Origin of the sequence: Ornatilinea apprima (genome assembly GCF_001306115.1) — a bacterium.
Taxonomy (GTDB): domain Bacteria; phylum Chloroflexota; class Anaerolineae; order Anaerolineales; family Anaerolineaceae; genus Ornatilinea; species Ornatilinea apprima.
In genome coordinates this window covers 57,672-163,014 of sequence record NZ_LGCL01000021.1, presented here as the reverse complement: position 1 = coordinate 163,014, position 105,343 = coordinate 57,672, and the positions used below count along the sequence as shown (strand labels likewise).

At 53.7% G+C, this 105,343-nt stretch carries 79 protein-coding genes and 3 pseudogenes (1 of these 82 running past the window's edge); 30 read left to right on the top strand and 52 right to left on the bottom strand.

Annotated features, from left to right (window positions below; genetic code table 11):
• Positions 1-154 precede the first annotated feature (154 nt).
• The 5 genes from smc to moaC all read right to left on the bottom strand — a co-directional run bounded on the left by smc (position 155) and on the right by moaC (position 6,888).
• The gene (gene smc / locus ADN00_RS08655) at positions 155-3,760 is read right to left on the bottom strand and encodes a chromosome segregation protein SMC (RefSeq protein WP_075062567.1); all 3,606 of its coding nucleotides are present in this window, start codon (positions 3,758-3,760) and stop codon (positions 155-157) included.
• Between the two features lie 32 nt (positions 3,761-3,792).
• A complete protein-coding gene (gene rnc / locus ADN00_RS08650; protein WP_082389994.1) occupies positions 3,793-4,512 on the bottom strand; it encodes a ribonuclease III in 720 nt (239 codons plus the stop codon).
• A 69-nt stretch (positions 4,513-4,581) separates the two neighbouring features.
• Positions 4,582-5,685, bottom strand: a complete 1,104-nt coding sequence (locus ADN00_RS08645; RefSeq protein ID WP_075062566.1) for a pyridoxal-phosphate dependent enzyme — start codon at positions 5,683-5,685, stop codon at positions 4,582-4,584.
• 2 nt (positions 5,686-5,687) lie between these two features.
• Entirely contained in the window at positions 5,688-6,389 is a 702-nt protein-coding gene (locus tag ADN00_RS08640; protein WP_075062565.1) for a molybdenum cofactor biosynthesis protein MoaE, read from the bottom strand.
• A gap of 16 nt (positions 6,390-6,405) precedes the next feature.
• On the bottom strand, positions 6,406-6,888 hold the full coding sequence (moaC, locus tag ADN00_RS08635) for a cyclic pyranopterin monophosphate synthase MoaC (protein WP_075062564.1): 483 nt from the start codon (positions 6,886-6,888) through the stop codon (positions 6,406-6,408).
• Between the two features lie 118 nt (positions 6,889-7,006).
• On the opposite strand from moaC, the gene ADN00_RS08630 reads away from it, so the two are divergent.
• On the top strand, positions 7,007-7,792 hold the full coding sequence (locus ADN00_RS08630) for a segregation and condensation protein A (protein WP_075062563.1): 786 nt from the start codon (positions 7,007-7,009) through the stop codon (positions 7,790-7,792).
• A gap of 69 nt (positions 7,793-7,861) precedes the next feature.
• Here the strand turns inward: ADN00_RS08630 and ADN00_RS08625 are convergent, their stop codons facing one another.
• From ADN00_RS08625 to ADN00_RS08610, 4 genes are all read right to left on the bottom strand, one after another.
• Positions 7,862-8,269 carry a PPC domain-containing DNA-binding protein gene (locus ADN00_RS08625; protein WP_075062562.1) on the bottom strand — a complete coding sequence of 136 codons (408 nt, stop codon included), beginning with the start codon at positions 8,267-8,269 and terminating at the stop codon, positions 7,862-7,864.
• A 14-nt stretch (positions 8,270-8,283) separates the two neighbouring features.
• Positions 8,284-8,838, bottom strand: a complete 555-nt coding sequence (locus ADN00_RS08620; protein ID WP_075062561.1) for a hypothetical protein — start codon at positions 8,836-8,838, stop codon at positions 8,284-8,286.
• Between the two features lie 69 nt (positions 8,839-8,907).
• Positions 8,908-9,102, bottom strand: coding sequence for a PspC domain-containing protein (locus ADN00_RS08615; protein ID WP_075062577.1), 195 nt, complete (start codon positions 9,100-9,102; stop codon positions 8,908-8,910).
• Between the two features lie 75 nt (positions 9,103-9,177).
• On the bottom strand, positions 9,178-10,119 hold the full coding sequence (locus tag ADN00_RS08610; RefSeq protein WP_075062560.1) for an aldo/keto reductase: 942 nt from the start codon (positions 10,117-10,119) through the stop codon (positions 9,178-9,180).
• A gap of 274 nt (positions 10,120-10,393) precedes the next feature.
• On the opposite strand from ADN00_RS08610, the gene mutS reads away from it, so the two are divergent.
• The gene (gene mutS, locus ADN00_RS08605) at positions 10,394-12,967 is read left to right on the top strand and encodes a DNA mismatch repair protein MutS (RefSeq protein WP_075062559.1); all 2,574 of its coding nucleotides are present in this window, start codon (positions 10,394-10,396) and stop codon (positions 12,965-12,967) included.
• An 80-nt stretch (positions 12,968-13,047) separates the two neighbouring features.
• Here the strand turns inward: mutS and ADN00_RS08600 are convergent, their stop codons facing one another.
• Positions 13,048-14,091, bottom strand: coding sequence for a ketopantoate reductase family protein (locus tag ADN00_RS08600; RefSeq protein ID WP_082389993.1), 1,044 nt, complete (start codon positions 14,089-14,091; stop codon positions 13,048-13,050).
• A 24-nt stretch (positions 14,092-14,115) separates the two neighbouring features.
• Entirely contained in the window at positions 14,116-15,030 is a 915-nt protein-coding gene (gene fmt / locus ADN00_RS08595) for a methionyl-tRNA formyltransferase (RefSeq protein WP_075062576.1), read from the bottom strand.
• 130 nt (positions 15,031-15,160) lie between these two features.
• Here fmt and ADN00_RS08590 point away from each other — a divergent pair, with 130 nt between their 5' ends.
• The 3 genes from ADN00_RS08590 (at position 15,161) to ADN00_RS08580 (ending at position 16,249) form a co-directional block, all read left to right on the top strand.
• The gene (locus ADN00_RS08590; protein ID WP_075062557.1) at positions 15,161-15,490 is read left to right on the top strand and encodes a hypothetical protein; all 330 of its coding nucleotides are present in this window, start codon (positions 15,161-15,163) and stop codon (positions 15,488-15,490) included.
• 155 nt (positions 15,491-15,645) lie between these two features.
• Positions 15,646-15,972, top strand: a complete 327-nt coding sequence (locus tag ADN00_RS08585; protein ID WP_075062556.1) for a hypothetical protein — start codon at positions 15,646-15,648, stop codon at positions 15,970-15,972.
• Positions 15,973-15,988: 16 nt separating this feature from the next.
• The gene (locus ADN00_RS08580; RefSeq protein ID WP_075062555.1) at positions 15,989-16,249 is read left to right on the top strand and encodes a glutaredoxin domain-containing protein; all 261 of its coding nucleotides are present in this window, start codon (positions 15,989-15,991) and stop codon (positions 16,247-16,249) included.
• Between the two features lie 8 nt (positions 16,250-16,257).
• Here ADN00_RS08580 and ADN00_RS08575 read toward each other — a convergent pair whose 3' ends face one another.
• The 4 genes from ADN00_RS08575 to ADN00_RS08560 form a co-directional block, all read right to left on the bottom strand.
• Positions 16,258-16,455, bottom strand: coding sequence for a hypothetical protein (locus ADN00_RS08575; protein WP_152966299.1), 198 nt, complete (start codon positions 16,453-16,455; stop codon positions 16,258-16,260).
• A gap of 35 nt (positions 16,456-16,490) precedes the next feature.
• Entirely contained in the window at positions 16,491-17,375 is an 885-nt protein-coding gene (locus ADN00_RS08570; protein ID WP_075062553.1) for a DegV family protein, read from the bottom strand.
• Positions 17,368-17,931, bottom strand: a complete 564-nt coding sequence (locus tag ADN00_RS08565; protein WP_075062552.1) for an RNA polymerase sigma factor — start codon at positions 17,929-17,931, stop codon at positions 17,368-17,370. The genes ADN00_RS08570 and ADN00_RS08565 overlap by 8 nt, the downstream gene beginning before the upstream one ends.
• 144 nt (positions 17,932-18,075) lie before the next feature.
• Complete coding sequence (locus ADN00_RS08560; protein ID WP_075062551.1) at positions 18,076-19,185, bottom strand: aminopeptidase; 1,110 nt, start codon at positions 19,183-19,185, stop codon at positions 18,076-18,078.
• A 117-nt stretch (positions 19,186-19,302) separates the two neighbouring features.
• On the opposite strand from ADN00_RS08560, the gene ADN00_RS08555 reads away from it, so the two are divergent.
• The 4 genes and pseudogenes from ADN00_RS08555 (at position 19,303) to ADN00_RS08545 (ending at position 24,824) form a co-directional block, all read left to right on the top strand.
• Positions 19,303-20,157, top strand: a complete 855-nt coding sequence (locus ADN00_RS08555; RefSeq protein ID WP_075062550.1) for an alpha/beta hydrolase — start codon at positions 19,303-19,305, stop codon at positions 20,155-20,157.
• Between the two features lie 179 nt (positions 20,158-20,336).
• Positions 20,337-21,734, top strand: a pseudogene (locus ADN00_RS20545) (serine hydroxymethyltransferase); the annotation flags it as partial.
• 321 nt (positions 21,735-22,055) lie between these two features.
• Positions 22,056-23,528: a glycine cleavage system aminomethyltransferase GcvT gene (gcvT, locus tag ADN00_RS20540; RefSeq protein ID WP_407944716.1), complete on the top strand. Its 1,473-nt coding sequence runs from the start codon at positions 22,056-22,058 to the stop codon at positions 23,526-23,528.
• A 72-nt stretch (positions 23,529-23,600) separates the two neighbouring features.
• The gene (locus ADN00_RS08545) at positions 23,601-24,824 is read left to right on the top strand and encodes an aminotransferase-like domain-containing protein (RefSeq protein ID WP_075062548.1); all 1,224 of its coding nucleotides are present in this window, start codon (positions 23,601-23,603) and stop codon (positions 24,822-24,824) included.
• A gap of 79 nt (positions 24,825-24,903) precedes the next feature.
• Here ADN00_RS08545 and ADN00_RS08540 read toward each other — a convergent pair whose 3' ends face one another.
• The 6 genes from ADN00_RS08540 to ADN00_RS08515 all read right to left on the bottom strand — a co-directional run bounded on the left by ADN00_RS08540 (position 24,904) and on the right by ADN00_RS08515 (position 34,416).
• Entirely contained in the window at positions 24,904-26,634 is a 1,731-nt protein-coding gene (locus tag ADN00_RS08540) for a nucleoside kinase (RefSeq protein ID WP_075062547.1), read from the bottom strand.
• 85 nt (positions 26,635-26,719) lie between these two features.
• The gene (locus tag ADN00_RS08535; protein ID WP_075062546.1) at positions 26,720-29,653 is read right to left on the bottom strand and encodes a glucodextranase DOMON-like domain-containing protein; all 2,934 of its coding nucleotides are present in this window, start codon (positions 29,651-29,653) and stop codon (positions 26,720-26,722) included.
• A gap of 252 nt (positions 29,654-29,905) precedes the next feature.
• Complete coding sequence (locus ADN00_RS08530; protein ID WP_075062545.1) at positions 29,906-30,793, bottom strand: sugar ABC transporter permease; 888 nt, start codon at positions 30,791-30,793, stop codon at positions 29,906-29,908.
• Positions 30,793-31,794 (bottom strand): carbohydrate ABC transporter permease, encoded by a 1,002-nt coding sequence (locus tag ADN00_RS08525; protein ID WP_075062544.1) that lies wholly within the window; start codon positions 31,792-31,794, stop codon positions 30,793-30,795. Before ADN00_RS08525 ends, ADN00_RS08530 begins: the two co-directional genes overlap by 1 nt.
• A 91-nt stretch (positions 31,795-31,885) precedes the next feature.
• Positions 31,886-33,196: an extracellular solute-binding protein gene (locus tag ADN00_RS08520; protein WP_075062543.1), complete on the bottom strand. Its 1,311-nt coding sequence runs from the start codon at positions 33,194-33,196 to the stop codon at positions 31,886-31,888.
• 104 nt (positions 33,197-33,300) lie between these two features.
• Entirely contained in the window at positions 33,301-34,416 is a 1,116-nt protein-coding gene (locus tag ADN00_RS08515) for an ROK family protein (protein WP_160317493.1), read from the bottom strand.
• 257 nt (positions 34,417-34,673) lie between these two features.
• Between ADN00_RS08515 and ADN00_RS08510 the strand changes: the two genes are divergently transcribed.
• The 5 genes from ADN00_RS08510 to ADN00_RS08485 are packed head-to-tail and all read left to right on the top strand — an operon-like array spanning position 34,674 to position 39,090.
• Positions 34,674-35,519 carry a lipoate--protein ligase family protein gene (locus ADN00_RS08510; RefSeq protein ID WP_075062541.1) on the top strand — a complete coding sequence of 282 codons (846 nt, stop codon included), beginning with the start codon at positions 34,674-34,676 and terminating at the stop codon, positions 35,517-35,519.
• A 35-nt stretch (positions 35,520-35,554) separates the two neighbouring features.
• Complete coding sequence (locus tag ADN00_RS08500; RefSeq protein WP_152966298.1) at positions 35,555-36,634, top strand: phosphate/phosphite/phosphonate ABC transporter substrate-binding protein; 1,080 nt, start codon at positions 35,555-35,557, stop codon at positions 36,632-36,634.
• 45 nt (positions 36,635-36,679) lie between these two features.
• Entirely contained in the window at positions 36,680-37,321 is a 642-nt protein-coding gene (locus tag ADN00_RS08495; RefSeq protein WP_152966297.1) for a SanA/YdcF family protein, read from the top strand.
• Positions 37,322-37,373: 52 nt separating this feature from the next.
• Positions 37,374-37,970, top strand: a complete 597-nt coding sequence (locus tag ADN00_RS08490; protein WP_075062538.1) for an HDIG domain-containing metalloprotein — start codon at positions 37,374-37,376, stop codon at positions 37,968-37,970.
• Positions 37,971-37,983: 13 nt separating this feature from the next.
• Complete coding sequence (locus tag ADN00_RS08485) at positions 37,984-39,090, top strand: nuclear transport factor 2 family protein (RefSeq protein ID WP_075062537.1); 1,107 nt, start codon at positions 37,984-37,986, stop codon at positions 39,088-39,090.
• 57 nt (positions 39,091-39,147) lie between these two features.
• On the opposite strand, the gene gyrA is transcribed toward ADN00_RS08485, so the two are convergent.
• The 16 genes from gyrA to ADN00_RS08405 all read right to left on the bottom strand — a co-directional run bounded on the left by gyrA (position 39,148) and on the right by ADN00_RS08405 (position 71,240).
• Positions 39,148-41,928 (bottom strand): DNA topoisomerase (ATP-hydrolyzing) subunit A, encoded by a 2,781-nt coding sequence (gene gyrA / locus ADN00_RS08480; protein ID WP_075062536.1) that lies wholly within the window; start codon positions 41,926-41,928, stop codon positions 39,148-39,150.
• A gap of 127 nt (positions 41,929-42,055) precedes the next feature.
• Positions 42,056-46,300 carry a DNA-directed RNA polymerase subunit beta' gene (gene rpoC / locus ADN00_RS08475; RefSeq protein WP_075062535.1) on the bottom strand — a complete coding sequence of 1,415 codons (4,245 nt, stop codon included), beginning with the start codon at positions 46,298-46,300 and terminating at the stop codon, positions 42,056-42,058.
• 187 nt (positions 46,301-46,487) lie between these two features.
• Positions 46,488-49,784: an ATP-binding protein gene (locus ADN00_RS08470; protein ID WP_075062534.1), complete on the bottom strand. Its 3,297-nt coding sequence runs from the start codon at positions 49,782-49,784 to the stop codon at positions 46,488-46,490.
• Positions 49,785-49,845: 61 nt separating this feature from the next.
• A complete protein-coding gene (locus tag ADN00_RS08465; protein WP_075062533.1) occupies positions 49,846-51,174 on the bottom strand; it encodes a C69 family dipeptidase in 1,329 nt (442 codons plus the stop codon).
• A gap of 24 nt (positions 51,175-51,198) precedes the next feature.
• Positions 51,199-51,873, bottom strand: coding sequence for a (d)CMP kinase (cmk, locus tag ADN00_RS08460; RefSeq protein ID WP_075062532.1), 675 nt, complete (start codon positions 51,871-51,873; stop codon positions 51,199-51,201).
• A 23-nt stretch (positions 51,874-51,896) separates the two neighbouring features.
• A complete protein-coding gene (locus tag ADN00_RS08455) occupies positions 51,897-52,589 on the bottom strand; it encodes a lysophospholipid acyltransferase family protein (RefSeq protein ID WP_075062531.1) in 693 nt (230 codons plus the stop codon).
• 24 nt (positions 52,590-52,613) lie between these two features.
• Positions 52,614-54,323, bottom strand: a complete 1,710-nt coding sequence (locus ADN00_RS08450) for a hypothetical protein (protein WP_075062530.1) — start codon at positions 54,321-54,323, stop codon at positions 52,614-52,616.
• Positions 54,313-56,910, bottom strand: coding sequence for a DUF2298 domain-containing protein (locus ADN00_RS08445; RefSeq protein ID WP_075062529.1), 2,598 nt, complete (start codon positions 56,908-56,910; stop codon positions 54,313-54,315). Before ADN00_RS08445 ends, ADN00_RS08450 begins: the two co-directional genes overlap by 11 nt.
• Before the next feature lie 27 nt (positions 56,911-56,937).
• The gene (locus ADN00_RS08440; RefSeq protein ID WP_075062528.1) at positions 56,938-62,208 is read right to left on the bottom strand and encodes a DUF2298 domain-containing protein; all 5,271 of its coding nucleotides are present in this window, start codon (positions 62,206-62,208) and stop codon (positions 56,938-56,940) included.
• Between the two features lie 40 nt (positions 62,209-62,248).
• Positions 62,249-64,408, bottom strand: a complete 2,160-nt coding sequence (locus tag ADN00_RS08435) for a glycosyltransferase family 39 protein (RefSeq protein WP_160317492.1) — start codon at positions 64,406-64,408, stop codon at positions 62,249-62,251.
• Positions 64,409-64,507: 99 nt separating this feature from the next.
• Positions 64,508-65,305, bottom strand: a complete 798-nt coding sequence (locus tag ADN00_RS08430; protein WP_075062526.1) for a class I SAM-dependent methyltransferase — start codon at positions 65,303-65,305, stop codon at positions 64,508-64,510.
• Positions 65,306-65,346: 41 nt separating this feature from the next.
• The gene (locus ADN00_RS08425) at positions 65,347-66,525 is read right to left on the bottom strand and encodes a glycosyltransferase family 4 protein (protein ID WP_075062525.1); all 1,179 of its coding nucleotides are present in this window, start codon (positions 66,523-66,525) and stop codon (positions 65,347-65,349) included.
• 9 nt (positions 66,526-66,534) lie between these two features.
• Positions 66,535-67,560, bottom strand: coding sequence for an SDR family NAD(P)-dependent oxidoreductase (locus tag ADN00_RS08420; RefSeq protein WP_075062524.1), 1,026 nt, complete (start codon positions 67,558-67,560; stop codon positions 66,535-66,537).
• 21 nt (positions 67,561-67,581) lie between these two features.
• Positions 67,582-68,601: a lysylphosphatidylglycerol synthase transmembrane domain-containing protein gene (locus tag ADN00_RS08415; protein WP_075062523.1), complete on the bottom strand. Its 1,020-nt coding sequence runs from the start codon at positions 68,599-68,601 to the stop codon at positions 67,582-67,584.
• Positions 68,598-70,394: a translation elongation factor 4 gene (gene lepA, locus ADN00_RS08410; RefSeq protein WP_075062522.1), complete on the bottom strand. Its 1,797-nt coding sequence runs from the start codon at positions 70,392-70,394 to the stop codon at positions 68,598-68,600. The genes ADN00_RS08415 and lepA overlap by 4 nt, the downstream gene beginning before the upstream one ends.
• A 51-nt stretch (positions 70,395-70,445) precedes the next feature.
• On the bottom strand, positions 70,446-71,240 hold the full coding sequence (locus ADN00_RS08405) for a TlyA family RNA methyltransferase (RefSeq protein ID WP_075062521.1): 795 nt from the start codon (positions 71,238-71,240) through the stop codon (positions 70,446-70,448).
• A gap of 58 nt (positions 71,241-71,298) precedes the next feature.
• Here ADN00_RS08405 and ADN00_RS08400 point away from each other — a divergent pair, with 58 nt between their 5' ends.
• The 6 genes from ADN00_RS08400 to ADN00_RS08375 are packed head-to-tail and all read left to right on the top strand — an operon-like array spanning position 71,299 to position 76,857.
• Positions 71,299-72,174, top strand: coding sequence for a decaprenyl-phosphate phosphoribosyltransferase (locus tag ADN00_RS08400; protein ID WP_075062520.1), 876 nt, complete (start codon positions 71,299-71,301; stop codon positions 72,172-72,174).
• Between the two features lie 10 nt (positions 72,175-72,184).
• Positions 72,185-73,138 carry a mevalonate kinase gene (mvk, locus tag ADN00_RS08395; RefSeq protein WP_075062519.1) on the top strand — a complete coding sequence of 318 codons (954 nt, stop codon included), beginning with the start codon at positions 72,185-72,187 and terminating at the stop codon, positions 73,136-73,138.
• A gap of 16 nt (positions 73,139-73,154) precedes the next feature.
• A complete protein-coding gene (locus tag ADN00_RS08390) occupies positions 73,155-73,955 on the top strand; it encodes an isopentenyl phosphate kinase (RefSeq protein ID WP_082389988.1) in 801 nt (266 codons plus the stop codon).
• Positions 73,956-73,973: 18 nt separating this feature from the next.
• Positions 73,974-75,122 (top strand): deoxyguanosinetriphosphate triphosphohydrolase, encoded by a 1,149-nt coding sequence (locus ADN00_RS08385; RefSeq protein WP_075062518.1) that lies wholly within the window; start codon positions 73,974-73,976, stop codon positions 75,120-75,122.
• 50 nt (positions 75,123-75,172) lie between these two features.
• Entirely contained in the window at positions 75,173-75,640 is a 468-nt protein-coding gene (greA, locus tag ADN00_RS08380) for a transcription elongation factor GreA (RefSeq protein ID WP_152966300.1), read from the top strand.
• A gap of 14 nt (positions 75,641-75,654) precedes the next feature.
• The gene (locus ADN00_RS08375; RefSeq protein WP_075062516.1) at positions 75,655-76,857 is read left to right on the top strand and encodes an FprA family A-type flavoprotein; all 1,203 of its coding nucleotides are present in this window, start codon (positions 75,655-75,657) and stop codon (positions 76,855-76,857) included.
• A gap of 61 nt (positions 76,858-76,918) precedes the next feature.
• On the opposite strand, the gene ADN00_RS08370 is transcribed toward ADN00_RS08375, so the two are convergent.
• The 9 genes and pseudogenes from ADN00_RS08370 to ffh form a co-directional block, all read right to left on the bottom strand.
• Positions 76,919-77,980: a hypothetical protein gene (locus ADN00_RS08370; protein WP_075062515.1), complete on the bottom strand. Its 1,062-nt coding sequence runs from the start codon at positions 77,978-77,980 to the stop codon at positions 76,919-76,921.
• A 138-nt stretch (positions 77,981-78,118) separates the two neighbouring features.
• Complete coding sequence (topA, locus tag ADN00_RS08365; RefSeq protein ID WP_456238512.1) at positions 78,119-80,317, bottom strand: type I DNA topoisomerase; 2,199 nt, start codon at positions 80,315-80,317, stop codon at positions 78,119-78,121.
• Positions 80,318-80,437: pseudogene (locus ADN00_RS20655) on the bottom strand (DUF5679 domain-containing protein); the annotation flags it as partial.
• 9 nt (positions 80,438-80,446) lie between these two features.
• Positions 80,447-81,538, bottom strand: a complete 1,092-nt coding sequence (locus ADN00_RS08360) for a mannose-1-phosphate guanylyltransferase (protein ID WP_075062514.1) — start codon at positions 81,536-81,538, stop codon at positions 80,447-80,449.
• Positions 81,531-82,649: a DNA-processing protein DprA gene (dprA, locus tag ADN00_RS08355; RefSeq protein WP_075062513.1), complete on the bottom strand. Its 1,119-nt coding sequence runs from the start codon at positions 82,647-82,649 to the stop codon at positions 81,531-81,533. Before dprA ends, ADN00_RS08360 begins: the two co-directional genes overlap by 8 nt.
• A gap of 16 nt (positions 82,650-82,665) precedes the next feature.
• The gene (gene rimM / locus ADN00_RS08350; RefSeq protein ID WP_082389986.1) at positions 82,666-83,229 is read right to left on the bottom strand and encodes a ribosome maturation factor RimM; all 564 of its coding nucleotides are present in this window, start codon (positions 83,227-83,229) and stop codon (positions 82,666-82,668) included.
• Entirely contained in the window at positions 83,226-83,465 is a 240-nt protein-coding gene (locus ADN00_RS08345; protein WP_075062512.1) for a KH domain-containing protein, read from the bottom strand. The genes rimM and ADN00_RS08345 overlap by 4 nt, the downstream gene beginning before the upstream one ends.
• Before the next feature lie 149 nt (positions 83,466-83,614).
• Positions 83,615-83,872: pseudogene (rpsP, locus tag ADN00_RS08340) on the bottom strand (30S ribosomal protein S16); the annotation flags it as partial.
• A gap of 112 nt (positions 83,873-83,984) precedes the next feature.
• Entirely contained in the window at positions 83,985-85,307 is a 1,323-nt protein-coding gene (ffh, locus tag ADN00_RS08335; protein WP_075062510.1) for a signal recognition particle protein, read from the bottom strand.
• A 219-nt stretch (positions 85,308-85,526) separates the two neighbouring features.
• Between ffh and ADN00_RS08330 the strand changes: the two genes are divergently transcribed.
• The 9 genes from ADN00_RS08330 to queG all read left to right on the top strand — a co-directional run bounded on the left by ADN00_RS08330 (position 85,527) and on the right by queG (position 97,165).
• Positions 85,527-86,384: a DegV family protein gene (locus ADN00_RS08330; protein WP_075062509.1), complete on the top strand. Its 858-nt coding sequence runs from the start codon at positions 85,527-85,529 to the stop codon at positions 86,382-86,384.
• Positions 86,385-86,531: 147 nt separating this feature from the next.
• Positions 86,532-87,851, top strand: a complete 1,320-nt coding sequence (locus tag ADN00_RS08325; RefSeq protein WP_075062571.1) for a DUF1015 domain-containing protein — start codon at positions 86,532-86,534, stop codon at positions 87,849-87,851.
• 110 nt (positions 87,852-87,961) lie between these two features.
• Positions 87,962-88,840, top strand: a complete 879-nt coding sequence (locus ADN00_RS08320; protein WP_075062508.1) for a M23 family metallopeptidase — start codon at positions 87,962-87,964, stop codon at positions 88,838-88,840.
• Between the two features lie 46 nt (positions 88,841-88,886).
• Positions 88,887-90,779, top strand: a complete 1,893-nt coding sequence (locus ADN00_RS08315) for a TolB family protein (RefSeq protein WP_075062507.1) — start codon at positions 88,887-88,889, stop codon at positions 90,777-90,779.
• Between the two features lie 2 nt (positions 90,780-90,781).
• Entirely contained in the window at positions 90,782-91,900 is a 1,119-nt protein-coding gene (locus ADN00_RS08310) for a M23 family metallopeptidase (RefSeq protein ID WP_075062506.1), read from the top strand.
• 124 nt (positions 91,901-92,024) lie between these two features.
• Positions 92,025-92,717, top strand: a complete 693-nt coding sequence (locus tag ADN00_RS08305) for an NBR1-Ig-like domain-containing protein (protein WP_075062505.1) — start codon at positions 92,025-92,027, stop codon at positions 92,715-92,717.
• A 148-nt stretch (positions 92,718-92,865) separates the two neighbouring features.
• Entirely contained in the window at positions 92,866-95,175 is a 2,310-nt protein-coding gene (locus tag ADN00_RS08300) for a hypothetical protein (RefSeq protein WP_075062504.1), read from the top strand.
• A 118-nt stretch (positions 95,176-95,293) separates the two neighbouring features.
• Positions 95,294-95,980, top strand: a complete 687-nt coding sequence (locus ADN00_RS08295) for a hypothetical protein (RefSeq protein ID WP_075062503.1) — start codon at positions 95,294-95,296, stop codon at positions 95,978-95,980.
• A 48-nt stretch (positions 95,981-96,028) separates the two neighbouring features.
• On the top strand, positions 96,029-97,165 hold the full coding sequence (gene queG, locus ADN00_RS08290; protein ID WP_160317491.1) for a tRNA epoxyqueuosine(34) reductase QueG: 1,137 nt from the start codon (positions 96,029-96,031) through the stop codon (positions 97,163-97,165).
• 3 nt (positions 97,166-97,168) lie between these two features.
• Here queG and ADN00_RS08285 read toward each other — a convergent pair whose 3' ends face one another.
• The 3 genes from ADN00_RS08285 to uvrA form a co-directional block, all read right to left on the bottom strand.
• Positions 97,169-98,269 carry a TolB family protein gene (locus ADN00_RS08285; RefSeq protein ID WP_152966295.1) on the bottom strand — a complete coding sequence of 367 codons (1,101 nt, stop codon included), beginning with the start codon at positions 98,267-98,269 and terminating at the stop codon, positions 97,169-97,171.
• 103 nt (positions 98,270-98,372) lie between these two features.
• Positions 98,373-99,128, bottom strand: coding sequence for a LysM peptidoglycan-binding domain-containing protein (locus ADN00_RS08280; protein WP_075062500.1), 756 nt, complete (start codon positions 99,126-99,128; stop codon positions 98,373-98,375).
• A gap of 97 nt (positions 99,129-99,225) precedes the next feature.
• The gene (gene uvrA / locus ADN00_RS08275) at positions 99,226-102,156 is read right to left on the bottom strand and encodes an excinuclease ABC subunit UvrA (protein ID WP_075062499.1); all 2,931 of its coding nucleotides are present in this window, start codon (positions 102,154-102,156) and stop codon (positions 99,226-99,228) included.
• A gap of 238 nt (positions 102,157-102,394) precedes the next feature.
• Here uvrA and ADN00_RS08270 point away from each other — a divergent pair, with 238 nt between their 5' ends.
• Complete coding sequence (locus ADN00_RS08270; protein WP_075062498.1) at positions 102,395-103,705, top strand: MFS transporter; 1,311 nt, start codon at positions 102,395-102,397, stop codon at positions 103,703-103,705.
• Between the two features lie 82 nt (positions 103,706-103,787).
• Here ADN00_RS08270 and ruvA read toward each other — a convergent pair whose 3' ends face one another.
• The 3 genes in view from ruvA to ruvC are tightly spaced (at most 26 nt apart) and all read right to left on the bottom strand, a layout consistent with a single transcriptional unit that may run on beyond the window.
• The gene (gene ruvA / locus ADN00_RS08265) at positions 103,788-104,360 is read right to left on the bottom strand and encodes a Holliday junction branch migration protein RuvA (RefSeq protein WP_075062497.1); all 573 of its coding nucleotides are present in this window, start codon (positions 104,358-104,360) and stop codon (positions 103,788-103,790) included.
• 26 nt (positions 104,361-104,386) lie between these two features.
• Positions 104,387-105,196, bottom strand: coding sequence for a TrmH family RNA methyltransferase (locus ADN00_RS08260; protein ID WP_075062496.1), 810 nt, complete (start codon positions 105,194-105,196; stop codon positions 104,387-104,389).
• A protein-coding gene (gene ruvC / locus ADN00_RS08255) for a crossover junction endodeoxyribonuclease RuvC (protein WP_075062495.1) crosses the window boundary here: on the bottom strand, positions 105,193-105,343 show its 3' end. The gene runs 356 nt beyond the window's last position; the window shows 151 of its 507 coding nt (coding positions 357-507); its start codon lies off the right edge, out of view; it ends in the stop codon at positions 105,193-105,195. The genes ADN00_RS08260 and ruvC overlap by 4 nt, the downstream gene beginning before the upstream one ends.

Here is a 105,343-nt window from a genome sequence, read left to right as displayed (position 1 = left end):
TGATCAGTATTGCCCATAATATGCGAAAATTGGCAGCCAGGTAGGCTACCAATTTTTTGTTTTTTCGTTTTTATTCGATTTGCAGCTAATTTTTGGGGCTGTTTCCAAATTCTTTAGAGACAGCCCCTGTTTTATTTAATGGTACAGGTGAGCGTTACCGCACCATCTCTTCGGTAATCTCATCCAGCTTCAAGCTGATCATCTGGCTGGCCGAGTCGCGGCCCATTGTGATTCCATAAATCACATCCGAAGCCTGTACTGTGTTGCGGTTGTGGGTGATGACAATAAATTGTGTGTTCTCGCTCAACTCCCGCAGCAAATCGCAGAACCGGCCCACATTAGCCTCATCCAAAGCCGCGTCCACCTCATCCAAAACGCAGAACGGCGTGGGAGATACCCGCAGCAGGGCAAAAATCAGTGCCACAGCCGTCAGGCTGCGCTCACCGCCCGACAGCAGCGAAAGACCCTGTTCCCGCCGGCCGGGCAAACGCGCCTCAATATCGATCCCGGCGTTGGAAATATCTTCCTCATTGACCAGTTCCAGCTTTGCAGAACCGCCGCCGAATAAACGCGTGAACATCTTTTTGAATTCAGCCGCCACTGCGTCAAATGTCTTGCGAAATTCGATCCGCATCAACTCGTCCAGCTCTTGAATCACTTCGCGTAAATCCGCGTCGGCTTTTTTCAGGTCATCCACCTGAGTAACCAGGAAATGATAACGCTCGTTGACGCTTTCATACTCGGTTTGCGCTTCGGGGTTAATTGCGCCCAGGCGGCGCAGCATACCGCGCTGTTGTTTAATGCTTTCTTCCAACCCTTCAGAGATTTCTTCCACAACCGGCAGCTGCGCAACCATTTCTCCCAGCGGCAAAGGTGTGGGGCCGCTGATATTCTCACTGTACTCGAACTCTACCAGGCCAAAATCATCTTCAATTTTTTGCCGTAGCGATTCTAACGCCTCGCGCTGGCGGGTTACTTCATGCTGCGCCTGAGACTCATGCCGCTCCGCGATGGTGGCGATTTGCTGCGCATTGGCCAGCGATTTCATCATCGCTGTATAGTCCTGTTCCAGGCCAGCCAGTTCCGCCTCGGCAGGCTCAATCTTCCCGCTCAATTCATCAATCAGTAAGCTCAAACGGGCTTCTTCCTGTCGTAGATCTTTCTTCTCAGTCTCTAACGCTTCCTGAGAAGCCGCGATTGAAGCCTGGCGCTGATAAAGCCCCATTTTGCGGTTTTGGCTCGCAGAGAGTTGCCCGCGTGCTTCCTCCATCCGCCGGTCCAGTTCCTTAATGGCGCGCGTGGTTACCGCCAGATTGGTCTGCCAGTGCGACACCTGGTTTTGCGAATCATCCAATGGCAGACTGTGCAGGTCTCGATTGCGCTCGCGCACCTGCTCATTCCGTTCACTAATTAACTGTTCAATCGATTCCAGCTCATTTTCGATCTGGTTGATGCGTTCTTGCGCTTTGCGCATCTGCTCTTCACCAGCTGCCAGTTGATCTCGCTGCCATTTTGACCGCTGGCGCACTTGCTCCAACTCCAAGTTGGCCTGCTGCTGCGCTTTGAGCGCGCGGTTCAGATTCTGATTAATGTCTTGCGCGTGTTTGCGATTTTTCTGCTCTTCTTCCTGTAGAGCGGAAATTTCCTTCTTCAGTTTGTCTTGCGCTTCAGCAGTGCGGTCCAATTCATAATCAAGGTCATCCACCTGGCTTTGCAGCTCACGCTGCTGGCGCGGGCGCGCGATCTTGGATGCTTTTCCATCCTGTCCAGCCATCACCACCTGGCTGCTCCAAAATACCTCACCCCGCAAGGTAACCGCCCGCACACCGTCTGGTAATTCAGATAGGACTTTACGCGCCGCCGATCTGTCTTTCACCAGAACCACACTGCCCAATAACTGTTGGATGATGGACTGATAGCGCTCGCTCGCTTTGACAAACGAACTGGCCCAGCCCAGCACATCCGGGTTTTGCAGCGGCGCGGCTTCACGCCCTCCGTCGCCTTCGCGCGGAGAGAGCATTACCGCTCGTCCTTTTTCACCGTCGCTCAGCATTTCCAGAAGGGTCTCCGCTTCCATCTCCTCGTCCAAGATGACGCCGTCCAAAAAATCACCCAGCGCGGCCGCGATGGCCTGTTCATATTCAGCTTTAACTTCCAAAATGGAGCTGAAGGCGCGCAGCTTCCCCTTAATGCGCCCTTTTTGTGCCGCTTCCATCAAAAACTTCGCGCCCTGGTTCAACCCACTCATCGAGCGTTCCGCCTGCTCTAAAACTTCGATGCGCGCGACCAGCTTGCTGCGCTCGGCTTCCATGCGGTTGCGCTCTTCAACATGCTTTTTCCGGGCAGTCTCTAACCCGTTCAGTTTTTCTTGCAAACCAGCGATTGCTTCTTGCGCCTCTTCATAATCAATTTCAAACTTCTCACGCTCGCGAATCAATGCACCCAATTTCTTTTGGGCGGCCTCAAGTGTGGATTTCTCATTCTCCACCGCTTGCTTCAAATTGTTTTGCGTGCGTTTTAGCTCTTCCAGGCGGTTGGTAAGCTCTTGCAGTTGCGCGGAGAGTTGAACCTTGCGGGTTTCTACCGCCACTAACGCGTTTCGCGCGTCTCTCAAGGCCGCTTCGGCATTTCGCCGCTCAGATTGCCGCTCTTGCAACATTTTCTGGGCCTCGGCGGCGCGCGCCTGCGCGTCGGACATTTCGGCTTCCAACTGCTTGCGCTCTTCCTCAAACGACTGAATGCGTTCTTTGCGCCCGGTTTGTTCTTCTTCCAGGCGGGTTAATTCCGATTCAACACCCTGCTGCTGGTCAAGCAAAGACTTATAGCGTTCATCCATCACGGCCAGGCTGCGGCTCACTTTTTCTTGCTCACGGTGCAGGTCAGCCGATTCCACATGCCATTGATTGAGTTCGCTGCGCAAGGCTTGCAAGCGGTCTCTGGCCGTCTGCACGTCCTTTTCCGCCTTGTCTTGCTCAGCTTTCGCCTGGCGCAGCTTGACACTTTGTTGGCGAAGCAGTTCTTTGGCGTGGTTCAAGTCCTTCTGCGTGTGGTGCCAGTAATATCCGTACCAGTCGCGCAGCAGCACATCCAGGTCGGCTTTAATTTGTTTGAATTCCTGAGCGCGTTTTGCTTGCCTTTCCAGGCTGCGCAGACGCGGCTCTAACTCGCTTAGGATGTCTTTAACGCGTTCAAGGTTGTGGGTGGTTTTCTCCAGGCGCTGCAGCGCTTCTTCGCGGCGTCCGCGATAAAGACCAATGCCGGCCGCTTCCTCAAAAAAGCGCCGCCGCTCTTCAGGCTTAATCGAAAGGGCCGTGTCTACCAAACCCTGCCCAATAATGGTGTACGTACGCTCCGCCAAACCCGATTTCGCCAGCAGTTCCGAAATCTCGCGCAGTCTCACTCGCTGCCCATTGAGAAAATATTCATTCTGGCCATCGCGATACGCCCGGCGCGTGAGAATCACTTCGCTGAAATCAATTGGCAGCCAGCCGTCTTCATTGTCAAACGTGATGGAAGAAGAAGCCATGCTGGCTCGCGCGCGTTGCTCCGAGCCGGAATAGATCATGTCTTCTGTTTTTCTGCCGCGCAGCAGTGAAAAAGCCTGTTCACCTAATACCCAGCGAATCGAGTCGGCTACATTCGACTTACCTGATCCATTCGGACCAACAATCGCAGTAATCGCTGCTGGAAATTCCAGCAGCGTTCGGGTTGCAAACGTTTTATACCCATGCAGTTCTAAAGATTTTAATTTTGGACTCATTCGCCTACCTTTTTCTAACCGCAACAGACGAATCAGTCAATCAAACCCAGCCGCTGCAGGGCATCTTTGGCAGCCGCTTTAGTGGCCGCTTGCTTACCATGCCCGGTGCCAGTCCCAAACACCTGGTCATCCACCACCACATCCACTTCAAACACTTTGGAATGATCAGGTCCAAACGAATTGCGGGTAACGTATATCGGGGTTGGCATGCCTTGGGCCTGCACCCATTCCTGGAACATGGATTTGGGGTCTTCGATTTTTTGGTTAATCAAAATATCATTCGAAGCTTCTTCCAGTAGGGGCGAGATAAATTTCAACACGGCATCAATACCCAGGTCAAGGTACAGCGCGCCAATTAACGCTTCAAAGGTATCGCAAAGCAGCGCCGAACGCTCACGTCCGCCGCCCTGGGCTTCACCTCGCCCCAAGCGCAAGGCTTGTCCCAGGTTGATTTGCCGCGCAAACTCGGCTAGTTGTTCAGTGTGCACCAGCGCTGAGCGCATGCGGGTCAGATCCCCTTCGGGCATTTCGGGAAAGTGATTATACAGCCACGCACCTACCAAAAAATCAAGCACCGCGTCGCCCAGGAATTCCAAACGCTCGTTGTCTTCCAGCGCCTCTGGGTGTTCGTTCAAGTAAGAGCGGTGGGTCAATGCCCGGCTGACCAATAACAGATCATTAAATGCCAGATGCAGCCGCGCCGCCAGCTCTTGGGGCGTTTCCAACCCAATTTGATTGGAGTTTGTTTCCATGCATTGCCTCCCAAGAACTCATGGATCGCCCGTCTGAGCTAACCTTCAGACTGGCGCTCTACAAGTTCTCTATTCAGATGGTTTATAATATTTTAAACCGCTTCCAGAAAGGACCAGTACAATCGGTTCTGGAACGCGGCCGATGGCTTGTTGAACGGCGCTCCATACCAGCGCCGAGGTTGGTTCTACTGAAATACCTCGTTTTCCCAGGTCAGTGTGCGCCAGTAAAATTTCATCCTCATCAATGGCGATAATTTCACCACCGCCAGGCAGAATTTCCTCACGCAGCGCTCGCAAGCGCACCGGGTGACGAACCCGTACCCCTTCAGCAATTGTCTTCCCTTCGCGCACTGCGTTGTAAGCATCCCACCCCTGGGTAAAATAATACCAGATCGGCGCGCAGGATTTTGCCTGCACGCCAATGTAATATGGTTGGCGCTCAATTAAACCACCACGCTGCAGGCTTTCGAACCCGCGGATAATCCCCAACAGCAGAGAGCCGTGCCCAGCGGGCGCTATCACGGTGCCCGGTTCGCGCCCCAATTGCTCCATCAGCTCATAAGACAGTGTTGCGATCCCAGGCAGGCCAAACGGTAAATAGGCGTGGCTGGCGTAGACCGTGCCATCCAGCGCTTCTTGCAACGCTTCCTGTGCAGCCGCAGAGCGAGGTCCCAACACCGGCCGCAGTTCCGCCCCATACGCTTCAATTTGCCGCAATTTTGGGCCAGAAGCCGTAGACGGCACAAAGATGCGCGCGCTCATCCGCCCGCGGGCCGCGTAAGCCGCGAAAGACGCCCCGGCATTTCCCGAAGAGTCTTCCACCGCCAGGCGAGTTCCGCGTGAAAGAAGCTGGCTCACCAAAACCGCTGTCGCCCGGTCTTTATAAGAGCCGCTCGGGTTTTGTGATTCCATTTTTAATCCAATGTCCAGCCCGCGCAAGCGTTCCCAGATCAGAGGCGTTCTTCCTTCTCCCAGAGAAATCACCGGCGCGTTCTTAAAGAGGTCAAATGAATGACGGTAGCGCCAGATGCCGGGAAGATCGCGTTCGACCAGTTCGGGGTCATAATTCGGAGGGCCGTCAAAATCATACACCCCGCCGCAGCTCGCGCAGCGGAAGGGCAGCCCCCTGGTAGGGTAAACCTGATTGCATTGTGTACAGCGAATTTCCGCCATGCTTAATCCCCTCGTCCAGGCAGGTAATCCCCTTCAACCCAAACCTCACCATCTGGACCAATTTCTTTTTTCCAGATGGGTACAATTTCCTTTAACCGGTCAATCCCATATTTTGCCGCCTCAAAGACACCGGTGTCGCGGTGAGCAGCCGAACAGGCAATCAAAACCGTGGGGGATTTCGGCGACTGCAGGCCAATTCGCTGCACCATCGCGATTCCAAACAGGTCTGGCCAGCGCGATTCCATTTCATCCGCGATCTGGTTCATTTTTTCCAGCGCCATCGGTTCGTAAGCTTCAAATTCCAAAGCGGTGGTGATATGCCCGTGTCCTTTTGTGGTTATGCCGCGAATCACCCCAATAAACGCGCAGACGGCGCCCGTGGCCGGGGTGGTGATGCTCATCGTCAGGTCTTCCAGTGCCAATGGCTCTCGCGTCAGTTGAATCACACGCCGCGCGCCGCTCCCGCCGCTGACAGGGGGGAAAAAGGCAATTTCTGCGCCATCCGTAATCAAATCTTCATTCAACGCAAATGATCGGTTCATCGAAGTGAGCGAATTGCCCATCACGTTTTTCAATCCCGGAAACGCCGCTTCAACCCGTTCTTTCAAACCCTGAATAGTAGTCCCGGCAGGCACATCCATAACGGTGTCGGCACAGCCCGCTTTCTCTTTAATTGACGCGAAAAACAGGATGCTTACTTTCATACCAGCAGTTTTTCCTCTAGGGGTTAATTACATCCCCGCTCTGGCCCCCGTGCTTTTCAACCAGACGGATGTTCTGGATGCGCCCGGTTTTTTCAACCGCTTTCACCATGTCATAAACCGTCAGGGCGGCCACACTTACCGCGGTTAGCGCTTCCATTTCCACGCCTGTTTTTCCAAACGTCTTGACTTTCGCCTCAATATCCACACCTGGAAGCTGCATGTTCAAAGCGAGATTCACTTCGACTTGGCTGATGGCAATCGGGTGGCAAAGTGGAATCAGCTCTGAGGTGCGCTTGGCGGCCATAATACCGGCGATCTTTGCCACGGCCAGCACATCCCCTTTTTTCATCAATCCGCCTTCCAGTAACTCGAGGGTTTCTGGTTTTAAGCACACTTCGCCCCGCGCAATCGCGATTCGCTCGCTGTCCGGCTTGGAGCCAACGTCTACCATTTGCGCCCGGCCTTGATCGTCCAAATGAGTTAATTCGTGTTTAACCATAGCCGAATTATAACCGTTTTCACTTGCATATTGTACTTTTTCTTCCTTTTCGATTATTTGGCTACACGAAAATCAGGCGTTTAGCACGCTTTGCCTTCCTTCTGTTATAATCGGCCTTGTGAGCTTCCAAGTTGCCGCCCACCAGACCGAGCGCTATCAGGTTGCGACCAGTGTTTACACGGGGCCGCTGGATTTGTTATTGGAACTGATCGAAAATGCGCAGTTAGACATCACCACGCTCGCGCTTGCTCAGGTTACTGACCAATATCTGGCCTTTATGAAAGAAATTCGCGACCGCGACGCGGCGGAAGTCTCTGCTTTTTTAGTGATTGCCGCGCGCCTGGTTCAAATCAAATCGGCGGCTTTACTGCCGCGCCCACCCGCCGTGGACGCCTCTGCTGATGAGCTGGAAGATGGTGAAGCCCTAGCCCAGCAGCTTATTCTTTACCGGCGCTTCAAACAAATCTCAATCTGGCTGCTGAGTCGCGAAAATGCCAGTTTGCGAACCCATCTGCGCGTCGCGCCTGTCTCGGTGAAAATTGAGCCGCGCCTGGACCTGACCGGCGTCACCCTAAGAGATGTGGTCCTGGCCGCCAGAGACACCCTCTCCGGCTCACCAGACCTGCCAGAGTTGAGCCGTGTGGTCAACATGCCGCGCATCACTATTCGCGATAAGATTCACACCATCATCGAAACCATCAAACACACTACTCGCACCACCTTTCAGCACCTGCTCATCCGCCGCAACCGGGTGGAAGTGGTAGTAACCTTTCTGGCACTGCTGGAATTGATCAAACGCCACGTGGTTGAAGCCGAACAGCAAGAGCTCTTTGGTGAAATTGAATTCTCGCCAGTCGGTACTCTGGACGAAAATGAAATCGGCGACCTCGAATTTTCTGAGTAAGCTTACTACCCCTTGCATAATCAAAAAACCGCGCCTTGTGCGCGGTTTCGCCTTTTTCTCTGCTCATTCTTATTCGCCGCGTGGATAAACCACCAGCTCCGGGAAACCGGTCTGCGTATCTAACTCCCGCCGAAACACTTTATCCTCCAGGTCGCCGATAATGATTTCAGCGGTAAGGTCTACCAGGCTGCCGCCTTGTAAATGTCCCCCAACCATTTTCGCATCCGCATTGGACAGAGCGATATGCAAATGCGGCTTATCCGGGCTGATCGTACCGACCAGTGAGAGAATTTCAAACTTTTCTTCAAAAAAAGAAGCCACCGGGCCGAACTGGCCCGCCATGCGCAGCGCCGCCCGTTTCAAGCTTCCAACACAACTAATGATGAACCCCGCCTGAATGTCATTCTCTTGCGCGAACTTCACCAGCTCAAGGCGCAAGTCCTGGCCAGGGTGCAGCCTTAAAACATAGGTTTTCATCTTCTTTGTTCCTCTTAATCCTGCGCGGGCTGATTTTCTTCCCCGGTCATCAGGTCGTAGGGCAGACGGCCGCTGACCCATACCAGCATCAGACGAATATCATCATCCACATATTGGCTGGCATTTTCAACCTGCTCCTGAAAAGCGTTTTCAAGCACTTCATAGGTCTCTTCTTTTGGCCATACGGTCAAGAAACCGGGCAGTTTCGCGCGGTTGGCCTCTGCCGGCAGAACCTCCCACGATCTACCTTTTAAGAGCTGATATACGTGCTCGCGCAAATCCGCGTGAATATCACTCCAGGCCTGCAGGGTTGCACCGCAGAAATCAGCGCTTTTTTGAAACACGCTTACCGCGCCACGCACCTTCAGCGGAAGTGGCGCCTGAGAGCTGTTGCGAAAGCCAGGAACCTGAACGAGTTCTTTCACCATGCGGAGCAGTTCCCGCCGGGTTTCGGCAGATACTGGGTCTAGGTGAGAAAAAACATCCTGGACGACCGACTGCCGGTAATCCACCAGCATAAATTCATTAATTGCGTGAAAAGGAAGGAAAGATACTTTTTCTGGGTTCATGCCGCCGATTATATCAAAAAAAGGCTCCTCGTGCGCGCGAGAAGCCTTTTTTGGTCTATTGAATAGGTACTATTTTTCTTTTGGGATCACCAGCCATAGAACCGTGTAAGGAATAACGCCCGGCAACCCTCCTGGTATGAACAAAATCAGAAAAGCCAGACGGAACCAGAAGACATTGATTCCAAAAAATTCACTAAACCCGCCACACACACCGGCCAAAACCCGGTTACGCCGGGACCTTCTTAAAGCATGTGATTCAGCCATCTTAACAAACTCCTTACTCTTTGAGAAATCCATCGGTTTATTCTATATACGCCTTCTCAAAGAGAAAGTTGTATGCTACCGGCTTGCCTCAATTTGGTCCGAAAGTTGTTCAAGCCGGGCTACTTCTTCTTCTGTCAGCCGCCAGCCGCCAGATGCGGCATTTTGTTTGGCCTGCTCTCGGTTCTTTGCCCCAGGAATGGGAATGCTGTCCTTACAGATGCACCAGTTGATCGCCACTTGCGCCGCTGTTTTTCCATCGTGAGCAGAACCGATGCGCCGCAGCTCCAGTAGAAGCGGTTGGATTTTTTGCAAATAATCTTTCCGCACACGTCCGGCGCGCACCCCTTGCGGCATATTCTCTGGCGTGTATTTTCCCGTTAACAACCCCATTCCCAACGGGCTATAGGCGATCAAAGTGATCTCGTTCTCCTGGCAAAACTGGAACAGGCCGTTCTTTTCCATTTTCCGATTCAAAAGGTGGTACTCAACCTGATTTGAAGCCAGAGGTATTCCATTCCGGGCCAGTGATTCTTTCGCCCGCTGCGTTTGCCCCAAGTCAAAATTGGATACGCCAACCGCCCCAATCAGTCCTTCCTGATAAGCAGCCGTCATCGCATCCATCCATGTTTCTACGGTAACCGGCGGCAGCGGCATGTGAATCTGGTAAAGGTCTACCCTTTCTAGACCGAGACGTTTGATACTCCTCCTCACCGCCTTTAATAAATTCTGCTTCGAAAGCCGCCACGGATAGGGCATGAATTTTGTGGCAACGCGAATTCGCGCATCGGTTGTCTTCATACACTGTCCCAACAACGATTCCGATTTGCCCTGCCCGTATACTTCAGCGGTATCAAAAAAGATGATTCCCGCCGCCACGCTGGTCTCAAAAGCCTCAAAAATATCCTGATCCTGGTATCCCTTCCCGTATCCCCAGATCAACCGGTCTCCCCACGACCAGGTTCCAATCCCAAGCTCAACACCGCTGAAAACCGGGTGCCTTCGACGTTCTTCTTCCATATTGCGCTCCATTTCAATTTGTTTGGGTGGGTAAGGGCAAAAGATAGTCCCCAAATTTAACGGGGGTGTCTTCAACACAAAGATTATACATGAACAATTGAAAGAATATCTTGCATATCTGCGCCAGGTACAACCTTATCCATCAAGACACAAACGACCTCCATTGGCAAAGGCGAGCGCCCGGCTGCCTTTCGCATGTTATACCTTCATCCGGCCAGCTTTTTTCCTCGAGAATGCCCTTGTCGATCCGGGCAAGCAACCGTAGAATAACACTATGATCGACGACAACGTAACTCCCATCCGCCAACAATATCTTGAAATCAAAAAACAATACCCAGACGCGATCTTGTTTTTCCGCTTGGGCGATTTCTACGAAACCTTCGATGAAGACGCCCAGGTTACTTCGCGTGAGTTGGACATCGTCCTCACGTCTCGCAATGTGGCCAAGGGAACGCGCATTCCAATGGCTGGCATTCCGCATCATGCGGCTGAGAACTACCTGGCGCGCCTGATCGAAAAAGGCTACCACGTTGCCATCTGCGAACAGGTTGGCGACCAACCCGTCAAAGGTTTGTTCCCGCGCAAAGTTACCCGCGTGGTTACACCCGGCACCATCCTGGAACCTGAACTGCTCCGCGGCGATCAAAACAACTATCTGGTCAGCCTGGTTGTGTTGGATAGTCACGCTGGAATTGCCTACGTGGACATCACCACCGGTGAGTTTTCCACTACCGAATTGGATAGCCCTGATTTGCCCTCCAGCCTGCGCGCCGAAATGCTGCGCCTCAAACCGGCCGAAATCCTCCTCGCCGAAGGCATCCACCTCAATGGCGACCTTCCCGGGCACAGCTCCACCTGGCCCTCCTGGCGGTTTGAATTTGCCCGCTGTGAAGAGACGATCAAATCCCATTTCAATGTGGCCGCCCTGGATGGGTACGGCCTGCGCGGAAAACCGCTAGCCATTCGCGCCGCTGGCGCCCTGCTGCAGTACCTGCAAGAAACCCAGCCTGCGGCCTTAAAGCTGCTCAACTCCCTGTCCACCTATTCGCTCAGCGAATTTATGACCCTGGACGCCGCCACCCGCCGCAACCTGGAGCTGACCGAGACCATCCGCCAGGGAGACACGCGCGGCTCACTCCTCTCCGTTTTAGACCGCACTATCACACCAATGGGCAAACGCCTGATGCGGCAGTGGGTCTCTAAACCGCTGCTGGATATTCAGACCATCACCCAACGCCAGGACTGCGTAGAATACTTCGTGCAAAATGGTCTGCTGCGCGCTGAGCTGCGCGAAATCCTCTCCAGCTTTGCCGACCTGGAACGCCTGACCAACCGCGTTGTATCCGGCAGCGCTTCACCGCGAGACCTGGTAGCGATGCGCTCCACGTTGGCCCTTATTCCGGGGCTCGCGGCTCTTTTCTCCGCGCAGTCTTCCCCTTTGCAAACCGCGCTCAACCAGCTTTATCCCCTCGCCCGCGAGCTGAATTTGCTGCAAGAAGCCATTCAGGAAGACCCTCCCGCAACGCTGCAGCATAACGGGATTATCAAACCGGGCTTCTCTTCGGAACTGGACCAGATCATGGTTTCATCCGCACACGCCCGAGATTGGATTTCCGGGCTTGAGGTTGCAGAGCGCGAACGGACCGGCATTAAAACCCTCAAAGTGGGCTACAACAAAGTCTTTGGCTATTACATTGAGGTAACCCGCGCCAATGCGGAGAGTGTCCCTTCTGAATATATCCGCAAGCAGACTCTAGTCAACGCGGAGCGGTTCATCACACCCGAGTTAAAAGAGTACGAAACCCTGGTTTTGAACGCCTCAGAGCGGATTCATGAGATTGAAACCCGCGTTTTTCGCCAGGTCTGCGCCGATCTGGCCTCGTCCAGCGAGCATTTGCTGTCCACCGCTCGTACCGTCGCGGAATTGGACGTACTGGCCTCTCTGGCCGAGACCGCTTCGCTGAACAACTATATCCGCCCTCAAATTGTTGCTGAACCCGTTTTGAATATTCTCGACGGCCGCCACCCGGTGGTTGAGCTGACCCTGCGTGGTGAGCGCTTTGTACCCAACGACGCCAGCTTTGAAGCTGGTGAGGTGGTACGGGTCATCACCGGTCCCAATATGAGCGGTAAGAGCACCTATCTTCGTCAGGTCGCCTTGCTGGTATTGATGGCGCAAATGGGCTGTTTCATCCCAGCCCGCGAAGCCGCCATCGGCCTGGTAGATCGAATTTTCACCCGCATCGGCGCGCAAGATGAGATTCACGCGGGGCAGTCGACCTTCATGGTCGAGATGATCGAGACCGCCAATATTCTCAATCACGCCACCACGCGCAGCCTGCTGATTCTGGATGAGGTCGGCCGCGGCACTTCCACATACGATGGCGTTTCCATCGCCTGGGCTATGGTCGAATACCTGCACAACCACCCAAACTTGCGCGCGCGCACCCTCTTCGCCACCCACTACCACGAACTGACGCAGTTGAGCGATCTTCTCCCCGGCGTGAGAAACTACAATGTGGCCGTCAGCGAATCGGAAGGCAAGGTCATCTTCCTTCACAAAATCGTTCCGGGCGGTGCAGACCGCTCTTATGGCATCCATGTGGCGCAACTGGCCGGCATGCCCAAACCAGTGATCCAACGCGCCAGCGAAATTCTCAAGCAGTTGGAAACCACTTCCGGCAAAGCCGTGCGCATAGATCCGCAGGCTCCGCAGCAAATGGCGCTCTTCCCGGAGACCAATCCCTTGTTGGAAGAAATTCGCAAGCTGGATCTTAACGCCCTCTCTCCGATAGAGGCGCTGAACAAGTTGTATGAATGGCGCAAGCAATTTACTGGTCAACAATAACGGCGCGGAGCCAAATAACCAGCGTCTCACCCATCGAAAACCAAAAAAACAAGAGGCGGTTGCGCCTCCTGTTCGCTGTTCTAGAACCGTTCAAGCAGTTTTTCGGGATGGTGATCAAACTCATCCGCGTTCAGTTCTCCGGCTGTTAGCAAGAGCAGCGTCTCTGTCAGCACCCGGTTCACAGGCGCTTCCACCCCCACAGACTTTCCTATACGCACAACAGCCCCGTTGAGATAATCCACTTCGCTCTTGCCGTTGCCGCTGTGAAAATCAATGTGAAACGAAGGCATCTTATTTCCACGCCCTTTTCCTATCCCCTGGATCATGAAAGGTTGGGCCAGGAACAAAGGCAGGCTTGCCGCGCCAAAGGCCAACAGCCGTGTGGGAGTGCCCGGCAAATCGACCACACTTAATCGCAGCGTATGCATCACCGCCAAAGCCTCGCGCAGCATACGGATTTCCAGCTTGCACAAATCGCGGTTGCGGTAGATTTCGGAGGCAGTCATATTCAAGATAGCCGAAGTGGCATTGGCCGGCAGGTTTGTCAGCATTTTTGACCATTTCATGCTGGCCGCGTCTGCAAAGAGCTGCGCCCGCAAGCCAGCCGCGTCCAGCACTTTCACCAAGCCACTGGCCAGCAGATGGTCCGACGCGACGCCTATGCCGCGCAGTTTTTCAACCACGATTTCACCTGTTTGCAGTTTTCCAACCGCGCTGGTCAGCGTTCCGGCAATCACCTTGCCCTGTCCCAGGCCGCGCGATAACAAAGCTTCATTTTCAACGCCGTTTTGAAAGCTCAGAATGGGAGGCAGAGCCACGCTGTATTCCTTGAGCATTTCGATCACCCCGGCAGTATCATAACTCTTAACGGCTAAAATTCCCACATCAAACGGACCGTGCGTGAGTGCTTCGTCAATGCTGGTGCAGATGTCAATACTTTGAATGTGGCGAACTTCATCCCCCAAATGCAGCGTTAACCCATGTTTTCGCACAGAATCTGCGGTTTCAGGGCGGTCAAAAAAAACCACCTCCTGGCCCGCCAGGGCCAGGCTGCCGCCGATATAAGTCCCTATGGCGCCGGCGCCAAAACACAGAAACCGCATACGTGGAATCGTATCTTCCATCAATTATCGATAATCCTTAACAATTTATGATACCCAGTTGCGGGTGCCTGCCAGGTACGCTTTTCCCTGCATAGCTTTCTTGCCGGCCGGCTGAATTTCTTCCAGCACCAGCCAGCCATCCGCGGTTCCCACCGCCGGGTATCCATCCAGTACCGCTCTCAATTCGGGTGAGCTACCTGCCGCCAGGCTGACACTGGCTTTATGAACTTTCATCAAGCCGCCTGTCCATTCCATATAAGCCCCCGGCCAGGGAGAAAACGCCCGCACTTTCCGTTCCAACGCCACCGCTGGCTGCGAAAAATCGAGCCTGCCTTCTTCCTTCGAGAGTATAGGCGCGTAGGTTGCCCCATCTTGGGGCTGGGGATGCGGAGTAAGCTTTCCAGACAAGTAATCTGGAAGCACTTCCACCAACAGACGCCCGCCCTGTTCCGCCAGGCGGTCAGAAAGCGATCCGGCCGTCTCCTCAGCCCCAATGGTCGTCTCCCATTTTGCCAGCATCGGTCCGGTGTCTACCCCGGCGTCCATTTTCATAATCGTCACGCCCGTTTTCTCATCGCCATGCAGAATGGCCGCCTGAATGGGAGCCGCTCCCCGCCAGCGCGGAAGCAGGGAAGCATGCACATTCACGCACCCATACTCCGGCAGGTCCAGCACCTGCCTGCGCAGAATTTGCCCATACGCCGTTACCACAATCAAATCCGGCTTCCAGGAAACCAACACTTCAAACGCTTCCGGCGCGCGTAATTTCTCGGGTTGAAATACCGGCAGGCCCAGTTCTTGTGCCAGCACTTTAACCGGTGGAGGGGTCAAGGCGCGGCCGCGCCCAGCGGGGCGGTCGGGCTGGGTGATCACACCCACCACGGGATAGTTCTGCGCCAGATACTGCAGGCTGGGCAGCGAAAAATCAGGCGATCCCATAAATACAATTCGTTTTGCCATAGATGCGATTTTAACACAGAGCGCGATTTCTGACATATGATTAGAAATGATTAAGCAAGAGTTGGATTAATCCATTACAATAAAGATCAGTACTTACTCACAAATATTTTTTTTTAGAAGGAGCTTAACTATGTCCGAACAACCATATATGTCCCCCGATGTTAGCAGCGACGACCGCTTGTGGGCAGCCCTGGCATATGTCTTCTCGCCAATCATCCCGATTGTCTTGCTGCTGATCGAAGACAAGAAGAACCGCCCCTTTATTCGCGCCCACAATATGCAAGCATTGATTATCGGCATTATCCTTGCAATAATTACACCCATTATCGCCGCCTTTACTTTTGGCTGCGGCGCGATTATCTGGTTTGTCATGTTCTTCTGGGCATACAAGGCCTATAAGGGAGAATACGTCAACATCCCGGTGATCACCGACCTGGTAAAAAATCAGGGTTGGGCGTAATCAATATATAAATTTAGATGCAGTAGAGCCTGCCAACCTGGCAGGCTTTTTTTTTGTTAAGCACCGCACAAGGTGAGCATCTCATCCAGCTTAAAGGTTAGACAGCCCCCTACCCGTGCTGAAAGCCTGCCCGGAAATATGAGATAATTTCTTCAATGGATATGACCAACGCGCTAGAGGAATTGGAGAAAGCCCGTGCCGCACGTCTGGCCGGGTTCGAGGGACGCGCCAGGGTTTGCGCCCGGCGTGCGGCGGTTTGGGCCATCCAAACGAAGTATGCCGCGTCCAAACCCCTTTACGGATTGGATCTCCTCCATCAGGTCGCGCAAGACAGTCGAATGCCCGAACACATCCGCGCTCGCGCTTCCCACCTGGTCATGTCCGTGAACACCGCCCACGAATTACCCCCTGGAGTGGATTTGATCACCGACGCGCAAACAATCATTCAATTCCTCTCCCAAGCGGAAGAACCATCCGCCTGATCCCTGAAGGGTGACCATGACTGCCGATGAATCGAATCCGAAAATTAAAGTTTACGGCACACGCTGGTGCTACGACACGCGGGTATCGTTGGCATTTTTATCCAAGAATCACATTCGCTATCAATGGATCGACATTGATAAAGATGAAGATGGTCGTGAATTCGTAGAACGTGTCAACCACGGCTTCCGGTCAGTGCCCACCATTGTCTTCCCAGATGGAGATATACTGGTTGAGCCCACCAATGAACAGCTCAAAGAAAAGCTCAACCTTCCCTGACAGCCACTCTACTTGTCGCTCCATTTTCGAAATAGTCCAAGAATCCACACCAGCGCCAAGCCGCTGGCCAGCCCCACAAACACCAGCCAGAGCGCGTGTTGGTTCTTTTGCGGTTCCATAAATGTGGGGGCTGGCGTAATTAACTTTGTGCGCAGTGTGTTCACAAAACCCTGATCAGGCAGAACGGGTTGAAAATGAGTTTTCAAAGTCGCTTCCAAAGTGTTTTGAAGATCCATATGAACTAATTGTCCCTCTCAATATCCTCATTCGTAGATTCATCGTCCGGATAGGCCACAATGCCCACCGTTCCCGGCCCCAAATTTGCCGCAACCGGCAAGGCCAATTCGCAGATGGAGATATCCGCCGCTTTAATTGCCGCTTCCAGCCGTTCTTTAATCGTGGCCGCTGCGAAAGGATCAGCGGCGTGCACCACAGCGAAGCGCATTTTCTGCGCCTTTGCTTTTTCAGTCACCATTTCAATCAACTGGTCTATGGCTTTCTTGCGCGTTCTCACTCTCCCCGCCACTTGCAGCAGACCTTCCCGCAGTTCAATGATCGGATTGATCCGCAAGACTGAAGAGAGCATGGATTGAATCGCGTTAATTCGCCCGCTCAAACGCGCAAAATCGAGGTTTTCCAGGGTTAGTACAATTGCCAAGCTTTTCTTCGCCTTCTCTAATTGGTTGATAATCGTGTCCATCGATAATCCACGCTCTGCCAACTGGCGCGCCTGCCGGCACATCATACCCAGCGCCGCCGATCCGGCGCCAGAATCAAAGGGGTAAATCTGAAACCGGTCTTTCAATTCGTTGGCAACACTTTGCACCACTGAAAACGTACCAGACATGCGCTGCGCCACGTGAATGGAGAGAATTTCATCACCCTTTATGGCGATGCTCTCATAAAAGCGGGTGAGGTGATCCATGGATGGAAGAGAAGAATGGGGAGTTTGTCTCAATTCATGAATCAGCCGGTAAAACTTTTCACTCGGATACTCAGGGCTTGGCAAATAGATCGTTTTTCCACCCAACAAGACTGGCATGGGCAGGATATGAATTCGGTAATCACGGATCCATTCTGACGGCATATCGGCTGCGCCGTCAGTTACAATGATCAGATCATTCATGCGATTGCTTTCCAATTTTTTCCATCCGGTTGCGCAAGGAAATCAGCGTGCGGTGATACAGGCTCTTGATCGCCCCTTCACTTTTACCCATAATTTCGCCAATTTCTTGATTTGAAAGGTCCTCTACCAGCTTCAAGATAATCAACTGCTGCCTTTCGGCCGGCAGACTGCGAATGGCCTTCATCAAGATTTCATTTTCCTGTGATTGGACCATAGCCACTTCCAAATGCTCAGATCGCTGTTGAAACTGCCCAGCTTCCTCCAGCGACACCTCTTTCTTGCGCGCGTTATCACGGTACCAGTTGGCCACCAGGTTATGCGCGATGCGGTACAACCAGGCAGAGAATGGCAGCCCGCGGTTATCGTAGCGGGTAATGCTGCCCATAGCGCGGTAAAACACCCGCGCGGTAATATCCTCGGCATCGTGAGCGTTGCCAACCCGATAAAAGATATAGTTATAGATACGGTTCACATAGCGTTCATACAAAATGCTGAACGCTTCCTGGCTTCCATTAACCGCTTGCTCTATAGCGCTTTGATCACTGATTGCTTCCAAGAGGTATCCTTGTGGTTCAGTTAATACAATTAACCCGAAACTCACCGCAGAGTTACCAACCCTCTTCCCATCTCTATCATAACAAAACTCTCCAGGACTTTCTAGGAATGCCCCGGAGAGTTCACACCTGCTGAAATAGAATGGTTAGATGTCTAATACAAAATCACCATTTTCATAGATCAATTGATCATCCACCCAGATCTGACCACCGTCGCGTAAATCGCAGATCATATCCCAATGGATGAGAGACTGGTTTATACTGCCCGTTTCCGGGTAACCATTTCCCATCGCCATGTGAAAACTGCCGCCAATTTTCTCATCAAATAGAATTTGCCCGGTGAACTGCTGAATCATCTTGTTGGTGCCAATCGCAAATTCACCCACATAACGCGAGCCCGCGTCTGTATCCAGCATTTTGTTCAAATAGGCCTCATTCTTGTCCGCAGTGGCGCTCACCACCTTGCCTTTTTCAAACTGCAGGCGAACCCCCAGCACCTCTTTGCCGCGATATATCGCCGGATACGAGAAGTGAACATGCCCTTCCAAACTGTCTTCAACCGGACCGGTGTAAACCTCGCCGTCAGGGACATTCACATGACAGTCACAATTAATGAATTTGCGGTTATCAATCCGCAAGCGCAAATCAGTATCCTTACCCAAAACATGAACGCGCTCTTTCCCTTTGAGCCATTCAATAATTCGCGCCTGGTAAGCCGAAACCTCTTTCCAATACGAAACTGGGTCATTCAGATCGGGCAGGCAGGCATTGAACACGAAATTTTCATAATCGCGGAGCGCCATATCCGCGTCTTGGGCATGGGCATTGGTGGGGAAAAGCGTTAAAACCCAGCGAAACTGACCTTTAGCGGTTCGCTCAGTGTAAATTTTGCGCAGCTTTCCTAATCCCTTCTCGCGTTCAACCACCTTTGCTGCATCAGCCCGGCCTAAAAACCGCGTATTTTCGAGAGAGCGAATAAAAACCATGCTGTCAAAAGTCTCGAAAATTTGCGCAAATGGCTCGGGGGTAAAGCGAATTTGCTCATCGGTGCCATACTCCAACAGCGCCTCTGCCAGCCCCGGCAGCACAGCGTAAACAAACGGGAAAGCGCCTTGATGGATTATCTGCTCATACGTCGCCTGAATCAGTGGCGCAGAGGGCGTGTCTGCCCAGATCAAGGTTTTTTCTCCAGGTTGAATTTCCAATGAATAATTCACCAACAATTCGGCCAGCTTGTCTACTCGCAAATCACGCATCTTCGTTTCCTCTCTCGTGTAAAAAAATTTCTCTTGCTCTTTTTATTCAGGTAATATACACTTTCCTTTGTCTATCCATATTATAGCCGCTGCTACCCCAAAAAGAATCGAGGCGCAATGAGATCAGAGACAGGTTCGTGGAAAACAGAAAACGGGCTGCAAATCTATACCCGCACGTGGCTGCCTGAATCTTCAATTCGTGCATGCGTTGTTCTGGTCCACGGATTAGGCGAGCATTCGGGGCGGTACGCCCATCTTGCCAGCTACCTGACGGATAAAGGTATCGCTGTTTATACCTTTGATCTGCCCGGGCACGGCCAAACTCAGGGCAGCAGAGGGCATATCCCTTCTTATTCTTTCGTCTCTCGAATGCTGGCCGATTTTTGCGCGGAAGTTTCCAGAAATCAGCCCAAAATTCCGCTCATTCTTTACGGGCACAGCCTTGGGGGCGCCCTGGTGTTGTATCACCTGCTGACCCATCCCAACGGTGTTGACGCGGCCGTGGTGACCAGTCCCGGTCTGATCCCCGCCAACCCGCCATCCGCCGCCACTCTGTTCATGGCTCGCCTGCTGGCAAATATCCTTCCTGCCGGTACGATCAACAACCAGCTCGACCTGACCGGCCTCTCCAGAGACCCGCAGGTAGTTCAAGCCTACCGCAGCGACCCGCTCACTCACGACCGAGTCTCCTTTGCTTTGGGTCTTGATTTGATCGAAAAAGGAAAATGGATTCTTGAGAATGCCGCATCCCTTTCAGTACCTACCTTGCTGATGGTCGGCAGCGCCGACCGCCTGGTCAACCCCGATCCGGTGATCCGCTTCGCACAAGCCAGCCCCCGCTGTACAACTTACAAGCTTTGGGATGGTTTTTATCACGAATTACACAACGAGCCGGAAAAGGACATCGTCTTTCAGACCTTGCTGGATTGGGTTGTTTCGGTATTAAATCTACAAAGCGGTGGAGGAGTGTAACTTGACCCTTATGGGTCGCGGCGTTAGAATAAATTTAGATGAAAAATTAAATATTGCTAAGAACCTCACAGCCAGCCGGAGAACTGAAATGCTTAAAGAAATTGCATCTCGCTGCATCAAAGGGGAGAAGACGGTTCAATAGCTGGTAAGAAAAAAAATAAAATTAAGGAGCGGCCTTTATGGATGACCTGTTATTCCACGGAACGTTGTCGGATTTAGACCCAGCATTATTGGAACTCAACCAGATTGAAGCAGAACGCCAGCATCGAAAATTGATTCTCATCCCCAGCGAAAGCACCGCTCCACTGGCTGTAAGAGAACTACTTTCTTCTTCGTTTCAAAACCTCTATGCAGAAGGATACCCGGACGAAGAAACCCGCTGGATGACAGAAGACCAAATTCTCGACTATCCGGCGCGATTAGTCCACTTTCGGCGGTACAGTGATCCCCGCTACTACAAAGGTGTCGAATATGCTGATCTGGCTGAGTCGTTGGCTCGCCGCCGCTGCGCCGAGGTATACGCCACCGATCGATATCCGGCGGAACAATTATTTGTCAATGTTCAGGCTCTTTCTGGCGCTCCCGCCAATAACGCCGTTTATCACGCCCTGATCAACCCGGGCGACACCATTATGGGTATGAATTTGCTGCACGGCGGTCACCTCACGCATGGCTCACCTGTCAACCGCTCTGGAAAACTCTATAACGCGGTCCATTACACCGTAGACCCATCCAGCGAAAAAATTGACTACGACGCCGTTCAAAAAATCGCTGAAGAAAATAAACCCAAAATCATCGTGGCCGGATATTCATCCTATCCCTTTGTGCCCGATTGGCAGCGTTTCCGCCAGATTGCAGATTCCGTTGGCGCCTACCTGCTGGCCGATATCTCACATATCGCCGGCCTTGTGGCTGCCAAAGCAGTACCCTCTCCAATCGGGTATGCCCACATCGTTACCTTTACCACGCATAAAACCCTCACCGGACCGCGAGGCGCGAGCATTATCACAACCGATGCCGGACTGGCCAAGAAAATTGACCGGGCGGTCTTTCCGGGTGAGCAAGGCGGGCCGCATGTGAACACCATGGCCGCCCTGGCTTTAATCTTCAAGCTGTCCAAAACTGAGCAGTTCGTTCATCTCCAAAAGCAGATCATCCGAAACGCGGCGGCCCTCACCAACCGCCTGCAAGAGCGCGGTCTTCGTATTCCTTTTGGCGGCACCAACACCCACCTGGGCAATGTTGATTGCAAGTCCATTAAAGGTCCCGATGGCGCTGAATTATCTGGTGATATGGCCGCCCGCATTCTGGATGTAGTTGGGATTGTTCTGAACCGCAACACCATACCCGGAGATAAAAGCGCGCTGGCAGCTTCCGGTATTCGCTATGGCACCCCCTGGATGACACAGCGCGGCCTGGGCGAAAAAGAAATGATTGAGGTCGCCGACATTATTGCCGATGTTCTTTTCGCCACCGTTCCATTCAAACAGGCCAGCCGAAAAGGCTTTGATCTGCGTGCCAAAGTCGATTTTAAGGTATTGGAAGATACCAAACGGCGTGTTCGCGCCTTGTGCGATGCTGCCGCGCGGGTGGAAGCCACTCAAAAATCAGGCTACCCGCATTTCTTCTACCTGGATGACCAACCGGCCAATAAATCAGCCTGGAGCGCACTTGAAATCTCCACTCAGGGCGTTTTCCAGGTGGGCACATACGGTCCCACCTCCAACGCCGATATTCTGCAGCCGAATAACGCCCTGCGCCCATTCCTCAATTTTGTCTTCTCCAGCGATGTTGAAGCGCTATCGCCGGGTACCAGCCAGAAAACCAGCCTGGTTACACCACTAGGAGAGGTGAACGGCACCTTAACCCTCACGGCTGATGGCAAATATATTTTCTCCATGCCGTCTGAACACTTCGGCGTTGCTGCCACATGGCTGCGCGACCTCTCTGATGGCTATATCCGGTTCGACCCGGATCTGCTTAAGAAAATCCCCGGTCCGGTTATTGTCAAAGAAACAGAACCACCCGCGTCACACGCGACAACCGTAGACGCCGGCGATTCCCGGAAACCCTATTACATCGGCATTTCACCCGCCTCTGGCGAGGCTCTTCCCAAATTCGCATGGGAAGAAAAAGAAACTGCCGAACTTCGCCGCACTTCTCTGTATGAAACGCACAAACAAGCTGGCGCGAAACTAATACCCTTTGCCGGGTGGGAAATGCCCGTTTGGTACACATCAGTGGGTGAAGAACACCAGGCAACCCGCCAGGCTGCCGGTCTGTTTGACGTTTCGCACATGGGCGTTTACCAGTGTGAGGGGCCAGACGCGCCCGTGTTTCTCGATAGTGTTTGCGCCAACGATATGGCCAGCCTGGCCGTTGGTGAATCTTGCTACACCCACTTCCTGGATGTGGACGCCAATGTGATTGACGACCTGCTGGTATACCGCCGCTCCGCGGACAAATACCTGGTGGTCGTCAACGCCAGTAATGACGACAAAAACTGGGCCTGGCTCAACGCGGTGTTGAATGGGAAAGTGATGGTGGATCCCAACGTTCCCCAAGCCCGCGCCTTTGGCCGCAATGTGATTCTTCGCAATTTGCGCGACCCGCAAGCCGGTGTAGAAATGCGTGTGGATATTGCCCTCCAGGGGCCCAAATCTCGCGATATTCTGCTGGCATTGGGCTGTGATGCCGCAACACGCCAGCGCATCATGCGCCTGAAACGCACCAATCTGACCGAGGCGGTTGTGGGCGGTTTTGACCTGGTTGTCTCACGCACCGGTTACACCGGCGAAAAGATGGCCTTCGAACTCTTCATCCACCCGGATCAGGCACCGGCATTGTGGGCCAAGTTGATGGAGGTAGGCGCGCCAATGGGGCTTAAACCCTGCGGTTTGGGCGCGCGCGATTCCCTTCGCACCGAAGCCGGGCTGCCGCTTTACGGTCATGAAATGGGCGGCGAGAAGAATCTAGGGGTGGCCGAAGCCGGGTTTGGCTATTATGTTAAAACCTACAAACCCTGGTTCATCGGCCGCGACGCCTTCCTCCGCCGCGAAGCCGCTCGCAAAGGCGAAGTGATTCGTTTTCGCTTTGAAGAAAAAGGCGTGCGCATGGCGCATTCTGGTGACCCCGTGATGGATAAGAAAGGCAAAGTGATCGGTTATGTAACCAGCTGCGCCATTGACAGCGATGGCTACCTGACCGGCCAGGCATTTATTGATCTGAAATATGATGAGGAAGGCGCTACAATTTTGATCTATCAGGGTGCTGCGGATAAGCCAGGCAAGGCTCCCGCTCAGCTTGCGAGTGGAGATCGAGTAACTTTACCCTCCAGCGCGATCATAATTAGCCGCTTCCCGAAACCTTAATCACCATTAGGGGAGCCTGGTAAAACCAACCGGCTCCCCTTTTTTAGCACAACCTTCTAAAGGAGACCGCGAATGGAAACTGCTTGGGATCACCGCTTCGCTCAGCGCACACAACGCATGCAAAGCTCAGCAATCCGTGAATTGCTCAAACTGGTGACAGAACCAGACGTTATCTCTTTCGCCGGTGGCTTGCCTGGCCCAGATGTTTTCCCGATTAAGGAATTTAACCAGGCCTGCACAAAAGTTTTGATAGAAGAAGGATCGCTTGCACTGCAGTATGGCACCACCGAAGGGTACCAACCCTTGCGCGAAAAAATCGCGGAAATCACATCACAATACGGCATTGGTGTAACCGCAGACAATATTCTCATTACCTCAGGCAGCCAGCAAGCCCTGGATCTGTTGGGAAAAACATTCATCAATCCGGGTGACAAAATTCTCACCGAAGCGCCCACATATCTTGGCGCCATTCAAGCCTGGAACGCCTATGGCGCGGATTTCGTTACCGTGCCATCAGATGATGACGGTATGATCACCGATGCCCTGGACCATGCTTTGCGCTACGGTCCCAAGTTCATATACGTTCTGCCGAACTTCCAGAACCCCTCTGGAACCACCTTGCCTCTCGAACGGCGTAAGCAACTGGTTGATCTGGCAGAGCGGTATGGCGTTCCAATTGTCGAAGATGACCCCTACGGGCAGCTCCGCTACGAAGGAGACCATATTCCCGCCGTGGAAGTACTGGATTGCCGTATCCGCGAAACCAACAGCTGCTACTCTGGCAACGTCATCTACCTGAGCACGTTCTCTAAAACACTTGCCCCTGGGTTGCGCCTGGCCTGGGTGGTGGCTCCTCCCGAAGTTATTCGCAAAATGGTGCTATCCAAACAAGGCGCTGACCTGCACACCGCTACCTTCAACCAGGTAGTTGCGTATGAGGTTATTAAAAACGGTTTCCTCGACGAGCATATCCACTTGATCCGTAAGGTCTATCGCGAGCGCCGCGATGCTATGCTCAACAGCCTGGCACGCGAAATGCCCGCAGGGGTGCGCTGGACTCATCCCCAAGGTGGTCTTTTCTTGTGGGCCACGCTGCCAGAAGAGATCGACACCGCACAAATCTTCACGGAAGCGATCAAAGAAAAGGTGGCCTTTGTACCAGGCGCATCCTTCTTCCCTTGCGGAGGCGGTCATAACACCATGCGGCTTAATTTTAGTTACTCAACAACAGAGCAAATTGAAGAAGGCATTGGGCGTCTGGCGCGCGTCATCCGCAAATTTATCAGCATCGAGTAAAAAACCACTCTCAACTCATACAACAAAGCGGCGAGCCCGTAAAGCCCGCCGCTTTGTTTATTATTCCCAATCTGGCCGCTCATTGTGAGTTGATATTGCTCTCCCACAGGCGGAAGCCCTTCAAAATCGACCCTCCAATGAATTCGCGCAGAATAGAATTATCAGGGATCAGGTCCACATCAAGTGGTAAAAACCATTCCAACAGAGCCAGCAGACGCTTTGCCTCGATATTTTCCGGCGAACCAAAGGGCACCTGGCGTAAGAGCGGCTCTGCTAGTGATTTTAATGCCGCCAGTTCAAACACCAGCGCCGAATTGAACATCTCATCGGCATATTCCTGATAAGGAAATATATTGCGTTTCTCCCCGCGCCGCACCGATTCCCACTGGAAAATCGTCTGGCGCGCCGAGTAACCCCGCTCGCGCGCGTCGCGCACAATCCGCCGGATCAGCCGGGAATCAGTCGTCGAAATCCGATTCTGCCTATCCAGGTTTAACTGGGTCATGCACGAACAATAAATGCGGAATGTGCTGTCGGTAGGGATGATTGGCAACATATTCGGATTCAATCCGTGAATGCCTTCGAGGATGATGACCTGATCCTTACCAATCCGCACCACATCGCCGGTTTCGCTTAAACCCGAGTGAAAATTGAAGCGCAACAGCTGTACTTCTTCTCCCCTGATCAATCGCTGCAAGTGATCACTCAGCGCCGTTGTGTTCAACGCGCCCAGCGATTCAAAATCAAATTTTCCCTCTTCGTCTTTGGGCGTTTTTTCACGATCAACAAAATAATTATCCAATTCCAACGCGAAAGGTGAAATCCCCCGCGCCAGCAACTGAATCGCCAGCCGTTTGGCAAAAGTTGTCTTGCCGGAGGAAGATGGCCCTGCGATCAGAACGATCTTTTTGTGCGGTTGCGCCTCGGCAATCTCGCGGGCGATCTCAGCTATTTTTTGCTCTTGCAGCGCCTCAGAGACAAGCACAACCTCGCGGATGCGGTCTGCCTGGATGGCGTCATTCAGGGTGCCAATTGAGGCAATCCCCAGGCGATTAAGCCAGCTTCCATAAGTTTGAAAAGTCTCCAGAAGCCGGTTGGTATTCGGCAGCGGCTGGATTTGCGTTGGGGCATGTCGGCGTGGGAAGCGGAGCACAAAACCATCCCCCAGGCGGGTCAGATCAAACCACTTCAGATACCCCGTAGAAGGCACCATATACCCGTGATGATAATCACGGTGCTCACCCAGGCGATAAAGCATTAAATGCGCCTTGGTGCGATATTTAAGCAGGTTGACCTTCTCTTCTTCCCCTTTTTGTTTAAAATAATCCACCGCTTCTTGCAAAGGCACCTGCAAGCGCTCGAAGGGCAGGTCTGCGGTCACAAGCGTCTGCATATAGGCATTTAAGTGGTCTAAATCTTCTTGGGATAGCGGTTTATTGCCAACCACCTCACAATAGAATCCGCCCGATGACACCGAATGGTCAACGGCCAGAGCGCAGTCATGGTAAAGTTCTTCAAACGCCGCTTCCAATAGAAAAGTCAAGGACCGGCGGTAAATCCGGGCACCATCGGCTTCTGCCATGGTTACCGGTCTCACGCGCGCGTCAATCTCAATGGGATAGGTTAGCTCGCGCAAATCGCTGTTTACAATCGCACCCATCAACGGCGCAACAAAATCAAGGCCAGCGTTTTTCAGCAGAGTTTCCACCGTCGAACCGCGCGGACCCTGAATAACCCGCCCATCCGGTAAAAATATTTCAACATTCTTCCGCGGACACTCGTGGATGATGATTTTGTCTTCGTCTTTCATGGTTAAAACAGCCCTCCTATATGGTCTCCAATTCTACCATGTCAGTCTTTACCTGCACTTTCTGTGGGGCAAGGACCGTACCAGATCACTCTGAATTGACTCGCAACAATTCAATCTGCGCCAAATCATCCGCTGCCAGGTCGCCGATAGGCAGGGAAGATGCGGCAAATCCAGAAAGCATCTCTTCTTGCGTTTGAGCACCATCTGCTGGCCAGACCAGATCAATAATTCGGGTAGCGTTGGTCGCTTCAGGAGCGCCGCCCCACTTCCATTGTGAGTTCTCCGCCGCCACATCCCGTACCCGCAGCACACCCGTTGATGGGAATCCGTCCTGGCTTAATACCATCGCTGCATAACCCCATTCGGCCGGGTCACCATCCCCAAAGACCTCTTTGGGTACGCGCAGGCTAACGGTGTTCTTTTCCGGGCTGACAATGATCTTGTAATCCAGGTTAAAAGATTTGATTTCTCCGCTGGTGGCATCCGCTGTGAAGATTTCCGGGTACCACCCTTCCGCCCAAATGGCCACGTCCCAGCCATCGCCAGCCTGCAGAGCCGCGTTGCGCCCACCCAGCAGCAAGCGGCTGCCGCTGCCCGCGCCAGGATCTATATCGACATACACATCAAACGTCTGCAGAGACAAATTGGCTGTCGACCCCCAGGGATTGGTAATCGGCGCGGCCATCCGAAAAGTGAACACAACGGAGTTATCATCATACCCCACGTTGAACGTCTCGATGTCAAATGTGCCGGGGACAAAAACCGCGTCTGTGGGATAAGTGTAAGTTTCCGGTCCGTGATCATCACCGGCAGGGTCTTCAACCGCCATAATTTCTTGAGTCGCGCCCAGCTCAGGCAAAATGATCTGGGCTGGCCCTTCAGCCGGGAAAGCCGCCGCGCCTTCACCCGCGACAACCACCAGCCGCACATCATCCCCCGCCTCCAGAGATTCTCCCAGCGTCGAAAGTGGAATTTGGATTTCCAGACCATCTGCGCCCAAATAGCCTGCCCCGGCTGTGCCGTTTTCAACCCAACCATCCTCGCTGGCGAGAAACGCGCTTAACTTAGCATCTTTCCAGAAAAAGAGGTGGGAAGCAGAAAGACCCACAAAGTCATCTGCCGCCGCATTGTCTGGGCGATAAGCGAAAGGATAACGCACGGTTGCCTTTGGAGTAGAAAGATATATCCCCACCCCACCGCTGAGGATTGCCAAATCTGAAACCTGCAAAGCAAGCTGCAGATTCTGAGAATCCAGACCAATTTTGAGAAGGTTACTCTGGCTGTCTGTGTAAACCGCGGCGTTGCTCCACTCGGCTTCACCGATGAGTCCATCAGCCACAACTGCCATAGGCTCTCCCATGGGTTGTTCTGGAGCAGCCGGCCGGAGCGGGATCACCGGAACGTCCAGGAAGGCGGGCGGTTCATCACCCAGAGATTCGTAGACACCTTTCAATAAAGCGCGGAAACCCAAATCAAAGTATTCATCCTGCCCGGAGTCCTGATCCGACCCGTACCACCAGAACCAGTCCGAACCTTCCGCCAGGTACATGAAGTCTTGCGCCAGAGCCAATTTCTCTGGCGTCGTTGTGCGTTTCTGGGTAAGATCGTACTTAGCCAGATGCTCGCGCACTTTCCCCAGGTATTCCCAGGCGGTACGCTCTTCCGCTTCTCCAATCCAGGTATCGTAATTGGGACTGAACCACGCCCCCGGGAAAAGCTGCTCTAATTCGCGCTGCTCCGGGAACAAAGCTAGATACTCGGTAGGTGTAATGGTTTTCACCGTCTGGCTCTCTGAAAAATTACGGTACATGGCATTCAAAAACGCTTTGCCGTCATTGGGGTAATATTCCCAGGCATTCTCCCCATCCAGAATAATACTGACGAGGTGCGGCCCTTGCGCACCCTCTTCTTTCAACCGCAAGCGGATATTCTCAAGGCGCTGCATTAAATCACTGGCGGCTGTTTCTGCATCCCGCTGAGAATATTCAAATCCAATCTTATCCGAAAGCGTTCCGTCCCGAAATACCACCGCCACCCGATGGTCGCCCTGCGTTACATAATAAGGCCGGTACAAATCATCGGCTTGCTGAACCGTCTCCTGACTGTTTCGAGTGAAGCTCCCAATCCCCAGAGATTGCGCCAATACCGGCTCGCCGGTGGCCATCCAGGCATACCCCGCCTTGCTGACCAAAGGAATAATTTCTTGGGCAACCGAGCCCTCTCCCGGCCATAAACCCTCTGGCGGCTGTCCAAAGTTCACTTGATAGATATCCACGCTCTTCTGCAAATGGGTGATAGCGTCATTGGGCCACGAAAAGCGTGCGGGCAAATCTGCCTGCGGGTTGCCAACCGCGGCCAAGTCTGAGTTATAAATCAGCGGCAAGATGGGGTGCGCGTACGGCGTGGTAATCACTTGGATCTGGCCGTTATCCTGCATTTCTTTATGCAGGGGCAAAATCTCTTGAATGATTTTTCGCGCCTCATCAAACACAATTTGCTTGTCCTCCTCTGAAAAACCCTCCCCTTTCGTCACCAAAGTTTTCAAAGGCTCTTCTTCCAAAAACATGGGGTCAAACCATGCCAGGTTAAACCAGACTTGCAGATCGCGGAAATCTTGATCGGTAAAACTTTGCAAGGCTTTTGCAATCGATTCTGAGTCGGCCCCGCCCCTTTTTTCGAGCAGTGCCAGGTATCGCGGGAAGCGGGCAACAATATTGTCCCGGTTGGCGTCAAAGAAGCGGGTTAAGAGAAATGTTTTCTGTTCAATAGTCAACGCTTCTACCGGAATCTCCGCATAGGCCCAATACAAATCTTTAGCGCCATTCTGGGAAAAATCTTCCAGCTGCCGCAGCAGGACCGGTGTCAGATTTATCGTCAAATGCACATTCGGATAGTCTTTTACTAGGGCTGCCATATCATAATAATCTTTAGTGGCATGCACGCGTACCCACGGCCGGGTATAGATGCCATCCGCGTTCTTGTAGTACAACGGCTGATGCTGATGCCACACCAGGTTCACGTATAAAACATCCTCTGTGGGGGATTCAGTTGGCACTGCCTGTGTGGTTGCCGTAGGTGCTGGAACTTCGCTGGGAGCTGCTGGCGGTGTTGGCGTGCAGGCGGAAAATCCAAATAAAACCAATAGTATCAGGTTCATCCATCTCTTTTCCAAATTCATCTTTCCTCCAATCAGCGAAAGTTCGCGGTTCGTTAATCAAGCCCCGCTTGATCTCAAACGGGGCTTGCGGGAATGATAAATAGGGTGAAAGGTCTATCCTTTTACGCTGCCCAGCGTCAGCCCGGAGATCAGGTACTTGGATGTGTACAAGAACAACACCATCACCGGGATTGTAACCAAAATCGCGCCGGCCGAGAACTGCCCCCACAGCGTGGTGAACTGACCCTGCAACCGCTGCAGCCCTAACGGCCAGGTGAGCAGCGTCTCCTGCGCGCCCAACATCACGCGCGCCAGAAGATAATCGTTCCACGCCTGCGTGAAGTTGAAAAGAAAGACAATCGCCAGCGCCGGTGCAGAAAGCGGCAGCAGAATCCGCCAAAATGCTTCCAGCTCAGTGCAGCCGTCAATGCGCGCCGCCTCCTCCAGATCAATCGGGATGGTATCGTAATATCCTTTCAAAATCCAAATACTGAAAGGAATGGAAGTTACCGAATAAGCCACCACCAATCCGCGGTATGTCCCAACCAGGTCCATCTGAATCGCCAGAATGTAAATCGGCACCATCAGCATGGCCGAAGGGATCATCTGAGTCGTGAGCAGAAAGACCAATCCCAGCGAGCGGCCAGGGAATTTGAAGCGCGAAAACGCGTACGCCGAGGTCGCCGCCAGGATCACGCCAATCACCGCCGTCGCAGCGGTGATGGCCAGGCTGTTCCACAACCACTGCAGTAATGGCTTTTCCAACAAAACAATGCGGTAAGACTCCAATGTCGCGTCAGCCGGAATGATGGCCAAATCAGTGGAGAGCAAGCGGTTGCCGGGACGGATGGATACGGTGAAAATTCGCAGCAAGGGGTAAACGGTGATAACGCAGTACGCCAGTAGCGCCATGTGAATTAATAAACGCTTGAACGGGCTATCTTCTCTTCCACCCTCAAAAAAGGATTTCTTACGCTTGGGTTGAACCGTTGTCGTACTCATTATCGGACTCCTTTCAAAGCGCCAGTGACCCTTAAGTAGAAGATTGAATAGACCAGCAAGAAAATGAAGATGACAAAGGCAAAAGCTGCTGAGAACCCGTAGCGGTTATACTGGAACGCCGCCCGAAACAGCGCGGTAACCAGAATATCCGAAGACTCCAATTCAAATTGGTTGATGAAAAAGGGAACATTGAAGTTATTAAAGGTCCAAACCGTTCCCAAAATGATCGCTGGCGCCATTACGGGCTGCATTAATGGAATGGTGATATTCCAAAACTGTTGCCAGCCGTTTGCCCCATCAATTTCTGCTGCCTCATAGAAATCACCCGAAATGCTTTGCAAGCCTCCTAAGAGAATCACCATCATAAAGGGAATGCCCAGCCAGATGTTTGTGATACACATGGCCGCAAAGTTCGGTCCGGGGGTTGTCAACCATTGGATGGGGGCCAACCCCATTCGGGTTAGAATAACATTCAGGAATCCATATTCAAAGTTAAACTCGCCGCGCCAGGCAAGAACCGCGATAATCTGCGGAATAGCCCAAGGAATGATAATGATCATGCGATAAAGGCCGCGGCCTTTCATTTCACGGTTCAACAAAAGAGCCAGGATCATGCCGCCAACCACATGGAAGACAACGTTGATCAAAGTCCATAGAACAGTCTGCCCTAACAGCGGCCATAAGGTGCGTTGTTTCAACACCGGTTCGGTGAACACTCTGACGTAATTGGTAAAACCGACATATTCCCAGTTCTTAAACCTGCGCAGGCTCATATTGCCAAAAGACAGGTTTAATTCCCAAATTAAAGGGTAAACAACCAGAACCAACAGCCCCACAATGGCAGGGGCCAGCAGCATAAAAGGCAGCGCGTAGTGATATTTCAGCCAGCGCATCAAAACAAGATAAAGAATGGCCTCCAAGATCACCGTTCCGATCAGCACATAAAGCACTGTCGTCCCGACTTCTCCGAGGCTCTTAAGAACAACCCCTCCTTCAATCATTTGCCTGCCCTCCTAATATGGAACTTATACTCGGCACAAAAGAAAGGAGAACCAGGGGGAAAATCCCCCTGGTTCGTGAGGTTGTGATCAATTACTCAAGTTGGGAAACGCAGGTCTCAGCAGCGGTTTGCATATCCGCGGCAGCCTGTTCTGGGGCCTTCGTTCCAGACAAAACGGCCAACATCTCGGGTTTCATAGCATCCCAGTTGCAGCGCATTTCCAGCGCAGAAGGCATCGGGGTGCCGTAGCTCATCTGCTTAGCCGAACCAGCCAAAATCGGATCTTCGGCAATCATCGGATTTTCCAAAACGCTGCGCAGCGCCGGCAAGCGGTTCAGAGTCTCCAGTTGAGCCAGTTGGTTCTCTTCGTTGGTCACAAATTTGACGAAGTCAACCACGGCATCCAGAGTCGCGCCTTCCAGGTCGGTGGGCATCATGAAGTAGGTGCCCGAGGTGTAGGGAGCCGGCCAACCAGCGCCAACCACCTGGGGAATGGGGGCCACGCCCAATTTGTCGCCCAGGGCTTCCGAGTAACCACCCAGCGACCAGTCACCATTGATGATCATGGCCGCCTTGCCCTCTTTGAACAGAGTGTCTGAGCCATCATAATCGCTTTCTGATGGCACAATCCCGTAGGTCGTCTTCATATCCAGCATCCACTGCAGGGTGCTGACCATTTCGGGGGTGTTCAAAGTGGGGGTAACGCCGTCTTCAGCGAACACAGAGCCGCCAAAACCACCCAGCCACGGCACAAGCCAGAAGGGCTCGGTCTGGTTGTAAACAAGCGCCTTCACATCGCCGGTGAAATTAGCCGCGGCTGCAATTAAAGCGTCCGTGTCCGCCGGGGGTTCAGCGATCAGGTCTTTATTGTAAAGCAACATCAGGTGATTGCCGCTGGAAATCGGAACGGCATAGGTCTTGCCATCCATCACAACGCTGTCCACATACTGGCTCATGTCAAACAGGTCATCCACCGGCATAATCAGGCCAGCCGCGGTGAACGGACCGGCGTGGTCGTTCACAGTCCACAGCAATTCAGGCGGGTCGCCTGCCAGGCTCGAGGTCTGGAAATCTTCGCGCAGTGTCTCAACTTCCTTGTTGACGACCTCAAAGGTTACGTTGGGGTGCATGGCGGTATAGGCATCGGTCAGGCTCTTCACCCACTGGAAGCCGCCATCTGCTTCGCCTTCTTTGGTCCACAGCACAATTTTCACTGCTTCTGCAGCCGGCTCTTCAGCCGCAGGCGCGGTGGTTGGCTCTTCGGCTGCTGGCGCAGCGGTTGGCTGCTCGGCAGCGGGGGCTTCTTCAGCCGGGGCTTCCGTGGCAGCGGCAGGCGCGCAAGCCGCCAACACAAAAACGGCAATCATCAGTATGCTGATCAAAGTAAGAAACTTTTTGGACATCTCTTATCTCCTTGTAGTTTAAGAAACACGATCAACTTTTTGCCAGAAACACTGGCCTTTCCTAACCGATTCAGCAAAGAAAATGGTTGACCTCACCTCCTTATTTATTCATTATCATCTGCAAATTGGTGGAGCGCAATAGTCAAAGCTTCAACAACAGCCCCAATCCCGCTGGAGCGGCGGCCCAAATAGGCGGCTGCGATACATACATGGTCGGCAGCCACCCGCAGACTTTTTTCGTCCACCGCCTTGCGCATCGGCTCAAGGAACAAATCTCCACACTGAGAGACCTGCCCACCCACCACGATCATGGAAGGATTGAACAAATTAACCAGACTGGATAACGCGCTTCCCACCGCATACCCTACCTCTTTAATAATCTGCTGGGCAGGCAAGTCCCCCCTCCGTGCGGCAGCGATCACATCTTTAGCGCGAATAGCCTCAACCGGTTGAATTTCTGCCAGGCGCGAGCGCTGGTTCTTGCGCACAAAATCCTGCGCCCGCCGGGCAATCGCCCTGCCACCGGCAAACGCTTCCAGGCAGCCATAATTTCCACAGGTGCATTTGGGCCCCTTGCGATCAATCACAATGTGACCTATCTCCCCAGCCGTGCCGGTTGCGCCGTGGAATATTTTTCCGTCAATCAATAAACCAGCCCCAATACCGGTTCCAACTTTAATATAAGCCAGCACTTTTTCGCCGCGGCCCGCTCCGTATGCCCATTCACCTAACGCGCCTAATTCCGCGTCATTCCCTAATGTTACCGGAACTCCCAACTGTTCTGCCATATAATCACGAATCGGAAAATGATCCCAGTTCGGCATAATGGGAGGTGAACTGACCATACCTTTTTCGCTGACCACCGGTCCAGGCACGCCCATGCCAACGGCTTTCACTTCTGAAAGCGGAACACCCAGATCGTGTAGCGTTTGACGAACCTGGCGAATAACATGCGTTAGACAAACCTGCGGCCCGTCATTGATTTCCAGCGGTGTTTCTACCTCGCGGATCACCTGACCAGCATAATTTGCCACAATCAGAGTCATGTGCGTCGCGCCCAGGTCAATTCCAATCACTTTGCCAAAATTCGGATTGATTTCTAAAACAACCGGCTTGCGTCCGCTTGGTTGTGAGCCAACTTCTCGCACCAACCCCGCTTTGGATAAATCTTGAATAATGGATGTTACAGCGGCGCGGGTCAGGTTTAATTCTCTTGCCAAATCCACCCTCGCAATCCCCCCCATAGAGAAGCGGATCAGGTCTAAAGCCAAATGCTTGTTAATGTTTTTAACATTTATGTTCGGAATCATGAATATTTTGCCAATAACATCTACTTTTTGACCAAAAACATAACCTTATTTTAACTATTGTTTTTCTTTTGTCAATCTATTTAACACAAAGGGATTGTTAAAGATTTCAAATAAATTCGTCGCCTTGCACGCAGCACCGTCTGCTTGCATGTATAATGAGAGGCATGATGGATGGAAACAATTCAACCCTGACCTGGTCTGCGTCTCAATGGAGGCTGATCCTATCTCCCCCGGCTGCCGGCGCATGGAACATGGCCGTGGATGAAGCCATTCTCGATCATGTCGGAGCGGGCCTCAGTCTTCCGACTTTACGACTCTATACCTGGCAGCCTGGCTGCCTTTCGCTCGGATTTTCGCAGCCTGTGTCTCACGCCAACCAACAGGCACTTCAACAGCATGGTTGGCATCTGGTGCGCCGCCCAACCGGTGGGCAGGCAGTGCTGCACATCGACGAATTGACCTACGCGGTGATCGCGCCCCTGGATGAACCGCGTGTTAAAGGCAGCGTGTTAACCGCTTATCGCAATCTCTCGTTGGGTTTGCTAGCCGCCCTGCGGATACTGGGACTACAACCCACCGCCGATTCAGTTTACGTACAAGAGCAGGAAAATTCGAGAGACCCGGCTTGTTTTCAAAACCCATCCAATTATGAGATCACGGTCAAGGGGTATAAACTGGTCGGCAGTGCGCAAGCGCGCCGCGCAGACGGCGTTCTCCAGCACGGCTCAATCCCCATTTTTGGCGAGATAACCCGCGTATTATTTTGCCTATCCCGCGTTCAGAACCTATCCACTGCTCAAGAGCAATTGCGCCGGCATGCGGCCAACCTGGAATCGATCCTTGGAAAAGCGCCCGACCTGACGGCAGTGCAAGCCGCCCTGGTAGAAGGTTTCGCCTCTGCGCTAAACCTGAACTTTACCCCTCCGCAAACCCTTACCAGACGTGAAGAAATCCGCGCCGAAGAATTAGCGCGCACAAAATATCAATCTGACCGATGGACAGCCCGCGTATAAAAAAGCTGCCCCACCAACCGATTTGAACATGCCCAATGATTGAAAAACGAACTCAAAAAACCTCTTTCTTGCTAATCTTCGCCCTTTTCCTGGTGCTGCTATCCGCTTGCGGTACACCGCAGGAAACACCCGTGGCGACCTGCCAGCCCACGGAAGCGCCAACCAGCACACCCACGCGCACCCCCTGGCCTTCCCCCACACCAACCCCCACATCAACGCCCACTCCCCGCCCGCCCGGCGCGGAAGACATGCCATTCAAAATGGGTGTTGTTCTTTCTCCAATCGACCAAAACGCATTAACCGCCTCTGGCGTTCTCTCACAATACCTCTTTGAGCAAACTGGTCTGGCATTCCAGGTGGAATATTACGAGCGCTACGAAGACCTTCTCCACGACCTGGGTGATTACAGTTTGCATGCTGCCTGGCTGCCGCCCCTCACCTACGTCTATGCGCAACAAGAAGAGTTAGCCGAAGTCAACTTGCTGGTTAATAACTACGGTACGTATGCCATCGGTGTCCAATTCCTGGCCCCAAAATCGTCCGGGGTCCAGGTCAGCTTCAACGCTGAGAAGAATATCAACACAGCCAACGCGGCAACCGCCTTGCGGCAGTTTCAAGGGAAAACACCTTGCTGGGTCAGCCGCACCTCGGCTTCAGGCTATGTGGTTCCCGCGGCGATCCTGGAGCAAAACTCCATCCCGGTTCAGCCTGGCGCCATGCTGCAAAGTCATTCAGCCGTGATTCGCGCCCTTTACGCAGGTGGAATCTGCGATTTTGGCGCCACGTTTTCCATCTCCGGCGACCCGCGTACCGCGCCAGACCTGCTGGCTGAACATCCCGACATTCTGGAAGAAATACCGATCATCTGGAGAAGCGACCCCATCATCCCCAATCTCAACCTGTCGTACCATCCCTATATTCAGGATGACCTACGATCCATGATCAATGTGGCGCTGTTCAATTTCATCTCAAGCCCCGAAGGCCAGCAAACCCTCACAAACACGCTGCAATACAATGTTCAAGATCTCAAATGGGTGGAAGATGACCTCTACCAACCTTTAACAGAGCTGCTTGAAATTCTTGGAGATGACATCGCGAGTTTCATCGGTGGATAGCATCCGTCCGCTTTCAATGTTAAAATGGTCTGCATGGTGAAAAAAATGCTCTGGAATATTGTAAAAATCGGTGTTCTACTCGTAATCTCTGTGGCAGCTCTTTTTGGCGTCACCCGCCTGATTGTGATTGCCGCGACCAGCGCATCCATTAAGAGTCAGACATCCAACCTCTCACCCGCTCCTGTAGCCATCGTTTTTGGAGCAGGCCTGACGCGAGATGGACTGCCCACCCCCGTGCTCAGGGACCGCGTAAAGGCCGCTGCAGATTTATATTTTGAAGGCAAAGTACAAAAATTGTTAATGAGCGGGGATAACCGCTTTGAAAATTACAATGAGCCGCAAGCCATGTGGGAATACGCCATCCAATTGGGCGTTCCGCCCGAAGACATTGTGCAGGATTTTGCCGGCCGCCGTACTTACGATACCTGTTACCGCGCCCGGCATATCTTCGGGGTCAAGAACGCCATCCTGGTAACCCAGCAATTCCACCTGCCCAGGGCTCTGTACCTATGCAAAAACATGGGGATTCAATCAACCGGCTACGCCTCGGACCTGCGCAATTATTCGCGCACTTCACGCGCCATCTGGTCTATCCGCGAAATTCCAGCAACAGCAACCGCCATTTTCGATGTCTGGATTCGCAAACCCATCCCTGTATTAGGCCCGCAGGAAAAGATTAGTGATTAACCAGCACGGCATGTTAATTGCATTAATGCACTAAAAGTCAATGAGGTAGAGAATGCAGCCAAACCCAGTTTACACACGCGACGCAGCTTTACAAATCGTCCAAGAGTATATTCAAAGCCACAACCTAATCAACCACATGCTTTCCGTGGAAGCAGCCATGCGCTTTTACGCGCGATATTTTCACGAAGATGAAGACCTTTGGGGGATAACCGGACTTCTGCATGACTTTGACTGGGAGAAATATCCCACCCTCGACCAGCATGGCGTGGCCGGCGCGCCCATTTTACGTGAGCGCGGCGTGCCAGAGGTAATTGTTCAAGCCATCCTCAGCCATGTTGATTCATCTGGAGTAGCGCGCGAAACAACTTTGCAAAAAGCCCTTTTTGCCTGCGATGAAATCACCGGGCTGATCACTGCTGTCGCTCTGGTGCGGCCTTCCCGCTCACTGATGGACCTGACTAGCAAGTCGGTAAAAAAGAAATGGAAAGACAAAGCGTTTGCGGCAGGCGCAAACCGCGACGAAATTGAGCATGCCACGCAAGAGCTAGGCATTGATCTTTGGCAGCATGTTGATAATGTCATTCTGGCCATGCGCGAGATTGCCAGCCAGTTAGGCCTGGCCGGAGAGACCACCCCTTCAGTTGAATGAAAGCAGGAATGCAATGACTCTTCAAGGCAAAAGCATGATGATCTGGAAAGTCTCGCGCTGTGAAGGCGGCAACCCGCAAGCCATCGCCAGCGCGGCTCAAGCAGCCGGTTTATCCTGTGTTCTGCTGAAGATCGCCGATGGACCAAAACCATACAACATAGATGGCACGCCAGCGCGCGATCAACTGCCGGCGCTGGTAGAAGCCTTACGCGCCAAAGGACTGCAGGTTTGGGGCTGGCATTATGTATATGGGTACAACCCGCAGGCAGAAGCCCAGGCAGCCATTCAGCGCATGCGAGAGCTGGAACTGGACGGATATGTGATCAACGCCGAGGCCGAGTACAAACAAACCGGCAAAAAGCAAGCCGCCAAGACCTTCATGGATCTGGTGCGCCCGGCGCTGGCGAACACGCCCATCGCGCTCACGTCCTATCGCTGGCCGTCCTACCACCCCCAACTGCCCTGGCGGGAGTTCCTGGAAAAATGCGACCTGAACATGCCGCAAGTCTATTGGCAGTCTGCCCACAACCCCGACTCCCAACTGCGCCGCACGCTGCGCGAATTTCAAGCTTTGGTGCCCTACCGGCCGATCATCCCAATCGGCCCCATGTACAAATATGGCAGTTGGGAACCCACTCCCGCTGACATCAGCGAGTTTATGGAGACTGCCGAGGCATTGAATCTGGCCGGAGTTTGCTTTTTTGAATGGTATTATGCGCGCACCATCCTCTCTCCGCTCTGGAACACCCTTTCTGCTTACACCTGGTCGCCTTCGCTGCAACCCATCGACTTTCCAGCCCAGTTGATCCAGGCATACAACCAGCAGGATTACACCCGCCTGTATCATCTCTACCACCCGGATGCCGTTCACATCAGCCCGGATCAGACCGTTCAGGGGCACGAAGGGATTTTGCGCTGGTATCACTCCTTCTTTGTCGACCAGTTTCCATCCGGGAAATTCACTCTGACCGGCGCCAGCGGCAACAACACTAACCGCACCTTTACCTGGTCCGCTCAAGGCGCCAAGGGAAGCATCATGGACGGCAACGACACCTTGGGGATTTTGCAAAACCGCATCTCATACCATTATTCCTATTATTCCATCCGCAAACCAAAATAAGAAAAGGCCTCACCTATTGGGTGGAAGGCCTTATCCCAGTCTGCTCCGGGGTGCAGCTTACTTGGCGGCAGGCTTGCGTGGTTTTTTCACAGTGTCGCCGGCCGGTTGGTTTTCTTTTACCTTTTTCGGTGTTTCACTGCTGTGGCTGGTTTTCGGCTGGGTCACGCTCTTCTTTGCGGCCGGCTTCTTCGCCGTTGTATCCGCGGGCGCTTTCCCGGCGGGTTTGGCAGCCGGCTTGCGGGATGCCTTCTTCTCTGGTGGGGCCGCTGGCTTTTTTGCTGTTGCGGTACTTTTCGCGGCGCGCGGTTTTGCCGGTTTCTTCGCCGCTATTTTCTTTACCGCACCGGAATCATCCAAATCCGCTTCTCCCTCCTGTCGGATCTCCTCACGTTCCACAAACTCCCAATATTTTGAGGCGTCCACCAGTTCCGTCACACCAATGGTTTCATCACCTTCCTTAACCGGAACTGCCGCCTGACCATTGCGTCCGCGCTTATTCAAAGGCACCTGGTCGACACGAATTAACCGCGACGCCGCCTTCTCAAAATGTGCCATGCCTTGCTGCGTGGTCTTCCCCTTCAGCAGCCCAATCAAGACCTGTCCTTTGGTCAACTTACAAGCGATAACCCCTTGCCCATAGCGGCCCTGAACAGGAAACTCGCTCAATGGATAGCGCCACCCAACACCGCTGTTCGCCAGGACCAGAATCTCGTCATCCGCATTCAGCGCGCACGCGCCAACCAGGAAATCTTCGTCTTTCAACTTCATACCGTTAACGCCGGCGGCCATCAGGCCCATTGCGCGAACTTCTTTCTCCGCAAAACGAATGGCCATACCTTGCGCGGTAAGCAAAAACAGGTCCTGGTCGCCTTTGGAGAGAAATGCCCAGCGCAATGTGTCATCATCGTTCACCCTGGCCAGGGCGAATGCTTGCGTGGAAGGGCCGGGCAGATCAGCGACAAAGGATTTTTTCACCATTCCCATCTCACTGACCGTAACCACATAATGAGCGTTGATCGCCTCGCTGCGCTGAGGAACATTGAATATGCAGGCTATGCGCGTATCTGTGGATAAGCCGGACACTTTATGAAGAGGCTGCCCATCGGTGAATTTTTCCGTTTCGGGGAGCGCATCCACAGAAACCGCAGCAGCCAGCCCATCTTCGCAAACCAGATAAAGCGTATCGTGTGTTGTGGTTTTGACCACCCACTGTGGCGCGTCGCGGCCGCTCACCCGGCTCAAATTCTCATTCTGTGTGCGAGATATTTTCCCATCTGGGGTTACCCCCACCCAAACCTCTCGCGGCGGGGTCAAATCGGTAACCGTCAGCAGTTCCCGCATCGATTCACCTTCACGCAGCGAGACGATTTGCGTCCGCCGGCGGTCATCGTATTTCTCGCGCATCTCCAGCAGTTCCTTTTCCACCAGATCACGCATTTTCTGCGGCGAGCGCAGGAGCAGTTCCAGTTCTTTGATCAATTTTTGCAGGTCTTTATACTCCTGCTCAATTTTCTTTCGCTCCAGCGCAGCCAGCCGTTTCAGAGGCATATCCAAAATGGCTTGGGTTTGCTCATCGCTAAGTTTGAACTGCTTTTTGAGCCGCTCGTGAGCCGTCTCTGTATCTGGTGATTTGCGAATGATCTGAATAACCTCATCCAGGTGATTGATCGCCGTCAGCAAGCCTTCCAAAATATGCGCGCGGCTCTTTGCTTTCTTCAGGTCAAACTCAGAGCGCCGGCGCGTTACTTCCAGACGGTGGTCTAAATAAACCATCAAAGCCTGTTTCAACGTCAGCAAACGCGGCTGCTCATCCACCAACGCAAGCAAATGAATGCCAAAAGTGTTCTGAAGCGGTGTTCGCTGGTAAAGCTTGCGCAGCACATCATCCGTATCGGCCGTTTTAGACAACTCCAGCACAATTCGCATACCCTGCCGGTCAGACTCGTCGCGCAAATCCGCGATTCCTTCAATACCGCCTTCACGGGCCAATTCCGCGATCCGCTCGATTAAATTGGTTTTATTGGTGTTATAGGGCAGCTCGCTGATGATGATCCGGCTGCGGCCGCGGCCCATATCCTCTGCATGCACACGCCCGCGCACTGTTACTTTGCCTTTGCCAGTTGCGTATGCCGACAGAAGGTCATTTTGCCCACCACCTTGCAGGATTATCCCGCCCGTGGGAAAATCGGGACCTTTGACATACTGCATTAAATCGGTAATATCGATATCATCCAGCCGGTTCCACCCCCGCAGCAGATACACAAGCGCGTCGACTACTTCGCCCAAATTATGTGGCGGGATATTGGTTGCCATCCCAACCGCAATTCCGCTCGAGCCGTTCACCAATAAATTGGGCACAGCCGCCGGTAAAACCACCGGCTCATTAAGTGTGTCATCAAAATTACCAATAAAGTTCACCGTGTCGCGGTCAATCTGCCCTAAGATCTCCATCGCGAAGTTTTGCAGGCGCGCTTCCGTATAGCGCATGGCAGCGGGCGGGTCGCCATCAATGCTGCCAAAGTTACCCTGCCCATCCACCAACGGATAGCGAATGGTGAAATCTTGCGCCAGCCGCGCCATGGCTTCATATACCGCCATATCGCCGTGAGGATGGTATTTACCCAAGACTTCACCCACAATGCGCGCGGATTTTTTGAAGGCGCTGTTCGGGCGCAGTCCCATATCGTACATGGCATACAGAATTCGGCGCTGAACTGGTTTCAAGCCATCTCTCGCGTCGGGCAGCGCGCGAGCCACGATCACACTCATCGCATAATCCATATAGGACTGCTGCATCTCTTCATCAATGTCAACCTTACGGATCAGGCCAATTTCCATCTTGTGCTCCCATTTTTTCTGGTTAACCTTCTTCAATCTTACGAAGGTTTTTCTAACGCGTCAACCCAATAAAAAATCCCCGAAGGGTAGTCCCTCGGGGATGATTGTTCCTACCGTGGGAGAGGGTTTACTCTTCCACTTCCGCAGCGTCGCCGGATTCCATTGCCTCGGCTTGCGCCATCACTTCGGCCAGCTTTTCAAAGCGGCCCGGCACAAACCCCGTACCAGCTGGGATGAGTTTACCGATAATCACGTTTTCCTTCAGGCCAAACAGCGGGTCTTCCGTAGAAGCAATCGCCGCGCCAGCCAGTACTTTGATGGTGTGCTGGAAAGATGAAGCCGAGAGGAAAGAATCGGTGCTCAAAGAGGCTTTCGTTACACCCAGCAGAATTTCCACATACTTGGCAGGCTGTTTTCCTTCTGCTTTCAGCCTTTCATTTTCGCGCTTCAGCACCAGCCGGTCAATCAGGTCCATCGGCAGATAATTCGTGTCACCCGGGCGCAGCACCTGTGCCTTGCTCAGCATTTTACGAATGATCACTTCAAAGTGCTTATCGTGAATATTTTGACCCTGAGCGCGATAAACTTTCTGAATCTCAGACAGCAGGTACATCTCACAGTCTTCACGCCCGCGGATCTTCAGGATGGTATGCGGATTCAGCGAACCTTCGGTTAACTGCTCGCCCGCTTCAACGTTCTGGTTGTCTTTGATCAACAAGCGCGCAGTGGAAGGAATTTCATATTCCTGCGATTCGCGATATTCGTAAGACACGATTACCTTTGAGTCTTCCACACGCACACGCCCAGCATGTTGGGCCACAATGTTGGCTTCACCTTGCGTGGCAATGGGTTCACCCATCGAGATTTCTCCGCCGTCTTTGACGACCACATCCCATCCCTCAGGGATCTCGTACTCATCCGGGATCATTTCACTGTAGTCCACGCGAACCACACGCTGGTCAGAGTAGCGGTCCGATTGGATAATCTTGGCCACGCCAGCGATACTGGTGATCACAGCTTCACCCTTCGGTTGGCGGCGGGCTTCAAACAACTCTTCAACGCGGGGCAGACCTGTGGTAATGTCGCCGCCGGCTGCCACACCACCGGTATGGAATGTGCGAAGTGTGAGCTGCGTGCCTGGCTCGCCAATAGACTGGGCGGCAACCACACCCACTGCTGAACCAAAATCCACTTTCTTGCCGCGGCCCAGGTCTGCGCCATAGCATTTCGCGCAGATGCCGTGCGTAGATTCACAAGTCAGGGGCGAACGCACCTTCACCGCGTCAATCGATGAGTCCATGATCTTGCGTACCAGGCTGATATCCAACAAATCATCGGTGTCAGCCAGCACTTCACCCGTATCCGGGTCAATCACCCGCGCCGCCGGATAGCGACCGAGGAGGCGGGTCTTCATCGCCTGGCGGCCAAAGCGAGTATCCTCACGGTGGATCCAGATACCTTCTTCGGTGCCACAGTCGTCTTCGTTGACAATCACATCCTGAGCAATGTCAACCAGACGGCGGGTCAGATAACCGGCGTTCGCCGTGCGCAGCGCGGTGTCAGCCAGACCTTTGCGCGCGCCGTGCGTGGAAATGAAGTATTCCAACGCGTTCAAGCCTTCGCGGAAGTTCGACTGAATCGGCAGACTGATGATACGCCCAGCTGGGTCGGCCATCAAACCGCGCATACCAGCCAGCTGTGAAATGGGGCCAAAGCCGCCTTTCGTCGCGCCGGAATTGGCCATCGTTGCCAGGTTGCCGTTGGGGTCCATGCGCTCCCGCACTTTATTACCCACCTCTTTGGTAGTGCGCTGCCAGATTTCAATCACCCGGTCATCGCGCTCTTGCTCTGTCAGCAAGCCACGGCGCCAATCACGAGTAACGGACTCAACTTCACGCGTCGAGTTGGCAATGATCTCGGTTTTTTCTTCTGGAATGGTGATGTCGGCCACCGCGATGGTCGCGCCCGATTTCATCGCGTACTCGAAGCCAATATCCTTCACCGAGTCAGATACTTCGGTCGTTACTTCAGGGCCGCAAATCTCATAGACTTCGGCGATCAGGTCTTTCACGCCGCCTTTGTCCAGCACTTCATTCATGAATTGCACATTTTCCGGCAAAATGCGGTTGAAAATGACCCGCCCTACAGTCGTATCAATCAATCCAGTTTTCGGTTCGCTTAACCGGGTGTTATCTTCGGCATACCAGGTTTCGGCGAATAATTTGATGCGGGCATGAATATCCAGCTGGCCCAGGTTGTAGGCAAGCTCTACCTCATCCATATCCGCAAAGACGCGCCCATCACCCTTATGCGGGCGGTCATTCATCATGGTCAGATAGTACACACCCAACACCATGTCTTTGGATGGGCTGATAATCGGTTCGCCATCCGCCGGTTTCAAGAGGTTTTTGGATGCCAGCATCAAGTTGCGTGCTTCAAACACGGCCTTCTCTGAGAGCGGCACGTGAACAGCCATCTGGTCGCCGTCAAAGTCGGCGTTAAAAGCAGTCGTTACCAGCGGATGTAATTGAATGGCGCTTCCTTCGATTAATACCGGCTCAAAGGCCTGAATACCCAGGCGGTGCAGAGTTGGTGCGCGGTTCAGCAAAACCGGGCGGTCTTGGATTACTTCTTCCAAAACTTCCCAAACCTCAGGGCGATTGCGCTCAATGAAGCGCCGCGCACCTTTAACATTGGCAGCGTAATTGTGTTCCACTAGGCGGGCAATCACAAACGGGCGGTACAGCTCCAGCGCCATGGTCTTGGGCAGACCGCACTGGTAAAGCTTCAATTGCGGTCCAACAACAATCACCGAGCGGCCGGAATAGTCCACGCGCTTACCCAGCAGGTTGCGGCGGAAGCGGCCTTTCTTACCCTTCAGCATGTCGCTCAAAGATTTCAGCTCGCGGCGGCCACGGCGTGAGAGCGCTTTTCCGCGTTGAGAATTGTCAATCAAAGAGTCTACCGCCTCTTGCAACATGCGTTTCTCGTTACGCACAATCACGTCCGGCGCGCCTAGTTCCAACAGGCGTTTGAGACGATTATTGCGGTTGATCACGCGGCGGTAAAGATCGTTCAAATCGGAAGTGGCAAAGCGTCCACCGTCCAGCTGGACCATCGGCCGCAAATCTGGCGGGATGACCGGCAAAACAGTCAAAATCATCCATTCGGGGCGGTTGGCCGAGCGGCGGAAAGCCTCCAACACTTTCAAGCGCGTGGTGGCTTTCTTGCGTTTCTGCTTGCTCTTGGTGGTGCGAACCTCATTCCAAAGCTCTTCAGAGAGTTTGTCCAAATCCAATCGGCGCAGAATATCGTAGAAGGCCTCGGCACCCATATCGGCGCGGAAGACCTGTCCCCAGCGTTGCTTCAGCTCGCGGTAGCGGGTTTCGCTCAAGAAGGTAAACACGCGCAGATCATGCAGCTCATCGCGCAGGCGCGAAGTCTGATTCTGCGAGGCAGAAGTCTGATCTTCCAATTGGTTGCGCAACTGCTCCATTTGCTCGTCAGCCTCAGCGCGGAGCTGCGCCTTTTTCATTTCCAGCGACTCAAGATCGCGCTGGAGTTGGTTTTTGAACTCTTGCTCAAGTTCTTCCAGACGCTGTTTCACAATCCGCTGCACATGGCTCAACGTCTGGCTGGTGATGGCTTCACCTTTTTGAGCGATGACTTCATTGGCCGCGTTGAAAACCACCTGGCGGGGTGCGTTGGAATTCATCAAGTCTTGCAGCTCGCGCTCCAGCCGCTGGCCTTCTTGCATCACCGGCTCTAATTGAGAAGCAATCTGCTCATCAGCGCGAGCTTGTAAGTCTTGCTTTTGGCGCTGAATCTCTTCCACCTTTTGATCGCGATCTTTTTTGATCTGCAGGATCAGCAAGTTGCTTTTCTGCGCAACTTCACGCTCAGAGACGCTGATGTCATCTTCAAGGCGTTTTAAGGCTTTCTGGCGGGCGTCTTCATCGACGTAGGTAACAACATATTGAGCAAAATACAACACGCGGTCGAGGTTTCTGCGGGAAATATCCAGCAGCAGGCCCAAATAAGAAGGAATCCTGCGCGTATACCAGATATGCGCAACCGGAGTCGCCAGGTCAATATGCCCCATGCGCTCGCGGCGAACTGCCGAACGGGTTACTTCCACACCGCATTTATCGCAGACGATCCCCTTGTAACGCGGATTTTTGTATTTTCCGCAATAACACTGCCAATCGCGAGTGGGACCAAAGATTGCCTCGCAAAAGAGACCGTCCTTTTCAGGCCGTAACCTTCGATAATTGATCGTCTCGGGCTTTAATACTTCGCCATAAGACCAGCTCTTAATAGTGTCTGGGGATGCAAGGCTGATACGCAACGCCACTAAACCTTTAGTTTCCACCTAAGCGCCTCCTGAAAAGTAAAAGAAAACACGTTGAAATCACTGTGTTCTGGGTGAATATAACTCAAATCAGCGTATGAGATACTCTTCTCAAACGCTCAACGAGAACCATTGTTGATAAACCGGAATTCGCATGCAAATGGATATTATAACACGGATTTTTTAGATTTCAATAACAATTGGAAAGTCAGTTTTCACTTAATGCGGCAACTTTCTCTTGTGCCAACGGAATTTCCAGGTAGAAAGTGCTCCCCTTGCCGAGGAAGCTCTCTACCCAGACCCGCCCCCCGTGCCGCTCGGCAATCGATTTTACAATTGCCAGGCCAAGTCCGCTCCCACGCTGCTGGTACGATTCGCGCCGGTTACTGCGGTAGAACTTCTCAAACATATGCGGCAGGTCAAGCGGCGCAATACCGATGCCCGTATCTGCCACAGAAAAAACCACACCTTTCCCCCCTTTAGTCAATCCCACGTTGACCTTGCCATTCATCGGTGTGTATTTAATGGCATTTTCTACCAGGTTATATAAGCTCTGCACCAGCAAATCCGAATCCACTTCCAGCATAATGGGGTCGCCTTCCGGGTGTTCACTGGAAAATTCAATTTTCTTTTGGGCGGCCTGCGGTTTAAGAGACGCCATCACCGTTTCAATAATTAATTGAGCGGGAACTTTCGACAATTTCAGGTTAATTCCTGCCTCAATACGGCTCAAATCCAACAAATTACTGACCAGTTTCGACATACCCTCAACGCTGGAGTTGATTTTCGCCACATAAGATTTCTGCTGGTCATTCAGCTCACCCACCATTTGCAGCATGGTCGCGTAACCGCGCATTAAGGTCAGCGGAGAACGCAGATCATGGCTGACGGTCGCCACAAGTTCGGTCTTGAGTGTGTCCAGCTCTTTGAAATGGGTAATATCCTGAAGGATGCAAATCTTGCCCATCAGTCGCTGGTCATTGATTACACCCGACACACTGGCTTGGTAAACCCGGCCATTCTCCAAGCCGATCTCTCGGGATAAGAATTTATCAGCTTCGCTGTTTTGAATCAAGTCGATCAGCGTGGTAGAAAGCAGCACTTGGGATAAAGGCGTGCCGGGGTTGGTTTCCGCCAACAAGCCCTTGACATTAATCGCCGCCGGATTACTCAAAACCAGGCATAAATTGCGATCAAACATCAGCACAGGCTCTGGGGTTGAATCCAGCACTGCCTCCAGCCGGCGTCTTTCAAGGTCGGTTTTCGCGTAAAGGCTGGCATTGATGGCAGCAAAAGTGGCCTGTCCGGCCAGGGTTTTTAAGAATTGAATTTGTTCCGCTGTAATGTTTTCTGGCTGTTCGTAGCCAATCCATAACGCGCCAATATAGCGGTTTTCATGTTTCAAAGCCACCGCAGCCAGCGCCCCTGGAATGTGCTGCCCAACCGAGCGCAATATGCGCAGGCGGTTGGAATTGGGAATGGAAAGTGATGATTGCTCGCGCATAAACTCAAATACCTGGCGGTCCAAACTGGCAAAATCTTCAGCCGACCGGCCAATGCCTTGAGTGTATAATGCCTGGTGCTGCGATTCATCTTCCGTGTCTTTTACCAGAATCACCCGCGCCGAAGAGGCGCCATAAACCGCCGCCGCTTCCAATACCGGCAGCATGGCGTCCTCAATTTTCAGACTGGAGCCGGCTTCCTGGCTTACCTTCAAGAGCCGGTTCAACTCAAATAGGCGCGCCCTCAAGCTGACCCGCATTTTCTCAAATGAGCGCTGCAGGCGACCAATCTCATCCTCGCTGTCTAGTTTCAGGGGTTTATCCAACTGTCCTTGGGCAATCAGGGTCGTCTCATTTGCCAGGCTCTGAAGTGATTTGGCCACCGAATTAATCCCTAACTGCAGGGTTATCAACAGCACAGCCAATAGCAGAAATAGAATTCCTAATAACGGCAGGGAAAGTTGAAGCGCCAGGCGTTGGACCTGTTCTGCCGGAACCTTCACCAGCACCGTCCACGGCTGCCCAACCAGCGGCTGTATATATACCAATTGCCGGGTCCCGGTCGGAGATGTATCATCAAAAGACTGAGGTTCAACCGCCGTCTTTCCCAGGTAACTGGTCATAACCAGGCTGGAAAGCGGGTGGTATAAAATTCGATTGTTCTCATCCAGAATAATGCCTTCCCCGCCGGTTTCATTTATCTCGGTTAACGCCTTGAGCGAAGGCAGGGTAAAGGGATTGTTATTAAAATCAGTTCGCCCCAACAGAACACCCATGGGTTGGTTCTTTTCATCCGTAATACGGGCGATAAACGACACCTGCGCGGTTTTCTGCCCTTCCAGTGGCGCCACCGTATAGATCTGCACCGGCACACCTCTCAGCGACAGACGAAGACCCGCGTTCTCTTCCATGCTGATTCTCAACTGTCCGTAATCGCTAATGGGATAGCCGCTAACCGGCTCGCCGTTCTCATCAAACAAATAGAGCTGCGTAAAGAAAAACGTCTCTTGCAAACGTTGTTGAAAAGTCACTTGCACATCCGCGGATTCCAGTTCCGCCAATTCTGGGGCAGCAAGTTTTGTGATCAGATTTTGCCCAGACTCGAGAAAGTAAGGCAAGCTTTCTGCGGCAATTCGGGCTGAATTGGCCAGCTGGTCATTGATGAGCTGCCGCGCCGTAAGCCCGGCCACCACCCAATCACCCACCAACAGAGCCACCACAAGAATGACAATCACGGGCAGCGAACGCGCGAAGAAGCGCGAATGTAAGTTGGTCTCCTCCGGTGAAGGAACGAAAGGTCCCCGGCCGCCCCATCCTTTCAGACGAGCCAGGTGAAAGGCCTCCCCTATCAGGCTGGCAATCAACAACTGCCCCCCCTGCGAGATCAATAATGGCCACACATGAGTTACCGCGAAATCGATTCTTAATGCCAGCCCACCCTTGCTGCCCAGAAACGAGGTAAGTAAGAAAAACGGAACAGCCGCGACGCTGACTAAAGCCGCGCCCAATACCGGATGTCGCATCAGGCGATAGAAGGAAGTGCGGAACCGTTGTCGAATGACCAGGCTGAAGAAAAAAGCCAGCGCGGCTGTTTCCAGAGGGGTAAAGAGGCTGTGCGTTTCCCAAACCATCATCACCAGCCCGCTGGCAAACCCCACCAGAGTGCCCGCGATCGGGCCAACCAGGCCGGCAGCCAACACCCATGGCACCGCCGCGAAAAACATTAACGCCGGAGAGAAGTATTCAACCGGCGTGATTGGAATTGGAAGCGTTTGGTCATCAGGTAATCGGATTCCCAGAAAGAGCGAACAAAGCGGAACCAAAACCATCAACAGAATGATCAACCCAACTTTCGGTTGCGCCGTTTCAGTCCGGTTTTGCCAGGTTTTCACCAGCCCGTAAGTCAACCCGGCCAAAAGCAAAAACCACCCCACCCAGCCAACAAGCTGATAAGGCAATTCAAAATAGGTTTTCTGGCCAAGCAAAGTAATGACAATTTCCATAGGTTATCTAAAAAAGATTATAGCATCAAGGCTCCTCAATAGAATACCGGAATCACCCTATTTAACGGTGTGGAAGGTTGGCTTCACGGTTAAAACGTTTCCATGCCAACCCGTAGAGCAAGGAGACTTTATTGGGGCCAGCATCAACCCCCAATGTCTCTGTCCAACTGTTCATCACAGTTTCCTCTTCCGCGAAAGCTGCGGTTGTAATCGCCCCCCGTTGCGCGCGATCAGCCTTCTCGTGTCCATCAGCGGCGGCCAGCCAACTGGCTTGAATCCGGTCAATGTCGCTGTGAATTCGCGCCGCACGGTCGCGGTAGCGGAAGATTACCTTGCGGTGCAGCTTTTCATGCTTCCAGAACAGGCTCTCTTCGTTATAAATCCCCGTGGGCGGCACATATCCATTCGGGAGGCCGCTGTCAACCCACACCGGTTTGAATAAAGACAGGCAGGGCGCTGAGGTGCCCGTTAACCAATGCGTGAAAGGCTCTTTTAAGTGAGAAACCATCGAGCCCACCGTTTGGCTGCCGCGCACCGGTCCAAAACCAGCATGCATGCAAACATCCGCACCCAACAACCCGCTGTCCGGCGAGAACTTCTCTGCTTCAACGGCATGGCTTCTCAAGATCCTCATCGCCGATTCAACCGTCAGCCTTCCGTTCATTTGCTCAAGCTGGCATTGGGCCGATTGCTGCCGCTTTTGAGAGTCTGACAGCCGGGTGTACAAGACATCGGAATAGCACCGCGCAAAGTGAAAATCGCGCCTCGATTTGCACCAGCCGCGCTCAAGGGCGGTCTCTACCAGATCTTCCGACGCCAGATCCCAATCGTTTCCAAGGCTTAACCGGTTCGAAATGGAACGCACCCCTTCCACTTTTTTGGCCGCCCACTGGCTTCCGGCTGTTTCCAGCACCCATGCGTTTTCAGCATCAGCCAGAATAAACGAATTATGATAATAAAAAGGGTGTGTGAATCCGCAGTTCCCGCCCTGGCCGTACTGTTTAAGCAGACTAATAATACACTGCAGCCCCTCGTACGCCGTTTTTGAGCGTTCCAATGCCAGCCGCAGAAAATCCATGCCAATCAACCCGCCATTTTTCTCAAGCGGCATCTTTGTGAACACTGCCTCGTTGCCGATGGCCAAACCGTGTTCATTGGCGCCCATTTCCGCGCCCCAAATCCAAAAAGGCTTTGCCAGCAGAACTGCGTGGGTATGCGCCACTTGCGGAATTTGCACATAGGTGCATTTAACATGGCTGCCTGTGGGGTGATCAGCAGCCGGATGAATCTCCAAGACCTGGGCTTCATTGGGTTCCCGGTCGCTGTTTTTCCCCAAAATCACCGAGCCATCTTTGGTGGCACTTCCAACAGCGACAAAGGTATCACACATGGTTTTGCCTCTTTAGAATGTTGATCAACGCAAAAACGCAAGGATAGCGTCCACAACCTGCTGAATAGTCATGCCTTCCGTATTCAGAATATGCGCATCGTCAGCCGGGCACAGCGGTGCGAGATCGCGTGTGCTGTCAATCTCATCACGTTTTTTCATCGCTTGCAAAATCTGTTCATATGGTTCCGGCTGGTTGCGGTGTTGTACTTCATCATATCTTCGCCGCGCCCTTTCCTCCACTGAGGCATCCAAAAAGACCTTCAATTCCGCGTCGGGTAACACAACCGTACCAATATCCCGGCCAACCATCACCACCTGGCCGCGCTCGCCGATTTTTCGCTGCTGAGCAGTCATCGCTTTCCGCACGCCCGCGTATGCCGAAACCCGCGACACATTCGCGTCCACTTCTGGTTTGCGAATATCCCAGGTAACATCCACCCCGTCCACCAGAACATCATATTTCCGTTCGTCTTGAACAGAAGGGGGGCGAACATCAATATCAATGGCTTCCGCCAAATCAGACACGGCTTTCTCGTCATTCACCCCATTTAATCGTTGCAAAGATGCCAGAGTAACCGCGCGGTACATCACTCCGGTATCGAAGAAAAGATATCCGATTTGATGCGCCACAATCTCGGCCACGGTTGATTTTCCAGAGGCCGCCGGCCCGTCGATAGCTATGTGTTTTGGATATTTCATATCTAAGTGCTCATTTCATCTGTTTAGTCATCAGCGGGAAAATCCGCATAATATCCCTTGTATTCGCTGGGAAGCAGCGCGGCAATTCGTGCCATTACCCGGTCGGCATTTTGCTGGTAAGCTTCTTTGCGGCTGCCCTCCAGAGCGCTGATAGGGGGCAAAGTAAATGGCCTACCAATCTTCATACGGATTACCGGTTTCTGACCTTGCAAAGCGCGCGTCAGAAAGTTTTGCGTTGCTCCCGATACACCCACCGGTACTATGGCCGCGTTCGTCCGCTCTGCCAGGTAAGCAATGCCCAGTTTGGCGCGCCTTAGACCGGGAATGCGAGAAAGTCGTCCCTCCGGCGCGATCAATACTCTTGCGCCACCCCGAATTGCCGCCACCACCCGATCTAATGCCTGGCGGTCATAGGCATCACGGTCAATCGGAATTCCGCCGTAGAACTTGGCCAGCAAGGCTTTATCGGGTTCCCGCCAAACCTCCGCAGCGCCTAGAGGCTCTGGCGGCACCGGCCAAAATGGAATCACAAACGGCGGCTCAAAAATGGACACATGATTAATCGCGATCAGATACGATCCCTCTTTAGGCACATTTTCCAGCCCATCAATTTCGGGCTTCGCCAGGATTCGATACAGCAACCGGCCAAGCGGCCTGAGCAGCCACCGGCCAATTTGATTCACAACCTTTACCCGATAAGCAGCCTGATCACCCATAAATGGAATTACCTGATCGATATCTTATGGCGCAGCATGGGCAGTATCGCCATCATTTCCCGGCAGCAGATCGCTGCGCGCCCACAAAACCAGCGGTATCTTCTCTTGCGGCGCATCGCGGGAAACCATCCACTCCAGCCATTCCAGCGGCATCATCAAACGCCAGGCTGGCTGGTTTTCCCACACAAAATCCTGACCGGTATAAGCCGCAGCCAATCCTAAAGAGTCCTGATCGCGGGTGATCACAATATCTGGCTGTTCTGCTGCTGCCAACTTTTCTACTACACGATATTCCTGGTCACGCAGCAGCCACTCCAACGCCGGGGATTGAAGGTCAATCACAACCACCTCCAACTTGTTTGCCTCACCGGTGTTCCACAGCGAGAGGTCACGTATCGTCTGCCCGACAAGCTGTGCGTCCTGAATCCACGCGTCTGACCACCAGATTTCTGCCTGCGGCCTGCGGTCCAGTCCTGTTGCGCTCCACGCCGCGGAAACTTGAAGGAGAATCAGGCCTAACAACAATCCGCCCAGCGCTGCCTTGGGCGCCAGCGTTTCAGACCAGCCCCAGGCAATCAGCAGCGCAATCAATAAGATTAACGCCAGACCCCCGGCCGCGCTGAGCCACCGCATCAGGTAAGCGTTTTCACCAAACCCGGGCTGGCCGATTAAAATTTTCCACAGGTTATAAAACACAAACAAGATCAATGCCAGGTTTAGCAGACTCAGCCCGCCCATCACCGCCGCTGATTCCTCCTGTTTGGATAAAAACGCCGCGAACCAGCGCGCAGACAAGATCAAGAGCGGCAGTGTGATCAGGCTGGCATGCAGAGTAGCCCTCCCGGGGTAAATCAATAGAACCAGCAAACTGATAAAAAGAAAACGCGCGCAGAGTGAGGTAAAAGCATCACGCTTTCGCAGCCCGCGAATCATCTCCCACAACCCAAAAACCAGCCAGACCGGCGCGCCAGAGTACACACCGGCCATCAGTTGTGAAACCGACACCGAAGCCGGTTCCATCCAACTGGAGAAAAACCCGGCAATAGTCGATCCAATCGCGCTGATGCCTTGAGGAAAAAAGAAAAATCCGCTTCCCAGCAATATCAGCGCTCCCCCCAGCCAGGCCAGCAGCCTCACCGGTTGAATCTCCGCCGTTGATTCAACATCCTCATTCCCAGCAAACACTTTTCCCCAGAGGAAGGTGATCCCAACCATCATCCCCACCAGCCACGCATTCTGCCCGCCTAAAATGGCCAGCGCCAGGCTCAAACCCGCCCAGGAATATTGCCTGCGGCTCAAGAAAAACAGCACGCTCGCGCAGCCAAACAATGCAATTGGCCACCCCCCCACCTGCCGCGCCCCCGCGATGAACCCAGGGTCCACCGCAATAAAGATTGCCGCCAACAAGGCCGGTATTTTTCCAACCGATTGCTTCAGCGCCGCCGCCAGCAACACCAGGCTGCTGCCAAACAAGGCCGGAATCAGCCTCGCCCAGAAAGGAGAAGCGCCGGTGAAGAAAAACAGGATCGCGTTCCACACCACCAGCAGGGGTTCCGCGCCGATCAGCGCGCCTTCGCCCTGAGAAAGGCGAAAAGCCTGCAGCGCCCAAACAGCTTCGGCATCATCCAGCGGTTTCAAACCCAGCCCGACCAGGCGCAGCGCTAAAGCCAGAAGAAAAGCCGCGCCATAAAAAACCGTCTCGGTGGTTATTGATTTCTTGAAGTTATTTCGCATTGCTCACCGCCTCTGGCCCCGATACCGCGAAAATCATAACCGTTTCATTTTCAAATACTTTGGCCAGATTGCCTTGAAATTTGTCCACATTCACCCGGTAGGTTTGCCATTCCAGGCCGCCAATATAAATATAGCGGATGTCATAGCGGTCAATAATCTCCCGCGCCGCTTCCCACGAATTGGTCTCATATAAGGTGATGATATCCGACTGGCGCGTGCCCATTTCTGCGCTGCCGCCCCGCCATTGGCTTTCATGGCCAGGCCAACCCAAAACATTGGGCTGCCCGGTGTGTGTGGCAATCCGCGCATAGCCGGTATAGCTGCCGCCCACCGCTTCAGCCAGCGCCCCCACCGGTGCCTGCCGCAGCCAAGCAATCGCTTCGGCTTCATCAGGGTTGTATTCTTCGATATACGCCGTCCCATCCAGGTTTAGGGCCGATAGGGATGGAAGCCCTCGAAACTTTTGATAGACACCAAAATAAGGATAGCTTAAACCCATAAAGATCACTACCACAGAGAGCACCTGGAAGGCGAACCGCCAACCTCGCTTTAGCTCCTCGCTGGCTATGATTGTCGCGTAAGCTGCCGCCAGACCCCATACGATCCATGCCTGGTAGTAGAACTTAAAAATCGTGTTCATGCGCCAGCCAAATTGGTCGCGCAGATAAATAAACTCTGGAACCAGGGTCAGTCCGGCCCCCATCAAGGCCAGCAGCAGCACAAACCCGGCGCTCTTCGGCTGTGGACGCAGTTCCACACCCGGCTCTCCCCGAAGGCAGAACAGCCCGCCCCAAACCAGGGCCAGAAAACCAAACAATGTAATCCAGGTCCCCGGCTGGGCCAGCCGCCGCGCGAAAGAGGAAAGCAATAGATAACCACTCTCCGCGCTGCCATGCAGGCCAGCAAACAGCCCGCCCAACGCGCTCAATTCGCCCATCCATGCGGCCACGCGGCCTTCTCCTCCCGCCAGCAGGCTGCCAGCCGCTGTAAGGGTTAAAATCAAAAAACTGATCAAGAACGAAAACAACCACAGTCCCCCAACCACAAACCCGCTGAATTTTAACCCGTTCTTCAACGCCCCCGGGCGCGCGCCGGAGTGCCAATGCATCCAGGCCCAGATAAAAATGGGCACCAACAAGGGCAGGAACATCACCCAGAAGAAGACCCCGCGCGTGTAGAAAGACAGGCTGGGCAGGAAGCCACCGGCTTGGGAAGAGAATCCCACATAAAACGGAAAGTAAAAGAGAATGGCGGTAATCCCCATCACCACACCGGACTCAAGAAACTTCCAGATCAACTCCCGGTTCCAGCCGTTCCGCTCATACAACACCAACCCAATCGCCAGGCTGTAGATACCCACATAGATCGGGAAGTCCCAGGTGTTCAAGAACGCCAGAGAGCCTAAAATAAGCGCCGAAAACCAGAACTCCAGGTGTGACAGCCGCTTGACCAGAAACGTCTCGCGCAGCGGCTGGTTGGTGCCAGACACAAAATCGCGCAGCCAGGCGAAAATATTCTGCCCTTTCGGCAGATATTGTTCGCGGCCGTAATACAGATTCAATGCTGCCGCGACGCCAAGCAGCACAAACGGCATGGAAAGTAAATGCGGGTGCAAATCGGACAAAAGAAACGTAAAAAACGGGAACTCATCGATAATCTCTTTGCTGTTACCCGCCAGATCAAAGTCCTGCAATACCCGCGAAGCCCGCCACCACCAGATTCCTCCTATCCGCTCGGGGACACCGGTAAAGGGCGGGGTCGGGGGATTCACCAATTCCTGAATGTTCAGCCAGGTCCAAAAGGGAGAGACCCATTCCCCGCTTTCGGTTTGTTTCCAAAACCATCCCGCGCTGTGCAGCACTTCCAAAAAACCTTCCAGGTTGCTGACCACGAGAACGAATAACGGGGCCAGTAGCGCTTGCAGCGCGGTTGCAATGGCACGCCTGGGTTCGCCGCGTTCTTCTCTGCGGGCAGTCAGCAGGTGAAACACAATTCCAAACGCACCCTGCGCCGTGAGTGCAAACCACAACGCGATGGACAGGTTGAAGCCGATGCCAGAAGCCGTGGCCGTGATGCGCGTCAGCATCGCGGACATGACGTAGCCAAAGTAGTAATAAGAAATGGAGTAACCCGACAGCCACGGGTCATGCGGTGGGAATTTTTCGGAGCGCAGAATGGCATTGATGAAAGCCAGCTCCATCGGCTTTTCTGTGCCAGAGATCACCGGGTCCGTGGCGCGTAAGGCAGCCATACCCGCGAAAGCCAGCAGAAACAACATTTCGCTCACTAAAACCGTGCGCCACTGCGTGCGCAGCGTATGCCAGAGCATACTCCAGCCAATCTGGCGGGCGCTCCATACCCCAGCCACCGCCAGCAGAAGCAGCGCCACCCACTGCCCCCCCACGTCATTTTGCAATACGCCTAACGACGCCAACAGCCAGTAGACGAAACTCCACATCAGCAGGCCGGCAATGCGGGCAAAGGCGTATCCTTTATCTTTCAAGTAAGGAAACAGTCGGGCGACCACCGGCAGACCCAGCAACCCCAACATTGTTATCCAGAAATACCATTTCAGGAAGGCAATCATATCTCTCCGATTAAATGGCCGTTACGATTAGTCCAAAACCTGGTATATGGCCGTCTGGCCATCTTCGTATACCTTTTGCCAGAGGTCATTTTCCCAAAGACCGAATTTCTCCAACCCGGGGCCGGAATAAAATACGCGCTCAAGCTGCCCCACCACCACATAACGAACATCGTAGGTTTCAAGAATGCGTTCCGTTTCCTCACGGCTGGTGGAGAGGTAGAACGCCTCCACCTGGTTCACCCGCTCCCACACCCAATCACCAGGGGTAATCGCCCGCTGCTGGCGCTGGTGCCAATTCCAACCCACAACACCAGGTAGACCGGTGTAAATGGTAAATCGGTTACCCCAGCGATATTCAGGCACATTCGCCTCGAGAATCACCGGCGATCCCTCAACATTTTCTTGCATCCACCTGATCGCGCGATAATCTTCATCCAGCTGCATCGTCTGGCCATTGTCCGCGTATTCTGAATACGGCATGTAATCCATCCCATCCAGAGTGTGTGGGGCCAGGCTGCTCATCCGGTCACGGATTTTATCGAAACCGCCAAACAGCGGAAAGAGCAGCGCGCCCGCCGCCAACAATGTCAGCGTGGTTTGCCATGCGGTTTGCCAGCCCGGTTTCCATTTTTCTTGCACAGCAGGCAGCAGCCAGAAAAACGCCGCCCCGGCAGAGACAGAAAGCAGGGTCCATGCTTGCAGATAGAACTTGAACACCGTATTCATTCTGCCAATGTCGCCTGAAAGGCGGATCAATTCCACCATCATGGTCAGCAGCAGCGCTGTTCCCACCACGAAACACACAAAGCGTTTTTCATCACTTAAATGGGGGCGCAGCATCAGCACGCCGGCCGAAACAGCCATCGGCAGCGCCAGCCAGACGATCTGCACCTTCAACAGAAAAGACCCGATGATTAAGCCCAAAAGAACGATAAACCCAGCCTGGATCCATCCCCGGTAAGGGTAAATCTTGCGCAGCGCGGTGGCCGGCGTGGAATCCATCCAATCCCGAATTTCCCACCACAGCCAGCTAAAAATGACCACCAGGAATAATCCCCAATGGGTAAAGTAAGAACCAAACGGCGTGCGCGCGTCCTTCCAAATTTCCACCTGATTGTATGCCTGCCCAAACCAATGTGAGAAAGGTGCGTAGAAAAGAAAAGCCGCCGCCGCCAAACACCCGGCAGAGAGCGCGGCAACCGCCGCCCGCTGCCAGAAAACCGGTAAAATGGAGAGCCGTTGTACCGGCGTGGCGTAGCGCAGGGCGGTATACACCACAACCAATACTCCTAAGATCAAATACGTGGGGAAATCCCAGGTATTCGTCGGGCGCAGTGCACCAATCACCGCGCCGCCCAGAGCCAGACTGGCGGCCAACTCACCCCAATCAGCCCATTTCCACTGCCGCTTGAAGACCGAGATCGCCCACAACACGGCCAGCGCGGTCAGAGGCAATGCCAGCAAATGCGCGTGTAAATCCGCGTAGAGAAAAGTGAACATGGGAAACTCGGTGATCGGCTCGCCAGGGATCACCCGGCTGGGAATCCAATACCAATCACCCGGTCCAACCGGCAACCGCACACCCGATGCATACTTGAAGAAACCCTGCACGCCCCAAAGCAGATGTTGGATCGGGTTGGCGCCTTCAATCGCGCCGCCGGGGGCCACAATCTTCTGCAAAGACTGCCAGATCATCCGCACGGTGCCCAGGTTACCCAGCACCTGCAGCAGAATCGCCGTGCCCAACCCCGCCAGCAGACCCCTGCGCTCGTTTTCCAGCTTGTGGCCTTCTTCTTCATCCGCAGATCCCGGCACAGCCAGGTTCCAGCCAATGCTGAGGGCTGCCAACGCCAGCAAACTGTACAGTGAGGGCAACAGCAGGTTATAGGCCACTGAAGGGACTATCCCCAGCAGCTTCACCGGCATTCCTGCCAGCACAAATCCGTAATAATAATAGTTGATATACCCGCCCGAAAACCACGGATCATAGGGCGGGAACGTCGCGCTCTTAATCACCGCGTTGAAATAGGAAAAGTCCATCGGCTTTTCCCCACCTTTATAGGGGTGCCACAAATCGGGGTTGCCCAGACGAATCAGCAGGAAGAACAGGAAGAATCCCGCGGCGACCAGCTCGACGGTCAGCCAATAGCGGCCCTTTCCACGCACTTCGGCCAGAATTTCATCCTTCTTCCACCAGAACAGCGCCAGATTGCCCGACGCCAGCACAGCCAGGCAAGCGATCAACGTGCCGCGGGTAACCGCCCAGCCCATCGAACCGGCCCACCAGGCTAGCAGAGCAAACAGCACCAGCCCAACCAGGCGCGCAGCCGGATAACCTTTATCAACCAATCCACCAAAGGCCAGCCGCGTCAACGGGTACACCATCCAACCCAGCAGCGCGATGAAAACATACCAGACCACAACCGTCACCACTGGCCAGGCGTTGATCCAGGAATCGCGGTCAAACAGCTCTGACCAGGTACCGCCGCTGCGTTGCTGCGCCAAACGAGCCGCAGGCAAAGTGAGATCGCCAGGGTAATCTTTGGCCTGGGCCGGGGTTAGCCGCACCACTTTGGATAAGTCCACCCGCCCCAGAATCTCCCGCACATGCGCGGGCGAGTAGCCGGCGGTTTTCTTAAAGATCAGCACCTTGGGATGATCGTAAACCGTGAAGGCTTCTTCGGCAAACTGCGTGTTCACTTCAAAGCTGCCCAGGTTCGGGTTCGATTGCGATATTTTGACCAGCTCGAACCCCAGGTTGCCACTAAACATGCCCGGCTCGGCCACGCTGTAGCACCAGGTGATCTCTTTATCCACCGGGCAGCCGATTAACTGCCGGTAATACTCTGTGGTCAAAGGGTATCGCTCTGGCACGCGCGTGGTCGTGCCCCACTGCCGGTTGGAGGTGATGAAAATGTAGTCCGCCTGATCGAGATTGGTCAAAAAGCGCTGCAGCTTTTCGGCGTTGTCATCCCAATACATCTCAAAATTCAAATCGGTGCGGTACAGTCCCATGTAATAATCGTAGGGATTGTAATCATTCAGACTGATCGGAATCGCATCATCCCAGGAAGATTCGTTGACATGCTTGCTGCCATACAGCGCCAGTCGCCCTGCTCCAGTTTCAAAATGGAGGGAAAGCACATACGTTTTCTCTTGTTGAAGCGCAATCGGCGGGTCAAAGCGGAAGATGTATCCTTCACCGCGGGCATCCGCGCCAGCCGTAAAGGTGCTGGTAACCTCGGCCGAGCCATACAATCCCTGTTCGGGTTCATCGTTCATCAAATCAATGCGCAGCGTCTTTTCACCCGTTTGGCCTTCCCAATCCACAATATGGGGAATGGAAATCTCTTCGAGCAGCCCGGCCGGGTGATTGGTAAGCCGGATCGAGTACCGGTCGCCGGGGAGTAAAGCCGCAACCGCTTCGGGCAGAGCTTCTTCGACCAGCTCGCCATTAACCCTGATGATGCCCATTTGAATGGCACCCGCCAGCTGAAAGCTGCCCCCCTCAACGCCTGGCCGAATTTCGATATACAACGGCTGCCCGGCTCTCGCCTCCACAGGAACGTCAAAAAGCACCAGGCTTTCATCTCCGCGCGGGTCGCTCGCCGCCGGAAAAGCGCCGCTCACCTGCCCCACCGCCAGCGGGAACTCCGCTTCGCGGTCACCGCGGATGGTGAGCACAAGGGTTTGGTCGGCAAAGTTCACACCGGTTCCCAACACATGCGGTAACCGCACCTGCACAAGCTGCCCGTCTTCCTGAGGAATATACTGGTAACGATACGGCTGCTCGTACGTAACCGCCAAACCGGCTCGAAATGGCTGCGGGTGATTGTAGACTTGATCGCCGGTATGGATGCGCACATTAATCGGCGCCGGTACGTTTTGGTAAATCCACTGGCTGGCTTCAACCCGCGTGACCGGCCGCGTGTAAATGCGCGTGAACATAAAGGCCCACACAACCGTGCCGGCCAGCACTCCCACGCCGGCGGCAGCCGCCAGCATTTTTCGCCAGTTCTTTCCCAGCCAGCCGGACGCTTCAGTGCGGTGCTCCCAGAGAGCAAGCACCGCCCAAGCGGCAATCATCGCCAGCGCGGGGTAAACATGAATCTGGTAGCGCATGCTGCGGGTAAAATTAACTGACTGCCAGGTAAAGTAAAACGCGGTCCAACCCCACGGCAGCAGATACTTCTTCCATTCGCCGCGCAGCATCTTCCAGCCCATCCATAAAAAGGCGCTCCACGCCAGAATCCCCAGCGGATAGCCCAGACCAAAGCGCACCATGTTAGTGAAAGAAAAAGTCAGCGGGCGCCGCGCCCACTGCAAAGCAGGCGGAAAGTCGACATCACCTGTGGACATCGCTGAAAGTTCTTTCAAACTCGATAACCACGCCGGATTCAGACTGAACAAGCCATTAAAAGCATAGGGCTGGAAAACACGAAACGTAAGCAGGCTAACAGCCGCCGCGACTACCAGATTGCGGAACAAAACCGCTGCCATCCACTCCCGGTCTTCCTGGGGCACGCTAACCCAGCGGATAAAAGCGGCCATCGGCAGCAACATTGCAATCGGCGCCGCGCTGACCTTCGAGGCAGTTGCCATTCCCAGCCCCAAACCAAACAAAACATAAATTCCCAGGTTTTCACCAGCGCGGGTCAGCAGGGTTTGCATGGTCTGCTCGCTGGGCGGCGGGGCGGATTGAGGTTGTTCATCGCGCGCGAGCAGCTCCACAGCGAAATAAAAAGCCAGATACACAAAGAAATTGGCGAAATTATCAACCGTGAAATAATGCGATAACTGAATCTGCATCACAGCCGCCGCGGAAAAAGCCGCCGCCAACAGCGCCAACCGATAGTGCTTAAAAAGCCGGAACGCTATCGCAAATACCAGCAAAACAGTCAACACATCTGCCAGGCCCGACAACGCCCGTCCAACCAGGTGAACTTCGTTGTAGCCCGTTTGCCCAACCCACTCGGCCACATAGCGCACAATGAACAGGGGCAGCGTGCCATACACATAGAACGTGTACCCGTTGTTGTTGGGATTCAGGCTAGAGGTGGTGGTATTGAAGTAATCCCAGAGATTATTCACCGGCGCGATGGACGTCTCCACCATCGTCAGGAAGCGCTCATCAGGGTGAAGATGGTAAACATCGTCCCAATTCAAACCGGTAAAGCGGAAATACGCCGCCATGAGCAGAACGCCGATTAAGATCACAGGCGCGTACCACGGAAGCCGGGCAGAGTGCTGAGGCGCTTCTGCCGCCTCTTGATGGATTGGGGTAACGGATTCGTCCATAGTTATTGATTTTAATCGCGAACCTTATTGAGCAATGTCTTTATTGTACAATCGGAGCCTGTCCGGCAACCAGGAAAAGCAGGTAGTCTTTTCCTTCATAGATCGATTCTTTGCGGCTGACCACCCCTTGCGGATACAGCGTCTTAAGCTGCTCTAGCGCCTGTGTATCTTCCGGTTTCAAAACAAACAGTTTTGTCCCCATTTGTCCCAGAGTCATCTCAAAATCCTCCGGCCAGAGGGCATAATCTTTCTCGGGATACCCGGCATTGATCCCGACCAGGCGCGTATCCACCCAATGCGGGTATGGCACCACATACGCGCTGTCTGCGCTGCCGACAGAGCTGGCATAATCTCGAATGGTCTCGCCGATCTCCGTTGTGTTCAAAGAATTGAGATCAAACTGCCGCTTAAACTGTTCAAAAACCAAGTCGTAATTCTGGCTGAGCAGCATTCCCAACAACAGCACCCCGAGCACTGCCAGCGAGCTCTTTGCCAGCCGACCCCGCGCTTTCATCCAGGCAGCCTTAAAGAACGCGTACACGGCCATCGCCGTGATTAAAAAGATCACCACATACGCCCCGCCCGAACGGTTCAGCGAAGGGTTCTCGTCCGGGAACGCCAGCGAAAGGATTGAAGGCATCATCAAAATAGGAATGGATACCAGCAAAAACAGGTCCAGCCAATCGCGCTGGCGCAGATACCGCACCACCAGCATCACTAAACCCATGAAGAAAAACATCGCCGAAACCACATCCAGCGCGGGACGGCCGGTGACAGAATGCACCCAGATATTGCCATTTTTCCAGAAGGGCATCACCAGCGACTTCCAGAGATTATCCAGGAAGATCACCGCCGGCGAGCCTGGCAGCGCCCTTTCGACACTGCTAAGCCTCGTTAACGCCCGATAGCTAAAATCATTAGGCTGGTCAATAGCATAGCGCATCAAGGGTAGGAAGATCATCATGGCAAAAAATGCCAGCAAAACCAGCCCGCCTAACACCTCGACTTTTCTGCCAAGAGAAACCCGGTGAATCAGGTAAATGCCAAACGCCGCTAAAACCACAAACGGCACAATCCGCATTGGGCTGTAACCATGCAAACCCAACCCCAGGAAAATGCCGGCCAGAATCAAATCGTTGCGGTTCTGGCGGCGTAATCCGCGAATGAGATAATAAAGAGTTGGCGCGGTAAAAGCCGGATATAGCGGAAAGCGCAGCCCAATCCGCGCGATAACATTTCCCCAATACGATACTCCCGCCAGCAGCAGCGCCAGCAGCCCCACCCAGCGCCCGCCCAGTTCCTTGCCAAGCAAGTACATATAAGGCAGAGTGAACAGGCCAATCAGCACGGTGCCGATTTTCAAGCTCATAAAGGATAACCCGGTGCCAAAAACAATCGAAACCAGGGCCGTCAGATACATTTGAATGGCCTCACGGCCGGTATTTCGCGGAAAGAAAATCGGGAATTCACCCTGCAAAATTGTGCTCACATCAAGCAGTTTCTCGGCATGGTCGCTGAAAGGGTCTCCGGGGATGCCTTCCAAATTTCCAGCTCGGAAGAAGATCACCACACCGATGACCACCAACAGTAGCACACCCCAGGCCGAAAAACGCAGACTCACCACCGGCTGCGCAAACCAGCCTTTTATTTTCTCCGGCCAAAGCCGAAAACCGTTTTTCTGCGGTTCCCAAAACGCCAGCAGCATGCCATAAATCGCCACACCCCACAGAACCAGATTAATCAATGTGAAGCTATTCCCGCCAAAAGTGAGAAACGCCAGCAGCATGGCGGGGATTCCGATCACCAGGCCGCGCTGTTTAACCGAAGTGGATAACCAGTTGGTGTCCACGGCTGACGACGAGGGGAATTTGACCTCATCGGTCAAAATGGCCGCGATCAACATCGCCGCCGACATAACATACAGAGCAATGCCCGCTTTAGGGTTCGGCGTTTGGCTGTCCAGTTGAATTTGCGCGATCAGGGCAAAAAACAGCGCCGCCGTGCTTTTCCAGGCAGTCGCGGCAATGCTTTGCCAGAAAGGCACGCCTTCTTCGCGCGCGGGCAGCGCCGAATATTCATGCTCTGGCGCGGCCGCTTCGTCTTCAGACGACCAGGTTTCCCCCGCGAAAATGTCAGGGATCTCTTTTGCCCAGGGGTTTAAGCGTGCTTTGAAATAATCGAGAACGCTCGGTTCTTTCATTTTCATTCATCTCACTATTGAATTGGAAACGGGAAATCCTTCCTTGAGCGATTATTATACACTCCCAGGAAACTCGCAATTTTTTGGATCGAGTCACGCTTATCTGCGGCGAGCAATATAAAACGTGTAAGCGCCTTGAGGGTTCTTTGCCGGTTCATCATAAAATTTCTGGACAACCGCGCGGGTAACCGCCAGATTCCAGGCCGTCGGGCTTAAAATCCACTTGCGAAAGAGGATATGCGCCACGGCTGAAGGCAGACCAAAATAATGGCCCCATTCCAGAACGTGAAACGCGCCCGGCGAAAAATAATGCCACCACTCAACCACATCAAACCCGGCGCGGCCCAGGCGGTCTTTCCACTCTTCAGGGGAATCACAGTGATAGTGCCTGGAAATCCGGTTGAAGAAACTGCGGTAGGCATTACCCAACCCCTTTAGACCCATACGATCGAAGAAATTAGAAATCGACAGCGTCCCCAAAAACTGGTGGTTGGGAACGCAAAAAACAAACAGAGATCCTGGTTTCAAAATCCGGTGAACTTCTTTCAGCACCGGATCCAGGTCAGGAATATGCTCCAGCACCGAATTACTGATGGCGCTGTTGAAGGATTGATCCGGGAAGGGGATCTCCGCTCCGCTGCCCTGAAGAACCATCTGATAAGCGCCAGTTTTAATCGCCTTTTTAATCGGGCCGGTCCACGGGTCCAAGCCCACATCAATCTTTTGATCGAATGTAGTCTGAGCAAACTGCCCGTCGCCGCAACCCAGGTCAAAAACAGGCCGTTGCAGTTCAATGTCCTGGTAAAACCGCGCTTCCACGGCTCGCAGCAAACCGCGAAAATACGGCAGTTCGCTGATATTCACCCATAGAAAATCTTTATTGGTCTTGTTAGTCATCCGTGTTGGCTCCGTAAAGAGGCGAAATCCCGCCATTCCTGTCAAGCTGCAGGGGTAATGTGCAGTTCTTCGATCATTTCCTGGTAGAGTTCTTCGTACGCGACCGCCACGCTCTCCGGCAAATAACGCGTGCGGATCGGCTTGGGGTCGCGCTCATATTTTTCATGGTGTTCCACCACATCCATAATCGCATTGGCCAGCGCTTCACTGTCACCAATCGGTGTAACCAGACCCATTTCATGCATCTTCACCGGCTGGCGCACTCCAGGCAGGTTCGAAGCGATACAGGGTTTGCCGTTGATCATCGCTTCAATCTGAACCAACCCAAACGCCTCAGTAGAGTTCAAGCTCGACATGACCAGCACGTCAATATTTCGGTAGAAGGCCGCCATTGCTTCAGGGTCGAGGGTGCCCATAAATTTCCAGTTGCCGGCTTTTTCAAATTGGCGCAGCTGCGGCTCTAACCGGGCGAAGTATTCCTCTTCACCAATAATATTCTGATAAGGGCCGGCGAACTGCACCAGTGCCCGCGGATATTTCTCCACCACGATTTTCAGCGCGTTCATCAGCACTTCCACCCCTTTTTCCGTGGCGAAACGCGCGGCCATCCCAATTACCGGCGAGCAGCGTTCGGGGTTGTGCTGCTGGCTGAAAAGGCGCACTTTGTCTTCGGTGGTTTCGGGCAGCTCCACCGGCGGTTGAATAATCTTCAATTTCTTCGCAAAGCGGGACAGATATTTGGAGTTGTCAGCGTAGTCTTGCGTGTAAGTAACAATCCGATGGGTAAACCAGCCAGCCATCTCATTCATCACCAACACCGCCGCGTTAGCCAGGCGGCTTAACGCGCCAGGCGGCATAATCAAATCGCAGTGATAGGTGATCACGGTGGGCTTTTTCATCAGTCTGCCGCGCAGGGCAACCCCGGCCGCGTCAAACTGCGGCAGGTGTAGATGAATCAAGTCACTTTCTTTGGCCAGTTTGGTGGCCAGCCACCCAAACGAGGGCATGATCACGCCCTTGCTGATGCGGAACAGCACAGGCGCGCGCACAATTCGCACACCGTTCCGCACTTCCTCACGGGGCAGATTCTTTTCAAATTGAGAGGTCAACACCGTTACTTGATGTCCGCGTTTGACCATGGCTTCGGCCAGGCGCTCAGCATAAATCGTCAGACCGCTGGTGTGGGGGCGATAATATGTCAATACAACCAGTACATTCATGCGCTGACCTCAAAATAAGTTTTGGTTTTGCTTCACCCAATCATACAGCTTCTGCACCCCCTGCTGCACTGAAACATCAGGCGACCAGTTCAACTGGCTTTTCGCCTTACGAATATCAGACACATACACTTTTTGATCTCCAGGCCGCCAGTCTCCAACTTGCACGGGCATGTCGCGGCCAGCCAGTTCTTCCAGCATGGGACCAAATTCTTTCCATACTGAAATGGTATTGACCATCCCGCCGCCCAGGTTGTAAACTTGCCCGGCTGTGATGTCAATGCGCTGGATGGCTGCATCATAAGCATTGAGCAAATCATCAATGTAGAGTAGATCGCGTACTTGCTTGCCATCCCCATAAATCGTCATCGGGCGGTTGAGAACGGTGGCAATGATAAACCACGCCACCCACCCCTGGTCTTCAATTCCAAACTGGCGCGGACCATAAATGCAGCTCTGGCGCATCACCACCGTCGGAAGCCCGTAAATGCGCGCGTAGTCGCGCACATATTGATCACCGGTGCCTTTGGAGCAGCCATACGGAGAATGAAAGTCAAGCGGTTCTTGTTCCGACACACCGTAAGGCAGCGTTCCATATTCATAGCGGGTTGCTTTTTCCACCACTTCCACGTCTTCCATCCCGCCGTAGACTTTATTAGTGGAAGCGTAAACAACCACCGGCGCACGGCCAGACGCGCGGGCCGCTTCCATTACATTGAAGGTTCCCAGGGCATTAATCTCAAAATCGGTGCGCGGATCAGTTACCGAGGTTGTTACCGCCACCTGCGCGGCCAGGTGAACAATGATATCAGCATCTTGCGCAGCCGATTTCACCGCGCTGGCGTCTCGCACGTCCGCCTGGATTAACTCAAAGCTGTCTTTGCCGTAAGTTTCTCGCAACCAACTCAAATTTCGCTCTGCGCCCCCGCGCGAAAGGTTGTCCAATACCTTTACATCTTCTCCACGCGAAAGTAATCGCGCGACATAATTTGAGCCAATAAAACCGGCCCCACCCGTAATTAAAGTTCGCTTCGACATGATGTTTTGTTACTCCGTTGCTTATGAAATAGTGTCCGGTTGTTCTTTTTTCTCCATCCCCTCGAACAACGCGCTGATTGAACGACCTTCGCGTAAAAGACCGATCAACCCGAATATGGCTGTCGTAACAAACTGCATAAAGTGCAGCGAAATGGCGTACGCCAAAGCCTTGGCAGCGTCTACTTTTAATAAGGAAAGCGCAAAAACAATGGATGCCTCAAACACCCCCAGGCCGGCGGGCGCAGAGGGAATGGCCATACCCATTGCCAAAAAGCTGTCCACGAACGCTCCCCACCATAACGGCGCGTTGGGAGCGATGGAAAGCAGCATCACATAATAAATACCAACCCAAAAAACCCAGGTTACCAGGCTCCAGGCGACTGCCGCAAAAAATTGCGACGGCCGGGTTAGCACTTTCAGTCCATCTAACAAAGAATCAATCCGCGGCACAATCCACTTTTGCACCAGCGGCCAGCGCCCGCCCACACGGTTGACCAGGTCTTTTACCTGCTCATTGAAGCGGGCCATCAAGAACAGCGCGCCAAAACCAGCCACAACCAGAATGATCGTCGTTACCGCCGCCGACTTGGCCTCAGCCATGCCCAGAGTGAGCGGCAGGGTAGCCAACAACAGTGACGCGGCCATTGCCACGTCAAAAGCCCGTTCAATCACGATGGTGGAAATCACATGCATCGTGCCCTTTTTACTGCTTTGCCCCATAAAAATGGCACGGCCCACTTCCCCAGCGCGAAACGGGAGAATATTATTCAGAAAATAGCCTTCGTTGACAATGAAAAAAGTCTGCCAGTATCCGGGGGCGTTATCCAATAGCGTCCGCCAGGCTGCTGATTTCGTCAGCAGCGAAGCCAGGGTCAGCGCCAGCGCCGCAGCGATGTACGGCCAGCGAATATAGGTGAAAGCGTCCCCCAGATCATTCCATTCGGCTACGCGAAAAACAACAACGAGCAGAACTACGCTGATGAACACGCCCGGAAGCCACCGGCCAGCTTTGCGAATCATCGCGCCTTTGCTTGAACTCACTCGTCCTCCAGACGCAACACGGCCATAAACGCTTCCTGTGGAATCTCCACATTGCCAACCATTTTCATGCGCTTCTTTCCGCGTTTTTGCTTTTCCAGCAGCTTCTTCTTGCGCGTAATATCGCCGCCATAACATTTAGCCAGCACATCTTTGCGCATTGCTTTCACATTGGCGCGCGAGATAATCCGTCCGCCTGAAGAGGCTTGAATGGCAACATCATACAATTGCCTCGGAATAAGCTTCTTCAATCGGCTTACCAGCGCCTGGCCCTTGTGATAAGCATCGTCACGGTGCACAATCGCCGCCAACGCGTCTACAGGCTCCGAATCCACCAGAATTTCAAGCTTCACCAGGCTTCCCGCCCGGTAATCAGCGAATTGATAATCCATCGAAGCATAACCGCGCGTGCGGGATTTTAACTCATCGAAGAAGTCAACGATCAATTCCGAGAGCGGAATTTCATAACTTAATTGCACGCGGTTCGGCGCGGGATAATCCTGCTCCACAAAGGTGCCCCGGCGCTTGATCACCAGGTCCATAATCGTTCCATAATAATCCGTGGGGGTAAAAATTTGCAGCTTCATCCACGGCTCCAAGATTTCTTCAATATCGTCTTCAGGCGGAAGCTGCGCAGGGGAATCGATCACCAACTTTGTTCCATCGCGCTTAATCACCTGATACTCCACCGAGGGCGCGGTAACGACAATATCCAGGTCATACTCACGTTCAAGGCGTTCCTGGATAATTTCCATGTGGAACAGTCCCAGAAAACCGCAGCGAAAGCCGAAGTTCAACGCCTGCGAAGTTTCCGGTTCGTAGACAAGTGAAGCGTCATTTAACTGCAGCTTTTCCAGCGCCTCGCGCAGGTTCTCATAGTCTTCGCCTTCCACTGGATAAATCCCGGCGAACACCATCGGCTTCACCTTTTGGTAGCCCGGCAGCGGATTCTCGGCCTTCTGGGCAACAAGGGTAACCGTATCACCCACCCGGCATTCCGAAACCGTTTTAAGCCCGGTGGCAATATAGCCTACCTCGCCCACATTCAAGCGTTTTACCGGTTTCAGGTCAGGCGCAAAAATGCCAACTTCCACCGGCTTAACAGCGGTTTTCGTCGCCATTAAGTAAATGGTATCCTCCGCGCTCAATGAGCCGTGCATCAGACGCACATAGGCGATAACGCCTTTATAGGAGTCGTAATGCGAGTCAAAAATCAGCGCCTGCAGGGGTTCTACTTCATTTCCAATCGGTGGCGCAATTTCTTTCACCACACGCTCAAGCACCTGCTCTACATTAATTCCAGCTTTGGCAGAAATTTTCAGAATCGACTCGGCAGGAATTCCCAGCAGGTCTTCAATCTCTTGAGCCACTTCATCTGGCCGGGCTGAAACCAAGTCAATTTTGTTAATCACGGGTAAGATAGTCAGGTTCGCGTCCAAAGCCAGGTAGAGATTCGCCAGCGTCTGCGCCTCAATTCCCTGGGTCGCGTCCACCACCAGCAGCGCGCCTTCACACGCGGCCAGCGCGCGGCTGACTTCGTAATTAAAGTCCACATGCCCAGGGGTGTCGATCAGGTTAAGCTCATACTGCTTGCCATCTTCCGCGGTGTAATTCATCCGCACCGCCGAAGCCTTAATCGTCACGCCCTTCTCCCGCTCCAGGTCCATATTATCCAGAACCTGCTCGGTCATATCCCGGTCAGAAATGGTGCCGGTGATCTGCAGCAGGCGGTCTGCCAGCGTGGATTTGCCGTGATCAATATGCGCAATAATACAAAAATTTCGGATATGGTCCATAGTCGGATTGAAGTATACCCTAATTCATCCGCAGGGGCAAAAGAATGGTGGCTACTCTTCAATCAACGGCAAAACGCGATCCACCATTGGGTGTAAATCCGCCAGCGTCTGCAAGGGAAAGGCCAGATTGGCCAAAAATTCAATGTTGCCTTTGGGCCCTTGCAGCGGCGAGCGGATCAAACCTTCCACCGCAAATCCCTCTTCTTGTGCCGATTCCAACACTGAAAGCAGCACCTGGCGGTGGATGGCCGGGTCGCGAATCACCCCCTCGCCTTTATCCGCGTCTTTCTTGCCGGCTTCAAACTGCGGTTTCACCAGCACCACCGTCCGTCCACTACGCTCGCCAAACCAGCGTTTCACCGCTGGTAGCAGAACTTTCAAAGAAATAAAGGAAGCGTCAATCGTCACCAACTGCACCACTTCCGGAAAATTCTCTACGTGCCTGGCGTTGGTGCGCTCCATGGATACCACCGCCGGATGGTTGCGCAGTTTCCAATGCAGCACACCATACCCCACATCCACAGCGTACACGCGCTTCGCGCCGTACTGCAGTAAACAATCCGTGAAGCCGCCGGTCGACGCGCCCACATCCACGCACACCAGATCATGCAGGTCGGTCAGTCCAAAAGCGATTAGCGCGGCTTCCAGTTTTTCCCCGCCCCGCGAAACAAATTTTGGTCCTTGTTCAATTTCAATCAGCGCCTGGTCATCCACCCGGATCGACGGCTTCAAGACCGGCTGACCATTCACCCGCACCTCACCAGCCATAATCAGCCGTTGCGCCAGCGAGCGGCTTTCCACCAGCCCGCGCTCCATTAATAAAACATCCAATCTTTCTTTCTGCATTGTCTAATTTTACTTCCTTTGGCGCATACTTTTAAGCATCTTATGATAAGATAACCTCATGCTGATGGGATTAATAAAATCAATGCGTCCGCGCCAGTGGACCAAAAATGTCTTCGTTCTGGCTGCGTTGGTTTTCGACCGCCAGCTTAATAATCCGCTTGCGGTCAGCCGCACCCTGGCTGGCCTGATTATTTTCTGTTTCATCTCAAGCGCGGTTTACCTGATCAATGATGTCAAAGACATTGAGGCGGATCGGGCGCATCCGCGGAAGAAAAACCGTCCCATTGCCTCCGGGCAGCTTCCTGTGCGCGTGGCTGTCATCTCTGCTGTGATCATCATCATGTTTTCGCTGGCGGCTTCCATCGTTCTTTCCCCGCTTTTTGCGATGGTGGTTGTTCTTTATCTGATCATTAATGTGCTTTATTCCTTCTGGCTTAAGCATGTTCCGCTGATTGATGTCCTGCTCATCTCGGCCGGGTTTGTGTTACGCGTCAGCGCCGGGGTGACTCTCATCGTTGTCGAACGGTTCTCCCCCTGGTTGTTCGCTGTTACGACCCTGTTTACCCTTTACTTGGGTTTTGGCAAGCGCCGCGCGGAACTGGCCACCCTCTCCAAAGACCAGGCCCAAAGCCACCGGCGTGTATTAGACGGCTACACCATCCCCTTGCTAGACCAGCTCATCACCATTGTCTCCAGCACCACCATCATGGCCTACTCGCTCTACACTTTTTCAGCGGTGAATCTGCCGGAAAATCACACCATGATGCTCACCATTCCCTTTGTGATTTATGGCATTTTCCGCTACCTGTATCTGATCCAGGTCAAAGGGGCTGGCGGCGCGCCCGAAGATATGGTGCTCTCTGACCGCCCGCTGCAAATCACCGTCGCGCTCTATTGCCTGGCGGTTCTATTGATTTTCTACATATTCTCCTGATGGACTTGCCATGCCTGCCATTTCTGCCAGTGCCCCGGGGAAGATCATCCTGTTTGGCGAACACGCGGTTGTCTATGGACAGCCGGCAATTGCCATACCGGTTACTCAGGTAGCCGCCCGAGCTGTAGTGATGGCGCGCCCCACTGCAACCAGCGGAGAGGTCCTCATCGACGCGCCGGACATTCAAACCATCAGTCTCCTGCAAGACCTGCCCGCAGAACACCCGCTCGCTCGAATTCTGCGCATCCTCCAGGCCCACCTTGGCCTTCCAGCCTACCCCGCATTTCACCTGCGCGTTACATCCACTATCCCCATCGCAGGTGGAATGGGCTCAGGAGCGGCAGTCGCGGTGGCAATTTTGCGCGCTGTTTCCGCTTTTCTAAACTGCCCGTTGGATGATGCGACCGTCAACAAACTGGCTTTTGAATCTGAAAAAAGCTTCCACGGCACGCCTTCCGGCGTAGATAACACGGTCATCACCTATGCTCAGCCCATCTACTTCCGGCGCGGCCAGCCCTTTGAAAAACTGGCAACCGCCGCCCCGCACACCTTTGTCATCGCGGACAGCGGCCAGCCGGGTTCCACTGCCGAGATGGTCGGCGCGGTGCGCCAGCGCTGGAAGACCGACCCGCGGCAAATGGAAACCTGCTTTGAACATATCGGCGAGATTGTTCAACAAGCCCGCTCTGCCCTTGAATCCTCGCAAACCCGCGGTCTGGGCAGCTTGATGAACAAAAACCATTCTTTTTTACAGCAAATTGGGGTGTCCACGCCCTTCCTGGATGCGCTGGTAAAAGCCGCGTTGCAAGCCGGAGCGCTCGGTGCCAAGCTTTCTGGCGCTGGCGGCGGCGGAAATATCATCGCGCTGGTCGAGACCTCAAACGCGGAACAGGTGGCCGCCCGGCTTTCCATCGCAGGAGCGGTACGCACCATTGTAACAACCCTCAAACCGCATTCGCTCTAAACCATGTGGAGATGTAATGATGCTCATTTTTCTTAAACTGGGTGGTTCATTAATCACCGACAAAGACCGACCCAAAACGGCGCGAGTGGATATCATCAACCGCCTCTGCGGAGAAATCGCTGCCGCCAAGAAGGAAAAGCCCCACCTGAACATCATCTTGGGGCATGGCTCTGGTTCCTTTGGACACGCCTCCGCGAGAAAATATGGCACGCATGGCGGCGTGCGCTCACGCGAAGAATGGCTTGGGTTTGCAGAGGTGTGGCGCGACGCGCGCGAGCTGAACCAAATTGTGATGAGTTCTCTCGACGAAGCGAACTTGCCTGCCATCAGCTTTCCACCCTCCGCCATGGTTACGACCGATCACCGCAAGATCATCACCTGGGATACACAAAATATCCAGTCCGCGCTGCAAGCCGGTCTTCTCCCCGTCATTATGGGTGATGTGATCTTTGATCACGGCCAGGGCGGCACCATCCTTTCCACAGAAGAACTGTTTCACTATCTGGCCCTGGTTATTCACCCTGACCGCATTCTCTATACCGGGAAAGACGAAGGAGTATGGGAAGATTTCCCTCAAAGCCAGAAATTGATTTCCAAAATCACTCCCCAGACCTTTCCCCAAATCCAGGCAGCCATTCAGGCTTCCGCGTCAGTTGATGTAACCGGCGGCATGCTGTTAAAAGTGCAAAGCATGCTCCACCTGGTTCAACAAATTCCGAATCTGAAGGTTCAAATCTTCTCCGGACTTGAGGCTGGCAATGTACACAAAGCATTGACCGGTGAAGAATTGGGTACAATTATCTCATCAGGATTTTAGTCTTTTGAGGAGTAGACCATGTTTACCAGAGAGATGTTGGAGGAGATTGAAGCGCGTTCTTTGGCTCCCTACGGCATTCACAGCAAAGACAGCCGCGGAAGGCTGTACCCGGAAGATGAACCCGATAATCGCACCAGGTTTCAACGCGACCGTGACCGTGTTCTTCACACCACGGCTTTTCGGCGGCTGGAATATAAAACGCAAGTTTTCATCAACTATGAAGGCGATCATTATCGCACCCGCCTCACCCACACCCTGGAAGTGGCCCAGATTGGGCGCAGCATTGCCTGCGCCTTGGGCGGCAACGAAGACCTGGTTGAAACCATTTGCCTCGCTCATGACCTGGGGCACCCGGCTTTTGGCCATTCCGGCGAAACGGTGCTCAACCGCTTGATGAAAGATCACGGCGGGTTTGAACACAACAAACAATCTTTTCGCATCGTAACCGAACTGGAAAACCGCTATCCCGACTTTCCTGGCCTGAATTTAAGCTGGGAAGTGCTGGAAGGCTTGGTGAAGCACGAAACCGAGTATGATGTTTCAGACGCGCGCGATTTCAACCCGAATCTGCGCGGCGGTCTGGAAGCCCAAATCTGTAACGCCGCTGACGAGCTGGCTTACACCGCGCACGACCTGGATGATGGACTGCGCTCAGGCATGCTGCAAGTGCACATGCTCGAAAACCTGGAATTATGGAACTTGATTGTCGCCAGTGTGGGCTGGCAGGGGAACCGCCTGGACGATTTGGAACGCCACCGTCTGATCCGCCGCCTGATCAACCTCGAAGTCCATGATCTGCTGGAGGCAACCGATCAAAAAATCAAAGCCTCCGGCGTAAAATCGGTAGACGAATTGCAGCGCCTGCCTTATAATGTGGTTTGCTTTAGCGAAGACATGCACCGCCGCAATCGGCAGTTAAAAGATTTTCTGTATAATAATCTGTACCGCCAATACCGCGTGATGCGCATGTCGGTGAAAGCCGAGCAAATCATTACGAAGTTGTTTGAAGCCTATGTCAACGAACCGCTGATCCTACCCAAAAAGGTGCAGGAAACCATTCAACAACGCGGGCTTCACCGCACAGTTTGTGATTACATTGCCGGAATGACTGACCGCTTTGCGATCGAAGAATACCAAAAACTGTTTGATCCGGGGTTTTTGCCCTGAACCACTTTCAAACATAACACTTAATTTTCAATTTACTGGATGGAGCAATGATGACTTTAGTAAATTATCTGACAGCAGAAGGCGCTGCCCGCCTGCAGGAAGAACTGGCTGAACTCAAAGGCCCGCGCCGCGAAGATCTGGCTACTCGCCTGCGCATTGCCATTGAACAGGGCGATTTATCGGAAAATGCCGATTACATTGCCGCAAAGGAAGAACAGGGATTTCTAGAAGGCCGCATTCAAGAGCTGGAAAACATTCTGGCCAACACCAAGATCATCGATGAAATGGAACAGGACAAAAACATTGTCGGTATTGGCGACCATGTTACCATTCAAGAAGATGATTATGAACCAGAAACCTATTACCTGGTAGGCCCCAAAGAAGCCGACCCACGTAATGGCCGCATCTCTCACGAATCTCCCATTGGCCGCGCGTTGATTGGTCACCGGGTGGGGGAAGCAGTGGAAGTGGATACCCCCGGCGGCAAAGTGATCTTCAAGATTATGGAAATCAACTAATTTTTGGAGGACGGATGAAACCCGTTGCAATCGCACCAGATACCTTTTGGATCGGAATCAATGACCGCACAACCGACCTTTTTGAAGGTCTGTGGCCCATCAAAAAAGATGGCATCACCTATAACACTTATCTGATCAACGATGCCAAAAAAGCGATTATCGATCTTGCCAAAGAATTTGAATCGATCGCTTTTCTGGAGCAGATCCAACATCTGGTTTCACTCAACGAGGTCGATTACGTCATCATTAATCACATGGAGCCAGACCACTCCGGCGCGGTAAAAGCTTTACTGGCCGAAGCGCCCCAGGTGAAGCTGGTGTGCAGTAAAAAAGCAGCCAAAATGCTGGTCTCTTATTACGGCATAACCGAGAACGTCCAGATCGTCGATGACGGTGATACACTCGAGCTGGGATCGCACACTCTGCGCTTCTATTCCACGCCCTTTGTGCATTGGCCGGAAACAATGATGACCTTTGACGAGACTACCGGAGCGCTCTTCTCTTGCGACGGATTTGGCGGTTACGGCGCATTTCGCGGTTCCATTTTTGATGAAGACACAACCGACCTGGATTTCTATAAAACCGAAGCCCTGCGCTACTATGTGAACATTGTGGCCACTTTCAGCATCCCGGTTAGCAAGGCCATTCAAAAGCTTGCCGAAGTTCCCATCAAGGTCGTTGCCCCATCGCATGGGCTTATCTGGCGAAAAAATCCCCAGGAGATTATCCAGCTTTATTCTCAATGGGCGGCCATGCAATCCACGCCTGGCAAAAATGCGGTTACCATGCTTTACGCCACCATGTACGGCAACACCGAAAAGATGATGAATGCCGTTGCCCAGGGTATTGCCGCAGAAAATGTGCCGGTAGAAATTTTCAACGTCCAATATACGCACATCGGCAATCTATTGCCCGCGCTTTGGGTGAATCGCGCTGTAGCCGTTGGCGCGCCCACATATGAAAAAATGCTCTTTCCCATGATGTCCAATGTAATCGACATGGCTTCAATCAAGCGCATCACCGATAAAGAGGCGATTTTCTTTGGCAGCTACGGATGGGCCGGCACGGCCAAACGCGACTTTTTGGAGAAGGTTACCCCACTCAACTGGAAAATGTTCGAAACCATCGACTTTGAAGGGTCCGCCGGCGAGATGGGGCTTGCCCAGCTGGAAGACCTGGGCAAACGCTTTGCCCGGTATCTGCTGGAAACCAACTAGAGAGACAACAAAAACTGCCAGGCGTCTGGCAGTTTTTTTCATTTAAGTTGAAGTGCAGGGGTTATCCCCGGCTCCCTTTGGGCCAAATGGCCAATTCCAGGGTCAACCGGTCAAAGAAGCTGTTCTCTGGCAGCGCGCCCTGGCCGTAATTCATATCCACCACGCGGGCTTCCAGCTGCAGAGCGGCAGTTTCCAGCAAGACCCGCTCGCCTGGCGCGATCATCACCGGGTCGCCCTTCGAGGCCAGTTTTTGGTTGATCGAAGGATCATTGAAAGCGTGCTCGCTCATCAACACCTTGGTAACGGTCTGAATATCGGTCTTATCGAACAGCCAAACCTCAAACGCGGTTACCTTTTTAGGGTCGCCCACGCCGATTGTCTCAGTGATGCCCACACCGCATTCACCCAAAAATTCACCGCTGGTCGAATCAATGCTGAAGGAATCATCATACAGATCGTCGCCCAGCATATAAGTGGTCATAAACTGTTGGATGGGTGCAGACTGGCCTTCCGATTCATAATCGGTTACTTCGGTGGTGCGATTGATCTCCTGCGATTGCTGCACCGGGGCGTAACTCGCGCCGCTGCGTGCCGGGCGCTTGCGGATCAAAAGCACATAAGCCGCCGCGCCGCCAATGATCAATGTCAGCAGGCAGAAAACTCCCAGCAGCAGCACTGGCTTAATCCCGCCCTCTTTTTCCTCAGTGGCGGGAACCACCTGAGTTTCCAAAGGAAGCGGTACGGCTTGTGTGACGCCCTCGCCAGGCACAGCGGGGAGCGGTTCTTGCATGGGCGCTTGAACCACATTGCTAAACAATGCCACCGCTTCAGCGTTCATACTGGGGTCCAATTGGACTTTCTTAAACACTTCCGGGGCAGCATCGCCTAACTCATTCCATCGCGTCAGCGCCAGCGTTGCGTCTTTATTCAAGCTGTAAGACTGGATTGCCATTTTGAGATAGTCTTCACGAACATCAGCGCGCAGCTGCCCCGCGCTAGCGTCCGTCCACTTCACTGGAAACAACCCCCAACCTAAAACCATCCATCCGATGATCAATCCAACCACAAAACCGGCCGCAGCCGTAATGAGCGGATTCTTCAGGTATTCTCGAATCTTTTCCATTTTCATGCTCCTAAAGGCAGTTTATCCAAATTGCGCGATGCTTGTTCTTAAGATTCATATAAATTTATAGTATTTTAGAACAAAATTTACAAGAACGCAATTTTTCAAGACCAGCGTTCTTCAGGAGTGTTGCAATAACTATGCCGACTCAGGCGAACCATCTTCCAACATTTCCAGCAGGAAACTTTCTTGGCATTGCAGGCATTGCACCTCGCGTTTGTTCGCGATCACCAGCGTGCCTTTGCAGTTAGGGCAGGGCATTGGAGTCGGCTTCTTCCAGGAAGTAAATTGGCATTCCGGGTAATTCGAACAGCCGTAGAAAACCCGCCCTTTTCTCGTCCGCCGCTCAACAATCTCACCGGTTTCACAGGATGGGCAATGCACGCCTATTTTCTCCAGCCAGGGTTCCGTGTAGCGACACTCCGGGAAATTGCTGCAGCTGATGAATTTTCCGAAGCGTCCCCAGCGAATAACCAGGTCATGTCCGCATTCCGGGCAAGCCCGACCAACTTTTTCCAGTTCCGACTTGGTCTCCGGCATTTCTTTCTGGGCGTGCGCCAATTGCGGTTCAAAAGTCTGGTAAAAATTCCGCACCACATCCACCCACTGCTTTTCACCCGAAGCGACCTCGTCCAGGTTTTCTTCCATGTTCGCGGTGAAATCGGTGTTAACAATCTCAGAGAAATAATGCGTGAGCAGATCGTTGACCAGAATACCTGTTTCCGTGGGAATATAGCGCTTGCCTTCGCGAACAACATATCCACGATCCTGAATTGTGGAAAGGATCGCCGCGTATGTGGATGGGCGGCCAATTCCATACTCTTCCAACGCCTTGACTAGAGAAGCGTCCGTGAATCGCGGCGGTGGCTGGGTAAAATGCTGCTCGGGGATCAGGCGCATTAATTTCTGCTGCTGACCTTCTTCCAGGCTGGCCGGAATGCGCACATTTTCTTCCTCGTCCGGGTTCAAATCTTCATCTTGCGATTCCTCGTACACCACCAGAAAACCAGGGAACCGCACCACCGAACCCGAAGCCCGCAGCAAGTATTCATTCGCCGGGCTGACCGCGCTGACCTCAATGGACAGGGTATCGTAGACAGCCGCTTCCATTTGAGAAGCCAAATAGCGCTGCCAGATCAACTGATACAACTTGAATTGGGCAGAATTGAGATATGGTTTTAACTGATCAGGATGCCTGCTTACAGAAGTCGGGCGGATAGCTTCGTGGGCCTCTTGTGCCGCGATGGTGCGTGTGCGGTACACGGGTGGTTTTTCTGGCAGAAAATCGTTTCCGTAATTTTGGGTAATGTATGACCGTGCCTCTTGCTGCGCTTCCTTCGAGATATTAGTCGAGTCCGTGCGCATGTAGGTGATCAGACCAGTCGATCCGCCGTTCCCCACATCCAAACCTTCGTATAACTGCTGCGCAATCGCCATGGTTCGTTTGGCAGTAAAGCCCAACCGGCGGGACGCCTCTTGCTGCAGTGTGCTGGTGATAAACGGCGCGGCCGGTTTGCGGCGGCGTTCACCGCGTTTGATCTTTGAAATGGTATAAACAGCCGTTTCAAGATCGATCAGAATGGGCTTAACCACCTCTTCAGTGTTAAGCACGGGATCTTGCCCGTTGACTTTGACCAGCTTGGCCTTGAAAGTGCTCTTTTCTTTTTCCGGCTTCAATTCCGCCAGAATGCTCCAATACTCCTCAGCGATAAAAGCCTCAATTTCCCGATCGCGCTCCACAATCAGTCGCAGAGCCACCGACTGCACACGGCCAGCGGATAGACGGCTGCGCACCTTTTCCCACAGCAGCGGCGACAGGCTGTAACCTACCAGCCGGTCCAAAATCCGGCGCGCCTGCTGTGCATCCACCAGGTGCATATCCACCTGGCGCGAATGGCTGAAGGCCTCTTGAATGGCTTTTTCGGTGATCTCGTGAAAAACAACCCGCTTGACCTGTTCAGGTTCAACTTCCACGGATTCCATTAAATGCCAGGCGATTGCTTCTCCTTCGCGGTCCGGGTCAGTCGCCAGATACACCTCTTCAGCGTTCTTGGCCAGTTGCTTTAACTCTTTGACCACGGCGCGCTTCTCGTTGGGAACGCGATACTTTGGCTTGAAATTGTCATTCACATCCACCGACAATTCCGAGCGCAACAAATCGCGAACATGGCCAACCGATGCCTTCACAATGTAGCCTTTCCCCAAAAAGCGCCCGACGGTTTTGGCTTTCGCTGGCGATTCAACAATCACCAACTTGCCCGAACGCTTAACCGTCTTCTTGGCCTTTTCAGGCGGATTCAGGCCTTCATGCTCCGCGGTTTTACCAATCCGAATCATCTTGGTCCCACAAACCACGCAAGCACCGCGTGTGATCGGCGCGCCAGCGGCATTAAAATCTGCCACCGGGTTAACCATTTCTCGTTTTGTACGGCATTTAACACAATAGGCTTCTACCAACGTCCACTCCTATAAATATCGTTCCAGTCCCTGTTCCTTCAAGTAGGTGACCAGGTCTCTTACTCGTTGTGAATTTCCGCGCGGGCAGATCAATACCGCGTCGCCGGTATCCACAACAATCATATTTTCCACGCCTAACGTTACAATCATCCGGTTGGATGTTTCTCCACAGATGAGCGAACCCTTTGTCCCCATGCCAATGTGCCGCGCTTCCAGCACAATATTGCCTTGCTCGTCGGGTTCTAAAACATCGAACAGTGAATCCCAGCTTCCCACATCGTCCCAGCCTAACTGGTGAGCGGGCAGCACCGCCACCTGAGACGCCTTTTCCATGATGCCATAATCTATCGTCTCGGGGTGAAGGGTAGGCCAGACAGAATCTACCACCATTTTCTGATCTTTGCCACCCCATGCGGCTTGAATCTCCATCAATTTCTCATACAAACCCGGCATGCTGGAGGCAAATTCTTCCAATATACGGTCCACGCGCCAGATGAACATGCCTGAGTTCCAGGCATGGTCGCCGCTCTCAATCATTTTTTGGGCGGTTTCAAGGTTCGGTTTCTCTTTGAACCGGACGACTTGAAAAGCCTTGACTTCCGATTCGATATCCAAACTGGCGCCTTGTTGAATATATCCATAACCGGTAGCAGGGTAAGTGGGTTCAATGCCCAGGGTTACCAGAAAACCAGCCTGCGCCACTTTCACCGCGCTTTTCAAACAGGCGTGAAACACAGAGATATTCTGAATGAAGTGATCAGCCGTCAGAATGATCATGCTCGCGTTTGCGTCCACTTTGCTCAAAGCAGCCGCTGCAAAACCCACAACCGAGGCCGTACCTTTTGGCATCGGCTCGAGCAGGAAGTTTTGCTCTGGAATATCAGGGCATTGCTTGCCCAGTTCCAATGCCTGTTCTGCCACGGTAACCACCCAGATTCGCTCAACAGGGATCAACCCCATCAGGCGGTCAACCGCCTGCTGGAATAACGTCCGCTCCGCGCCCAAGCGCAGCATCTGTTTTGGGTTAGCCCGGCGAGAAAGCGGCCATAGGCGCGTTCCGCCGCCGCCGGCCATGATGACTGCATACGTATGTTCAAGCATGATTCACCGTCCTGTAATCTTCGTTCGGTTCTTGAATGCTCACGTAGTTCATTCCGCCCACCTGCTGTACCATGCCTTTCAACTCCATCATTACCAGCGTGGCCGAAACCTTATCAATCGATAATCCACTGTTGGCGCTGATTTCATCAATATGCAGCGGTTCGCGGCTTAGGCATTTCAACAGGCGCGCTTCCACCTCGTCTCCGGGTAAAACGCGCCGGGCAGTTTGCTTTTCAAAGATATTTTGCAGATTCAGGCTTTCCAGAACATCATCCATCTTCAGCAGCGGACGCGCCCCATCCTGAATCAAGCGGTTGGCGCCAATCGACTGGGGAGCATAAATACTCCCCGGCACCGCGAACACGTCGCGGCCCTGGTTGGCGGCAAAATTGGCTGTGATGAGCGCCCCACTGGTCTCGCCGGCTTCGATCACCACCGTTGCCAACGTCAAACCAGAGATAATCCGGTTGCGTGGCGGAAAATTGCTGCCATCCGGTGGAGTGCCGGGAGCATAGTCGCTGATCACGGCTCCCCGCTCGCTGATCTCTTGGGCCAGTTTTCGGTGCTCAGGTGGATAAATTTTATCCACACCACTACCTAAAACAGCAAACGTTCTTCCCCCGTTTTGAATGGCGGTCTGGTGCGCCAGCGCGTCAACGCCGCGCGCCAGTCCGCTCACCACGGTAACGCCGCGCCGCGCCAAAAAGGCCGACAATTCCTGCGTTACCTGCCGTCCGTAAGCCGAAATGCGGCGCGTGCCCACAACGGCCACGGCCCATTCATCTTCCGGCTCAATCGTGCCCTTGCAGTACAGCACCGGCGGTGACTGGTCAATTTCTCGTAAACGACGGGGGTAATCTTCATCACTCCAGGTAAACACCCGGATTCCGGCCTGATCAATACGTTCCATGATCCGGCTCAAATCAACTTGCTTGCGCAGGATCAAAAACTGCTCAACTATTTTTTCCGAAAGGCCAGCCTGGCGCAAAGCGTCATAAGGGGCATTCCAGGCCATTTCCAGATTTCCAAAGAAATCCAGCAATCCCTGGAGCCGGACGGCTCCAACCCCTTTGACAAGGTTGAATCCAATCCAATATGCTTTTTCATCCATATTAATGGACCAGCCCTTATAACCACTCTTGCAGCCGGACAATCATACGCCCCTCGTCCGTGTTGATTTCCATAATCACCGATTCAATGGCGGGCAGCAGAACTTCTTTTCCATCTTCCGTCTCCACCTGGTAAACATCGTTCGCCCCCGTCTCGATAATCTCCCGCAGAACGCCCAATTTCTGGCCGTTTTCAAGAAAGACCTGCATTCCAAGTAAATCGTGATGGTAATACTCATCGGCCGGAAGCTTGGGAAGATTTGCCGCCGCCTTGTAAACAAGCTCATTGCGCAGCAGACCCACCGTTTCAGGATCGTTAATCCCCGCGAAGCGGATGAGAATGCCCTTGCCATGCGGCCGCGCGCTTTCCAAGACCAGCTCACGGTGAGACTCGCCCACCAGCAGCACCGCGCCCTTGCGAATGCGCTCGGGGAAGTCGGTCAGCACTTCCATGTTGATTTCACCGGCTACACCGTGCGGGCGGCGCAAGCGGCCAATCACTAAGAAGACAGGCTCGCCCGAATTGGGCGAGCCAGATGATCCATCCATACGCCGGTTAAGAGAATCGTTTTTTAAGCTCATCGGGGTTCAACAACATCCAGATTGGCTTGCTTTCCCTCACGCGCAGCAGCAACCCGCAGCAAAATTCGTGCAGAATTCGCAACCCGGCCGCTTTTACCAATGACGCGTCCCATGTCATCTTTGGCTACGCGCAGTTCGAGTCTTACTTTATTTCCGCCGGCTCGTTCCTGTTTCACAAACACTTCTTCAGGATGCTCCACAAGCGATTTGGCGATATATTCAACCAATTCCTTCACAGCAGATCCTTTTCTGTGCCGTTATCAGGCACGCCTTTTCTCACTTAAGCGATGATCTACAACTAGTCGCGGCGGGTGCGCGCGTCAACTTTTTGGCTGGCTTTGCGAGCCTCAGCCTCAGACAGCAGAACCTCAATCGATTCACCGCCCTTGTAACGGGCAAACCGGTCTAAAAGACCAATGCTCTTGAACAATTTCTCCACTGATTCGCTAGGCTGAGCGCCTTTGCTCATCCAATCAAAAACGCGATCTTCTTTGACTTCAATCGTGGAGGGCTCGGTGCGCGGGTTGTAGAAACCCAAAATCTCGAGGAATTTCCCGTCGCGGGGGCTTTCCTTGTCGGCGGCAATAATGCGGTAGCTGGCCTGTTTACGCAAACCTACACGGCGTAAGCGAATTCGTACCATTTTGAATACTCCTGTTAATCTTTTATTGTTCTATTGTAACTTATTTTTCATTCCCAGTATTCAAGAGTGATAGGGACGCGGAAGGAGGCGCGAACTACTCTTTACTTCCTGGCTACCCAAACAGACGTGGTAAACCTCGTCCGCCTGTTTTCTTAATATGTTTGAACAAGCGTTGTGTTTCTCGGAATTGCTTGATCAAACGGTTGACGTCCTGGACGTCGGTACCCGACCCGGAGGCAATTCGCCTGCGCCGGCTGGCATTCAGCAGATCGGGGTTTTTTCGTTCGGCAACCGTCATGGAATTAATGATCGCCTCTGTGCGCTTTAGTTGCTTTTCTGCGTCAGCTGGGTCAATATTGCGAGCAGCCTGACCCATTCCGCCAGGCATCATATCCAAAATTTGCGACAGCGGACCCATTTTCTTCACCTGCTTTAACTGCTGGGCAAAATCTTCCAGGGTGAACTGCCCCGCAAGCATGCGCTGCGCCTGGTCTTGGGTGGCCTGCTGATCAAAAGCCGCTTCGGCGCGCTCGATCAACCCAATCATATCACCCATTCCCAGAATCCGCGATGCCAAACGGCGTGGATCAAAGCTTTCCAGCGCGTCCAAACCTTCACCCGTTCCTAGGTATTTGATCGGCACGCCCGTCACCGAGCGAATGGAAATCGCCGCGCCGCCGCGTGAATCACCGTCCATTTTCGTCAGCACAAGACCGGTCAGCTTGACCGAGTCGCGGAAACCCTCGGCGATATGCAGCGCTTCCTGGCCGATCATCGAATCGACCGTCAGCAGAGTTTCATTCACCGGAACGCGCCGGGCAATCGCTTGCAGCTCTTGCATCAGCGCGTCATCCAGCTGCGAGCGCCCTGCCGTGTCAATCACCATCGCGCTGACGCCGCTTTTTTGCGCCATGTCAAACGCCTGGGCGGCCAGGTCGGGCGGCTTTACACCCTCACGAGTGTAAACATCCACGCCAATTTGCTGCCCCAAAGTTTGCAGCTGCTTCACCGCCGCCGGCCGGTAAGGGTCGGCCGCGACCAGCAAAACCCGCTCGCCCTGGCTGCGCAAAATCTTAGCCAGTTTGGCGGTCGCCGTGGTTTTCCCCGCGCCTTGCAAACCCACCATCATCACCACGCGCGGCTTGGGGCCGCTCAGGTTGAGCCGGTCTGGCTCTCCCAGGGTGTTGATCAATTCTTCATGCACAATTTTGATCACCTGCTGGGCCGGGTTTAACGCTTTTGAGACCTCATGCCCCACCGCGCGTTCGCGCACGCGAGTCACAAAGCTCTTCACCACGCTGTAATGCACATCGGCTTCCAGCAACGCCAGGCGCACTTCGCGCAGAACGGCATCAACATCCGCCTCGGATAGTTTTCCTCGGCGGCGCAACTGCTGGAATATTTCATTGAAGCGGCCACTCAGGTTATCAAACACGGCATTCTCGCTGGTGTCTGGTTAAATCATTAAATGAACGATACCCACCATCAACTGGGCATCAACCCAAGCATTTTAGCAACGAAGCCCGGATTGGTCAAGGGATACATATGGTGAATGCGTAACTCAAATTGACCTCGGGGGTTATTCTATTGGAAATGACACGTCATTAAGCTGGCCAATTCTTGGCCCTATTTTTTGCAAGGAGATGCATAAACCATGTCTGCAAAAGTTGCGATTGTTACCGACAGCACCTGTGGCATCCCGGATCGCTATTTGGAGGGTTTGCCAATTTACATCCTGCCGTTGCAGGTCATTTGGGGAGAAAGCACCTATCAGGACGGGATTGATATTACTCCCGCCGAATTTTATCACGCCCTATCCAACACCAAGGTCATGCCGACCACTTCCCAGGTAACCCCGGCCGCGTTCATGAAGATTTATGAACAATTGATCAATGAAGGCTATGATATTTTGAGCATTCACATCTCCTCGCGCCTTTCAGGGACCATTGATTCGGCAATTCAGGCGCGCGCGAACTTTCCCGGCGCGCAAATTGAAATTGTCGACTCGCTGGTTACCTCAATGGCCTTAGGGTTTCAGGTTCTGCAAATAGCACGCATGGCCAAGGATGGCGCCTCTTTGCAAGAATGCAAACAAGCCGCGCTCCAACTGCCCGAACGTTCGGGAGCCACTTTTGTGGTCAGCACCCTGGAATTTCTGCACCGCGGCGGGCGCATTGGTGGGGCATCCGCTTTCCTGGGCACCGCCCTCGATCTCAAACCCATCCTTGAATTAAAGGAAGGCCGCATTGAAGCGGTTGAGCGCGTTCGCACCAAAAGCAAAGCGCTGAAACGCACCATCGAGCTGGTGCAAAGCAAATTAAACGGCCACAAAAAAATACACCTGGCCTGTCTCAACGCCAACGCTCCCACTGAGGCTCAAATCCTTTTGGATGAGGTCACCAAAGCCCTGCCCGCCGAAGTGGTTGTAGAGACCGTCTTTTCTGAGGTCAGCCCGGTGATTGGCACCCATACCGGCCCGGGCACAGTCGGGTTGGCGTTCCTGTTTGAATAAACAGTGTTGATTATCGCTACTCACAAAGCGCCCACTGAGGGCGCTTTTTCTTTGTCTGGCTGACGCAACGGGAAATCTCTTTACGAACCACGGAAAATCGCTACAATGGAGTGTGTTGCTCACTTTACCACCGTGAAGGGATTTTTCATGAAAATCATTTCTTCCTTAGGATTTCAAATTCCCCAAGTATTGCTGCCTGGCCCGGAGATTAATCCACAACAGTGGGCCGTTATTGCCTGCGATCAATTCACATCGCAGCCCGAATATTGGCAAGCCGTTGAAGAAAAAGTGGCAGAGTCACCCTCCACTCTGCGGCTGATCTTGCCCGAGGTCTATCTGGAATCGCCGAAAAAAGACACGCTGACCAGCTCGGTGCAAGCCAATATGGCCGATTATCTGGAGCGCGGAATTCTGCACCCTGTCGATGGCATCATCCTCGTCGAAAGACAAATCCAGGGTAAAACCCGCCGAGGAATAATGCTGGCGCTGGACCTGGAACGATACGATTACTCCAAAGGTTCGCAAAGCCTGATCCGCGCCACGGAAGGCACAATCATAGAACGTCTGCCACCCCGCATGAAAATCCGCGAAGGCGCACCGCTTGAACTGCCCCATATTCTGGTATTAATCGACGACCCGCAGAAAACGGTCATCGAACCCCTCGCGGCGCGGACCGGCCAACTCAAAAAGATATATGACTTTGACCTTATGTTCGACAGTGGGCACCTCACCGGCTACCTGGTGGATGACGAATCCCTTCAGAATCAAGTCGTTGATGCCATCGCCGACCTGGCCAACCCGGCCGCTTTCCAAGCGAAATACAACCTGGATCAACCCCAGGAAGTCCTGCTCTTCGCCATGGGAGACGGCAATCATTCGCTGGCAACCGCCAAGGCCATCTGGGAAAACATGAAAGCACAGGTCGGCATGGACCACCCGGCCCGCTATGCCCTGGTGGAAGTAGAAAATGTCCATGATGAAAGCCTGGTTTTCGAGCCGATTCACCGCGTTCTCTTTGATGTGAAGCAGGATTTCAAAACCGCTTTCGCAGCCAAGTTTGGTAGCCGCATCACGTTTCGCGTGTGCGCGGACCTGGAAGAAATGGTGAGGGCGGTCGAAAACCAGCCCTCCGGCGCGCAAATCATTGGCGTGGTCAACAGCCGCGAGTTTGGGGTGATTCAAATTGACCAGCCAGAGCTGAACCTGGCCGTAGGCACCTTACAAAACTTCTTGGACGGCTGGCTCAAAACCGGTGCGGCCTCCAGCATCGATTATGTCCACGGAGCGGACGTCGTTGCCCGTCTGGGTGCCCAGCCCGGAAATTTGGGGTTCTTCCTGCCCGCGATGGACAAGAGCGATTTATTCAAAACCGTTATTCTCGACGGCGCCCTGCCACGCAAAACTTTCTCTATGGGTGAAGCCAAAGAAAAGCGCTTTTACATGGAATGCCGAAAAATTGTAGAATAAACAGAAACTAACACCTTTGTAAACCGGCGGGCAACCGCCGGTTTGTTTTTCTGCCGGGTGTTTGAAGTATAATCAGGACAATCGGGTGTAAATCAGGTATGGATGGCTGAATGAGAAATCGCGACCGGGCAAAAAAACTGATCAAGGCTTTTTTTCTCGGGGCCTGGGCTTTGGCTGCCTGCCAGCCGGCTCCGCTCTCTTTCACGCCCACGGTGCAGCCAGCGCCAGCTACGCCCAGCCCTGTTATTCCAACAATCAGCGCACCAACGGCAACGCTCCCTGCGCCAACTGCCACCGCAGCCCCCTCCCCTGAACCTTCTTTGGAAATCTGCTCCCCATTGGACGGCATTGAGATTTCTGATTTGCCTCAGATTATCAGCAACCCTTTTGACGCGCCGCCGCTGGGCCAGGATGACGGCCATCACGGCGTAGACCTGGCTTTCTATCGCTTTGGTGACAGGGTATCCATGGAAGGCCTGCAAATCCACGCCGTTTTGCCAGGAAAAGTCGTTGGCGTCATTGCCAACCGTCCTCCCTATGGCTACGCGGTGGTGATCGAAACCGCTCCAGAAACCATTGCCAGCCTGCTCCCCAACCTGGCCCAGGCCGCTCCCGCGCTGGGCGCCGTGCAGCCTCACCCAGCGCTCAACTGTCCCGAACCCCAGCAGCAGACGTATGACCCTGCCCGCGAATCGCTGTATTTACTCTACGCCCACATGGCCCAACCACCTTTGGTCGCTCCCGGTGATGAGATTGTTTGCGGACAGACTTTAGGTGAAGTGGGCACAACCGGCATGTCCGTTAATCTTCATTTGCATCTCGAGGCCCGCCTGGGCCCATCGGGTTACAGGTTTGCTTCCATGGCGCATTATGAAAACGCTGCCTCACAAGACGAAATGGCCAATTATTGCCTGTGGCGGGTGACCAATACCTTCCGCATGTTTGACCCCATGCTGTTGTTTGCCCTGCAGACCGCTGACGCTCCTTGACCTCAGCAGAGTCGCTTTCAGGTCCAATCCATTTTTTGAGCCGATTATGAGTGAAGAAGCCCCGCAAGTCACCTCACCAAAGAACAACCACAAGCTGTACCGCTGGCTGCTGGTGCTTGTGATTTTAAATCTCATTTTGATGGCCATTGTGGTGATTCCGGCCATCCAAGACCGTGACCGAGATTTCCTGCCAGGTTTGTTGCCCACCTCAATCGCCACACCCACCATTCTTCCACAGACAGTTGCCCCTCCCTCACCAGCAGAGAATGTCTACTGGTTGAACCCCGAAGGCCTGAAAGAAGAAGGTGTTTTAGTGCTCTCCATCGCCGATGGATACTACGATCATCTTTTCATCTTTCAACCGCAGAACGCTTCTCTGCTGCGCCTGACCAACTCCCCTTACGATGACATCACACCGGCGTTCAGCCCGGACGGCAACAAAATCGCCTTCAGCTCGCGCCGCAACGGCTATTGGGACCTGTTTATCCTCGATTTGACCAATGGAGAGATCAACCAGGTAACAGACACACCCGAGTACGACGGCGATCCCAGTTGGTCTCCCGATGGAAACTGGCTGGCGTATGAAAGCTACCAATCCAATAACCTCGAAATCCTCATCCGCTCTCTTCGCAACCCAGAGGAACACCCCATCCGGCTCACAGACCATCCAGCAGCCGATACCAGTCCATCCTGGTCGCCCGGCGGACGCCGCATCGCGTTTGTCTCCACCCGTGATGGAGATGAAGACATCTGGCTGGCGGCATTGGATAACGCCGAGGACCGCTTTTTCAATCTGACCCGCAACGCCCAGCGCCCAGAAACCAACCCGGTCTGGTCTCAAGATGGTCGTCAGTTGGCCTGGTCTGCTCTGCTGAACGGCCAGCGGCAAATCATGCTCTGGGATGGTGTAGAAAACGCGCAGCCGGCAGCCCTGATCGACGGCTCACTACCCGCCTGGTGCGGCGAGTCCAACAATCTGTTTTCCGTGTTGGCCGGACCCAACCAGTATTCCTTATTTGGATGGAACACCCAGAAAGGACTCATCAGTCTGCCGGCTATGGCGCTCCCCGGCCGTGTTAAGGGAATGGACTGTAGCACCGCCGGCGCGGACGTGCTGGCGAGTTATTCCTTCCCAGACGGCGCGGCAGACTCACAGCCAAACTTGTGGGCACCGGCGTTGAACATCCAACCACTGCCTCCAGCTGGCCGGTTTGGTGTGGTCCCGTTGGAAGATGTTGCCGCCCCTTATCCATATTTGCATGATACCGTGGATGAGTCCTTCCGCCAACTGCGCGATTGGGTGTCCACACAGGCCGGTTGGGACGTTCTATCCAGCTTGGAAAAGGCTTTTACCCCCATCACCGAGCCGCCCACGCTTCCGCTGCAGCAGAATTGGCTGTATACTGGGCGCGCGTTTGCCATCAACCCATTGCCACTACAGGCTGGTTGGATGGCCATAACGCGTGAGGACTATAACGGTCAGGTCTATTGGCGCGTTTACATCCGCGCGCGCTACCAGGACGGCTCTCAGGGAATCCCGCTGCACGCGACCACCTGGGACCTGAACCAGCGCTATGCAGGCAACCCAACCGCCTATGAAGAGGGAGGCGCTTCTGTTCCTGCCCCACAAGGGTATTGGGTCGATTTTACCGACATGGCCGCTCGATTTGGCTGGCAGCGCCTTCCCGCGTTGCAGAACTGGCGCAGCTTCTATGCCGCTGCCCGATTCAACCAGTTTATTCTCACCGATCAAATCGATTGGCAAACCGCCATGAATGAATTGTATCCACCCGAAGCGCTGACCACCGCCACCCTCATTCCCACACTCACCCCGGTCGCGACTCAAACACCTCTGGAATCGCCTCCAGCTAGCGATCTACCCCAGGCGCAAGCCACCATTCGCCCCACCTGGACGCCCCTGGGGGAACAAGGCCAGTGACCATGAACCGCTTTCAAACCACGCTGGTTTGCCTGCTGGCGATCATCTGGCTTTCAGGCTGCCAGCAGCCAATCCCACCCAGCCAGCCTGCCGTTGATCTGCCAGAAGAAAGCCTGCCTATCCCGCAAAGTGGAGAACAATTAAGTGCAGCCGCCGAACCGGCTCTCGTGCAGCTGGCGGGATCACTGCAGCCCACGCTTGTGCCCCCCGCCGTGGAAGAACCGCTGCGCTTCACCTTTCCCACCCCTGGCCCCGACCCCATCTCTCTCTGGCGCGCTCCGCTTTATCCGGCACCCTGGGCACTGAGCCCGAACGATCATTTTTACTTCACCCGCCCCATCGCGGTGGATGAGGTGAACTGGCCGCTGGCCGATTATCGCTACGGAGGCGTCTTCTTTAGCTCCGACATTGTCCACACCGGCATTGATATTCCTTCGCCGCGTGGCACTCCCGTTCTGGCCGCCGGACCGGGTAAAGTGATCCACGCGGGGTACGGTCTTTTCAACCGCTATGATAATCAGGAAGAAGATCCTTACGGCTTGGCTGTGGCAATTAAGCACGACTTTGGCTGGAATGGGCGCAGTCTCTATACTGTCTACGCGCACATGGATCGAGTGGACGTGATCAACGGCCAGCGGGTAGAAACTGGCGACCAGTTGGGCATCATCGGCACCACCGGTTTTACCACCGGACCACATCTGCATTTTGAAGTCCGTGTGGAAACCAACAGCTTCTACACCACCCGCAATCCGGAATTATGGATCACGCCACCTCAGGGCTGCGGCGTTTTGGTTGGCAAGCTTCTCAATACCAACGGCTCCATCCTTACCCACCAGAAAGTATATATCACCTCACTAGACACCAATCAGCGATGGTATGTGATCAGCTACGGGCAGACGGCTGTGATCAGCGACGAATATTACCAGGAAAACCTGGCCATTGGAGATTTACCAGCCGGCCGCTACCGCATCACCATCAACTATCTGGAAGAAACCTACACCAGTGATGTAACCATCAACCCGGGAGCAGTTACCCGCTTCGCGTTTCGTGGCGAACGAGGTTTCCAACCCGTCCCTACCATCTCGCCCACCGGTGAGGTCTGGCAGCCACCCCTTCCCTGATTGCGGAAAGAGGTCTGTAAAGGTATAATCGCTAGCCTGAAGATAAAGTGAGTTTCAAATTTACCAATCGCACAACAGAAGAAACGTTCGGATAAAAGGTTTACAAACAGGAGGTACCTCAAACATGTCTCGCTATAAAAAAATCATTGCCAGTGCATTACTGCTGACTACGCTGGCAATCGTACTCACCGCTTGCGGCGGCGGTAAGGCCGAACCCACGCTGGATGCCAACCAAGTTTACACGCAGGCGGCCGAAACCGTTCAGGTGCAGCTCACGCAAACCGCTGCGGCAATGCCCACCGCCACTCAAACCAGCACACCTGAACCGACGCTGACCCCCACAGTAACTGAGGCCGTTCCCACCATGGCACTCCCCGGTGAAACCACGCCGCAGGCTGGCCTGCCGGGCACAACCCAGGCGACAACCGCGCCCCAACAGAACCTTCCAGACAAAGCAACCTGGGTCAGCAACAGCCCAGAAGACGGCACCATCAAACGCCCCGGTGAAAAATTTGACCTGGTGTGGATCATGGAAAATACCGGCACCACCACATGGACAACCAGTTACCAGTACCGTTATTACGCCGGCGACCGCGTACACGAGAACGTTAATTCCTATTTCCTGCCTAAAGAGGTCAAACCGGGCGAAACCGTTGAACTGCGCGTGGACGCCCTCGCCCCCGACACCCCCGGCTCCAAGTACACCCTGTGGGTGTTGACCAACGCCGAAGGCACGAACTTTGGCCGGATGGACTTTACCTGGACAGTCGAAGGTGCCACCCTGACGCCAACCGCAACCCCCGAAGAAGACGACTAAGCCGCACCCCCTATCCAAATATTTCAAAACCGGGAAAAAACCCGGTTTTGAATTTTAACCGCCCCAATGGATGTTCTATCCATCCGGCACTCTTGCCCGGCAGTAGGCAAAAGGCAGCCAGACCCCAAAAGCGGTTAAAATAAAGTCTATGAAGAAAACTCGCTGGTTCTTGGCTGGATTAGGCGCCCTGGCCGTCTGCCTGTTGGCCGCACTTTTCTTAAGCGGCAGCGCCTTTCACCGCATCGGTTACCAGCCAGAAAAAGAGCGGTTGGTCAAATTACTTCCCGGGCAGTCCGCCGCCCAAGAAATTTCCACCGCGCCGCCAGGCTTCAACTCCATCAGCCTGTCTTTTGCCGCCAGCCACCGCTTGCTACCCTGGCAAGGCCTGCCTGTGAACGTTCAACTGCAAGTCATTTCGGGTGGCCGCGAACAAACCATACCCGTTTTCATCCAACGTCAGTACTTGCCGATGGGCAGGCTGGTGATCAGCTTTACGCCCCAATCAAACCCGCCCGGCAGCCGGTATTTCCTCTCTTTAACCAACGCTTCCAGGAAGCCATTTTCCCTGTGGAGTGGTTCACCCTTTACCAATTCATCTTTACCCCAGCTGGTGCAGGATGGACAAAGCCTGCCGTCCAGCCTCAATCTGTCGCTGGGGCAATCCTTCCTTCACAGTTTGCCGGCCATCGGATCCGCCGCCCATTTCCAGCGCGCCGGCATATCCATCCTTGTCTTTCTCTTCTTTACCCTCATCAGCCTGCCCTTGTGGAGATTGACACACGCAGCCGATCGCGCCCCCCGGGACGCGAACAGCCAGTTTCTATATCACCTTGGGCTGGGCATGGCCGTCTGGCTGGCCTATCTGTGGGGATTGAGCCGCTTCTCCATCCGCCCAACCAGCGGGCAGATCTGGATTATCCCCTTGCTTATCTCCAGCCTGGCACTCATTTTTGCCTACAATCGCGCCAGACAATCGTACCGGCAGATTTCCAAGCAGATGGCAGCCGCTTGGCCGATGATCGCCGGCATTCTGTTTACCCTGATTGTCCGCACCGTCCAATTCAAAGACCTGTATGTGCCGGCCTGGGTGGATGGTTTGAACCATTATGAGCGGGTTACCACCCTGCTGCGGCAGGGAGCATTGGTGCCCGGAGACATCTACCCGCTGGCGTATCACCTGCTCAGCGCCGCATTGGTCCGCGTTTTTCAACTCAGTATCCCCGAAGCCATGCTCACTTCCGGGCTGTGGATCAGTGTGTTTTCCAGCCTGGCGGTTTACCCCCTCGCGGAACGCATCTTTCACCAGCCGCGCGCTGCCTGGCTTGCCGTTCTGCTCTATTCTTTCTTCACGCCCTTCCCTGCTTACCTGATCACCTGGAGCCGCTTCCCCTTCTTTTTGGGACTGGGCTTGCTGGCGCTGGCCTGCGCCCTCACCCTGGAATGGCTTCAGCACCCTACGCGGGCGCCCATTGAACTTGCGATTCTGCTGGCCGGGCTTGGACTTTCCCACTACGGTACGCTGATTCACTGGGGTGCGTTTCTGCTGTGCGCCGCGGTCTATGCCTTCCTTCCTTCCAACCGCGCGCAGTTTGCCACCTCATCCTTCCCTCTCGCCAATCTCAAACGCTTGCTGCTGGTGTTAATCCCCATTCTTGCCCTGGCCGCAGTGCAGGCTGCAAGCCTTTTCCGCCAGGGGATTTATTCCGACTTTCTGAACCTGAACTCCCTCGCCGCCAGTTATATGGACCTTGCGTATACCTTTTGGCTCACGTTTCAACAAGCTGGGTGGCTGGTCTGGATGCTGGCTGGCTTCAGCCTGCTGGCCTTAATGTGCGTTCGTTCACCCCTCCTGCTCCTCCTGCCCGCCTGGCCGGTGGCTTTGGCTGTCCTGAATCTGCTGCAGCAGTTTGCCCTCGGCACCATCATCTCCAGTTGGATGAACTGGATCATCGGCCTCTGTCTTCCCCTGGCGCTGCTGGCCGCCTGGGGCATCCAAACTCTGGCAAAGCGTTTAGCCCTTTCCCCCCGCCGCAGCGCAGTGGTGATCCTGTTCGGCACGTTGGCCGTCACCGGGTGCGCCAGCCAGATCGGGATTGTTAACCCCACCGCGATGCTCTTCTTTCAACCCGACACAGCCGCGATGCAATGGATTGAAACCAACACCGCTCCGGATGCCGTTTTCTGGGTCAAATCATTCCGCTGGGGGCAAAGCCAGGTCCCCGCGGACGCGGGTGGCTGGATCCCGGCTTTCACCGGCCGGAAAATCATCTGGCCGCCATCGGGCGCTGCGCAGGCAGACTGGAAAGAATTCTTATCGCAGTCGCAGGCGCAGTATTTCTATTTTTCAGGCGGCCGTGGAGATTTCTCCGCTGAGCAGATGCTGACCTTGCAGCCGTGGACAAAGGTGGTTTACAATCGGGATGGTGTTCAAATCTGGCAGATGATTCGCCAGCCTTAAGCCAGCCTGCCAGCAATTATCGATCTGCTGCTTGCGTGGTAAAATACAAATCGTTTCACGAACCAGAATTCAAACAAAGCCAGGAAAAATTAGACTGGCCTTCACTTTGGAGGAAAAAATGACCGCATTCCAGAAAAAACTTGCCTTACCGGTTCTTTTATTGATGACCCTATCGCTGGTGAGCTGTGCCGCCCCGGCTGTCACCCCTGAGCCGCAGCCCACCGTGGACATGCCCGCTCTTCAGACTGAAGTAGCCGCGACTGTAATCGCCGACATCACCCAGCAAGCGCTGGCCCAACCCGCCGCGGACCAGGTGGAACCAACCGCCACCCAACCCGTGGTAGCAACTGCCACCGAGGCGCCGACCCCCACCGCAATCGCCACCCTGGCTCCCCTGCCCACTGCTACCAAGAGAGTGGTCAGTAGCGGCGGCGGCGCACCTGCCCCCACCTGGACGCCTGCCAGTTCCACCGACCAGGCCGTTCTGGTCAGCAATAGACCTGCCGATTACTCCTACTTTAAGGGCGGCGAGGCCTTTGACGGGGTCTTCACCATTAAAAATGTGGGCCGCCGCGACTGGAACAACCGCTTCTATGTAACCGGAACCGATTTCCAGGGCAATAAAGTTGGACCCATCCTGCTTTCGGGCGCGGCCGTGGGTGACACCGTTGAAATTATTGTCGACCTGACCGCTCCAGATTATGTTGAGGGCGGAAAGAACTTCCACACCGCCACGTTTAACCTTTACAACGATGACGGAGTCTCCATCTTGTCCTTCTACCTGATCATCAACATTGAGAAATAAGCTCAACCAAAAAACGCTGTTTTGCCGCCTGGCAAACCGATGATGACCATGGATGCAAAAGAAATGCTGAAAGCCGAGGCCAGGCGCCTCGGCTTTTCTCATCTGGGTATCACCGCGCTGGACCCAACGCCGCATGCTTCCGCTTACCTGGGCTGGCTGGAGCAGGGATGGCATGCCTCGATGGCGTATCTTTCCGCGCCGAGGGCGGTCGAACATCGTCTTAACCCTCAGCAGGTTTTTCCGCCTGCTCGCTCGCTCATCGTGGTCACCGCCGCGTATCCGCCGCCCTCCACTCCCAATCAGGCGGAAAGCCAGCCAGGGTATGGCCTGGTGGCGGCCTACGCCCGCGGTGTCGACTATCACACCCTGCTGCCCCCACAGTTGCGCCGACTGGTTCAATGGATTCAAAACGAAATCGACCCGCGCGCGCAGGCGGCTGTGTATACCGACACCGGTCCCATCCTGGAGCGGGATTATGCCAGCCGGGCCGGGCTGGGATGGATTGGAAAAAACACCTGCCTGATCAACCCCCAGGCGGGTTCTTATCTTCTCCTTGCCGAAATTTTTCTTTCCACACTGCTCGAACCGGATGAACCGTTTGAAAAAGACCTGTGCGGAACCTGCCGCCGCTGCATCGAGGCCTGCCCCACCGGCTGCATTTCAGAAGCGCGATTATTGGACTCGCGCCGCTGTATTTCATATTTAACGATTGAAAACAAAGGTGAAATTCCAATCGAACTACGCCCTCTGATCGGCAGCCATGTTTTTGGCTGCGACATTTGCCAACAAGTCTGCCCGTGGAATCAAAAAATCAAGACCGCCCCGAAAACGCCACTCTTCCAATCAGACCCGGCATTGTCTGAACTGGAACTGGCCGCCACACTGCGCTTATCCCCTCAAGAGTTCAATCGCCGTTACCGCCAGACTCCCCTTCAGCGCGCCAAACGGCGCGGCTTGCTGCGCAACGCTGCCGTTGTGGCCGGTAATCAGCGCGCCGAAGCGGCCCTGCCGGTTCTGATAAATCTTCTTGAAGAGGAATTTGAGCCGCTTGTCCGCGCGCATGCCGCCTGGGCGCTGGGTCAGTTCAACAACCGCGCGGGCCGCGTTGCGCTGGAAAAAGCCCTGAAAACTGAAAGCGACCCAACCATTCTGGCCGAAATCCGCTCCGCGCTAGATAGTCACTGATCCTCACGGCACCCAACGCGGAAAGAACGCGTTTTGGGCAATCACCTTATGCTCGCCGGTAGCCATCTCCCAAATTGCCACCTCGGGTTGGGCGCCGGTTTTTCCAACCTCAAACTGCTGATAGAGCAGCCGTGAGCCGTCCGGACTCCAGGAATAGGCCCCGTGGGTAAAATTCTGGTCCGTGGTAATTACCTGCTCTCCACTTCCATCTGCTTCAAAAATGGAAATCTGCTCTGTTCCCCGCCCCAGCCCAATCATCTTTCTCCAATTGACCGCGATTTTTTGGTTGGCAGCCGACCAGGCGGGCACGCCGAAATCGACCTCGGATTGGTAAGGGGCAATCACTGCGCGAATTTGCTGATCGGTGAAATCTGCCAGGTACACCCCCTGAAAAGATTGAATGCCAGTCATCTGTGCATTCAAAAACATCATCTGCGCCCCATCCGGCGAAAAAGCCCCCATCTCACTAACCTGGGTGGGAATGGTCATCGTGTCGCCCGTAGAGAGGCTAATCACTCGAATCTCTCGATTGGCTTCATCCACCACTGCCAGACGGTCTCCCTGAGGCGACCAGGCCGGCTGAGAAGCGCTAATCGTTTCATCTTCATATAAAGCCCGCTGAGAGCGGCCAGCCAGGTCCAGTACAAAAACACGCTGGACGGCTTTCGCTTGGGCGTCAGCCTGCGGATCGATTACTGTGTAAGCCACCTGCTTTCCGTCTGGCGAAATCGCCGGTTGGAAGCACAGACTCTGCCCGCAAGCCAGAAGACGGCTTTCGGCCCTGGTCACGATCTGAACCCGCATCAAATCCCGGCCGCCCTGCTCATTGGTCTGTGAAAAAACAATGAACCGGCCATCGGGTGAAACATCGAAATCGAACACCCGGCCTTGCGTCTGCGTGATGGGAACGGCCTCTCCATGCGCGGCGCGCCATAACCAGATTTCAGGGCTGTTCACCGGTGAAAGGTAAGCTACGTCCGCTGGCGTTAAAGATGCCTCCTGCAGACGCTCGATGAGCGGCTTCACCAACAACCAACCCGCCGCGGCCATCAGCAAGGTTGCGAAAACGATTATAAATATCTTACGATATTGGGAATTATTCATATTCAAAACCAGATGGGGTACTTGTGGTACATCTTGAGAAGAGAGTATCAAAGGCGCGCGGTTGGCCGCGCGCCTTGTATCTGATTGTTGGAAAGGATCAAACTTACGGTCTCGGAGTGGCGGTCGGCGCGCTGGTGGCCGTGGCAGCGGTGGTCGCAGCCGGAGCGGTTGTCGCCGCGGTGGTGCTGGTGGGAGCAATAGTTGGGGTGGCGGTAACCAGGTTCACCCGAATGATCAATTCCTGGCCAGCAAACAGAGTATTTGCATCCTCCAGTTTGTTCTGCAGCAGGATATCGTCCACTGTGGTATTGAACTTGGAGGCAATGATTGCCATCGTGTCTCCCAACTTAACCACATAGGTGATTTTGGTTCCACGGCCTATATCCGCCGGGAGAGGTGTTTCGGTGGGCAATTGCGTGTCTGGAGCCGGCACCAGAATTTTATCTCCTGGTTTGATCGGGCATGAGGAACCAAAGTTGTTAATCGCCAGCAGAACCATCAGATCCACTTCATATTTCGCCGCGATATCGTAGCAGTTGTCATTTTCTTGAATGGTGTACTCAAACGGACCAGATGGAGTCGGTGTTACAGTTTCCGTGGGAACCACCGTCTCGGTTGGGGTTAACGTTGCCGTGGATGTGGGCGTTACCGGCGTTGGGGTGGAGGTGTTGGTAGCGGTTGGCGTGGCAGAAGCAAACAGGCTGATCGACGGGCCATTGCCCCCAGTAAACCACAAGACTAAAACGATGATCCCCACAACGACCAGAATGACCGCCAATCCTCCAATCAGGAAGGGCATCATTTGCTGTCTTCTTTGAAAAGAATTGATCACATTTTGCGGATCGTTTTTATCGCTCATGAGATTTCCTATTCTCTGGGTGTGACGGTTGCATTGGGAATAAGTCTCCCTGGCAAAGGTCACTGAATTGTTGTATGAATGACCAGTTCCTTGGATTCTACCTGATATCGCCCGATTCTGGTAGAAACGCATCCTGGTGGTTCTCTGCAAGGTATTTCACCAGATACTGCCCCGTGTAAGACTCTTTAACCGCCATCACTTCTTCTGGCGTTCCCGCGGCCACCAGCCTGCCTCCACGGTGACCGCCTTCAGGTCCTAGATCGATAATGTAATCTGCCACTTTGATAATGTCAAGGTTATGCTCAATAATCAGCACGCTGTTGCCATTATCCACCAGTCTTTGCAGCACTTCAATGAGTTTGTGCACATCAGCGGCGTGTAACCCAACCGAAGGTTCATCCAGCACATACAGCGTTTTTCCGGTTGCCCGGCGTGAGAGTTCTTTGGAAAGTTTAACCCGCTGCGCCTCACCGCCAGAAAGAGTGGTTCCAGGCTGGCCAATGTGGATGTATCCCAACCCCACATCCTGCAAGGTCGCCAGCTTGTTCATGATCGAGGGGAAGGCAGAGAATACTTCCATCGCGTGATCCACAGTCAAATCCAGCACATCGGCTATGGACAGTCCTTTGAATTTCACTTGCAGCGTCTCGCGGTTAAAACGCGCGCCGTGACACACATCACAGGGCACATACACATCTGGCAGGAACTGCATTTCGATTCTCAGTTGCCCCTGGCCCTGGCAGGCTTCACAACGCCCACCGTGCACATTGAACGAGAAACGTCCGGCTTTGTAACCACGCATTTTGCTTTCGGGTAGTTCGGTGAACAGCTTGCGAATTTCATCGAACAATCCGGTATAGGTGCCCGGGTTGGAGCGCGGAGTGCGCCCAATCGGCGACTGGTCAATGTTAATCACTTTATCCAGGTATTCCAAACCCTCCAGGCGGTCATACTCGCCTGGATAGGTGTGCGCGCCATTCAAATCCCGCGCCAGAACCTGGTAGAGAATGTCCACCATCATGGTAGATTTTCCAGAGCCTGAGACGCCCGTGATGCAAACCAGTTTCCCCAAGGGAATATCCACATCCAGGTTTTTCAGATTGTTAGCCCGCGCTCCCACCAGTCGCAGGTGCTTGCCGTTGCCAGTGCGGCGCTGTTCGGGCATAGGTACTTGAATGCGCCGCGAGAGATACGCGCCGGTCAGCGAGCGGGGATGCGTTAAAATCTGCTGCGGGGTTCCCTCAGCAATCAGTTCTCCGCCGTGTTCTCCCGCGCCAGGCCCCAGGTCCACAATCCAATCCGCGGAAAGGATCGTCTCTTCATCGTGCTCCACCACCAGCACGGTATTTCCCAGGTCGCGCAAACCTTTGAGCGTGTTCAATAAGCGGGTATTATCGCGCGGATGCAGCCCAATCGAAGGCTCATCCAAAACGTACAAAACCCCCATCAAGCGCGAGCCTACCTGAGTCGCCAGGCGAATGCGCTGTGCCTCGCCGCCAGAAAGTGTGCTGGCAGAACGATTAAGGGTCAGATAATCCAGGCCCACATCCACCAGAAAGCCTAACCGCGCCCGGATTTCTTTCAATATCCGGTCGGCAATAGTTTTTTGCCGCGGCGAAAGAATGTTTTCGTCCTGTTCCAGCGTATCCACCCAGTTTAAGGTATCGATCACTGCCCAACTGGTTACTTCAATGATGTTCTTGCCCGCTACCGTTACCGCCATGGCTTCCGGGCGCAATCGCGCTCCCTTGCAGGTGGGGCAGGGACGGTCACTCATGTATTCCTGAATTTTATTGCGAATGTAATCCGACTGGGTTTCCTTGAACCGCCGTTCGAGATTGTTGATCACACCCTCAAAGGAAGTCTGCACCGTGGATAATCGGTCATTCCGCCCGTGGAAGTTTACTTTAATCTCGTGCCCATTGGTCCCATACAGCAGGATATTAAGCTGTTCGGGCGTAAGCTCGCGCACCGGCCGGTTGAGATCAATCTCATAATTTTTTGCAACGGCTTCTACCATCTGCCAGTAATAACCGCCATATTCTTGGGTTCGAGTTGTGTTCCACTCTAGGGCGATGATCGCGCCCTCTTTCAGTGAGCGGTCCTTATTGGGGATCAACAATTCCGGGTCAATCTCCAATTTGCTGCCTAAGCCCTGGCAATCCGGACAGGCTCCATGCGGCGTATTGAAAGAAAAGGTGCGCGGCTCAATTTCGGGCAGGCTGATTCCATGCTCCGGGCAAGCCAGGTGCTCTGAGAAGAACATCTCTGTCGCGGGTTCAGTTGAAAGGCTCAACACTTTCATATAGCCTTCACCCACACGCAGGGCGGTTTCAATTGAGTCGGTCAGCCGCGAGCGTGCCGCCTGCTCTTCATCCGCCTGCTCGTGGCGGCGCACAATGAGGCGGTCAACAACAGCCTCAATGTCATGCGCCTTATACCGGTCCAGCTTGATGTCATCATCCAGGTTGTAAACCTCACCGTCCACCCGCACACGCGCGAAACCCGCTTTGCGAACTTCATCGAAGACTGCCTGGTAGGTTCCTTTCCGCCCGCGCACAATCGGAGATAAGATAAGCAGCTTGCTGCCATCGGGAAGACTTTCAACCGCGTCCACAATCTCCTGAGCAGACTGCTGTACCACTTCTCGCCCGCAGACCGGGCAGTGCGGTACGCCCACCCGCGCGAATAAAAGGCGCAAATAATCGTAAATTTCTGTTACCGTCCCCACCGTGGAGCGCGGGTTGTGAGATGTAGCTTTCTGATCAATCGAAACCGCAGGAGACAGCCCCTCAATCGAATCGACTTCGGGTTTGTTCATTTGCCCCAAAAACTGCCGCGCGTATGCTGACAGAGATTCAACATACCGCCGCTGTCCTTCGGCAAAGATCGTGTCAAACGCCAGAGAAGATTTCCCCGACCCCGACAGGCCGGTGATCACAACAAATTGATCGCGTGGTATTTCCACGGTGATATTTTTTAGATTATGTTGGCGGGCGCCAACCACCCGGATTACATCTCTTGTCATTCCAACCGTTCCTTTTTGCTGCCAGGTTAATTCAATATTAGAATACCTGTTCTTATTATATCGGTCAACTTTCTATTATACCAGTCCCCAATTCTTATCTCCGGTTCTCTTAACCTTCAATCGCACAATTTTGTCAATTGCTTATCCAAACCCAAATATACTCTTAACTCAATTTGTTTCCTTAATTTGACATCATAACTGTATAATCTTCCTATATCTTTTTAGAAAGCGAGCCGCCATGAGCGAGAAAGAACACAAACGCGCCATCACTTCCTGGACCCTGTACGATTGGGCCAACTCCACTTTCGCCACAACCATCGCCGCCGCCGTTTTGCCGGTATATTATTCCACGGTCGCGTCCTCAAACCTGGAACCCAATGTGGCAACCTCCAATTGGGCTTTCACTACCTCAATCGCGCTGATCCTGGTCGCCATCCTGGGTCCCATTCTCGGAGCAATGGCCGACTTCAGCGGCGCTAAAAAGAAATTCCTCACCGCTTTTGTGCTGGCCGGTGTTACTGGAACCGCCTTGCTCTTCTTTGTCCGCTCCGGCGACTGGCTGATGGCTTCACTATTCTTTATCATCGGCAACGTTGGGTTTGCCGGCGCCAATGTCTTCTACGACTCACTCTTGCCGCACATTGCGCGTCCCGAAGAGATTGACCAGGTTTCTTCGCGCGGGTACGCCATGGGCTACCTGGGCGGCGGTCTGCTGCTGGCCGTCAACCTGGGCATGATTATGTTCACCCCCGATTCACAAACCGAACTGATGACGCGGCTTTCTTTTCTGTCGGTGGCGGTTTGGTGGCTGATATTTACCATTCCCCTGTGGAAATACGTTCCTGAACCAACACGCCGCATACTGGAAGGAGAGAAAGGCAGTAATCCCTTCCAGGCCAGCTTTGGTCGCTTGGCTCACACCTTCAGTGAAATTCAAAAATACAAACAATTGAGCAAATTTATCGCCGCCTTCTGGCTGTACAACAACGGCATCGGCACCATCATCTACATGGCCAGCATCTACGGCGCAGAACTTCAGTTCTCCACCACCACCATCATCGGTACCCTGCTGATGGTGCAGTTCGTGGCTATTCCCTTCGCGTACCTGTTTGGCTGGCTGGCAAAAAAACTGGGCACCAAGCGTTCCATTCTGCTCAGCCTGTTCATCTACACCCTGATTGCGATTGGCGGCTACTTCCTGACAAAAGAAATTCATTTTTGGATTCTCGGTTTCGCGGTTGCCACCGTGCAGGGCGGCAGCCAGGCGCTCAGCCGGTCTCTGTGCGGCCGCATGATGCCCAAAAGCAAATCAGCCGAGTTTTACAGTTTCTTCAGCATTTCCGAAAAAATCGCGGGAACCGTTGGGCCGCTGCTGTTTGGCCTGGTCAGCCGCCTGATGGGTGGCAGCCGCCTCAGTATTGTCTCGTTAATCATATTCTTTGCCGCTGGTGGTCTGCTGTTAACGCGCGTGGATGAAAAAGAAGCCATCGCCGTGGCCGAGGTGGAAGAAGATAAGTTTATGCAGCTTTCCACCGAAGCCGCCAGCTGATTGACCACCCAGCGATAGACGTGAATCAAAAGAAGACGCCTCAGTGCGTCTTCCATTTTTTCCCCTTGAATCCACTCCTAACTCAGCTAAAGAATTGCAGCGCCAGCATCAACCGCGTTTCCACATCTTCAGGCGCGTCTTTCGGCAAGGACTGGATCGCTGTCTGCGCTTCGACTACGCTGTAACCCAATCCCGTGAGCGCCTCCAGCACCATCGCGTCAATGTCGGGCGCGCTCGAAGCGGCAAAGGCCTCGCCTTCTCCAACCCGGCCCTGCAAGTGCAGGAACACACGTTGCGCCCCTTTTTTGCCAATCCCTGGCACGCGGCTGAACACCTCTGGCTGCTCGCTGAGCACTGCCCGGCGAATGGCGTCAATGGAGAGGGTGGACAGTGTTGCCAGAGCAATTCGCGGGCCAATTCCATTGACCCCCAGCAGCAGCAAAAAGAAATCGCGTTCTTTTTCAGATTCAAAGCCAAACAGGGTCAGGGCGTCTTCCCGCACTACCAGATGCGTGTGCAAGAAAATTGGCTCCCCCGCGCGCGCCTGGCTGCACACTTCCCGTGTGGAGTAAACGCGCAAACCCACGCCGCCAACGTCTACCACCAGGCTCTCATCATCATGCGACAACACTTTTCCGCTTATGCTTGCGATCATAGTCCCTCAGCCCGTTCCAATTACGGTTATGATTGAAGTTTCCGTTGGTAAGAATGTATCTGGTACAGCATTACGCCCGTTGCCACAGCCAGATTAAGCGAATCCATCGCGCCGCGCATGGGCAGGCTGACCATCTGATCACACAAAGAAACATGGTGGCTCTGCAGCCCCATCCGCTCGCTGCCCATCAGCAGCACCAGCGGCAGCGGGTATGTGGTTGCTTCGTAATCGGTTTCGGCGCGATCCGATGTACCCACCAGAAAGAACGGCTGGCGCTGCTTCCAACCGGCAAATTCTTCAAACGTACACTTTACCACCCGCATGGTGAAAATCGAACCCATGCTGGCGCGCATACAAGATGGATCAAACGGATCAGTACAGTGGTCGAGCAAAATCACGCCTTTGCCGTCCACCGCGTCCAGAGTGCGCAGGATCGTGCCAAGATTGCCAGGGTCTGCCACGGAATCCAACGCCACCCACAAGTCTTTGCTGTCCATTTGGATTTCATCGATGGAGCTCCAAACCTGCCGCGCGACAGCAGCAAGTCCCTGCGGACCTTCTTTGGTGGAAAGCGATTGAAAAACATCGGCACTGACTTCCAGCACGGCAATGCCCTGGCTGCGCGCTTTCTCTACCAGCGACAAGCCAAACTCACTCTCCAACAGCTCTGGCGCGCACACCAGGCTCTCGATGGGGCTGCCATGGTCAAACGCGTCTCCCACAATCCGCAAGCCCTCAATGAAGAACAGACCGCTACTTGCGCGCTCTTTGCGCTCGCGCAGCTTGCGGATTTGCTTGATACGCGGGTTGGATAAGCTGGTGATGATTTCAGTCATTCAGCCCCGCCCATAAGAGACAAATCATCCAGCCGGTAGCGGTGTAGGTGACAAATCGCCACCGCCAGCGCGTCAGCGGCATCGTCTGGCTTGGGTAATTTGGGCATGCGCAGCAGCGACTGCACCATTTGCTGCATCTGTTTCTTG

Bases quoted from the DNA above. Each gene is read 5' to 3' on its own strand.
- dprA (WP_075062513.1), bottom strand. From the start codon at position 82,649: ATGGATGAAAAAGCATATTGGATTGGATTCAACCTTGTCAAAGGGGTT.
- gyrA (WP_075062536.1), bottom strand. From the start codon at position 41,928: ATGGAAATTGGCCTGATCCGTAAGGTTGACATTGATGAAGAGATGCAG.
- mutS (WP_075062559.1), top strand. From the start codon at position 10,394: ATGATCGACGACAACGTAACTCCCATCCGCCAACAATATCTTGAAATC.
- ADN00_RS08360 (WP_075062514.1), bottom strand. From the start codon at position 81,538: ATGCTTGAACATACGTATGCAGTCATCATGGCCGGCGGCGGCGGAACG.
- ADN00_RS08545 (WP_075062548.1), top strand. From the start codon at position 23,601: ATGGAAACTGCTTGGGATCACCGCTTCGCTCAGCGCACACAACGCATG.
- ADN00_RS08600 (WP_082389993.1), bottom strand. From the start codon at position 14,091: ATGGAAGATACGATTCCACGTATGCGGTTTCTGTGTTTTGGCGCCGGC.
- ADN00_RS08530 (WP_075062545.1), bottom strand. From the start codon at position 30,793: ATGAGTACGACAACGGTTCAACCCAAGCGTAAGAAATCCTTTTTTGAG.
- ADN00_RS08560 (WP_075062551.1), bottom strand. From the start codon at position 19,185: ATGCGTGATTTGCGAGTAGACAAGCTGGCCGAATTGTTGGTGAATTAT.
- ADN00_RS08490 (WP_075062538.1), top strand. From the start codon at position 37,374: ATGCAGCCAAACCCAGTTTACACACGCGACGCAGCTTTACAAATCGTC.
- ADN00_RS08520 (WP_075062543.1), bottom strand. From the start codon at position 33,196: ATGTCCAAAAAGTTTCTTACTTTGATCAGCATACTGATGATTGCCGTT.
- ADN00_RS08310 (WP_075062506.1), top strand. From the start codon at position 90,782: ATGAACCGCTTTCAAACCACGCTGGTTTGCCTGCTGGCGATCATCTGG.
- ADN00_RS08585 (WP_075062556.1), top strand. From the start codon at position 15,646: ATGGATATGACCAACGCGCTAGAGGAATTGGAGAAAGCCCGTGCCGCA.
- ADN00_RS08390 (WP_082389988.1), top strand. From the start codon at position 73,155: ATGATGCTCATTTTTCTTAAACTGGGTGGTTCATTAATCACCGACAAA.
- topA (WP_456238512.1), bottom strand. From the start codon at position 80,317: ATGATTCGGATTGGTAAAACCGCGGAGCATGAAGGCCTGAATCCGCCT.
- ADN00_RS08285 (WP_152966295.1), bottom strand. From the start codon at position 98,269: ATGAATAATTCCCAATATCGTAAGATATTTATAATCGTTTTCGCAACC.
- ADN00_RS08485 (WP_075062537.1), top strand. From the start codon at position 37,984: ATGACTCTTCAAGGCAAAAGCATGATGATCTGGAAAGTCTCGCGCTGT.
- rimM (WP_082389986.1), bottom strand. From the start codon at position 83,229: ATGAGCTTAAAAAACGATTCTCTTAACCGGCGTATGGATGGATCATCT.
- ADN00_RS08590 (WP_075062557.1), top strand. From the start codon at position 15,161: ATGTCCGAACAACCATATATGTCCCCCGATGTTAGCAGCGACGACCGC.
- ADN00_RS08320 (WP_075062508.1), top strand. From the start codon at position 87,962: ATGAGAAATCGCGACCGGGCAAAAAAACTGATCAAGGCTTTTTTTCTC.
- ADN00_RS08525 (WP_075062544.1), bottom strand. From the start codon at position 31,794: ATGATTGAAGGAGGGGTTGTTCTTAAGAGCCTCGGAGAAGTCGGGACG.
- ADN00_RS08400 (WP_075062520.1), top strand. From the start codon at position 71,299: ATGCTGATGGGATTAATAAAATCAATGCGTCCGCGCCAGTGGACCAAA.
- ADN00_RS08510 (WP_075062541.1), top strand. From the start codon at position 34,674: ATGGATGGAAACAATTCAACCCTGACCTGGTCTGCGTCTCAATGGAGG.
- ADN00_RS08455 (WP_075062531.1), bottom strand. From the start codon at position 52,589: ATGGGTGATCAGGCTGCTTATCGGGTAAAGGTTGTGAATCAAATTGGC.
- ADN00_RS08500 (WP_152966298.1), top strand. From the start codon at position 35,555: ATGATTGAAAAACGAACTCAAAAAACCTCTTTCTTGCTAATCTTCGCC.
- ADN00_RS08625 (WP_075062562.1), bottom strand. From the start codon at position 8,269: ATGAAAACCTATGTTTTAAGGCTGCACCCTGGCCAGGACTTGCGCCTT.
- ADN00_RS08615 (WP_075062577.1), bottom strand. From the start codon at position 9,102: ATGGCTGAATCACATGCTTTAAGAAGGTCCCGGCGTAACCGGGTTTTG.
- ADN00_RS08295 (WP_075062503.1), top strand. From the start codon at position 95,294: ATGACCGCATTCCAGAAAAAACTTGCCTTACCGGTTCTTTTATTGATG.
- ADN00_RS08260 (WP_075062496.1), bottom strand. From the start codon at position 105,196: ATGACTGAAATCATCACCAGCTTATCCAACCCGCGTATCAAGCAAATC.
- ADN00_RS08645 (WP_075062566.1), bottom strand. From the start codon at position 5,685: ATGGCGGAAATTCGCTGTACACAATGCAATCAGGTTTACCCTACCAGG.
- ADN00_RS08445 (WP_075062529.1), bottom strand. From the start codon at position 56,910: ATGATTGCCTTCCTGAAATGGTATTTCTGGATAACAATGTTGGGGTTG.
- ADN00_RS08610 (WP_075062560.1), bottom strand. From the start codon at position 10,119: ATGGAAGAAGAACGTCGAAGGCACCCGGTTTTCAGCGGTGTTGAGCTT.
- ADN00_RS08465 (WP_075062533.1), bottom strand. From the start codon at position 51,174: ATGTGTGATACCTTTGTCGCTGTTGGAAGTGCCACCAAAGATGGCTCG.
- ADN00_RS08270 (WP_075062498.1), top strand. From the start codon at position 102,395: ATGAGCGAGAAAGAACACAAACGCGCCATCACTTCCTGGACCCTGTAC.
- ADN00_RS08280 (WP_075062500.1), bottom strand. From the start codon at position 99,128: ATGAGCGATAAAAACGATCCGCAAAATGTGATCAATTCTTTTCAAAGA.
- ADN00_RS08300 (WP_075062504.1), top strand. From the start codon at position 92,866: ATGAAGAAAACTCGCTGGTTCTTGGCTGGATTAGGCGCCCTGGCCGTC.
- ruvA (WP_075062497.1), bottom strand. From the start codon at position 104,360: ATGATCGCAAGCATAAGCGGAAAAGTGTTGTCGCATGATGATGAGAGC.
- ADN00_RS08315 (WP_075062507.1), top strand. From the start codon at position 88,887: ATGAGTGAAGAAGCCCCGCAAGTCACCTCACCAAAGAACAACCACAAG.
- gcvT (WP_407944716.1), top strand. From the start codon at position 22,056: ATGCCGTCTGAACACTTCGGCGTTGCTGCCACATGGCTGCGCGACCTC.
- ADN00_RS08330 (WP_075062509.1), top strand. From the start codon at position 85,527: ATGTCTGCAAAAGTTGCGATTGTTACCGACAGCACCTGTGGCATCCCG.
- greA (WP_152966300.1), top strand. From the start codon at position 75,173: ATGACTTTAGTAAATTATCTGACAGCAGAAGGCGCTGCCCGCCTGCAG.
- ADN00_RS08570 (WP_075062553.1), bottom strand. From the start codon at position 17,375: ATGAATGATCTGATCATTGTAACTGACGGCGCAGCCGATATGCCGTCA.
- ADN00_RS08440 (WP_075062528.1), bottom strand. From the start codon at position 62,208: ATGGACGAATCCGTTACCCCAATCCATCAAGAGGCGGCAGAAGCGCCT.
- ADN00_RS08430 (WP_075062526.1), bottom strand. From the start codon at position 65,305: ATGACTAACAAGACCAATAAAGATTTTCTATGGGTGAATATCAGCGAA.
- ADN00_RS08435 (WP_160317492.1), bottom strand. From the start codon at position 64,408: ATGAAAGAACCGAGCGTTCTCGATTATTTCAAAGCACGCTTAAACCCC.
- uvrA (WP_075062499.1), bottom strand. From the start codon at position 102,156: ATGACAAGAGATGTAATCCGGGTGGTTGGCGCCCGCCAACATAATCTA.
- ADN00_RS08470 (WP_075062534.1), bottom strand. From the start codon at position 49,784: ATGGAAATTGTCATTACTTTGCTTGGCCAGAAAACCTATTTTGAATTG.
- ADN00_RS08620 (WP_075062561.1), bottom strand. From the start codon at position 8,838: ATGAACCCAGAAAAAGTATCTTTCCTTCCTTTTCACGCAATTAATGAA.
- fmt (WP_075062576.1), bottom strand. From the start codon at position 15,030: ATGGCAAAACGAATTGTATTTATGGGATCGCCTGATTTTTCGCTGCCC.
- ADN00_RS08495 (WP_152966297.1), top strand. From the start codon at position 36,680: ATGCTCTGGAATATTGTAAAAATCGGTGTTCTACTCGTAATCTCTGTG.
- ADN00_RS08450 (WP_075062530.1), bottom strand. From the start codon at position 54,323: ATGCGAAATAACTTCAAGAAATCAATAACCACCGAGACGGTTTTTTAT.
- queG (WP_160317491.1), top strand. From the start codon at position 96,029: ATGGATGCAAAAGAAATGCTGAAAGCCGAGGCCAGGCGCCTCGGCTTT.
- lepA (WP_075062522.1), bottom strand. From the start codon at position 70,394: ATGGACCATATCCGAAATTTTTGTATTATTGCGCATATTGATCACGGC.
- cmk (WP_075062532.1), bottom strand. From the start codon at position 51,873: ATGAAATATCCAAAACACATAGCTATCGACGGGCCGGCGGCCTCTGGA.
- ADN00_RS08420 (WP_075062524.1), bottom strand. From the start codon at position 67,560: ATGTCGAAGCGAACTTTAATTACGGGTGGGGCCGGTTTTATTGGCTCA.
- moaC (WP_075062564.1), bottom strand. From the start codon at position 6,888: ATGGTTAAACACGAATTAACTCATTTGGACGATCAAGGCCGGGCGCAA.
- ADN00_RS08305 (WP_075062505.1), top strand. From the start codon at position 92,025: ATGTCTCGCTATAAAAAAATCATTGCCAGTGCATTACTGCTGACTACG.
- ADN00_RS08425 (WP_075062525.1), bottom strand. From the start codon at position 66,525: ATGAATGTACTGGTTGTATTGACATATTATCGCCCCCACACCAGCGGT.
- ADN00_RS08580 (WP_075062555.1), top strand. From the start codon at position 15,989: ATGACTGCCGATGAATCGAATCCGAAAATTAAAGTTTACGGCACACGC.
- ADN00_RS08405 (WP_075062521.1), bottom strand. From the start codon at position 71,240: ATGCAGAAAGAAAGATTGGATGTTTTATTAATGGAGCGCGGGCTGGTG.
- ADN00_RS08325 (WP_075062571.1), top strand. From the start codon at position 86,532: ATGAAAATCATTTCTTCCTTAGGATTTCAAATTCCCCAAGTATTGCTG.
- mvk (WP_075062519.1), top strand. From the start codon at position 72,185: ATGCCTGCCATTTCTGCCAGTGCCCCGGGGAAGATCATCCTGTTTGGC.
- ADN00_RS08375 (WP_075062516.1), top strand. From the start codon at position 75,655: ATGAAACCCGTTGCAATCGCACCAGATACCTTTTGGATCGGAATCAAT.
- ADN00_RS08370 (WP_075062515.1), bottom strand. From the start codon at position 77,980: ATGGAAAAGATTCGAGAATACCTGAAGAATCCGCTCATTACGGCTGCG.
- ADN00_RS08555 (WP_075062550.1), top strand. From the start codon at position 19,303: ATGAGATCAGAGACAGGTTCGTGGAAAACAGAAAACGGGCTGCAAATC.
- ADN00_RS08640 (WP_075062565.1), bottom strand. From the start codon at position 6,389: ATGAAAGTAAGCATCCTGTTTTTCGCGTCAATTAAAGAGAAAGCGGGC.
- ADN00_RS08385 (WP_075062518.1), top strand. From the start codon at position 73,974: ATGTTTACCAGAGAGATGTTGGAGGAGATTGAAGCGCGTTCTTTGGCT.
- ADN00_RS08540 (WP_075062547.1), bottom strand. From the start codon at position 26,634: ATGAAAGACGAAGACAAAATCATCATCCACGAGTGTCCGCGGAAGAAT.
- smc (WP_075062567.1), bottom strand. From the start codon at position 3,760: ATGAGTCCAAAATTAAAATCTTTAGAACTGCATGGGTATAAAACGTTT.
- rnc (WP_082389994.1), bottom strand. From the start codon at position 4,512: ATGGAAACAAACTCCAATCAAATTGGGTTGGAAACGCCCCAAGAGCTG.